Consider the following 111,525-nt stretch of genomic DNA (forward strand, 5'->3'; position numbering starts at 1 on the left):
CAGATTATATCTCCACTTTTTATATTTTTCATCGTAATCATCAGGTTCTGCCAAAGTTATCAAATGACCAACAGCCCAAGTTATTACGTATTTGGTGCCTTCTATATATCCATCTTTTCGAGATGTGCATTTTAATACTTTTGCTATATCTCTTGCTACTGATGGTTTTTCTGCGAGTACTAGTTTCTTCCCCATTAATTCCATTCCTTTCAAGTTCCTTTTAATTCTTGTGTGAATTATAGCATAAAAATTGAATTAATGCCATAAGTCATATAGATAAACAAAAGGTATTGCTTTTAAATAGCACAAAGGAGGGGGATTCCCCCTCCTAATTTCATATTGTTACCTATTAAATAATATTTACTTCCATAATATCTTTTGACCCTTGAATAAATGCGAAACAGTCTGTACTCAGATTTCTCAGATGAACGGTTTTTCCGTTTTTCTTGTATTTAGCTGTTACAGTATTAATAGCCTCAATTGCAGAATGATCAAATATTCTAGCATGGCTAAAGTCTATTACAACATCTTTAACATCATTAGCTGTATCAAATGCCTCTATAAAATTCCTAACAGAACCAAAGAACAAAGCTCCTCTTATAGCATATATTCTGGTATTATCCTCCATATGTTTGTTTATATCAATTCTTTTCCCTTTTTCCCATGCAAAAACTAATGAAGCAACAATTACCCCTGATATTACAGCAATTGCTAGATCAACGAATACTGTTACTACTGAAACTAAGATTATAATACATAAATCACTCTTAGGAATACTTTTTGCAATTCTAAAACTAGACCACTCAAATGTTGAGATTGATACTACAAACATAACCCCTACAAGTACTGCAATTGGAATTATTTCTATAAGTTTGGCACCAAATAATATGAATCCAAGTAAAAACAACGCTGCTGAAATCCCAGAAAGCCTTCTTCTAGCACCTGATTCTACATTTATCATACTTTGACCTATCATTGCACAACCACCCATACCACCAAAAAAACCAGTAACTAGATTGGCAAACCCTTGACCTACACATTCTTTGTTTCCATCTCCTTTAGTTTCTGTTATTTCATCAACTAAAGTTAAAGTCATTAATGATTCAATAAGTCCAATGATAGCAAAAATCAAAGAGTGTGGTAAAATTATTTTTAATGTCTCGAGGGTCAATGGCACCATAGGTATTCCAAACTTTGGAAATCCACCTCCAACTGATGCAATATCTCCAACAGTTTTGGTTTGAATTCCAAATACCCCAACCAAAATAGTTACAATGATTATCGCTATAAGTGGTGCAGGTACACTCTTAATGAATTTTTTAGCAGTATAGATAATAATCATTGTGAGTGCAACTAGTCCTAACATTATGTAAAGATTACTACCGGTCATCCAAACCAGCTTACCACCCGTACCTGTTACTTTGAATTGGGCTAATTGAGCTATAAATATTACTATTGCAAGTCCATTTACAAAACCTAGCATTACCGAATGGGGAATCATCCTTACGAATTTCCCTAATTTCAATAATCCAATGATTATCTGTATCACTCCCATAAGAATTACCGCTGCAAAAAGATACTCTACTCCATGTTCTGATACTAGATGTACCATAACAACCGCAAGTCCACCTGTAGCACCAGAAATCATTCCAGGTCTACCTCCAAATATTGATGTTATAAGTCCCACCATAAAAGCAGCATATAACCCTACTAATGGATCTACTCCTGCTACAAATGCAAATGCAATTGCTTCTGGAACAAGTGCTAATGCTACTGTTAGACCTGCAAGTATTTCCGTTGGCATATTCTTTGAAGATAAAGGACTAATTTTTAATTTCTTAAATGTCATGTGTGTTTCCTCCTATTAATTCATCTTATGTCAGAGGCGTAATCATAACATGTTTTTAACAATAAATCTATAGTTTTTTTGAAAACTTATCTTTTTCTCTAACCAGTAGGTTATATCTTTTTTTTATAAGCATTAATAACCTTATCAACCATAAGCTGATAAGGTTATTCATTATTATTATATAATTAAATGATGTTTAAAATGCTATCTTAACTTAATACTAATTGTTTCCCATAGATCAATTTTTTCTACATCAATAATTGTCTTGCCATCTTTATTTACTACATCTAACTTAGAATGTTCTCCTACACTTTCTACACTTTCTACTGTTATAGATTTATCAATGATAATTTTACTGTTATATACGGGAATAATCTCATCCATATATTCAAAAGTTCTAGGATAAGCTCCTTCAAAAGGATCCATATATCCACAGCATACAGACATTCCTGGATTAGGATTTAACATATGGATAATAATTTCCTTATCTCTTTCCCATACTGCTACATCCATTCTATTTACACATTCAAATGTAACTACTGGCTCTCCAGCTGTTTTTCTAGTAAAAGCGTCAACTATTTTCCTTAGTTCTACTTGACTTTGTTTTGCATAATGTGAAAATATTGGTTGAGCAAAACATATAACATTACCTAATCCAATTGACTTATATCCAATGGCAGGATTATTTGTAGTCTTATATGGAGATGGTAAATTATTATGATAGAACTTTTCTTTTGAAGTCTCGCATATAGGTTCAATAATAATACTATCTACTTCAGTAAAACTACTTTTTTTATAATTAGCATATTTACCTTTTACTAGAATAGGTCTATCACTGTTAACATGTTTTTTATTATATAAGTTGACTGAATCCATGTATGACATTGAATATGTACATTCATCTGCTACATCTATATCAAAATATTCTTTCATAAGTTGTGTATTTTTACATAACTTATCATTTTCTATAGTATATAGCATACATTGACCTGCCATTATTAATGTTCCACCTTTTTCAACAAATTCTTTTAGTTTATTAATGATTTCTGTTGATACAACTGCAACACTAGGCATTATTATAATACTATAGTCAAGCCAATTCATATAATCTGCATTATCATCAAAAATAAAATCTATAGGATAATGTAAATCCCGTAACATTTTAAAACTACCAGCAATGCTTCTTATAAACTCACTATTACCATAATCATTAAAATAATCTTTTGTTTGTTGAGAATGGAAAATAGCAGCATACTTGACATTATTACCTTTTAAATATTTTTCTCTTCTTTTAACATTACTAAATATTTTACCTAAATCCTCGTAGAATTGTTCATCAATTTTCCCATCATGATATGGTTCATCATCTATTGTAGCTACAGCACCATTTGCTATAACACTATACGTCTCAAATGCCATTTGTTCATATGGCTTAACAGTGTAATCCCAAGTATTATAAAACCTACCTATAACAGCTTCATATGGTTTTCCCTTAGCAACCCCACGTAAAAATTTTGTAAAGAAACTTGGTGCATTAAGACCTGTCCAATCTGTATACGCTTCTCCAGTAACAAAATCTGTATATGAAACCGCTCCAACTGCTCTACTGCCCATTGTTGCTGTTGAATATGGATATCCCCAGTAGTTGTTTGTTATAATAGTTTCATTATTTATACCTTTTACTAATTCTCTTAATTCTCTATAGAATTCTTCTATATAATCATATCTAAACTTCATAAAAACATCATAGTTTTCATCTTGCTTATCTACTGGCATATCATAACCGTATTTTTGCTTAAACTTCTCTTTACAATATTTACAATGGCATTTGTCACTACCAATAATGGTCATATCAATCCAAAAACCATCTGGATTTTCCATTTCCATAATTTCTTTTATATGACTCATAACTAGTTGTCTATAAGGACTATTAATACATAATGTTTGCCATCTAAATTCATCTGTGTCACTAGTTCCATCAGACCCTTTAACTAGCCAATCTTTATTATTATTACTTACCCATTCATCCCATGAAACAGAATAATATGCAATAACTTTTATATCTTTTTCATGTAATGCCTCTGACATTTCTCTAAATAGATTTTGTTCCCCCAGACCAGAATGTTTGTGACCTAATTTAGTGTCGTAATAAAAATTTCCATATTGGCATTTTGCATATACAACAACTGAATCTACTTCACTTTTTGAAAAAGTTTCTGCTATATTTTGGGGTTGAAAATCACTAGCAATGTTAGTATCATCCCAATCAGGTAAATGCATATCAAAGAAAACTCTTCTTCTACTATTATCTATCCACATAATTTATTCTCCTAACCTTTTAGTCCACTTGAACTAATTCCTTCTACATAATATTTTTGTAAAAATAAAAATACAATTATTACTGGTAAAGCTGATACTACAATTCCTGCAAACATAACACCATAATCATTACTATATAGACCAAATTGCAAATCTTGTAGTGCAACTTGAAGAACCATTTTTGATTTTGAATGAATTACTGTTACTGGAACAATAAAACTATCCCATTGTTGTAAAAATACTATAATACCAAGTGTTACCATTGCAGATTTTAATAATGGTAATATAATTCTTCCAAAAATCCCAAATTGGTTACAACCATCTATAATAGCGGCCTCGTCAAGCTCTTTTGGTATATTACTAATAAATTGTCTAAAATAAAATATACCAAATGCATTAGCTATAAATGGAATTATAAGTGCTGAATAACTATTCATCATATGCAAATCTTTCAGAGTGTTATATAAAGGTATAATTAAAACTTCTAATGGTACCATTAATGTAGCTAAGAAAATAATGAATATTGCATTCTTTCCTGGAAAATTTAATCTTGCAAATGCAAATCCTGCCATAGCATTAAATATTATATTTCCAATTGTTACTATAAGTGCTATAAAAAGAGTATTCGTGAATACTTTAGTAAAATTCAATGCCGAGAACATTGATACAAAATTACTCAATGTAAAACTTTTTGGTATGAAAGTATGTATACTTAACCCTGACATAACAGCCAATTCTTCATTGCTTCTAAAAGCATTCCCTATCCCCCATGCCATTGGAATAATTGTTATAATAGCAAACAATATTAAAATTATGTGTGTCCCTAAATTATTATATTTTTTATTCATTATATTACCTCCAATTATTCTTTGTCATCGCCTATTTTGAATTGTATTATACTCATTATTAATACGAATAAGAACATTATTACTGCTGCTGCAGAAGCATATCCTACTTGATTCAACCTAAAAGCTTGTCGCCATATATGGAATACTAAAATATTTGTTGTTCCTCTAGGTCCTCCCTGAGTCATAGCAAATACTGGTACAAATACTTTAACAAACGCATCCATACTTGTTATCATAACAATAAATAATGTTGTTTTCTTTAACATTGGAAATGTAATATATCTAAATTTTTGCCATGAATTAACTCCATCAATAGCAGCTGATTCATATAATGATACTGGTATTTCTTTTAATCCTGCAAGGTATATCATCATAAAAAATGCCCACGATTTCCAGATACATGCAACAATTATACTATTCATAGCAGTATTAGTATTACCTAAGAAATTAACTCTTGTTATATGTAAAACATTTAGAATTTCATTAATTAATCCAAAGTTGGTATTATACATAAATTTCCATAAATACGCTATTACTAAAAAAGAAGTAACAACAGGTAAAAAATAAATACTCCTGTATATACCTGCACCTTTTATTTTTTTGTTAACTTGTATTGCCATAAATAATGCAAGTGCTGTTTGCAATGGCATAACTATTATCATAAAATATAATGACGCCTTAAATGATCTAATAAATTCTGCATCACGAACTAAATCACTATAGTTTTTTAAACCAATAAATATATCATTGCCACCCATTAAATCAGTACTTCTCATACTAGTATAAAATAATTTACAAATTGGAGTTATTACGAATATTCCAATTACCAATAAAGCTGGAAGTAAAAACAAATATGCAATCATCATTTCTTTCTTTTGTTTTTTACTAACTTTATTTTTCATAACTAAGCTGTTTTGCAACATTTTCTCCTCCTTCTTTTTAAATCTTTGCTACATATATTATTGGTAGCAACATTTTAATTCATCCTTAATAGATGTATCTGTTAATAATAATATATCTCTTTTCATATACTAGATAAATAAATAACCATTAGTTTTCTTTAAATATTATTGGATATTAAGAAAGCTCGCTAACTATTAGCGAGCTTTCTTAATTATCATAGGCTTTATTATCCTAATAATTTTCTATAATTTTTTGGTGTTAATCCTTCATTCTTTTTAAATACTACATTAAAGTATGTAGCATTTTTAAATCCTACCTTTTCTGCAATTTGGTAGTTAGTAAAATGAGTAGTACTCAAAAGTTCTTTAGCCTTATTTATTCTTAGTTGAGTAATATAGTCAGAAAAAGGTACACCTATTGTTTCCTTAAATAACTCACTAAAATAACAAGGATTCAAAAACACAATGTCAGCCATTAATTTCATGGAAATATCTTTGTTATAATTGCTTTCAATATATTTTATTGCTTCTTGTATTGGCTTTGGATATTGATTCTTCTTCTCTTCTATATAACTACTAATTGTTAAAAGCATATTTTTGACCCAATTAAATAGTTGTTTATAGCTATTTATTCTTTCAATTTCATATATGCACTCTACTGTACGATTGAATATTGATGCAATTTCAATATCATTCTGAGTTAATTTTTTTTCTACTATAATCATCAACTTTTTTATTCGTGATTTAAACTCATGTGGAATATAGACTTTATTATTACTTAATAACTTTTTTATTACTTGATTTAAATACTGTTCTAAATTATTAATATTTCCTATAAATAGCATTTTAATAATTTTATCTTCTTCAATAATACTATCCTTAAAAGAACTTATACAGTTAGAATACTTACTATCAATTTCACTTTTTTGATTAATCTCATATATTTCATTAAATAATAAAAATTCCATTATTGAATAACTCTCTTCATAAGCTTCTTTTAACCCATCTAATGAATAATATATGTTACTTATTCCCCCACAGATCCAAGAACCTTTTTTTGTTAATTCAAGTTTTACCATAGATAATAATTTAATAAATACATTCAAATCACAAGTCTCATCTATTATTAAAATAACTTGATTATTATACTCTAACATTTCAATTATATGGTTTGAATTTAATTTATCAAGTAATAGTTTTTTTAGTATTTCATTAATATTATCTTTATTAATATAATAATCATTATATCTATAAGTAATTACTCTAACTCTAGAAATATTAATTTCTATATTATCAGTAAACTGGTCATTTAGTAAGTAATTAAGAATTTTTCCTTTAATATTTTCTCTTTTACTATATTCTAACTTATCTTTTAATTCTTTTTGATTACGATTACTATTCTTTTTTACACCTAATTCTATATTAATCTTTTTTAAAATACTTGTTATTTCTTTAAATTTACATGGTTTTAATAAATAATCATAAGCTCCATATCTAAGAGCATCTCTTGCAAATTGAAAATCTGCATGGCCACTTAGAATTATAATATATGTATTAGGCTTTTTTGCCATAATAGTTTTTGTTAATTCAATACCGTCAATATCAGGCATTTTAACGTCGGTTATAATTACATCAGGAGCAAGACGTTCAATCATTTCTAAAGCTATCTTTCCTCCATTAGCCACTCCTACTACTTTACACACGTCGTCTAGTTTACTTAATACGTGTTGCATACCTTTTAAAACTATGTTTTCATCGTCAACTAATAATATTCTTAGAATAGTACTCACCCCTCTATTTAATTGGAAGTGTTACCTTAACATGTGTATATTCATTAGGTACACTACTTATATTTAATCCATACTGACATCCATATATAATTTTTATTCTTTCGTCAACAGCCTTTAGTCCTAACCCAGTATGTTTACTATCTACTTTTAGATTGCCATTGAATATATCTTTAATTTTTTCATGTAACATTCCTATCCCATTATCTATAACTTCAAATATGATTTCATTATTATTAATGTATCCTTTTATATGAATAGAACCGTTAAATTTCATTTTTTTAAATCCATGATTTATTGAATTTTCAACTAATGGCTGCAAAAGCAATTTGGGGATCATACAGTTATCTATGTCACTGGAAACATCTATGTTAACAATTAATTTATCTTCAAATCTAGTTTTTTGTATATAGAGATAATTTTTCAATTGCTCAATATCTTCTTTTATCGTAACAAATTCTTCTCCTCTACTTATAGAATACCGTAATATATTTGCCAATGCTACAACTAAATCTCCAATTTCCTCTTCTTCTTTTATTATAAGCATCCAATATATTGTATCTAGAGTATTATATAAAAAATGCGGATTTAACTGAGCATGCAAAGCTTTTATTTCTGCTTCTCTGTTAATAATTTCTTGTTTATATACTTTATCAATAAAATATTTTAATTCATCTATCATTTCTTCAAAATGATTTGCTAATATTCCTATTTCATTTTTTTGCTTTTTTATTATATTTACATTTAAATTCCCTTTTTGAACTTCTTTCATAGCATCAATTAAATTATTAATTGGAGACTCTATACTTTTTGAAATAATTATAGAAAAAATTATAATAGTTAATATTGCTATTATGGAAAAATACAAAAATATTCTATTAAACTGTTCAATTTCTTTCCTATAACTATACTTTGGTACTATTCCAATTAATTTCCAATTACTTTTTAGTGAAGTGTCAGAAACAACTATATTATCTTTATCATAGTCTATATCTAACTTTTCTCCTATTAAATCATGATTTTTAAAATATACAATAGTATTATCCTTGTCAATTAAATATATATCACCATTTTCTCCTAATTCTATTTCATCAATAATATTTTCAAGATGCTTTGCATCAATATTGACAATTACTATTCCAAGTTCTTTACCTGTATCAATATCATTTATTTTTCTAATTGCAGAAAAAACATATGTTTCAATATTCCCAATCATTACTTTATTAATAGGAATTGTTTTAGCCCATATTACTTCTCCTGTAGAGTTTTTAACTTTGTTAAACCACGGTAATGTTTTATTAGCATCATAATCTGCATAATTCGACATAAATATATAACTTATAGTTTTAAAATCTTTTGGAACTATATGTATAGAATTAATATTTTCATCTGATATAGTTATTTTAGCCAATTCTTGTTTTATCTTTAAGTTAGTACCTGCAAATTCATTATTCATTACATTTCTTAAGCTATCTTGTATTATACTATTAGCAATAATATTTCTTGTTATTTTTTCATATGAATACAAGGATTCATCAATTCTCCTATTTGCTTGTATGATCGTCTGTTTATAATTTTCTTTTGTCTTACGTTCAACAATATCATATAAAAAAAAGTAAGATACACCCACCTGTATAAGAAGACTTATTATTACAACAATAGAAAATGTAATTATCAACTTTATTTTTAAGGGTATTATCTTACTTTTATTATTCATTATTACACCTACTTATTAATATAATATTATTTTCTATAATAAAAACAACTAACAAGATAGGATATATTATAACATTTTTCTTCTAATTATGCTATAACTTTATAAGTTATTGCTACATATAAATCTAAAAGTTACATAGATCAGGTAATTATTTTATAGATTTCAAAGCTTTTTCCATTTTTGCTGAAGCTTCCTTCATAGCGGAATCTACGTCTTGCCCAAATGCTAAAGCATTATAACAATCCATTAAAGCTTCTGATATCTGAGGATATACTGGAGTTACTGGTCTAGCTTTTGACCAATTAACTATTTGTGCATTAAGTATTTCCCATAGATGTCCTTCACTAAACATTGGCTCTGATTCTAAGATAGTTTTTCTAGCAGGTATATTTCTTGTTTCTTTACAGTAAATCTTAGCACCTTCTTCATTTGTTAATGCTTCTAGTACTTTATATGCTAACTCTTTGTTTTTACATTGTTTAGTAATAGCTATATTCCAACTTCCTGAATTAGTCACTTTTTCTTTATTATGAGGTAATGGCATTGCTCCCCATTTATCAACAAAGTCAGGGAAGTTTGCCTCCCATACACTAGTCATCCATGGTCCATTAATCCACATAGCTACTTTTTCTCCTGCAAATGCACTTTGCATATCTTCTGTAGGAGCTACTTTATATGTATTATGAAGATCATAGAAGAATTGTAGAGCTTCCTTATTAGCGTCACTATTAAAATATCCTTCTACAGTTGTTCCGTCTGGACTAATAATATCTGCTCCAGCCCACCATGACCACATCATTTGTGTATATGTCATACCTTCGTTACGATTATTTGGTGTGAACATTGTTGGAAGAATACCATATCTAATTATATTACCACTATCATCTTTCTTAGTTAATTTTTTTGCAGCGTCTAAAATTTGGTCAAAAGTCCATGATTCTTCTAAAGTTTTTGCTGGAGTAATACCTGCTTCTTTAAACATCTCTTTGTTATAGTATAAAACTACACTAGATTCATTTAATGGTGCAGCCCACTTGCTACCATTATATTGCATAGCTGTTTGAGCTGAAGGAACTAAATCATCAAAATCTGACTGATCCCAATAATTATCTAATGCTTCAAGAGAACCCATGTTTGCATAGTACGCAATATTAGGTGCATCAATACAGATTAAATCTCCAATATCTCCACCTGCAATCATCATTCTTATCTTACTTTCATATTGATTTTGAGGTGTTTCTCTAAATTCAACCATATCAGCTAATCCAGCTGCTTCTAAACTTTTCATCATTTTGTCAGGCCATAAATCTGGGAAAATATCAATAATAATTTTCTCCTGTTTTTGTTTTGCAACTTCATTATTAGTGCTATCTTTTTCTTCAGATTTAGATGTAGGCGTATCGCTATTTGTATTTTTTTCTCCACATCCAATTACACTAACTGTCATTAATAATATTACTAATAATAATGATACAAATTTCTTTTGCATATAACCGTCTCCTTTTATTTAATTAGAAATCTGTTCACAATATAAACAATAATTTATTGAGTACATTGTATCTCAGTTCTTAATTATAATATACACTCTTAGCTAATCCAAGAAAATATAAAATTATTTGGTTTATATTAATAATATTGGAAAGTACTAAAAACAAAAACTATGAAAAATCAATATAATTCTCCATAGTTTTTATTTTAGTTCAATATATTAGTTTATTTTTCCTGAAGCAGTTTTAAAAACTTCATTGTTATCTGTTTTCACATGTGCACATACTAGATAATCTTTAATTATATTTCCTGCATTCAGAGTTATTGTTTCAGATTCCGAACTATTAGGATTAATTGTTTTAGAGAATGATGTTGTAGCAAGATTAACACCATCTGCACTTAGTGATACATTAGCTGTAGTAGCTGATTTTCCACGATTTGTTATAGTGATAGTACAATTAGCTGAATTATTTTTACTAATTGTATGTGGAACAGTCACACTAACATCTATATAACTTGCAAAATCAACATTCCATTCCATATATCCACTAGATAGAGTATCTATTTTTTTACTAACTTGGATATCTCCATAAGTCGCATATACCGTACCTGATTTACCAATAGGTAAATCATTAATCTCACATTTACCTGTTACGTTTGTATAATTATAAGTTTTACCATCCATTACAACTTTAATATTAGAGGCTACTGGTTGTTTATTATTACTTGTATTAATCTTAAGGGAATAATTTGCTTCTATTCTCATAGCTCCATCTAAAAATGACAAACTATGCATAACACCATCTTCTTGATTATATACCCCACCACCGTGATTATATATTCCATTTGGTCCATCAGGTATTGAAATAGGATCTATTGGATATTGATTGCCTGATGTAAAACCATTAGGTATGCTTCCTTTTGGAGGTATTCTATCTGGATGCTGTGCAATTTTACCTCCAAATGATACTTCTCCTATTCCAGCTGCCCAAGAAAACGCTCCCCATTCAGTTGCTTGTTCATTACGTCTATTTGGCCATCCTGGATTCATTCCAGTAATATAATTTATATTACGTCCAGCTAAATCTTGGTATTCTTTGTCATTTAGGAAATTACCAATTTCTAATATATTAATTGCTGCTAGACCATAAATGGAGTTAGCTCCATGATTAAGTGGTCTAAAGAAATCTATACCACGATTACGACTCATTCTTAAAGGAGTAAATCCAAATGGTGTTAAACTATCAAATTGTTTTACATAATTCTCTGCATATATCTTAATAGTATTATACCATTTTGCTGCATTAACACTATTAGGTCTATAGTTAAATAACTCCATTATACCGTTTAATCTTAATGGGTCATAGTTACCCATACACCATTTCGCATATTGATGCATTTCTACAACAAAAGTTGTCTTATCATTATCAAATTCATAGAAATTACCATAAGTACCTTCTATCTTATTGTTATAATCTGTAAATTGTCTTCCTGCAATAACGTTAGTGAATTCTTCTGCCTTATCTAAATATTTTTCTTGCTTATCGACGCTGTATAATTGCGTACAAGCCCATATTGCTGGCATAATATCCCTAGTTCTTAGGTCAGAAATTGTGTTATTTCTTGGCATTGTCCAATTCTGATCTTTATCATAGAACATACGCAAATCACCCATAAGTTGATTGTAATTCCAATTAGGATATTTTACATCTGGTCCACTAAGTTCACTTAATAAATAATAAGGTCTATACGTCATACAATTATATGCTAATTTAGCAGAATCTAACCATTTAGTTGCTGATACAGAATCCTTATCTTCAAACACCTTATAGGAGCGTACTAATGCTATTATAGCATGGGGCATATCTCTCCAAGAGAAGGTTTTTATTTCTCCTTGATCCCAACCCATTCCCATATGATGCATACGACCATTCTTTTGTGGGTCTGAAGATGTTTGTTGAATACTAACTAAATAGTCTGCTGTTATTTTAATTAAAGCATTTATATCTGTTCTTTGTTGATCTGTTAATATTGAATCATGATATTTAAGAATATCGAGAAGTGTATTGGCTGTTATTGTAGCACTCTCTAATTCAGTCATATTTGCCCCACCACAATCTCTATATATATGGATTGATTTATCAAGAGCATATGTATAGGCATAATCTCCACTTTTTCCTTTGTATATTATTCCAGGTTCTAGCTCTGGTGGATTATTAGAGTTTGGTAAATCATTAACCCTAACTAGTTTGCTTTTTAAGCTATCAATTTGTGATTGGATAATCCCCTTTTGTATTAGTAAATCATCTGCTATAGCAAAATAATTACTCCTAATTATTGGTATATTATCTCCTGAAACTTCAAAGTAATAATTACCCTTCGTATCAAAGTCATTAAAATCACCTATCCACCAATGAGAGCCCCACTTCTGACCCCAATAAGTTATATTTCCTGTTTTTACAACAGAGTCATCTTCTTTTTTCTTAATTTTATAAACAGCGTTTTCTGGATTCCAATTAGGATTACGTTTTACACTTCTTAGAACTCCCATTTTTCTATCAGTTGGTCTAAATCCAACTTGATCTATAAGTAAACTTATATCTTGAGCAGATGTATAATGCATATTATATAGCTTATTAACTTGTGCATCTGTCAAAGCAGTTTCATAATATCTCATCTCATCAATACTACCTTTATATGGTAGTTTATATTCTGAATCACTTATTTTGATTCTATGTCCTATTGCAAAATTTCCTGTTTTATTACTAATAGCACTATTTAAGTCATTACTTTGTTTTGCGAGTTTTCCATTCAAGTAGATCTTCTGATAATGTCCATCATAACTACATGTTATATGTATCCACCTATTATCAACTAATCCTCCTAAATCTGAATCAATATATCTTTCAGTAACTCCATCAGGATAAATACCGAATCTTATTTTACCGTCTATATCATGATTCCCTATCCAAAATGTATTGTTATTCGAAGTACCGAACTTAGATAATATTGGTGTCCAATCTTTATGTATGTCACTAGGTCTTACCCAAAATGAAACTGTAAAACTTCCTTCTACTTTAACATCATTAAAATTAACAGTATCGTCTTTTCCATCCATATATAACCCTGTTGAGCCATCAATAACATCCTTAGTCGAATATATAGGTTCACTTGCTGTCCCATTAGCTAAACCTTTATCATCATTTAAATTATTTTCAAATTTCCAATGATGTTTAGGTTCTGGCAATGCACTACTATTTACTACCTTGGCAATCACGTTATCAAAAGAACTCTTACCATTATATGCTATTAATCCAAACATTCCTGATGTGAAGTTATTATCAACTACATTAATGACTGGCGTTATATTATCATCCAGATAGACTTTTATTTTATTTCCTATGGCACTAACTTTTAGATGATACTTCTTTCCCACATCAAAGTTATAATTATATGTGCTTATGGATTCATATGGAAACTTATATAGTTTAACTACATTACTAAGAGAATCCAAAGCAACACAATATGTATTATCCATATTTTTGTTACCTCTAAAAGCCAATATACCTGCTGCATCATTAGTATCTAAAGTTATATCTGCTTCATATATGAAATCAGTTGCTACTATACTATCTTTATATGTAATAACCTCTTGATTTGCATTAGAACTTCCTTGAAGTTGATTGTTTTGCACATTCCATGTACCATTAATCACAGTAAATGATGAGTTACCATTATTAAAATCATCTTTGAAAAGAATTGATGAATCATCTACAGTAATATTCTTAAAAGTAACTTTTGTTCCCGCTCTAAACAATCCAAACTGTCCGTTAGTATGTAATGAATCATTCACATTAATACATGGTGATCCTTCATTATTAAAATAAACTTTCAGATTGTTCCCCGTTGTTTTTACTTTAATATTATATACTTCATTCCAATTAATTGTTTTATCAGCTACTCCTAATATTTGACCAAATCCATCATGAAATTTATGGACTTCAATACGTTGAAATGTCGATGTTTTATGTAACATTATTATATAAGAATTACTATAGGATTCTCCACTTGCTCTAACTAATACCCCACCTTGTGATGACATATTACCAGAACCATTTAATGCTACATCTACCTTATATTCAAAATCAGTACCTTTCTCTAAAGACCTAACAGATAAAACATTTCCTTCACCAATAATATTACTGCTGTTGTTTATCCAGCCAGAAGGTAAATTTTGCCATGTTAAATTTGAAACGAAACTAGCATTTACAAAACACATATCTCCATTTAATAAAATAATTATTGCAATTATACATGTAACCAAAACATTCTTTCTGTTAAACATTCCACCATCTCCTCAATTTATATTTATTAAGCAAATTTGAAAATAAAATAAGATACCTCCTTCATTATGACATTATATAATATTCAATATAAAACAAAAAATTATTATTATTAGGTTTATATAAATAATATTGGTTTTTTTGAAATTAATTAATTAATTAATTATCTATTTATTCAACTTGAATTTAGTTCATAACCATTAGGAAGTGTTTTATAATAATGTGTTATCAAACTTTATTATATTAAATATAAATATTATTTCTACGATTACGTTATAGACAAAAACTATAGATTATATAATTAAGAATTTAGTATGTTTATTAACAATTAACATACTAAGTTTTTATGCATAAAAATACATTTAACATAGTTCTATTAACTACATCTCAAGATATCACAACTGCCTTAAACACTATAGTTTACGCTGTTTAGTGTCAATTAATAATACATTTTAATACTAATTCTTATATGCTATAATAATTCATATAAATACTATTGGAGGTTACTTTATGCCAAAATTTGAAATTATGTGTGATAGCGCATGTGATTTACCTGATTACCTAGTTGAAGAATATGATATTAATATAATATCTTTTTATATATCCTTTGATCAGGAAAATTATTTACGGGAAAGAATTGACATAACTATAGATGAATTCTATGATAAATTATATAATAACTTTCCAAAAACATCATTACCTTCCGTGCAAGATTATATTAATAAATTTACTCCATATGCAGAAGAAGGGAAAAATCTATTATGTATAACCCTCACATCCAAGTTCAGCGGTTCTTATCAGTCTGCTGTAAATGCACGTGAGATCATATTAGAGAAATATCCTGATTTTAATATAACAATTCTTGACTCTAGGCTATGTACAGCTTTGCAAGGTTTATTCGTTGTTGAAGTTGCAAGAATGAAAAATGATGGATTATCTCTTGACGAAGCACTTGAGAAAATAGAAAAGATAATCCCTACAGGCAGGATAATGTTTACAATAGGTACACTTGAATATATGCAAAAAAGTGGAAGAATAGGAAAAGTTAGTGCCATAGCAGGTAATATACTTAATCTAAAACCTCTTATTGTTGTTAGAGATGGCGAATTATATCCTTACGGTACAACCCGTGGAAGGAAAAAAGCACTTAAGAAAATAGTATCTATGACAAAAGAACATTTTAAGAAAACCGGTGAAGACATAGATAATTATTATTTCTGTATAGCTAGAGGACACCATACTGATGAAGCCGAAAAAGTAGCAGATAAAGTTAGAGACTTAGGTGTAAAAGGAGATATACCTTTCTATCAAGTAGGTTCAACAATAGGTACTAGCTGTGGTCCTGACCCAGTTGGAGTTATATTTATTAAGAATTATAAATATGTATAATTTCTTGATTTATTAATATATATATAGTATAATTTTTATTAGTTTAAGGGAGTAGCTTGAAACTTGGTCGAATCCCAAGTTGAATAATCAGTCGTCATTCCGGTTGATATACCCGGCTGATTAACCATTTGATAACTATGCTTATTATCATATAAGTATTATTATAAAATGAAAGCGAGACTTTTACTGTTTAATACAGTAGAAGTCTTTTTTTGTCACAAGCTATTCAATATGTCTAGGAGGATAACAATAATGAAAGAATTTTCACCCTATTTGCTATTTTTGATTGGCTTCATCATGATTATTAAAGGTAGTGATTGGTTTATAGACGCTACTATATGGATAGCCAAAGTATTAAAAGTACCCAATATCATAATAGGCGCAACCCTAGTCAGTATATGTACTACTTTACCAGAGGCAATGGTATCAGGAAGTTCTGCTATTAATGGAAACGCAAGTATAGCATTTGGAAATGCTCTAGGGTCAATTGCTTGTAACACTGGTTTTATACTGGGTCTAACAATTCTTTTATCAAGACCTGAGATTAAGCAAAAAAAGAAGCTTAGTAGAACAGGATTATTTCTAGTATTTTTATTAAGTTTATTGACTGTTTTTTCTCTTGTATTCGGAGAAATATCAAGAATCACAGGATTTATGTTTTTAGGTATTTTATTACTCTACTTATACAATAATGTGAAAGATGCTAAGATGAGTAGTAATGAAATCAAGCAAGATGAAGAAATCGAAGTTACAAGAAATATTATTATCAAAAATATAATATTATTTGCTATAGGTATTACTTTTACAATCATCGGTGCTAATCTTCTAGTTACTAACGGGGAAAAAATAGCTAAGATGTTAGGTGTACCAGATATAATTATAGGTGTTACCCTTACAGCTTTTGGTACTTCTCTACCAGAGTTAGTTACTGCTATTACAGCTATAGTTAAAAAAGCTCATGATATATCTATTGGTAATGTTCTTGGTGCTAATATACTTAATATTATATTAGTTATTGGTTTATCATCTAGTATATTACCATTTGAGATTCAGCCTAGCTGGTTAAGTTACCATATACCATTTGTATTTGCTATAGTACTTACACTTGTTGCATTTACTTTATTTAATAAAAAAAGATTTAGGCGTTGGAATGGAGTACTAATGATTGCTACTTACTTTGCTTACATATATTTCTTAATATTTTAATTCTAAAAAAATAAAATATATTTATTCAAATAAAAATCCTGGGCTAACATCCAGGATTTTATGTTAAGCAAAATTTTAATGGAGTAAAAAATTTGCAAAACGACTATTTAATTTTTGCTATTTCTTGGGCTTTCTTATCGCCAAAAATATAGTATGTAAGTCCAATTACGATTAATAACCCACCTATTACTTTACCAGTAGAAAATATTCCTAATTTCACATAATCAATTAAAATTCCAGTAATCATCTGTCCTAAAAAAATTAGTATGGTAACATATACTGCTGATATTTTGTTAATTAAAAGGTTATTTATACATATTATAATTGAACCTATCCCTCCACCTAACATATAGTAAAGTGGAGTATCACCTAATTTATTAAAAGAAAAGTCAAATACGAATCTATTCAAAATTAGAAAAAATATGATTGAACATATTAATCCTACTAAATAATTAGTGATACTTGACTGAATTAACCCTACTTTTGTTGCTAGATTTCCATTAATTGATATAGAAACAATAACTAATACTCCTGCTAATAATGCTAGTATAATGTACATTACAGACCTCCTAAAAATATTTATAAAATAATCATTACAATAATACCAATGCTCATTATTGCTATACCAGTTAATTTTCTTATATTTATCTTATTTTTCTTGACTCCCAATAGTCCAAAGTGATCTATACTCATAGATGCAATCAACTGTCCCATCAATCCAAGACTGATTGTTAACGCTACGCCTAATTTATCAAAACATACATTATTCATAGTAACATTGAATATACCAATAGCTCCTCCGAGAAATAAGTATTTAGGAAGTCCTTTTGTACTTTTTAGCTTGTTACGGCTAATTAAGAATATAATGCTTGTACCTATCAAACCTACTAAATGTATTATAATCAAAGATTTATTATTTCCTATATGCTGAGCCAATAGTCCGTTAAATGAAATCATCAGAGCAATTAAAACTCCGTTAAATACAGCTACAAATTCAAACATAATTACTCCTCTCAATTGAAAAAGCCTTTTAAGCATTACAAATCTATAAGATTAGTGTTTACAAATTACGTGTATTAAGATATCATTTATAATACTATAGGTAATAGGACATATGTCATAGGAGTGGATTATTTTGCAAACATATAAAGATATTGAGTTATTCAACATATATAATAAAAAGTATAAATTATATGAGATATTTGGAGATGACTTAGATAATTATTATGAATTTCATCTATTTGAAAAGGGTGAATTGATATGTAAGATGGATGAACCTGTTTATTATTTCTACCTTTTAGTAGATGGTAAGGCCAAGGTATTTACCCTGTCAGAGGATGGAAGGATTTTATTACATGAATTCTATAAATCCATAAGTGATTTTGGTGACATTGAGATTCTTAATAACACTAACTATAGGACTAATGTTGAAGCTATTAAACAAAGTTTGTTTATAGCTTTTCCTGTTAATTATATAAATTCTATATGTATGAATAGGAAAGCATTTTTACAGTATTTATGTGTTACTCTAAGTAGGAAATTTATGATAAGTTCAAAGAAAAGCTCTTATAATATATTGTATCCTCTTAAAAATAGGTTGTCTGCATTTATATTGGAGCATATAACTGTAGAGGGGCAGCGATTGATAACGCTTACTTCTTCTTATAAAGAAATTGCTGAATCACTTGGGACGAGTTATCGTCATTTGTATAGGTGTTTGAATGAATTGAAGTTATTGGGTCTTATTGAGATTGATGGTAAGCAGATTAGGATTGTTGATGAGGTGAATCTTAGAAAGCTAAGTAAGGAATTATAGAATATAGTATAATAATTTTTTTTATATTTTAAATAAGTCAGAAAAAATGTTTTGTTCTGACGTGGTAATTGCAAAATAGTATATGTATATGTTACGCCAGCTACTTGCTCGTCCTGAGCTCAATAAATAAAACAGGACATCGAGTCCAATTTTATTTTTGACAGTCCAGTAGGGCTGTCAGGTTAAAAGCTGGGTTCGGCGTCCTGCCTCACTACTCCACATATACATATACTATTTTGCTTGTAGTCCCTTCAATATATTCACAAAGCACTTTTTCTTCTATTTAGCTAACTTATGGCTATTACAAGTTATATTATTAAATATCTGAAAATCTTTACAAAAATAAATTTATAGTGATTACTTTATTTCTTTAATATCTTAGCTAATTCCCCAGTTATAACAGGTATAATTGCTAATCCTACTGCTACGCCCATTTGAGTTATGTCTAATGGGAATGTTCTGAAGACAGGTTGTAGGACTGGTATATATACTACTCCTATTAATAGAAGGATAGCTATTAGTACTGAGTAATTCAAGTATTTATTTCCTAGGAAATTCATTTTGAATATTGATAGTGTTTCTGATCTTGCTGAGTAGGCTCTAAGCATTTCGCCTATGATTAGAGTAACGAAACATAGGGTTCTTGCTATGGTAAGTTTGGTATCACTGTCTACATTACCTGCTAGGATGAATCCTAATTGGTAAGAGATAAGTACTGCTATTGTGAGACCTATACTCTGAAAAGCTAATGCAATTCCCATTTGGTGGTCGACTATAGGTTCTTTGGGGTTTCTAGGTTTTACGCTCATTATTCCTTTTTCGCCTTTTTCAAGTCCTAGTGCAAATGCTGGAAATGAATCGGTAATAAGGTTTATCCATAGGAGTTGAATTGGTACTAGTGGAACTTGCCAGCCTGATAACATGGCAATGAATATTATTAGAATCTCGCCAATGTTACAGGATAGTAGAAATCCTACAAATTTTCTGATGTTACTGTAGATGATACGTCCTTCTTCAACTGCGTCTACGATACTTGCAAAGTTATCATCTGTCAAAATCATGTCAGCTGCTTCTTTTGCAACGTCTGTTCCTGTGATTCCCATGGCGATTCCGATATCGGCTTTTTTTAGTGCTGGGGCATCATTGACACCATCACCGGTCATAGCTGCAACTTCGCCGTTAGATCTTACAGCTTCTACAATCCTGACTTTATGTTCGGGGGAAACTCTTGCGAATACACTGGTGGTTTTGACTTTTTCTTTTAATTCTTCTTCAGAGTAATCGTTGATCTGTGCGCCTTCCATAGCTTGTTCTTCGCTATCGATGATACCGATTTGTTTTGCTATCGCACTACCTGTTACTATGTGGTCTCCAGTTATCATGACAACTCTGATTCCTGCATCTTTGCATAGTTTAACTGCATCTTTGGCTTCTTGTCTTGGTGGGTCTATCATGCCTGTAAGACCAACAAAGATTAGATCGTTTTCTTCATTTTCTAATTGAACATTTTCACTGACTTCTTTGTATGCAAATCCCAAAACCCTTAGAGCATTCTTTGCGAAATTTTCATTGACTTCACTAATTTCATCTTTGTGTTCTTTGGTTAGTGGTTGGGGTTTGCCATCTATTATTATTTCTTTACATCTGGATAATATTACATCAGGTGCGCCTTTTGTGAACATAGTGAATGTTCCTTCAACATTATGAAGTGTGGACATTAGCTTTCTATCAGAATCGAAAGGATATTCTTTTAGTCTTGGATATCTGTTATTAAGTTCATCCCTGTCATATCCTGCTTTGGCTCCTAGAACTATTAGAGCACCTTCTGTTGGGTCTCCGATTATTTCTTCATCTTTTAATCTTGAATCATTACATAGAATTCCTGCCATGAACATTTTATCTAGTAATTTATTATCTTTTCCTCCACTAGTTATGTCTCCAGCAGTTTTATATCCTGTACCAGAAACTTCCCAATGATTAGTTCCATCAAATACTTTTACAACGGTCATTTTATTTTGTGTCAATGTACCTGTTTTGTCAGTACATATTACAGTTGTACTTCCAAGTGTCTCTACTGCTCCTAGACGCTTCATGATTGCGTGTCTTTTTATCATCCTTTGCATACCCATTGCAAGAACTACCGTAACAACTGCTGGTAGACCTTCTGGTATTGCAGCAACAGCTAGACTTACAGAAGTCATCAACACCTCAATGAAAGGCTGATTCCTTACTAAACCAAGTACAAATATGATTGCACACACAATTATGCATACTATCCCTAATAATTTCCCAAAAGCATCAAGCTTCTTTTGTAGAGGTGTCTCCTCTGAAACAGCTTCATTAAGCATAGAAGCAATCTTTCCAATTTCTGTTTCCATTCCAGTACCAACAACGATTCCTTTTCCTCTACCATATGTAACGATAGTACTCATATAGGCACAGTTTATTCTATCAGCAATCTGTGATTGTTCATCCAACAAAATATTAGCATCTTTTTCAACTGCAACTGATTCTCCAGTAAGAGCAGATTCATCAATCTTAAGATTAATGCTTTCTGTTAATCTTATGTCAGCAGGAATATAATCTCCTGCTTCTAATTCTACAATATCTCCCGGTACTAATTCTTTTGAATCAATACTGGATATCTTACCATCTCTTATAACTTTTGCTTTTGGAGCGGCCATCTCTTTTAATGCCTTCAAGGCGTTACTAGCTTTCCTTTCTTGTATAATCCCAAGTACAGCATTCAGAACGACGATTCCAATAATAACTATTCCATCAACTACTTCACCTATAGCTATAGATAAAATACTTGCTGCTATTAGTATAAGTATTATAAAACTGCTGAACTGTTCAATTATCATCTTGAACAATGTTTTGCCTTGTTTTTCTTTCAAACTGTTATGACCATATTTAGTTTGTCTTTTGCTTACTTCTTTACTATCTAACCCACCGCTTATATTAACATCTAAATCAGCTGCAACATTATCTACATCTATTGAATAATATTCAGTCACCTTAATCCTCCTATTCTAACAATTACTGTTAGTTCTTTTAACCTAACAATAATATGCTAATACCAAATAATGTTAAAAAAATAAAGACTTAGTATAATTTTTATTATTTATCCTCTTATTATTGTGTTCAAGACTATAAATAATTATTAGAAATAAAAAATAACTCTTCATAATTTACTTATGCACCAACGCAACCATAATATAGAGTGAGCGCTCGTTCTATAAATGCATGTACAGTAATATAATGTTATATAGGTACATTCAACTGTATATGTGTTATATGAAAGGAGGAGATTATGTGACACAGGAATTAACCAAAGCGAACATTAATCTTTATGCTGTACTTCGAAACCTTGAAGACTTATGTGAATTGGATAAGGATATGAAAATCCTTATGAAAAACATAAGCATGAGGATTAAGTTTGTTGTTAAGAACGGTCCAAAAGGATATTTATCCTTTGAAGACGGCACATGCACATTCAGTAATAATCTGGACAAATGTAATATTATCCTTTATTTCAAATCTCCACATCATTTCAACCAAATGATTGATGGAAAAGCTAATCCAATACCTCTAAAAGGACTCACCAAAATCAGCTTCCTCAAAAATGAATTCATAACTCTCACAGACAAATTGTCATATTACTTGAAACCTACTCCATCTCTATTAGAAGACGAAACTTATCTGAAAAATAATACCATACTAACTGCTTACACTGCTTTTTTTGCTCTTGCACAAGTCGGGAACACAGATCCAATAGGAAAACTCAGCGCCAAAAGAATACCAGATGGAATTATCAATGTATCAATAACAGAAAGTAATACGGGAATACATCTTATCGCAAAGAATGGTCATCTGAAAGCAAAGAAAGGATTATCTTCTAATAACAGGGCTTCCATGACCTTCTCAGATATTATCACCACTAATAAGATATTAACTGGTCAGATAGACACTTATTCTTGTATTGCAACTCAAAAACTTCAAATGAAAGGTTATATTCCTATGCTGGACAATATGAACAAATTACTTGGTCTGGTATCATCCTATCTACAATAAAAAACAAATCAGGATTAAAAAGTTTCAAAAATAGAAAGTGTATAACTTTACTATTTCATTAAAATTTCTCTTAGAGTAAGGAGGTTAAACAATTGCAAACCTATACTTATAACGAAAATCAAAAGCTGTTCAAGAAAGCTTTGAATTTAATACCTACAGGAGTTTATGGACACTTAGGTCCTGCTGAAGGTTGTTTTATACCAGTACAAAGCTACCCATTTTTCTCATCTAGAGCAAAAGGAGCTTATTTCTGGGATGTAGATGGTAATCGCTTCATTGACTATATGTGTGCATATGGTCCCAATGTTCTCGGCTACAATGATGAAGATGTTGATATGGCAGTTGCAGAGCAAATGAAGCTTGGTAACTGTACAACTGCTCCCTCTTCCATCATGGTGGATTTTGCTGAACTTCTGGTTGATACTGTAGAGATGGCGGACTGGGCATTTTTTGCAAAAAATGGTGGAGATGTCACAAGTTTTGCACTTATGATTGCAAAAGCAGCTACTGGAAGGAAGAAGACCATTCTTGTTAATGGTGGTTATCACGGGGTAGCCCCTTGGACACAGAAGTTAGGTTATCCAGGCATATGTGAGGAAGATGTAGTAAATAACCTCTACGTGGACTGGAACAACTATGAGCAAGTGGAAAAAATCGTTAAGGAGAATCCTGATGATATAGCCTGTTTCATGGCAACTCCTTATCATCATCCAGTATTTACTGACAATGAATTACCCGAAAAAGATTACTGGCAGAAAATTAGAAAACTATGTACGGATTATGGAATAGTATTAGCTATTGATGATGTTAGATGTGGATTCAGATTAGATATGAAAGGTTCTGATCATTACTTTGGTTTCAAGGCTGACTTGATGTGTTTCTGTAAAGCTCTTGGTAATGGCTATAATTTTTCTGCATTATGTGGAACAGATGCCCTGAAAGATGCAGTTTCATCAGTTATGTATACTGGAAGCTACTGGTTGTCTGCTGTACCATTTGCCGCTGGTATGGCATGTATTAAGAAGTTAAAGAAACTGGATGGACCGAAATTGATGCAGGATAAGGGTAAGAAACTCACTGATGGCTTAGTTGAGATAGGTAAAAGTTATGGTTTTAATCTAAAAGTTACAGGAGTACCATCTATGTGGTACATGAGAATTACTAACGATGATTCTCTAACCCTTCATCAAGAATGGGTTTCCCAATGTGTTAGAAGAGGTGCTTTCTTCGCTAACCATCATAATCTATTCATTAACTGTGCCCTATCTGATGAAGATATAAAACTAACCCATGAAATAGCAGATGAAAGCTTTAGAGTAGTTAAAAATAATCATAAGGAAATATAGATATTTCTTGGAAAGGAGATAATTATGCCATTAACTGACATAGAAATAAAAAACCTAGAGAAAAAAGCACATGAATTACGTAGTCTATGCGTTGACACTGTTGTTTGGGCAGGCAGCGGACATATAGGTGGTTCCCTAAGTGCAATGGATATCTTAACTATACTGTATTATAAATACCTGAACATTGACCCATCAAAACCTCTATGGGAGGATAGAGACCGTTTTATTCTTAGTAAAGGTCATATTGGTGTAGGTTTCGCACCAGTCCTTGTTGACAAAGGTTACATTGATAAAGAACTACTGAAAGAATATAATCACACAGGTTCTGAACTTGGTATGCACCTTGATTCCAACAAAGTTCAAGGAGTCGATGCATCTACTGGTTCATTGGGTCATGGTCTGCCAATAGCTGTTGGTATGGCGTTAGCTGCACGTATAAACAACAAAGACTACAAAACCTATTGTCTACTTGGTGATGGTGAATGTGATGAAGGTTCTGTATGGGAAGCTGCAATGTCAATTGCTCATTATAAAATAACCAATCTGGTAACTATAGTAGATAGGAATCGTTGTATGATTGATGGTCCAACAGAAAATGTTATGTCCCTTGAACCATTTGCAAAAAAATGGGAAGCATTTGGATTCATTGTAAAAGAAGTAGATGGTCATAATTTCACTGAACTGTCAGAAGCCATTGAATACGCATTAGCTGAAGATAAAGCTCCTGTTGTCATCATTGCAAATACCATAAAAGGCTGTGGCATTGATTTTATGGAAGACAACTATAAATGGCATTATGGCGGACTTAATTCTGAAAAGATAGCACAGAGTAAAAAAAGCTTGGAAAAATACTATAAAAAACGTGTGAAAGGAGTATAGACTATGGGTGGTTTAACATATACAATGCTTGATACAACTAATCTTTCAACAGCTGAGATGTATGGTAGTGTTCTATGTAGATTAGGCAAAGAGCATCCAGAGATAGTAGGACTTTCAGCAGACCTAGCCAAATCTACCAAGATAGGTTTGTTTGCAGAAAAGTTTCCAAATAGATTCTTTAACGCAGGAATAGCTGAGCAAAATATGTTTGGTATTGCTTCTGGTATGGCAAAATGCGGCCTTGTTCCTTTTGTATCCACTTTTGCAATCTTCACTTCTATGAGAGCACTGGACCAAGTACATACAGACATATGTTATCAGAATCTAAATGTAAAAATGATAGCTACTCATGCAGGATTGTCTTTTGGTCAGGCTGGAACAACTCATCATTGTACAGAAGACATTGCTATAATGCGTTCAATGGCTAATCTAAAAGTTATTGTACCTGCTGACGGTATGGAAACTGCCAATGCAGTTGTTCAAGCTTATGAAACAGAAGGTCCTGTATATATTAGAATCAACAGAGGTTTTGACCAAAAAGTATATGAGAATACTGATTATGATTTTAGAATAGGCAAAGCTCACCAATTGATGGATGGTAATGACTTGACTATCATCGCCTGTGGTTCTTGTGTATATCAAGCTATAGAAGCCGCAAAAATCCTTAGCAGTGTGGATGGTATAAAGGCAAGAGTCCTTAATATGCATACAATAAAACCTATAGACAGAGAAGCTGTGTTAAAAGCAGTATATGAGACAAGAAGAATCATAACCGTTGAAGATCATAATGTAATGGGTGGACTTGGAAGCGCTGTAGCTGAAGTAATCATTGAAAGTGGAAAAGGTTGTGCCTTCAGGAAACTTGGTATTCCAGATACCTTCTCCATTATAGGTCTTCATGAAGATTTGATGGCTTATTATGAAATAGATACTAATGGAATAGTAGAAAACGTTCGAAAACTAATCGGCTTAGAATTTGAAGAAGATGAAGATTGGGAAGACGAGGTGTAGATAATGGCTACTAGAGAAGATATTTACGCTAATAAAATATTTCTTAATGCAGTACTTCCATTAGTTAAAACGATTATCGCATCAAATTATAAATATGCAAAGAAATTCAAAAATAAGAACGGAATAGTCGGTATAAGTGCAAAAGACCCTGATGGAAAAGTTGGCACTCATTATATCATTGAAAATGGGGATTTTACAGTTGTAAAAGGTCCTAATGACAAATGTGATGTTGAGCTTGAATTTCGCAGTATAAAAGACCTTAATGACTTTTTCGCAGGTAATAGCAAGAAGCTCCCTAAGATAAAAGGCTGGTATCGTGTTGGTCTACTTACTGCTACTCTATCAGTTCTTATGTATATGGCTAAATTACTTGGTGTCACCGAACCTCCTGAAAATGATGATGAGAAAGATTTAGTTGTAAAATTATATTTTTCTCTACTATCAACTGGTATAAGTCAGCTTAATAAGACAGGTCATCCAGAAGTATCAAAATGGGTTAAAAAGAGTCCCGACCGTATTTTTGAATGGAAAGTGACTGGAAAACCAGAACTCTCTTCTTATATAAGAATAAAAGCAGGAAAATCCAAGGCTGCACGTGGAGAATATAAACGTTCTAAGCCATTTTTCACTATGCGTTTTGATTCTACTGATAGTGCACTTGGAACACTTTTAGGTACCTCCGATATGATTGAAGCTACTATAACAGAAAAACTGATTATGGAGGGTGCACCTGAATTCGGGGCGAGGCTAGGTGAATATATGTTACTTGTCGGTTCCTACGCAAAAGGAAGTTGATTATATTTCAATAACTTTGGAAAGGAATGTATTAACATGAAAATAAGGTCATTAAGTCACGTAGGAATTACAGTCTCTAATTTTGAAGATGCTGTAGACTTCTATAGCAGAACTTTTGGTTTTTTACGAGCTCCAAAAGGTGGTGTAGTGGAGATATTTGAATTCTTCCCTAGTGTACCTAGCCAACATCCAGTATGGAATAAACCAGGACCAACACATTTCACTTTGGATGTAAAAAATGTTAAGCAGTGGTATAATGTATTAAAGGCTAAAGGCATAACATTTTTATGCGAACCTCAAAATACTGATGGTACTGAGTGGGTTTTCATGAAAGACCCTGACGGGAATCTATATCCATTTAAATAAGTTCAATATATTACGTGCTTTTTTGTTTACAAAGGGGGTTAAAATGAATACTACACTACATACTAATGGAATTACTGGTAGAACTAGATATCATAAAAGTACTTTTGATAAGATATCTGAAGAACGTAAAAAACGGATTATAGCTGTAGCTACTTCTGAATTCGCTACAAATGGATATAATGCATCTAACATCAATACAATAGCCAAAAAAGCAGAAATTAGTATTGGATCAATGTATAGTTATTTTGCCTCTAAAGAAGATCTATTTCTAACAATTGTAGATGAGTGTTTTGGGGTTCTAGAATCAGTATTATATTCTATAGACACTGAAGAAGGTGATATATTCTATACCCTTGAAAAACTGTTACGAGCTTCTAGGCATTACGCAATCAAATATCCAGAATTTAACCAAATATATCTTGATGTTACTACTCAAGCATTAAGTAAATTTTCTAGTAGACTCTCTCATAAACTAGAAGACATAACAGCTAATTTTTATATGGATATATTGGAATCTGCACAGGAAAGTAATCTTATTGATAAAAATATGAATTACAACGTAGCTTCTTTTTGCATTGATAATCTGATTATCATGTTCCAATTTTCATATACATCTGATTACTACAGAGAGCGCATGAAAATATTTACTGGATATGATACTATAGATAATGAGGAAATGGTTATCAATGAAATTCTAAAATTCATGAAGAAAGCTCTAATATAACAACTACCAAACAAACCCCAATGCATTCATAATTTTTTGCATTGGGGTCTATTATTACATACCTTTACTTCTAGTACGTTGGAAGATTATCCAAATTATTATCTGTTGTTCCATCTGGATCAGCTCTTAGAAACTCTATACCATTTTTAGCTCTGCTTACGTTAACACCATCAATCTGATTTTCTTGAGCCATCTTAATAGCATCTTCAATAGGATAAGAGTTACCATCATCAAGCATAACATCTGTTATCTTACCATAACCATCTTTTCTTACCTTAGTGATTCTAGCTTTTTCCATTGAAATCCTCCTTTATAGTACAAAACTTATTCTCTTTGATAAGCAATGTAATTATGTCAGTAGATTACTTTTGATATATTAATAATTACACTCTTATTTTGTACCAATTAAGGAAAAATATTCAATAATTTGTATTTTATTGATTATGTAATCTATATATAAATCTTTTTCACATATTCTGATGTGAATAAACTTAATACACTACCGTATTTCAAAGAAAATCTGAGTATACTGCCAACATTATAATTCTCATTACTATCTGTTACATCCAATATCAAGTGATCACTGCTAGAGCCAATAATTTCAATTCTTTTATCATCTGGTAATATATGTATAGGATCAACATCCTGCCTTCCAATAGCACAGATAGCTCTTCTTCGTATACCTTTATCATTGAAGAAAGGTACCTTACCAAAAGCATCCATACCAATAATACCTATAGGCACTGATGGTTTATCCTGTAATTCTATTATCTCACATTGAAGAGTTATTGCATCTTGAAAAGTATTTTCAACTTTTTTTCCATAAGCTGTTTCTCTTCCAAGTACAATTGATTCCCCTAACCGTAATTGATTAATTCCCTGAGGCATATCTCCTTCTTCAATCAAATGAAGACTACTAGAATTTCCTCCCGACACCACTTTTAGATTCAATTTGTATTTCCTTCTAATACTCTCTTTCAAAGTTAATAGACGTTGAAGATTATATTTATCCGGCAGAACCCCTCCGTAGCATGTTAGATTAGTTCCTATTCCTATTAAATCTATATTATCTAATGAAATCATTATTTCAACGGTTTCAAATATCTCTTCTTTATCAAAAATACCTTCTCTAAGGTCTCCTAAGTCAACCATTAGAATTATCTTATGCCTGATATTTCTTTTTTTAGCTTCTTTTGATAATCTTCTAATAGTTGGTATTTCAGAATTAAGAGATATATCAGCATATTGGACTACTTCTTCTGCTTCACTTATCATAGGTAGTCTAAGTAATAGTTTTGGAAGTTTGAAACGCTTCAATTTCTTCAGATTCTCTAAACGTGAATCTCCTATTACTCTTATACCTCCTTTTACCATCTCCCTTACTATCTTAGGTTTACCACAGAAAACTTTGGTAACTCCAACCACATCTATATTGTTTTCATTACACATTTCAACTAATTTCTTCGCATTATTTCTAATTTTCACAAGATTTATTTCGACTCTTGGATAACACATTATAACCTCCTATAGAACAATACAAATATTAATAGATACTTAATAAAGTTATTCTTTATCTTGTTCTAGGCTTTCTAATAGTAATTTTAGTGCTCCTTTTGGATATTTCTCTGATATTACACCTAATGAGGCCATTATATATAATCTGTCAACTAATATTCTCACATCTTTTGATGGCAGTAACTCATCTCCATTACCCCGCAACATCTTTCTGAGAATATCTATTCCTTCAAGTCTAGTTAATGCACCACCTGTTCCTATTATGTACTTAACATTAGTTAAATCTTTTCCTTCAGCTATAGTTTTTTTACCTGTTGTACCATATAGATACCTTAAGGTTCCTGCATGTCTTTTAATAGCAATAGTACTAGCTTCAAGAGTTAATTGTTTTATCAGATCCTTTTCAAGTTTTGTTTCAGGAATAGGTTTATAGTTATGGGTTATATCTTGTAGAACAGCCATATCAATATTCATTTTTCTTGAAAGCTCTTCCAGAGTTATATTATCTATTATATTGCCTACATTAATATAAACTCCAAGATCACCTTCAACTGTACGTTTTGACATTGGCTCTATATTTACTAATATTTCATTGATTTCATCACTGCCCATTGTTACAGAATGGACATCTGTTGTAGCTCCTCCAACATCTACAACTACCAAATCTCCTATTTTTTTTTCTAATAACTGAGCCATCTTCATAACAGCTCCTGGTGTAGGCAATATACTCATATTTACTAGTTCACGTACCTTCTCCATACCTGGTGCTTTTGTTATGTGTTCTTCAAAAACTTCTTGAATCTTTAATCTTGTGGGTTTCACATTAAGCTTATCAATCTTAGGATAAACATTCTCCACAATATAGACTCGCCTTGAAACTTCTTCAAATATTTCTCTGATTTCATCTTGATTCTGAACATTGCCTGCATATATGACAGGTGTATCCTTCAGATCTTCAATACCAGCAATACACTCTGCATTATATAACGCAGTATCCCTCTCCCCATAGTCAACTCCACCTGCTAATAGAATGATATTGGGTCTAATTTCTTTTAACGTATTTATATCTGTTCTTCTTAGTTTCCCTGAAGTTATGAATTTGATATTAGCTCCTGCTCCTAGTGCCGCTTCTTTGGCAGCTTTTACTGTCATGTCATGGACTAATCCATGAACAGTCATTCTAAGTCCCCCAGCAGCACTACTAGTAGCAAAGAATTCTTCATATTCAATAAAAGAGACATTCAGGTTTTTCTTTAGATCATTAAAAGCATTCTTTAGCCCTTTCGTCACATCTCCTTCAAGAACAGTTGTATAGTATTGACCTTGACCAACTAACTTAGGATGATCTGTTTCCATATCTGCAAATGCATTAACAACTGTAGTTGTACTTCCTATCTCAGCTGAAATAAGATCCACTTTCATATTTATCACTCATTTCTATTTAGAGATTCCTATTTTGGTCTATTTATCTTTTTCATTCTCTCTTCTTTTTTTAACTAAGAATGTAGCCACATCTACACCTTTTGAGCCTCTTCCGAATCCAGCATCCATACCATTCTTGACTGCTATTTCAGGTGTAACTTGTGTTCCACCACTTACAAGAATTATCTTATCTCTTATACCTTTTTCAACACAGTAATCATTGATTCTTTTCATGTTCTTATAATGAATCTCATCATGACTTATTATAGTTGAAGCCAGTATAGCATCTGCATTAAGCTCTATAGCTGAATCAACAATCTTTGCTACAGGTACAGATGTTCCAAGATAATGACATTCGATTCCGTACTTTTCAATTCCCCCATGTTTAATATCCAATATTTCTCTAAGACCTACAGAATGTTCATCTTCCCCAATAGTTCCTGCAACAATTTTCATAGGCTTATTCTTTATATCCTCTCTTATTTCATCATCACTCATAACGATTGGCTTTGGAGGTATTACAAGGTCATTGATATCAACCCCAAATGATACCTTACCTTTTATTTCTATTCTAGTCCCCTCTGCTATTTGCATAACTTGTTTGTGAATGACTTCAACCTCTTCAAGATTCATTTTCTTACCTATCTCAACTGCTGCAAATTCTGCTGTTCTTTCATCAGTGGGTAACATCATAGTTATAAGTACTGTTCCATCACCCATCCATTCCATTTCTGGTTTTAATATTGAAGTTTTTCTTATATCTTTTGTTTCTTCCAATCTCTTATATACATTATCTTCTTCATCTAATTCATCTATGTACATTATCTTACTTCTATCTTCGAAAGTACATCCGCTTATTAGTGATGAAGGGTCTTTAACTGCTTCTTCCCCATATTGAGAGGTATTATTGTAACCAAAGAATGCTGTAACAGGCGCCATATAATCTTCATCTCTAGTGAAAACTGTACCTGCACCAACTCCACCATTGATCTTTCTCACAATACCATCATAATTCCTTTCTGGATAACACCCTGAATCAACAAAGAATCCAGCTTCAACTGCATTGAAGTAGCCACCTATATCAAGTATCTCTTCCATAAATAATACTGCACGTTCTTTTAATTCACGTATCTTTTCTGGAAGAAATCCTTCATCTCTCTTCAAGGCTACCATGTCTTTTAATCCATCCATACCTATCATGGCTTGTTTAGCAGTATTAGTACCTTCTATATTATATATATGCCAAGGTACATTTCTTCCTTCATCAGGAGTTATAGTTGATTGTATATCAGCACTTGTTAGCTTGGAAATAAGCAGGTTAAGAGTATGAGTTACTGTAGCTTCTCTTGTTGATGAACCCATGTATTTCGTATTCTGCTGAGCCCTTATCTTATATTCTCTGAACAATTCCCTTAGTGCTATAGCATAAGGTAGATCAAGCCTCATACAAGGTGCTGGTGGAGCAGTTGGTGGAACAGATGATAAGCATATATTTTCTTTTTTTATCCCAGATTTTACTGAAAACATTGAATTAAGTCCATGCTGTACCATCAGTTCAGGCATTACTCTCCATGCTTCTCTTGCAGTTGCATTAGCATTATGAGCTCCATCTATCTGTACTATGCCTGCATAAGCCATTACATGTTTTGCATTGGCTGCATCTACAAAAGAACGAATCATATTGATGTTTCTGTATAAAACATTATATTGTGGGTCTTGATGAGCTCCATTAACTCCTTCTTCTGCAAACATTACAGCGATTTCTGGTCCTGCAACACCACTTACATATGAGTGATAATTAATTTCTCTACCCACTTCATCTTCAATGTAATCTAGTGCCTTCCTCTGAGCTCTAAGTTGTTTTCTTGTTATTGGAATTCCACCTATACCTTGTGGTGTTCCTTCAATTAAACCATCAAAATGGCTTTGTCCAGCAGTTCTTATTACCATAAGATGGTCAGCACCATTCCAAGCAGCCATACGCATTCTACGAATATCATCTTCAAACCTCCCTGATGCAATCTCTGTAGTGATAACGCTATCAGGCTGTGGGTCAATGTTATTGAAATAATGGGCAGCTGGAAGTGGTTGACTCTGTGTTAAGTTTTCACTGGTATCACTGTAGCAAAATGGTCCTATTTCTCTTACTTCTCCTCTACCATCTCTCCAATGCCATCCCATTCTACGAGGTGAATAATGCTCTAAATCTTCCAAGATATTATCTATATCCAGTTTTTCATTAGGTTTTAGATTCATTTGTTACTTTCCTCCCCCAAAAACTTGTTCTAAGTGAGCCAATAGCTCTTCATCATTATTAGCTAACCTTAGTCCTGCTTCCCTTATGGATAAATCTTTATCTCTAGCGACTCTATATACTAGATGTCCAACACCTTTTCCCACAAGATGCTTATTTTTTTCCATTAAAGATGATACAATAGCTTTGGATTCAATACTGGAAAAACCCATTCTCAATAATACTGAACGTTCAATTGATGGTGAAGTATTATTCTTAGCCATCTCTATCATAGGGTCAACTATTTTTTCAGCTAGCTCCCAGAATCTTTGTTCTAATTCATCTTCTGTTAGATTCTGCAAATGTTTCCTTCTTGATTCATAGTCATCCAGTCGATTATTACCCATAAACATCCTCCTTATAATTAAACTATTTCCATTAAATCCCCATAACTTATAAATCTTTATCTATTCTAATGTCAATTACCATTACATTTCTTCTATTATCCTCTTAACCTCTTTCACACTGAGTTTTATTTCTTCAGCTATGAACCCCACTTCATCATCTGAAAATCCTTTGTCAGTTTTTAGATTCTTAATATAAGATTTCTTCAATTTCATCATATCTATTTCTTTAGCTTTTATTAGGCTAGGATGTTTTGGTAATATAATATTCTTACCTGGAATTTGATTAACTGGATCCCCAATCTCTATACTTATGCTGTTTTCTCTTGCAAAAGATAATTGAGCAGATACATGTTTACCAGCTCCTGTATATTCTGTTTCCTGTACAACGATTATTCTATCTTCATCCATCTGAGTAGCTAGGTTGAAGGCTGCTGTTACTGATGTATTTCCAGCAGGCCCTCTCTCAAGTCCTTCAATCATTGCCATAGCTTCTGTCATATAAAATACTTCTCCTTGAGAAACAGTAACATATCTATCCATATATCTTAATGGTCTTGCAGCTGATCTTGGAACATCTGATCTATCTGGATTAGTTGAAAAAGGCACACCAAAACCTGTATGTCCAGTAGTAAATGATTTCTTATTGAACTGGTTATCACTTGCCATATGAAGTCCAGTCAGATCAACGCTTGCACCTATTATAGTGGTATCATTGGCTCCTAATTTTAATAAACCTCTTGCAGTTCCTGTCAAATTTCCTCCACCTGCATTAGTAATAACAACTACATCAGGGTCTTTATTTTCATTCTCTCTAAACCATGTAGCAAGCTCATATCCAAGAGTTTCAATACCCGCTACACCAAAAGGTGTATATAGAGAAGCATTGAAATAACCTGTTTCATCAAGTACTTTCAAAAAAGTATAGAATAACTCTGGACCTACTGTAAGTTGTATGACTTCAGCACCATAAGCTTCACATTTCCTTGCTTTTTCAATAATCTCTGGCTGTCCTTTTCCTTTGCTGTCATAACATTCTTGGATGATGATACATTTCAATCCCTGCATGGCTGCTTGACTTGCAACTGCTGCACCATAATTACCACTAGTTGCAGCTACCACACCTTTATATCCTAATTTTTTGGCATGATATACGGATACTGCTGCTCTTCTAGCTTTGAAACTACCTGATGGATTGGCTGCTTCGTCCTTTAAAAATATTCTAGCACCTTTACCTTTGCTACTTATTTTTCTAGCAAGTTTTGTAAGATTTTTAAGTTCATATACAGGTGTATCTCCAACACTGGTTTTCTTTTCAATCTCTCTTACCTGGTCCAATTCATAGCCTGTTTTTTTCATCATACCTTCATAATCAAAAACAACACCTTCTTTTTCAAACTCAGTGTAGTCAATTCCTACTGCTTTTTTCATTATCTCATTTTTTCTGCTCATTATTGCTTCATAACTAGTATCTCTACTCACTATCCTCACCTCCTAGTATTGTCCTAAGCTGGTTACCAATATAAGAAAGTTCTTGAATGTAATCTCCAAAAGTATGTTGGTAGCTTGGATTTACTTCTATCAAAGTACCCTCTATCTCACGACCAATATATGTTCTTACAGTAACTCTATCATCTATACAAGCTTCTTCATCAACTAAATAACCTTTTACCCACATTTCAAGAGGACATTTTTTTGTATCGTCTGGTAAATGACTAGCCCTCTTATCAGGCTCTAAAACAGTATTATGAATTCTAACCCAGTCACCTTTTATTGCTATCATAATAAATACCCTCCTTTGGTACTAACTATTTCTCTATCATATCTCTCATATCACCCATAATAGCTCTTGGAACTGGTAAATCCAACATGGTCTTTAGTCCAGCTCTTGCATTGATTACGTGAGGAATCATATTGACACACATAGCAATAGTTCCAATCCCCCCTGGAATCTCTGGGTTAATAGCCATATTTACATCTGGAACACCTTTGATTCTTATGTAATCACCAGTACTTACCCCTTCAAGTTCAGGCTCTATTTGTTGAGGATGAATCATATTAATCTTTCTTTCCCCATTAACCATTCCATGACCAACCATGCTAACACCTGCTACATTACCTGCTTCCACCTTCGCATAAGGTGTCTCTCTATAGACGTTGGAAATAATAGGTTTACATCCCTGACTAATTGGTCCATCTAGTTCCCAGCCGATTGCATCTGTAATCATTCTTATGGATTCAGCAAAACCTACATGACCAGCTAAAGAACCATCTTCTACTCTTCTATCAAAATCATCTGCTTTAATACCTACACCTTGTTCTTCCATTACCGTTGGTCCGAATGGTGATAAACTATTGACTCTTTCACATTCTATACTTTCAACTTCTTCACAAGCTCCTGTTAAAACAACAGCCAATAAGTCCATAATCAATCCTGGATTAATTCCAGTTCCTAAAACTGATACGCCATTTTCTTTTGCAATTTTATCTATTTCATCTGACAACTTAGGAGACCCAGCTCTTGAATATGCCATCTCTTCAGCCGTTGATATCACATTGATTTTCTTCTTAAGGATATATACTATCTTATCAAAAGCACCCTTAACATAAGAATCTGTACATAGTAATGCTACATCTGCACATTTCTCTGTAAATATTTCATTTTCGTCACCACTAATGATGACCTCACTTCTATCCTTTTTTTCTACTCCCAATACTTCATATATGCTTTTACCTATTTTATTAGGGTCTTTATCACATACTCCAACTATTTTGACACCTTGTTTTTTTAGTAGCATATTAGCCATTCCGCTACCCATTGCTCCAAATCCCCATATTATAACTTTTATATCTTCCATACCTTATCCTCCTATATCTACTCTAAGCAACCTATTCAACTTCCCACTACATCAACCTTTTAAGTCATGCTAATTAAAAGCTCCATTCAAAGTTAGAAAGCCCTGATAATATATTGATAGGTTACTTAGTTTGTTAATTACTTATAAAGTAGCTACCATCACAGCTTTTATAGTATGCATTCTATTCTCTGCTTCATCGAATACAACTGAGTATTTGCTTTCAAATACTTCGTCGGTAACTTCCATTTCACTTATACCATATTTCTTTTCTATTTCTTTACCAACAGTAGTCTTAAGATCATGAAAAGCTGGAAGACAATGCATGAAGATAACTTCACTATTAGCCATATTCACCATATTCATATTTACTTGATAAGGTTTTAACATCTTAATTCTCTCTTCAAAATATTCTTCTTCACCCATAGAAACCCATACATCAGTATAGATGACATCTACATCACTAATACCTTCTTCAATGGAATCTGTAACTGTTATAGAAGCACCTGATTCATTAGCGTATACTTCAGCTTTAGTTACTAATTCTTGTTCTGGGAACAATTCTTTTGGAGAAACTATTCTAAAGTCCATACCCATCTTTGAAGCACCTATCATCAATGAGTTAGCCATATTGTTTCTGCCATCACCTACATAAGCGAATTTTATTCCTTTCAAGTAACCAATATGTTCAAATATAGTAAGGAAATCTGCTAATACTTGAGTTGGGTGGAATTTATCTGTTAGTCCATTCCATACAGGAACACCAGCATATTTTGCTAGATCAGATACTGTATTATGAGAAAATCCTCTAAACTGGATACCATCAAACATTCTTCCAAGTACCCTAGCTGTATCAGCAACAGATTCTTTTTTACCTAATTGAATATCACCTTTTCCTAGATATTCTGGATGAGCACCTTCGTCAGCAGCAGCTGTTACGAATGCACATCTTGTTCTTGTAGAAGGCTTTTCAAATATTAATGCTATGTTTTTGCCATCAAGATTCTTAGGTCTTATACCTGCATATTTTTGTCTTTTTAATTCACTGGCTAAATCAATCAAATACTCAATTTCCTTCTTAGAATAATCCTCTAATGATAACAAATGTCTTCCTTTCAAATTAAATGCCATATTCCCTTCCTCCTTAAAAATTTATATTAAATATCTTCTCTTATTATAGGCATACTCATACATCTTGGACCGCCTCTGCCCCGAGATAACTCCGAACTATGAATAACATGTGTCTTAACACCGTTCTCATTAAGTATCCTATTCGTTACATAATTCCTTGAATAAACTACAACCTCACCAGGAGCTATAGCAAGAGTATTAGAACCGTCATTCCATTGTTCTCTTGGTCCATCTATTTTATCTCCGCCTGCACATCTTATTAAAGTAATATCCGTTAATCCAAGATATTTTTTTAATATTTCCTGTAATGTTGCCTTCTCTTCGGTAATCTTTATAGAATCATCTTTCTCTTTAGTTATTGAATAAACTGTCAATGGACCTTCTATCTCATGATGAATAGTGAATTTATTATAATCAATCATTGTAAAGACTGTATCCAAATGCATGAATGCTCTCTTCTTGGGTATATTGAATGCAAGTATTGTGTGAAAACTCTGACCTGAATTGAAAATATTTTTTGCAAGTGTCTCTACCGAATGTGCTTCTGACCTTTCAGAAATACCTATAGCTAAAACATTTTTATTAAGAATTAGTGTGTCACCACCTTCAAGAGATGTTTTTTCATTGCGATTATATAATATTGGAACGTCACTATCCTTGAATCTTGGATTGTACTCTATTATATATTTCATGAAAAGTGTCTCTCTATTTCTAGTGCTCGTTCTCATCTTATTAATTGTTATGCCATTCCCGATTGTAGCAGCAGGGTCTCTTGTGAAGTATAGATTAGGCATAGGATCAAGTATAAAAGGATAGGTCTCATCTACTAAGTAAGCTAAAGATTTAGCTATGTTTGGTATTTCATTTTTTCTTATTCCTGACATCATTTTTCTAATTAACATGCCATCATCTTTATTATCAAAATACTCTAACAGCGCATATTTCATTCTTTCATCATATATTCTAGCTTCATTTAAAAAGTCTTTTATTAGAGCTTCTCTAACCTTCCTATCCTCTATTGCTTCAACTACCAAATCCTGTAAGTAAAGAACTTCAACCCCTTGTTCCTTCAATGTCCTAGCGAAATAGTCATGTTCCCTAATAGCTTCTTTTAGATACGGTATTTCATCAAATAAAAGTTTTTCCATAAGATTAGGTGTTAAATTTTCTATTTCAGCTGAAGGTCTATGAAGAATTACTGAAACAAGCTTACCTATTTCAGATGTTACATGGAGTGGATTATCGTAAGACATCAACTTCCCCCTTTTAAATAAGTATTTAAAACTAATAGTTCTAGCTTAATTAATTTAAAAAAATCATCAGTATATCATCCATGAATAAAACGGTTCATGTGTCAGAAATATGCACTTTTACATACATATTATCACATAATTAACCTTCAATAACAACCACATTTTTTAATTAATTTTACCTTTAAAATATTATGAATTTATATTCAATGCTTTTCGGATAAATATTCAACTAACATCCCCATTATAACTATATCTTTTAAAATAAACCGTTTAAATATAAATAAATTTTTTTAATTAATTTCTTAAGAAAAATTATTGTTTAATAGAATTATTATATAAAAAACATATTGATTTCAAGACTTTGCTTTATTAAAGTACTATATAGAGTCTAAGACCACTTAACTCTTTTCAATTATCTTCTCATAACAATAATAAGCCAACTCTCTACCTGTGAAATATACTTCTCCAACTTTTTCATATCCTAATCTTTTATAAAATGAAAGAGCGATAGGATTACCACTATAAGTATCTAATCTAACGGATTTATAGTTTTTTTGTCTAACTAAATCTTCAGCAAAAAGCATCAAACTCCTTCCAATACCTTTTCCTTGCCCCAAAGGGCTTACAGCCAATCTATGTACAACAAGAATACCTGTTGATTCACTCTTCCAATCAACTGTTTTGTATTCCTTGTCCTGTTCTTCATTAATAGTTACTATACCAAAATAACTATTATCATCTTTCATGACATAGAGGTTACTATCTTCTATATCTTTTAACATTATCTCTTGATTAGGATAATGTTCATCCCACTGAAATATATTATTCGCTCTCATATTATTAACACAGTCATTAATTAGTTTCATAATATCAACTATATCATCTATTTTTGCTTTAACTATCTCTACCATAATAATTCATTCTCCTATTTTAATTATTTTATATCTATCTCATGTATAACTGCCTATATAGCAATACCTTTCTTGTTATCTAATAATATCATTGAAAATTATACCACAATATCAGACAGATTATAACATTATTATCATAGAAAAACATAATTTACCATATAAGTTGATTAGTGACTTAGTATAAATAAGAAATAAATACAAAAACTATATCTACATTTTGAAATAAGGTGATTATATGAAAAAAGGTTTTGTATTAATAACTGGTGGTAATAAAGGTATAGGATTAGAACTGGCTAAAATATTTGCAAAGAATAATTACCCTTTAATATTAGTTGGTACTGATATCCTTGCACTATATGAAGCTAGGAATACTATAAAAAAGACTTATAAAGTTCCAGTTTGTCTAATTCAGAGGGATCTAACTAAAAGAAATGCTGTTGATGAACTGTATAAAACAATAACTGACAGGGAAATCCAAGTAGATATATTAGTTAATAATGCCGGCTTTGGAACATATGGTCCATTCATCGAGACAAATCTTAAAAAAGAATTGGATCTTATAGAACTTAATATAAGAACAGTTACTCATATGACTAAACTATTTTCAATAGATATGGCTAAGAGAAGGCATGGAAGAATATTGAACATTTCCTCAACAAGTGCCTTTCAAGGTGGACCTTATATGGCTGTATACTTCGCTTCTAAGGCTTATATATTACATTTCACCGAAGCTATTCATAATGAATTTAAGCCATATGGGTTAAGAGTTACCGCTCTATGTCCTGGTCCTACTGATACTAATTTTACTGATTGTGCAAAAGGTTCAGGCAAAGCACGTATATTCCAATCCATGCTTTCTTCTAAAAGAGTTGCAACTGCTGGTTATAATGCTCTAATGAAAAATAAATTATTCAAAGTAGTAGGCATCAAGAATAATTTTTTAAGACAGCTTAATAGGATTTTACCAAGAGAGGCAGCAATTAATATTGCTCAATATTGTTTATTAAAAGAAAAATAATAGTTACATTATATAGGGTTGGGAACATTAGAAGGGGCTGTTTCATGATACATTATTTATATTGAATGTATTATGAGACGCCCCTTCATTATTGTATAATCTAATTATTATAATGTTTTTTACATCTTGCCTAGCTCCAAATAGTGCTTTACCTGCTGTTGGAGATACAATGAATATCATGTGGAACAACACAACTCCAGTAATTGCATGATTAATCTTAGCATTGGTTACTGAAGCACCACCTATCAATATTACTGCTATTGAGAACATAGCCACCTGCATATGACTTCCGTATGTATTCATTGTACCTATAGCTAATGTCCTATATAAAATCCAGTAATAAGTTGTCTAAAGTCAGCTAAAAAAATAAAGTTGTTAATTTACTCGTGTATCTTATTATTAATATAATATATTTTACTGGACAAGTATTATGTATGTTTTCAACAAAAATAATGAGGTATATAATAATTATCTATATACATAATAAAAAACTCCTTAATCAATAATTTTAATTAAAGAGTTCTCTTGTTATAATTTATATTATTTTAGTTTTCCATAAACACTATAATTTCCTTTTTCAGCCATATCATCTGGAGAATTGCTATTGTTGATAATAATATTACAATACCATAAACCTTCTGGTATCTTCACATCTATAGAATCTTCGTAATTGCTTCCGCTTTTTGTATATAGGATTTCATTTCCCTTATCAATAATCTGTATTGTAATATTCCCTTGTTCTACAGATGCACTACATTCAAATTTCAATATAGAATCTTTTTTGACATCAAAAGGTATAAATATACTGTCTGAGTACTTTCCAAAATCTACAGCTTCCTCAAACGCTGCTTTGGACGTATGCTGTCTATTCATTAAATTGAATACAAGAATAAATGATATACTTATCACAGTTAAGACCAATAATAGTTTTGTATCTCTTTTCATAGGCTTTCCCCCTATAACAATTTACAATCAGATATTATTTAATTACTTCACCATAGCTTCCATAGGATATATTCTATATGTCTTAAGTTTAATCAGTACATATTTGATGATTATAATAAACAAGCAAAGCCCTGCCATATATATGATGACTCCAGTATCCATAGAATATATGTTCATCTCATATCCCAAAAAACTAGTTGCACTACTATTCATTGCATTCAAGATCAAGGACACTAATAAAATGGAAATGACAAATACTCCTCCTACGACTATAGATAATCCTCCTACAAAGATTTTATTGATATATCTATTGGATAGTCCTAGAGCTTTTAACAAACCTATCTTTTTGGATAAGCCTTTCATCAGATACGATATCAATAAGAAAACTATGATAAAGTTGCTGATAAGCATCATAACAATATTTATTATTATGTTCCTATGCTTATTATTATTAGATTTAAAATTGGAAGATGTACTTCCCACATTATATTCTCCTATCATGTTAGTAAATTCAGAGATAGTATCTTTGTAGGTATTAATGCTATTATTATTCTTGAAATACACTAGAACTTCATTTTCTATAACTTTTGTATTATTCAATTCTTCATATGTATCTATAGAAAGTATCATTGAAGATTTGAATTGCTCTACATTGTCATCCAATATACCTACTACTTTATATTGATTAGGTTCTACATCAGCTATATCTTTCTCTAATGTGACACTTAGATTCACCAAATCACCTATACCTAGATTATATTCCTTAGCTGAATATGGACCAATGACCACTTCTTTCTCACCACTCCTTGGCAGTCTTCCTTTAGAAACACTGTTCTTTAATTCTTGTTGAAAGAATTTGTCTTCAACACCAGTAACTACATAATATATACTCTGAAAAGTAAGACGATCATCTATATAGTAAAGATTTCTTGTAATGGTTTTATATACGCTCATATCTTTTCCATATAGTTCTTTCAATGCATCTGATAATCCATCCACATCATGATATAACCAATAATGGAAGACTCCATCCTGGCTTGATTTACCTTTAAGGTTGATATCAGGTGTTAAGACAGATTTAGTCTGCTGTTTAATTATTTGATATTGTACTCCTCCATAGGTTAGAAGCAGAACAAGAAAAACAAAAAATATTATTAGAAATCTTTTCTTCTCAAAATAAATATCCATGAAAATCTTTTTGCTCATATTATTTCCCTCCCTACAGATTGATTACATAATCAGCACAATCATCAAAATAATCATCATGACTTGCCACTATTACAATTTTATTTTTGTTATGACAGTAACCATCAATGAATTCTACAATATTAACTGCATTATCTTTATCAAGATTAGATACAGGTTCATCACATATCAGAATAGATGGATCTTTTAGTATAGCACGTGCAATACCTACTCTTTGTTGTTCTCCTCCTGACAGTTCATATGGATAATGGTTAATTCTATCTTCTAATCCAAGTAATTTAATTATGTCTTTTGCTTTATTATAGATTTCTTCTTTATGAATTTTGTTTTTCAACACGTCTACAATAATTACATTGTCCATTACTGTGAGATTATCAAAAAGATTGTAATCCTGAAATACTATACCTATCTCTTTTCTACGAAGATTACATTTCTCTTCTTGTTTCAGGTTACTGACTATAATATCATTAAAAATAATTTTACCACCATCTTCTTTTTGTAAAAACGCCAGCAATGTGAGTAAAGTGGTTTTACCCTTTCCCGATTCTCCTTTAATCAAATATAGTTTTCCTGGCTGGAATTCATAATTAAAATCATTAATAACATTAATCCGTCTCTTATTCTTAACAAACTGTTTAGATAAATGTTCTAATTTTATCATACTAATAGCTCCTTTACTTTTTTAAGACAACAAATTTCATTTTACCTGTCTCATAATTAACAGCATTCAAAGCATATGTTTTTTCATGTTTATAGGCTGTTTGATCAATAATATTACTAATCATTTCATTATTTAATAGATATTTGGATGTTGAAGTAATGTATCTCTTAGTTTTATCATCTATATTGGTTTCACTGTAAATATTAACTATTGATCTATCCTCTAATATTTTTTCGCTGATTATTGCATAACCTTTTTTATCTTTGTCAAATAAGAATGTTGGTCTTTTTTCGCCCAATTCAATTTCTTTTGGACAATCCAAGTAATTGAATACGAATACTCCTCCATCTCTCAGGTTGTTGTAGACATTATTGAATAATTTTATTCTTGTATCATCATCTTCCAATAAACATATAGTAATCCTTGCTAGAATAATAATATCATATTTGGATGATGAAACATGTCTAAGCATGTCATCACATACAAGAGTAGGCTTTACATCCAACTTAGAACATTTCTCTTCTAATATCTCCAGCATATCTTGAGATATATCCAACCCCACAGCATCATATCCTCTTTTCAATAGTTCCACTAGAATTCTACCACTGCCACATGCAAACTCCATAATATGATTACCATATTCCCTTGCTAACTTCTCATATAAGGGTACATCAAATATATCATTTACATTAGTATCATAGAACTTGGCAAAATGTCCAGAATATATTTCCTCTTCATGTACATCAGGTAAACCCATCTCTTTTATTTCTTTACAGAATCCAAAGTATTCCAATTGTATTCACCTCTCATTCAGCATATTATTTTTTTCTAATTTCAGTAGTATATCTATATAACGCTCATTACTAAACGAAATATCCTCCTTTAATCCCATTAAGTACTTAGCTGTATCATGTTCATCTTTTTTACAATATATCATGGTATTACTCTCTAAATTGTAGATAATGGATATATAGTCATATTCAAACATCACTACCTCATCCTTGAAGTAATATGAATCTTCGGAGTTACAATCTTTGCATATAGTGAATCTTATCTTATCCTCACCTTCAATATTAAATAGATTAAAGGTGTAATAGTGATACAATATGTTTTTCATTCTAAGATAGTGCCAAAGCTTAGGATTACATCTAACATGTTTACAAAACATTTTACGATTCATGAAATGTGGTAAAAATGTACATTTAGAACATTTACTATAAAATTTACAGTTACTACACTCAGCACTACTGTTTTGTTCCATTTGTTTTGATAAGTTATCTACCAATTGCTTGGTGGTATCAGTAGTTGAGCCTACATGTCCATGATTAATACATAGATTAACCTTTTCATCTGACAAAGTTACTCTACTAAACTGACTTAAGGTACAAATTCCACTGAACATACATGCATTATTAATAATCCCATTCTTAATATCATTAATTGTGAAGTAACCTTTATTAATGACTTCTACAGCTTTGTTTTCTAGTTCTATCAGATCTTGTAGGCTATTTAAACTTCTTGTTGTGATACTAAGCTTTTTACTATCGTATAAGTTATCTATCTGTATATTAGTAATATTGCCTTTGGTTCTAGTACTGATTATTGATGGTACATACTTATCTGATTTATAGGCTGCTTCTAGAGTATGGCCATACTCCTTGATACAGTATTTGATATTTTTTCTATCATCACAGAAAAGATAATTCTTACTTAATGAAAGCTTATTGTTATTGCGAATAATCCTTCCATTGATATTAATATTATTATCAATAAAATCCAAATAGTCATTGGCATCATCTTTTACAAAAACATTATCAAACTTGCTATATCTGTTACTAAAAGGTATTCCTGAATAATAATATAGGATATCTTTGACTGTTTTGCTTTTTCTAGTTGACTGCTCAATATAAATATCATTAAGTATATTCTTCTGTTTCAGCAGATTATAAATTTTACCCATATCATAATTATGATAATAAGTTCTATAAGGTAATACTGTGGGTGACATATCCTTGTGGGTATCATATAATCTACTATTTTCAAAGATCCTGCTGCCAGGAAAACTTGTCATGAAACATACGCTTATATTGTCCATCTTTTTATCTTTCACATAATCTATAGTCCTAAATGCATCTTCTAACTTTTCAAAAGGCAATCCAAAGTTAATACTTATATATGGATTAATTCCTACCTCCTCACATTTTTTATAAGATTTTCTTACCTTTTCAATGAATTGGGATGAATTCTCACTACCTACAGCCTTACCAAGCTTAGTCATAACCTTGTTGGATGCTGTTTCAAGACCAATCACAATATTTTTGAAATTTGCTTCACTCATTATATCAATTAATCCATCAGATAATAAATCTGCTCTTGTACAACACCAATATGTATATTTTATTTTGTTTTTGATTATCTCTTTGCATAATTCTTTGGTTCTATTATTGCTTATGGAAAAGCAATCATCATAAAAGTTAATCTTTAGACTGCTATAGGCAAAGTATTTTTTGATATATTTCAATTCATCAATGATGCCTTCAATGCTATGGGTTAAATACCTATTCTTCGTATAAGAACAAAAAGCACAATTACCGTAACATCCTTTTGATGTAATCAATCCTACGTTCTCCACTTCTTCTATTGGAACAGAACCACTGCTATAGGGAAAACCAATATCATCTAGGGTATAATCATAATATCTAATACCCTTTTCAACAATATCAGTTCCTTTTCTGTAAATAATGTTGTCTATATGATCTAATTTATAACTGTTGATAAGATTATAAATGGTCATTGGTTCTTCTTGTAAGACGCATATATCAATCATGACTTCATCAAGAAGGTTGTGACCTATATATTTACTTACTGGTCCAAAAGCAATTATTTTATTATCTTTTCTAAATGCTTTTAATTCATTGATGATGACTTTTGAAATATAATAATTGTATTCATTAATATAAAAAACGTATGTATCTGTTTTATAATTGAACAAGTCATTGATTACCTCATGGTAATTATTAATATCTTTATTTATATATTGAATAACTTCAACCTCATTCTTCCTTAAATAAGAAGTAACATATGCAGAATCAAGCTGATATTCTGCTCCTGTAATATATCCATTGACTACATTTATATAGATTAATACTGCATCCAACATCTTTGCAAAACCCCAATCAAAATACTATACTAGAAAATACTTGTTCAAGAATACCTACTAATTCATCTACTTGTTCTTCATTCATAATTAACATAGGTAATAATGTCAACCCTGATTCAGCATGAGACACTATTAGACCTTTCTTCAATAATTCATACTTCAATATCCCTATCTGTTGTATAGAAAGATGACTATTATTCTTCTTTCCTCTTATAAGCTCTATTTGTATAAGACATCCTTTGCCCCATATATCATTGACATTTTTATGATTTATGATGTTTTTACTTAACTTATCCATTAGGTATGAATTAATATGTTTGACATTCTCTCCAATATTAAGTCTTGAATACTCTTCTATGGCAGCTATACATGCCGCACATGATGCTAGGTTTCCTCCCTGAGTAGTTCCATGATATAATAATCTATCAGATTGATTATATACTGAATATATCTTTTCATTAAACATAACTGTACCCAAAGGAAGATACCCATTGTTGATTCCTTTAGCCATACAAATTATATCTGGTTCAATATTAAGGCTATTACTATATAATGCTTCTCCAGTTCTATAGAACCCTACTGTTACTTCATCTACTGTGATCAAGATATTATATTCTGTACACAATCTTTGTACCATTTCAATATATCTGTCAGTAATAATAGATACACCATTAGAAGCTAGAATAGGCTCAATTAAAATACCTGCTATTCTATCATGATTCTTAATGATATATTCTTCTATAGCCTGTAATTCCTGATTATCTCTTTCAGTTTCAGATATATTTTTCTGTTCTATCTCAGGATCAAAAAATACAATGTCATCTACTAATGGACCATATCCAGCTATATGTTCCCTGCTTAAACCACTTACTCCCATACTTCCATAATGTGTACCGTGATATGAATTATTGAAACTAATTATTGTTTTTTTGTCATTACGTTTCCTGATAGTCCAATATTCCCTCATAGTTTTAATAGCCAGTTCTATACTTTCGGAACCTGAACATGTAAAAAATACTTTCTTCATATCACATTTGCTAAGGGATAGTATCTTATTAGCACAAGCAATGATTATTGGATTAGTATAATAGAAGAGTGAAGTAAATGGTAAGTCACATAACTGTTTATTTATTGCTGATATTATTCTCTCATTTCCATAACCTAAGGCGATATTCCACAAACCACTTGATGCATCAATATATTTTTTATTGTTTACATCAAATAGATAGATACCTTCACCACGAACAAAATTACGCATACTGAAATAATCTTTATTGACTGATGAATAGGGGTGCCATATAGGGTACTTGAAATCCATATCATGAGATATGACATTCCTTAGATTTAGATTGTTCATGTTATGCCCCCTCTTTATCAATGATAGGTCTTGTATAGTTCCATATTATCTCAAGCATAGCTTTCATATAATATTCACACAAAGGATCTTCTCCATTAATATTACCTTCATTACCAAGAGCACAAGCTCTACAACCTCCACCACAGAAATATCTCATTTTACAATCTTTACATGTTGATATATTGTCTACAGAGTATTTACATGCTACTTCTTTACCTTTTTGCATAATATCTTCCATATCATTTTGCAATATATTTCCTAATCTATATTCTCCGTGTTGAAGAGAAGGACATGGATACACATTATTGTCACTGCTGATACTTATAGTACCGCATCCTAGACTACAATTAGTAACTTTATGCCTATTAATGACTTTCTTTGATTGATCCGCTGCCATGGATAATTCAACATATTTTCTCTTCTTATCCTCTTCTAGGAAAAACTCTTCTGTCTCTCTAATATAATGAATACGTCTATTGATTCTTTCCATGTTTCTCATGAATTCACTTACATTTGTTTCATATTCATCAGGATCTGATTCAATGACTGGTTTGTTCTCTACCCCTCTGCCGACAGGCATTAATCTAGTCAGATGAATACTATCTATATCATGTTCATATGCAAACTTTGGTATCTCCGGCAGATTACTTATATTATATTTAGTAGGTGTGAACGAAATAATCAATCTCTTAATGTTAAATTCTCTAGCTAATTTCAAGCTTTTTAGCATCTTATCAAAGGAACCTTTACCTCTTGTTCTTTCATGATATTCTGCTTGGGTACCATCAACAGATACTTGTAATGAATGGATATTAGGTAATACTTCCTTATATATTTCATTACCAACAGTACCATTAGTTATTATTACAATATTCTTGTATTCTAGTTCATTCAATCTTTTTGTCAATGTTGGTAACCCTTTAAATAGAAATGGTTCTCCACCACTTATTAAAACTGTGCTACGATAATCTTTCGGTATTTTTTCTAAAAAACCTATTACAGCATCAATATCTACCTCTTCTTGCTCCACATCAGCACATGTTGAATTGGAATAACAAAATGGACATCTTAGATTACATTTTTCTGTAACATGTATCCATACATCATTAGGATACTCTGCAGAAGCTGGTTCCAAAATAGTCTTGGAATGACCTGATTCCAATAACAATTCTTTATTGATAGCTTCTTTCAAGAAATCGCTGAATTGTTCTTTTAGAAAATCAGTTCCAAAGGAATATAATACTGATATTTGTTGTATAACGTTTCGTAAAGTTTCTTTTCCATCACATCTTTTCAATATTTCTTTTCCAGTGGAATTGGTTCTAAGCCAATTGACATTATTATAATCAATAAACAAATATTTATTATCTCTTTCTATTATTTCAAACTCATTATCCAATGTATAGATTTTATCATAATCTAAGTTCATGTTTTATATCCTTCCCTTCAACTTTTTTTCCATCTGGATATATGATAGTCTTTATTTCATCAATGGGACACCATATCTTGATATCTGATTTTGGGCTGGTCTTCAATAATGCTCCCTTTTCATTTAACAGGTTATTAGTAACTATTTCTCCGCAAAAACTCAAGTTGGATGTAGTTCTTAGAATTATTTTATTTATCATTTTATCCACTCTCTTTTCAAACTTTCTATTTTTACAGCTCTAGCTAGATATTTAGATGATTTATAGAATATTTCCCTTTGATCGTTAACAGTAAAATTATCAGTTTTAACAATAGGATCCAATAAAGAATATTGTTTGTATCTGTCAGCAGTTATTTCTAATCCAAGTTCATCTTTATGCGTATGCTGCCACGTTCCAGGAAAAGGAGTATTAAATGACAGTGCAATTTCGGCTCTATATTTTTCATACATCTCTTTTATAAATAAATATGTTTCTTCCATGGTGTCTTTGGTATCACAGAAATGACCTACCATGAAAGATAGACAAAGGAATATCTTTTTCTTGTAAGTATAATCAATTATTTTTCGTGCTTTAGTAAGATCTATTCCTTTTCTAATGCTATCCAAAACTTCTTGACTGGCACTTTCAATACCATATTGTATAGCAATACATTTATTTTCTGACATAAGATTGAGTAATTCTTCTGACATCACGTCTATTCTTGATTCACAATGCCAATAGATGTCAGGGTCATATTCACTCATTAGTTCAGTGAATTTTTTAACTCTATCAGGAATAGCCGTGAATGTATCATCAACAATATATATTTTCATTACTTTTGTATTTAATAGTGCTCTCATCATAACTATTTCCATAAATACGTTTTCTATGTTTCTTACTCTGTATGTAGCTCCAGATAATGTAGTTGCTGAACAATAAATGCATCTACCAGGACATCCTCTGCTTGTAAATATGTTTATTATTTCTTTATACTTTGATAGATCTACCAAATCTCTTTTTACTAGTGGGGCGATATCCAGATCTGCACACTGTTTTCTAAGCTTATTCTTAATAATCCTTCCATCTCTTTTAAAAACTAATCCGTCTATATCATCCAGCTTTATGAGATACTCATTGCTTTCTATGGCTTCAACCAATTCAAGCATGGTTGATTCCCCTTCTTTTCTAATAATATAATCAACATATTGAGATTCCATGCCATCTTCTGGTACAAGTGTGGGATGAGGTCCACCTAATACAATTGGTACATGGGGATAAACGGATTTTATTTTTTCAGCAAATAGTTTTGCTAAATCAATATTTTCTGTGTACACCGAAATACCAATTAAAATTGGCTGCAGCTGTTCAATATTGTTAATTACCTCTTTGAAAGGCATTCTATGATAACACAGATCAATTACAGTTGCTAAGTAGCCATTAAGTTCCAACCATGTTCCAAGTGAAATCAGACCTAAAGATGGATTATATTGTGTATCACTAGAAAAATCTTTTTGTAAATAAGTTTGAATTGGTAGATTAATCAGTAGAATGTTATTCGTATTGTAACCACCCATCTATCTCATCCTCTTTCATATTAATAATGTTATTGTCAATCAATAATTGTATTGATTCCTCAACTATTTCTTCAATACAATGAGGTTCGTCAGTATCTTTATATTCATTTATCAAAATATTATTGATATCATCAATAGTATTTATACCATTGATTAATTCAAGCACAAGTTTTACTGATTTATTGAGAAGTAATTTTTCAAAATTGTTATTGACTACCGCATAATCCCCCTCCCCCTTCCAATTGATTGTTTTAACTTCTGGTACCAAATTCTTATCCATAATATCCTCCTATCCATGAATCCATTAATTTACAAATAGTAATATCAAATTTAGGAATGTCCCATTTATGACTGCATGAAAAACAATACATGGGATAATACTTTTAGTTCTTTCTATTATCAAACAATTAGTTATTCCTAAAACCATGATAGCAATTAGATTATAGATTGCTCCCATGGAATAATTGCTAAACGCATTATTAACTAGTGACATATGCCAAAATGTGAATATAAGTGAAGTTATGATTGTAGAACTAGTCTTACCGATTATATTATTTAAAAAATTATATAAGAACCCTCTAAAAAACAACTCTTCCAATAAAGCTGCCATAAAAATAAATTGAAATATATTCTTAATGAGATTATCAGGCGAAATATAATTATAGGCTCCAACAATAATTCTTACTATACTAGTTATAATATTGGGTAGACATATAAGTATTGTAAATAGACCTATCTTAGAATTGATCTTCCACATATTTTTAAAGTATAATGGTTGTCTTATTATCATGTAAACAATAGGTATTATAAAATAATAAGCAAGTATATATGATGATATTAGATTAATCCCATTTATGACTAATCCTTCATTAAAATAACCTAAGTCAAGTAAAATTGTAATGAGATAACATCCTATTATGCTAAATATTATATATATGCTATCCATCCATTGTATGTTATCTTTTTTTATGTATACTTCTTCATTGAATTTCATCAATAATAATATACTGATTGCTGCAATTAAGAATAGCAAACCATATTTATCAACATAAAAGTATGAAATAATATATAGTATAATATAGATATAATCATCTTTAGTTTTTATTTGTTTTATAGCTTTTTGTATAAATCATCACCTCGTATTCTTGAAAACGTTCTTTACATTACTCTCAGGATAAATGTAATCCTGAGAGTATGTGTAATCAGCTAGTCATTATGTTATTGCAATACCTACTGTAACACCTGTTCCTACAGCAGCACCACCTGCTCCTATTCCCAATGTCCATCCACATCCTGAACCATAGCTTGAATCTATACAGTTATCACCTGATACAGGATGACATGAATAGTCACTACTACAAGTAGCTCTACTAATTACATGAGAATTGTATCCACTACCGCATCCATTCAAACCCATGAACATATTTGTAGAAGCATTAGGCATTTTAATTATGTTAGGTTTTGGTAACATATCACTGCACCTCCTTCCTTACATAATTTCATAAGATTATCAAATGAATATATATGTACACTATTAAAAAGATAATATTACGAAACTATGTTTATTAACTAATCTTAATTTATATATAAGGATTAGCTAGCAATGAATAGAACCATTAATTTATAGACCAGATTTTTCAAGTAGTATGGACAGCAGACTTTTTTCATCCTTACTCACTTGAAATTCATATAATTTGTCTGGATCAAATGTATTGACATTTGGTTGAAACTGTATCTTATATCTAATAACATCTCCTTCTTCAAGACCAAGTTCACATTCACTTTTTTCAATTATTTTCCCTTCATATTCACTATCCAAATAAAAGTCATATGTCAGAAATGAAAGTATCTCATTAACTTCTCCTAAACTATTATCGTTAAGGATATTAGTCATAAAATATGTATCTTCACCGCTTCCAAAGAATTTACCATTAACAATGTATCTCTCTTGTATTTTCAGCATATTCAGACCTATCAAGAAAAGACAGGTTAGTATAAAACAAAGTACAAACAATACTTTAACTGCTATAATCATTTTTTTATTATCCAATGCTTTTCCCCCTATCCAATAATTCCTTGTATGTCTCTGACTTTCTCATAAGCTCATCACTACTTCCAATAGCTTCAATATTACCTTCTTTCAATACACAGATGTTATTCATTCCTTTTATCAAGTCCAAGTTATGAATTATAAATATTATTGTTTTATCATGGAATTCTCTTAATATATTATTGTATATCTTACTTTCCAATTTTTTATCAAGATTAGAAAATGATTCATCAAAAATGTATATGTCAGAATTTCTGAGAAGACTTCTTGCTATACATATTCTTTGTTTCTGTCCACTTGATAGGTTGAACCCATTTTCTCCAATTATAGTTTGTATTCCGTTGGACAATTGAATGATAAAATCTTGTATATGACATAACTCCAGTATTTTCTGAAAATAACTTTCTTCCACATTCCTGTTTCCATATAATATGTTATCTTTGATACTGCCATTTATCAAATATCCTTCTTGAAATACTACACTGATTTTTTGCCTGAGTTTATAAATATTTATATTTTTTATGTTCTTATTTCCTATTATGATATTTCCTTTGTCTTCTTCAATATCGTACAAACGTATTAGTAAATTGGATATGGTTGATTTCCCTTCTCCACTTTCACCGATTATTGCATATTTACCACCTTTTTTAAATTGTAATGAAAGGTTCTTTATTACATCAATATCACTATCTTCTTCATATTTGAAACTAAGGTTGTCCACAATGATATCAGAACCTTCTATAGTTTCATTTAATGATAGGTTGTCCTCTTCCTTCATATTGAAAATGGATTCTATCCTACCAAATGCCACCATGACATTCTGTATATTAATATTTAGATTTATAAGTGCATTAGAAAATTGATTGAATCTTTCAACCAAAGTATCAAAAACAAAGAATACCCCTACGGTCATATTTCCCTTATATATCTCATATATAGCAATAATGAAAATGAGCATAGAGCTTACAAAAGACACTAGGGATACAAAACTGCTATGTTTAAAAATTATTAAGAACCTATCATAACTTAGGTGAATAATTTTTTTTAATAAACTATCGTATTCCAGGGAATTGGCTTCTTCTTTACTGTAAGCCTTAATTATTTTTATACTAGACATAATTTGTTTTAGAAAACTAATATGTACAGAGGCTTTTTCTCTAATCTCTTCTTGATTGATTTTAACTTTTTTAGCATATCTTGTTGATATATATGTCTGGATAAGAACTGAGATTATGCCTATCAACGATAATTTCCAGCTGAAATAGAACATGACAAGAGCTGTAATTATAACATTCGTAAAATTATTTATTATAGAAATGATAGTATCTGTCATGAATCCAGTTACTGTACTAACATCATCAATGCTTTTACTTACTACATCACCTACTTTGATATTTTCCAAAACATGTAGTTTACATTTTTGCAGGTGATTCACTAAATCATTTCTAATATTTTTAGCAATGGATTGATTAACATATAAATTGAGATAACCATTACAAAATGACATCAAAAGATTAATTATATAAAAGAATAAGAATATGCCTATTACATAATTTAATAATTCAACTTCTTTTAGAATTAAAACTCTATCTATGATAACTTTGAATAATAGTGGGTTCACTAAAGATATCAATGAACTTAGCCCTAGAATAATAAAAATCATAACTTCATAATTTATAAATGGTTTTAGATATTTGACATATTTCCTTAGATAATCTTTTAGCATATATAAACAGCTCCATTCATCACTTTAACTTTTCGTTATTTTAAATAATATATTTTTATATTATGATTTAATATTTTATTATTAACATTTTATTAATTATTATATTATATTATTATCAAATAATTTTCCGTATAATTTTATGTTTAACCCATATAAAATACTAATTAATTATTAAAAATAGATTGTTCATTTTGGAATTATATTAGCAAACCCAGAGATGTTAATTGAAACAGATTATATTCTAAATTTTCTTATATATTTATTATATTTCATTTTTCAAAATAATACAAGCATTATTTATTGTATATTTCTATAAATTTATGTATTTTTATATACTTTTTATGATTTTTTTGTAATATTAAGTTCTCTAGGTTTATTATATAAACTAAAAAAATTCTTGAAAACCTCTATTAAAAAAACCTAGCTAGAGCTTAATATGCTCTGGCTAGGCAAGTATTTTTCAATAATGTTTCTTATTCATATAATAAAGCTTGTATATCATCTGAATCAATTGTTGTTTTATCATAATAATGAAATCCTGTATCTATGTTCTTTTCTACTTCTTCACCATTAATAGCTTTTACAGCAGCTTCTACAGCTTTGTATCCAATACCGATTGGATCCTGTGTTACTGCTCCTGCTTGTTGACCATTTCTAATGGCTTCTTGTTGCTGCTTACCTGAATCATATCCTATTACTACGATATCTCCAACTTTATCAAGTTCATTTACTGCATTGAGTACACCGATTATAGAACCTTCATTAGCACCAAACATACCTTTGATATTTGGATGAGCCTGAATAATTGATTTAGCTATATCTGTAGATTTTAATTGGTCTCCATCTCCATATTGAATATCTACGATTTTAATGTTCTTATACTTTTCTTCGATTCTGTTTTTGAAACCATCTCTTCTGTCTATACCAGTACGACTAGTCTGGTCATGAACAACTAATCCGATTTCACCTTCACCACCGATAAGTTCTGCCATTTTATCAGCCGCTTCTGCTGCTGCTGCAATATTATCAGTTGCCGCTGTAGCAATAGGAATTTCACTATCAACACCAGAGTCAAATCCTATAATAGGAATACCTCTTTCATCTGCTTGTTCTAGTAATGGTATAACCGCTTGACTATCAAGTGCTGCTAAGCATATAGCACTAGGATTTTTACTCAATGCCGCTTCTAACATCTCGATCTGTTTATCAACCATAGCTTCTGATTCTGGACCTTCAAAAGTAATCTCTACGTTATAATCTTTTGCAGCATTTTCTGCTCCTAGTTTAACTGCTTGCCAGAATTGATGTTGGAAACCTTTTGATATTACAGGTATATATATCTTTTCTTCACTACTTGAATCACCATTGTCATTACCAGAATTACTAGGCTTTGTTTCCTTAGGACTACAACCTGCTATAACACCCATCATGCAAATAATTAGTAATAATGAAATTAACTTCTTCATAAAACTCCTCCTTAAGATTAATTATATTTATTATTTTTTATTTTTTCTAGCAACATCAGCAACTACCGCAACAATTACAATAATTCCTGTAACCACTGTCTGCCACTCTTGTGGAACAGATAATATCCTTAGTCCATTAATCAACACACTCATAATAAATGCACCAATGATAGTCCCTAAAATGGTTCCTTTACCTCCACTAAGTGACGTTCCACCAATAACTACCGCTGCAATGGCGTCTAGCTCATATCCTTGACCTAATGCTGGATGAGCTGAGTTAAGTCTTGCAGCCATCAAGATTCCTGCTACACCACAAAAAGCTCCAGTTAGTGTATGTATAATTATGAGCCATTTATCAGTATTGATTCCTGATAATCTTGTAGCTTCTTCATTGCTGCCGATAGCAAAAGTGTATCTTCCAAGTAATGTTTTATTTAATAGAATGCCACCGATACCTGCAACTACGAATAGAATAATAACCGCATTAGGTATTCCCAAAATTGTACCAGTAGATATATCTGAGAATTTATCTATAAATACTCCTTTGGCACCAGTAAAATATATTGGTTTGGCATTAGATATAACAAGAGATAATCCCTTGGTTATCATCATCATTCCTAATGTAGCAATAAATGCAGGTATTCGAAATTTTGCAACATTGAAACCATTAATAAATCCGCATAAACTTCCTGCCAATATCGCTCCTAGAAGACCTAACCATATAGGTAGCCCCCACATAGATATTATTACTCCAGCGATTACTGAAGAAAATGTCATAACCGTTCCGATTGATAAGTCAATCCCACCAGTTATAATAACAAAAGTAACTCCCACAGCTAATACACCGTTAACCGCAGTTGCTAGCAATATACCTTTTATATTCGTTCCAGTAAAAAAGTTAGGTGATGCAATAGAAAAAATAATTAATAGCAATATTAGACTACTAAATGCCAATATTTTTTGCGTAGTATTTGAATTAAATAATTTTTCCTTTAATCCAATTTTATCCATTTCTCTACCTCCACATAATTATTAGTTAGCTTATTATAATCTTATAAGTATATCTATCTTGCAGTTGCATACTGCATAATCTTTTCTTGGGTAGCTTCTTCGTTACTAAGCTCACCTGTTATTCTTCCTTCACACATTACAATGATTCTATGACTCATTCTAAGTATCTCAGGTAGTTCTGAAGAGATCATAATAATTGATTTCCCCTGACTTGCTAGTTCATTAAGAAGCTTATATATCTCACCTTTCGCTCCAATATCAATACCTCTAGTTGGTTCATCGAATATTAAGATATCACAATCTCTAGTTAGCCATTTTCCTATGACAACTTTTTGTTGATTACCTCCAGATAAGTTCTTAACTTTTTGAGAAATACCTGGTGTTTTTATTGCTAATTCCTTGACTCTTTCAGTAGCTGATTCAGAAGTTTTGATAGACTTCACAAACCCTATTGGATTAGTATAATCACTGAAATTAGCCATAACTATGTTGGTTTCAATATCAATCCCTAATACAAGACCATATCTCTTTCGATCCTCTGATAAATACCCAATACCATTTTTTACTGCATCTTTTGGTGATTTTATTTGTATCTTTTTATTATTCAGTATAATTTCTCCTGAATCTTTTTTATCAGCTCCAAATATTGCTCTAGCTACTTCTGTTCTTCCTGCTCCCATCAAACCTGCAAATCCTAGTATTTCTCCTTTCTTCAACTGAAAGCTTACATCTTTCACTTTATTACCTTGATTTAGGTTATTGACTTCCAATATAACTTCATCTGAAGGGGTAATTTCTTCAGGGGCAGATACGTATAACTCACGCCCTACCATCATATTAATGATTTTATCAATAGTTACCTCATTCATATTTTTTGTATCAATATAACTTCCATCACGCATTACTGTAACTCTATCGCATATTTGCTTTAACTCTTCCATTCTATGGGATATGTAAACTATCCCTACACCTTTTTCCTTTAACCCTTTGATAATACTAAAAAGTTCTTCAATCTCCAGTTCCGTTAATGCAGCAGTTGGTTCATCCATGATGAGTACGTCTGAATTATAGGATAATGCTTTTGCAATTTCCACCATTTGCTGTTTGGCTACTGATAGATTCTCTACCTTTTCTTCTGGACTAATATTAAGGTTCATTTGATTCAATAATTCATTTGCCTTATCATTGATTTCCTTATTGTCCAAAAATAGATTCAAACACTTCTTAGGTTCTTTCCCAATAAATATATTTTGAGCTACTGTCAAATCAGGCATAAGATTCAACTCTTGATGGATTATACTTATACCTAAATCCCTAGCCATTCTAGGATTAGTGATATTTATCTCTTCACCTTTATAAAAAATTTTTCCTGCATCTTTTTTATGAACACCTGTCAGAATTTTCATTAGTGTTGATTTTCCTGCTCCATTTTCTCCTATTAACGCATGAATCTCTCCTTTTAATAATTGAAATCTACAATTATCAAGAGCCTTTACACCTGGGAAACTTTTATCTATGCCTTCCATTAAAACCAACGAATCCTCCATATTACTTATCTCCTTTCATTTTTATCTTGAATTACGAGATAAATGCAGGACTTATATTTATTCTCGTTATTTGAAACATTAATTACAGGAAATTTATAATAAGATTATATAATTATTTCTTGCAAAAAAAATTGAATATTCTACTCCAAAAGTTAAAATTCGTGCACACAAAAAAAGCTACGTCTCATCTTCCATAGCACTTTCCTATAATAAAAAAATCACCCTATATAATATATAATATAAGGCGATTTTTTTTTATATCTATTTGTTCTCAAATGAAAACAATAATTTTTGATTTTCTGGTGTATACAAGTTATTTTTATCTATAAGTATTGCTCCAGTATCAATTACTTCTGGTTTTTTTTCTCTATTGGCTATTCTAACAGCTTCTTTTATTCCTTGATATCCCATATTAAAAGGTTTCTGAACCACTATCTTATCGATAATACCCGATTCTATTCTACTTACTATCTCTTCATTAGAATCAAATCCTACTACTACAACTTTATCTTTTAATCCTAATTCTTCTATGGCTCTCCCAATTCCTACCATACATATTTCATTTGCACCAAATATTGCTATTGTATCAGGATATTTTTCTAATATTTCTTTTGTTTTTTCATAAGCAATATCTATTGAACCATTACTATACCAAGTCTCTTTAATAAGATCAATATTAGGATATTCTTTTAGAACTTCTCGAAAACCTGCCTCTCGTTCAATTGATGTTGATGTTCCGTATACATATGACATAACAGCCACTCTGCCTTTCTTATCTATCATATTAGCTAACTCTTTTGCTATGGTTTTAGCTGCTCCAATATTATTAGTGCCAATAAAACTATGATTAGTATCAATATCCACTTGCGAATCAATAGTAATCAGTGTTATTCCATTGGATATGACCTCTTGTCCTACTTCACGTAATTTCTTGTAATCTGTAGCTGCTAAGACTATTGCTGTAGGCTTTCGCTTAATGGCATCTCTTATCAATTTGATTTGCTCATCAACTTGAGTTTCATTTTCAGGACCAGTGAATACAACATCAACATCTAATTCAGTAGCTGCTACATCGGCTCCCATCTTTACTATTTCCCAGAATTCAAAACCTTCACTTGGCTTACTGGACTTAACAATCATATATACTACAGGCTTCTTTTTGGCATGATGTTTAAATGACTTTGCCAAATCAAACCCTATTATCAATAACATCGCTAATAAAATACAAATACTTAAAGGTACTATATATTTTTTCAAATGTTATCTCCTCCTAAAATTGAAATATTGGGTAACCAAGCTTTAACCGTAGTTCCTTCATATATCTCACTCTCAATCTCAAGTCCATAATCTTCACCATAATACAACTTTATTCTATTATCAACATTCCTAACTCCTACACCACCTAGTTTTTTCTCTTTTGGTAACTCTTGATTTTTGCTGAACAGTAGTTTGATTTCTTGTTGGCTCATACCAACCCCATCATCAGCAATTGTTATTAATATCTTATTATCATATTTTTTTACACTTATATCTATCATACCACCACCATGAACATTTTTAATTCCGTGATAGATAGCATTTTCTACTATAGGTTGTATTATAAGCTTGATAATCTTATTCTGTTTAATATCTTCCTCTACATCAATATGATAATCCAGATGGTCTCCATACCTTATCTTCTGTATCTTCAAATAATTCTCTACGTGTTCAATCTCTTCAGCTACAGTTATATATTGCGCTCCTTTACTTATACTAATCCTAAACAATTTCGCTAGAGCTGAGGTCATAATCACTACCCCCTTATAATTCTTTGATTCAGCCATCCATATGATTGAATCCAGAGTATTATATAGAAAATGTGGATTTATCTGAGCCTGTAATGCTCTTAATTCATTTTTCCTCTTATTTTTCTCTACCTTCTTATTTTGATTAACTAGATTATTAATTCTGTTTGTCATAAGATTAAAAGCTTTTGCTAGTTCTCCTATTTCATTATCGTTTTTTATATCTATGGATACATCAAGATTACCTTCTTCTACTTGATGCATGGTATTAACTAATTTCTTGATTGGATAGAGAATACTTCTTGATATCAGTACAGATATAAATATAGATATAAAAATAGCAAGAGTTCCCATAATAAAAAAGAATCGATCCAAATTAGGTTTATAGGATAATATATCCTCCATATATACTGAACTAACTACTTTCCATCCTGAATATTTGGATGTGGTAATCGTATACTGCTTCTTTTTTCTATCCTCTATTACTGTCTTGGTACCGTCCTCAGAGTTCAATATGGTATCCATATCTTCAGATTTCAAACCACTGTACAAAAGTTGTTGTTTTGGATGATAGACTATATCTCCATTATTATCTACAATGAACACGTACCCTTTTTGTCCTAATTTAATTGAGCTAACCATATCAATGATAAGATTATAATTTATATCAACAAGAAGAACTCCCAGATTTTCTTCATAATATGGACTTTTCAGTAATGTACTACATGAAACAACCCATTTATATCTTGATTCAAACAATCTTTGGATATGGGATTCTGATACAACGAATTTCTCTTCATTCTTAGCCTTCCTATACCACTCAAAGTCTTCAAAATTAATATTATCTTTTAGTTTCAGATGTAGATTATTGTGAAATACTCTACCTTTATTAGAGATGAAAACAATATTAATAATGTCATTTCTTGATTCAACGTATGTATTCAAATCTGATATTATATCTTTCTCCAGTTCTTGATTTTCAGTTCTTACATACTCGTTTAAATCATTATTATATCGTATATTCTCAGCAATGGTTTCTACTGTTCTAAGATAATAATCAATATCATTATTAACTTGTTTCACTAATTGATAAACATATTCGTTTGTGTTTTCTTCTACAACTGTACCTGTTATATGATAAGACAAAAAAGCTATGGTGCATATTATGAAAAATATTAATATAGAAAATGAAAATGTTATAAGTACCTGAATACTTTTCAAATTATATCTATCAATTAATTTGACAATTAGATTCTTCAACATTCCACCTCTTTTTTCTATACTGTGTTGGTTTCACTCCTATATTCTTCTTAAAATTATAGCTAAAGTAATGAGGATCTTCATATCCAACTTTTTCAGATATTTCATAAACTTTATAATCTGAATTTATCAGTAAATCTTTAGCTTTTTCCATTCTTACTTTTGTCAGATACTGCATGAACGTTTGATTTGTCTCTATTTTGAAAATTCGACTAAAATAACTTGAACTTATATTAAGATGATTACATATCATATTTATATCGAGACTTTTGTTTTGATAATTATTATAAATGAATTGAAATGCTTTCTGCATCTGAGAGGTTTTTATATCTATTCGTTCTTTGTTTATTTCATTAGATAAATTCTTACATAACTTTTTGTAATAGGTCTTTACTTCATCTATTTTTTCTTTTCCAAATACTTCATTGAATTGATTAAAATCAATTATTACATCATTAGGTGATCCACTAAAAATATCTTCATAAGCCTTTAATATTGTAGTTGTTATCTTAAGAAGTATTGTTCTAAATTGTGATATATGAACATTGGAAAATATTATGATACTAAATATATAATCAATGATTTTATCTGTTTTATTTCCACCTATTTTTATGGCATATTCTAATTCTCTAAGATATTCGTCAATTTTATGATAAGAGAATGATGAAGTCTTTTCAACATCCATTTTATAAATTATCTTATTACTTCCATTTAATACCCTATATTCTAAAGCATTCAAAGCATCTTTATATGAGAAATGCAAATCCTGCAATTCAGAATAGTTGTCACCCACACCAATATACATACCTATGTTATAGAATTTTTCAACACATACTATAATTTTATTCATTATCTCATCAATAGTATCTCGAAACTCTATTTCGTCTTGTTCATTATTAACAAAAAATATTATTATTTGGTCGTCATTCCCTAGTATACATATATTCTGATCATCGTTAGTTAATACTTCATTACAAATGTTTAGTATAGCAAATTCTAATAATTGATAATCACAATCCCAGTTTGAATTAGCTATATCTTTTATATTCTCTGGTTGTAATACTGCTACAATATATTTAGTTCCTTCTAGTTTGATATCAAGATTATTGATTTTCTCTCTGATTATATTGGAATTAATTTTATTGTATAATAAATTCATCAAGAATTTATCTCTAAGAATGTCTTTATTGGTTTCTACTTGTTTTTTCAATGCTATTAGATCTCTCTTCTTAGCGAATTTATTATCCAATTCATTTTTTATTTCTATAAGCATTTTTGTAAATTCATCTGCAGTTATTGGTTTTAATAAGTAATGGTCAACACCTATTTCTACTGCTTTTTGTGCATATTCAAACTCATTATATCCAGTAATGATAACTATTTTTACAGTGGGCAATATTTTTTTTGCTTCATTGGAAAGCTCTAAACCATCCATAAAAGGCATACATATATCCGTCAAAATAACATCTATCTGATTATTTTCTATATATGCTAGCCCATCTTGTCCATCACTAGAAACATAGACTAGTTCATAACCTAATTCTTCCCATTTAATAATATTACATATAGCATTTCTAACAGGTATTTCATCTTCGACAATAATTATTTTATACATACCTCTCCTCCTAAGATATATATTTGTATTTACCTTAATATTTATACTATTTGTTTATTCTTTTTACAGATTCTCTAACGATAAGATTTGTTGGAATTTTAATATTTGGTTTCTCTTTATTATTTTTCTCTATCATATTAATCAAGTTCTCAGCAGCTATTTTCCCTTTTGCAATGATATCCTGATTGATAGTTGTAAGCTTTGGATTTACAAGTCTTGATAAATAAACATTGTCAAATCCAATTACTGAAATATCTTCAGGCATATTATAACCTTTACTTCTTAATAATTCCATAATTTCAATAGCTAATATGTCCGCACTAACACAGATACCAGTTTTATTCTTAACAAAATTAAGTATCTTGTTCTCACATTCTTTACCCATAGGATCAAATTTGACTAATTCTAATACACTCTCTGAATAATCAAATGGCAAATTATTACTTTCAAGAGCATCCTTGAATCCATTAAGTCTCATACTTATAACACTTGGATAATCTATATGATATGATATAAAACCTATTGATTCATGTCCCATTTCTAATAGATAGCTAGCAGCTTTAAATTCCCCTTGATAATCTTCTGAACCAATATTTATGTATTTAAGCTCTTCATAATAGGTATCAATAAAAACTGCGGGAACATTATTGAACTTTTCCAGCTGTGGAAGTTGATACCCTATAAGACTAAGTATTATAAATCCATCAACACTCCAATTTCTCATTAATTCATAGATTTCTTCGTAATTATCTATTGATTTTATCATGAGATCATATTTCTTAGCAGCAACAATCTTCTCGATACCTGTTAATATTTGAGAGTGAAAAGGGTCTTGCATAAATCCTTCTGTTGTTTTTGGAAATATGACTCCGATTATTTTTGATGAATTATTTGCAAGGGCTCTAGCATTTTTATTAGGAACATATCCTGATTCTTTTATTGCTTTTTGGACTTTATCAATAGTTTTCTGTGAAACTTTATGATAGTTACTATTAATAACATTGGAAACTGTAGTAGGAGTAACTCCTACAGCATTAGCAATATCTTTTATAGTCATATATTTTTTCCCTTCATTGATTTATATATATGATAGTATAGCTAAACTTAACATATGTCAAGTAATTTGTTTATCGCTAAACCATAGTTTTTTTTAGCATAAAAAAATCATTTATCATTTGTATAATCTCTTATACACAAAAAATTCCTACAGTGATATATGTTGTAGGAATTTTATTATAATTAGATGTAATCATTTTTATTTTTTGATTAGCTTAATCAACCTTTCCATAATAACAGCAACCTCTGCCCTTGTAGCATATTCTCTAGGAGCAAATGTGTTATCAGTATGTCCTTTTATAATTCCTGCTTCTACAAGTGCATTCACAGCATCTCTTGCCCATGTACTAACTAAATGTATATCCTCTACATTGTTTGTGGAATTTTGGGGAAGCTCTATATTTTCAATTTTACAATAATAATAGATTATCTTTGCAAGAGCTTCACGTGTTATAGGACTCTCTGGCTTAAATTCTTTTTTGCTTACTCCATTGATTATTCCTTTTTCATAAGCCCATACTATACCATTTTCATACCATGAATCCTTAGGAACGTCATTAAATACATTATTACCTTTTACTTCTTCCTTAGTATAATTTAATAATAAAGTAGTCACCATACCCCTTGTCATAATACTATTAGGTTCAAAAGTATCTTGAGAAGTTCCTTGCATTAAGCCATTTTCAATAACATATAAAATAGAATCTATTGCCCAGTGATCTTTTATATCTGTATAATTACTTATAATTTTATTATCTTTATTAATTATTGGCTTTTGTTTTGGTTTTGCCTGTGGTTTTGATTCATTAGCTGGTTCACTATTACTTGAAGGTATATGTGATGAACTTTTTCTTATTATCTTCAACAAATATGATTTAGTAGTTATACCATCTTCAGCTGTCACAACTAGAGTTATATTGTTTTCTCCAGCTGATAAATGAATCTCTTTTTGAACACTTTGTATAACTTTATCATTATCTATACTTATAGTTGCACTAGGATTTGAAGTTGTTGCACTTAGTGTTATATTTTTTATCTTTTCCACAGTTGCAGAGTATTCAGATACTTCACTATTAAAATCCAGTGGTATACCCTCTAAGCATAGATTACTTAACTGTGCATTATCCTTAGCTAAAGTAGTATCTGAATATATGACCTCATGAGATACTCCCTTTGATTTAAAATCAAATGTATAACTATTATTTTGTTCCCCCCGTAGATTAACTAATCCTTTATTTTCCTTCTTTTTATCATATAGTTGAGTGTGTTCTACAATGTTACCATCATCACCCACTAGGTTAACTATAATATTCCCTGATGAATTATTCCACAAAGAATTATTTTGGATTGTTACTTTTACCTGACTAGTATCATCACTATTACTTTGTCGAGATTGAATAGTAACAGGATTATTATCAGCCTTAGCCATTAACCCCTCAAGTGAAATGTATATTTCATTATTAAGGTTATCATATTCATTAATTTTAAAATATTTATCATTAATATTTTCCTCAATCCATGCCTTACCATAAACAGTAAGACCACCTTCTGGAATTTCTTTACCTTCCTTAATAAATTTAGTCATATCAAATGTAAAATTGGTTATATATGTTCCTCTATTAATCTTGTCAATATCATTTTTAGAAGTAATAACTTGTTCTTTTAAAGCCTCTCCTTCATAAGCAGAATTATCATAAAATGCTATCTTAACACGATGTTTATCATATGAAATAGGAATTCCCATATTGTCATAAAGAGATATAGCAACTTTTCGCTTTTGTTCTTTTTCTGAGATAACTTCACTACTTGATATACCAACATCTGGTATGTCTATATAAATAGTTTCTGCATTGGTTGTATATGTTGTTTTTTCATCATTTTTATTTATAAAATCTGCTTTAATAATATAATCTGGATTAATTATATCCTTTGGTATAGTATAATCTATTATTAAGGACAGACTATTACCTGGAAGCAATGGTGACTTAGATAAGTCAAAGTTCTTAATTTCTTTGTCAAGTGTAATATTAATATTGGATATTGGTTCATAACCTGCATTAAATACATTAAATTGAATTGGGATATCCATACCTGACTTCACATCTGGATAATCAAAGTAAATACTATCTACACGGATTTTATTATCATAATCGCCTGTTGCAGTATATATTGAAGACATACCTTTTTCAACTGTTATAGTTTCACTGATACCTTCTATCGATTCCACTGATTGTTCTCCTGTATTATAATTAGTACCTAATATAACAGCTTTTATTTTATTGCTTTCTTTTCCAGTTAAAACTCTAGCATCAAAATGATCTATAACTGTATAGGGAGCCATTACTGCCAATTCTTTCGCTGAAGTTATGTAATATCTATTCCCATCATTTTGTAAAACTTTTACTGCAAACAGTCCATCTTTATCAGCTTTATAGACGTCATTTTCTACTTTTACATCATCTTTCATTACTTGTTTCCATATTATTGATAATTCTTGTGGCTTAGTTGCACCCTTACTAAATCTGAAGTTATTATTAATAGTAACATTCGAATTATTATTTACGCTATTAATACTGTCAATAAACTTATTATATATTGCCCCTTCATCATTAAAAGTACATAATCTAATGTCACTCATTCTATACTCATTATCAGTATCAACACTGTACCAGCCAAGTACAAAACGTTCAGTATTATCTTCATCAAAAGTAATCTTTGTAAGTTGTGGATTTTCATCAATATTGGAATCATTAGTCATACGTACATTTTTTATAACATCACCATTACTATTAATAATACCATACATAACTTCTAACGCACTAGAACCTTCCTTATGTTCTTTATCTGAAAATCCTTCTGTATCTACTGTATAAGTAACAGCAGATGTACCATTACTCAACATCTGAGCTTCTATACCTAAAACATTACCGTTTGTTCCATTATATAATGTCTTGGTTTCACCCCATGATTTATCATATATTTTATATAAAATTTTATCACCACCTTTAAAGTCTAACGGTTTTTCTGGATTAGGTGCAGACACATTTCTCCAAGCAACTAAGACTTTTTCTCCGTTAGTAGCTACTACTGGTGCCAAATCTGAATTGGTATTTTGTGTTATTTTCTTAGTTATCCAAGTACCATTATCATAAATACTTACCATTACCTCTGTACTATTAGACATCAAAGCAATGTCTTCATTAGTCAAATCTTCTCCTGCTTCTTTTTCAATACTAGTATACTGTCTAACCCAAGTAGCAGCAGCAAAATCACTTTTTCCAGCTATTTTAAGAGCAGAGTCACCATATCCTTCATTAGAAGAATCAATTGAATTACCTTCTGGATAGCTATCTCCATCCCTAACTGAAAAGCATACAATAGTATCTTCGATATCACTACTATCTCCATCTGAAATATATGCAAGTATAGCTCCATCCTCTGTAAATACAGGATTTGCATAGGGATATGAATTGGTTTGTAATGCACTTGCTTCACTTTGTTGATCTAGAGTTTTAGATTCCAATATACGGTATTGTCCACTATTCCAACTTCTTTCAAAGTTATTCAAATAATCTCTTTCTTCCAATATAGTTTCTTCTTTGGCAGTTTGCAAATTATGACCTCTCAAATTCATAGCTGCCATACCCATAGAGCTTGGCATTATAGGCTGGTTAATATCGGTTGTAGTTCCCTTGCCATTTTCTTGCCAATACTTCTCTATATAGTCCCAATTATTGAACTTCAATCCTTTTGAAAATCCTACACTAGCTAAAACTTTTTTATAAGATACAAATAAAAACTTAGCATAAAATTCAATACCTGTTTTTCCACTCGCCTCTAAATATTGACCACTATAAACAGAATCATCTCCATCTAAATATGGACGATTCAACCATCTAAATCTACCGTCTAGTGATAATTGTCCAAAAACTCCTATTTTTAATGCTACTACAGAAAAATCAAAACCCATACCACCAAAAGCATATATATAAAAATATGTACGTAATTCTGTTAAATAATCGGTAACATAATCTTCATTATATTTTTCAACTATGGCTTTGCCATGATGTACAGCAATATCTAGTGATAATTCCCCTGATACTCCAAATGAGAACTGTGCTGTAACAGGAACAGGTCCAACCATTGAATTAACAAGCTTACTCCATTCGTAACCTACACCTGCATTAATACCACCATTTAGTATATATACTTTCCAATCATGCGTCTCAAAATCATAAGATATCTCACACTCTAGATAACCACCACCAGTAAATAATATATTCCCTTTTTTCCCTTTGTTTGCAGCATCTCCAAATTCTTTTAATTGCTCCTCTAGATAAGTACCCTTTGCAAAGTTTACAACATCCATCAATCCCGGTACATATTTGAATGTTTCAGAACTAGACTCTTCTGACATATAAACACCATTAGGGTTCTCACCTGACATAGAACCTATCTTTATTTTCATTAATCCACGATAACAAGTAGGATCACTGGTAGGCGTAAGAGTTAGACAACAAGTGCTTTCTGGTCTATCAGAACTCGAAAACGCTTGCAATACACCATTTATTATCTTATCTCCTACACTTGCCCCACCTCCAGGTAAATCCTTTAAAAGCTTATCATCAATATTTTCATTAAAATCATTGATTGTTTTTGAATCAATCGCTCTTGTTATGCCTTTCATATTGAGCACTATTATTTTAGTTGCTAGAGAATAATTATTATCACTTATACAATTCAAAGTCATAGGTACCAAATACCCACTTGGTATCCATATATTGTCTTCATTTATACTTAATGAGTGTTGTACAACACTATACTTAGTAAATGGATAGTTTATGTATGTTGTCTGTTGTCCTTGTGGAACAGTCCTATACTTATCTTTCATTGTAACAATAGCATCTACTTCGTCTTCATCATCCATAACCATAACATTTGTTTTTAGTATCACTTCATCTATTTCATCACTTAATCCTATCCTTCCACCTTTAACACCTAAATCAATAGAAGCGTTATTCTTTTTTGGAAATATAACAGTTTGATTAATAATAAATGGTTCTATACTACCAGAATAGTATCTAGGTTTAAGTTTTATTATATTTTCAGCAGTACTAACAATCTTATTCATTCCCATATTAGCATCTATTGTTATTAACTCTGGTTTAACATTATCTGCAACTTGAAGTTCAAATATAAATTCTAGCTTATCTTCTGCTGTTAACTGTTCAGAGTTATTCTCGACCCAAAACTGAGTTGTATCTAGATTTATTGTTAGCTGTCCATAATTAACAGTAACACTTTGGTCAGTTTTACCATCCTTGCCATTAATTAAGGCTTCTCTACAATACTTACCATTTTTATATATACCGCCTCTAATGATTATATCACCGTTAAGCTCTTCGCCATCAGTATTAATAAGAGCTAGGTCAACCATTGCAATAGGTCTTAACTCAAAGCTATTTCTAGGATATAGCTCCATTTTTGAACTATCATTTTCTGATGATAACACATCTTCATTATAAATAGTACCTAAATAAACCATATTAGAATATGTAGATTTTAAGTATACATCTGACTTGATACCACTTTCTTCGTATATGGCAATTTCACCATTTTCATTGGAATTAACAGTTTGAGTAATACCATCACCATTAGTATATGTTAAGGTTGTTACGGCTCTTGGAAATACTTGGAATAAATATAACTTATCCTTCAAAGTATTTACCGTTACATCAAGACTATCTTCCATTCCTGTCAGCTTATGGGTTGCTGTTATATTAGTTTCTCCATCTGATAATCCTGATAACATAAATTCTGAACTAGGACTATAAGAACTATAGTAATAATTTAAAATATTATCATATAATCCACCTTGATTATAGTTAATAGAAGCAATAACACTATTATCACTTTTCCATATTATTTGGTCTGCAATTTCTGCCCATTCGTATTGAGCACCATTAATACTAATAATATTGCTTAATCCTATTTTCCTATTCAGTTGTAAAATTTCTTCACTTGTCATTTTACTGATAGTTGAACTATTGTCCATTATTATGCTATCTTTATCATTGCCATCAACCATAAGCTTCAGAGCATCATCATTATATACATATACAACATAAGAATCATAGGACCATGTAGATTCTAGTTGATTTTTTGCCTTTACACTAACTACATAAACATCTTTCAGATTCCCTTCTACATCATCAATAGGTAACTCATAATTTCCAATATTACATTCCGGCCCTTCTTGGGTAATATAAATAGGTGTTTTTTCTTCATTTTTTGTTACTTTTAATTCGAATTCTGATTCATTTTTTATATCAAAATTATCTAGTGTATAGTTTATATTAATACTATCGGTATTATCGGTAATATAATATTTCTCTAATGGTGTAAGTTTTACAATTGCAGGGTTTGAAACAACAGTAATATATGCATTGGCAACTAATGGTTGTGATGTATATGGATCAATGGTTGATACCTCTATCATATAGCTGACTCTACCAATTAATGAGATATTATTTAGTTCTTCTGAAGGAATATTAAAGAAATTCACTTGATTATCTTTTGTAGCAGTAGCTGTATATTCCTTTTGCAAATTACCTTTTTGAATCTTATCTCCTTTATAGGTCACAGGATAAATCTTAATAGAAAAATCACTCTCTATATTTTGGTTATTTGTATGTTCAATATTCTTTTGAATGATGTTTGTTGTCCAAAGAATCTTGGCATCTTTGCCCTTTTGTATTGTAATGGTATTAACTTCTTCAGGTATAATAAGAAATGGTGTAAGCCCTACCTTGAAGTTCAAAGTTTTACTATTAATACTATATGGAGTTTTTACTCCTCCATTTGTCGCAGTCAATGTAAAGGTAACACTTCCTTCTACACCTTTTGGTGTAACAACACCGTTATTATTAATAGTTGCTACTGCTTCATTACTACTCGACCACTGAAAGTCCTTTGCTTCTTTCCAAGTTAATGATTGATTATTCACATTATAATTAAGTTTTATAGCAGAACCTTCTTGTAAAAATACAGTGTCATCTTCTGACCATTTTTCATATATGATGCTAAAATCATCTTCACTATCAGCAAAAACAAATGTTGGCACAATATATGTTGCTGTAACCCCTTGCATTAAAGTTAAGTTACTACTGCTACCTATTTCATTATCTAAAAAAAAGTATGCTCCATAGGCCTTATCTTGTCCAGTTGAATTACTTGGTGGAGTAAAATTACCTATAAGTTTCGTTGGATTACTTATGTTATCAACATATAAATCTACATCTACATTATTTCCATCACTTCCAATAACCTTAGCTTTTATGCTTGGTACAAGGTTATTAGATTTAACCTCATTAAATATCCAATTAATATCATTTGATTCATGGGATAAATCTATAGTAATTCTTCCTTTTGGTAATTTTGCAACACTATCAAGAGTAACATCTACATTATAACCCGTAAAAGCATCTGCTTTGCTTGTTGAATCTAATTTTACATCAGAAAATCTTTTTACAATATCAAATATATCTTGAGTTTTACATGATAAATCAACAGCACCCTTTATATCTTTTACTTCAAAACCTATAGCATCATCTTCTCTAACAGCATAAAGAAAACTATATTTGTAAGAAAGGTTATCATCCTTTTCTTGTGGAGATAGTACTTGTCCATTAACTGTAATTGTTAAATTTGAACCATCAACAGGCTCTGAGAAAAAAACACTAATAGGTACTTGCTGTCCCCTTATATATGTACCTGATTGTACTACAACATCTAATATTTTTGGTGTTATTTTGTCTATATATTTACATTGTTTATTGTTAATCTCTATATCACTAATGTTTACATAATTTTCAGGATTATTAATAATGATTGTATGTTTATAATTAAAAAAACAATCTTTATCTACTATTTTAATATCTTCACCTTTACAAATATTAATTTTAGATTTGTTATCTGTATACATAATATAATCAATTCTATGCGCCGTTTCACAAGAATCATGAGTTATAGTTATTTTAGTATTTTTCTCTTCTTGGTTATTATAGTATATTTGAAAATCAGACATATGAGTAACAATACCATCTTTAAAAAGATCACTTATATTATTTTTACAACTCAAACTATTATCAGTCAACCACAGTATACATCTCCCCAAAACATCTGTATAAATACTATCACTATATCTGTAAGCATCTTCTAGCAATTCATACTCCCTGCGATAATCAAAATCATTATTAATCTTAACAGATAATATATCAGTTTTTTTATTACCACTAAAAAAAGCATTTTTTATATCATCAAAACTAATATAAAAAATCTCTTCGCCAGTCCATCTTGTCCCAAGTAAATCATTATTATATTCTTCCTTATATATTTGTATTATAATATCCTTAGAAGTCTCATTGGGACTAAATATCACTTCACCATCAATTACCTCTTGATAATTGTTATTACCACTTATACAAAAATCATTTCCCGCACTACCCATTATAGTACTATACTTAAAACTAACAGGCTCATCATATTGTTTGCTTAAAGTTGCAGTTATAGTAATAGTCCCATTTTCATTTGGATGAGTTATATAACCATTATTCATATCATCACTATTAAAAGTAATAATAGGCTTCTCTTTTATTCCACTCGGGAACTCAGCATTCTTAACAATTTCATTAGCAAATGTTATACCTTTAGTATTTATTTGTTTCTCCAAAGAATCTAAAGCTTCTAAATGATCCTCTGTAAGTTTTACATCAGATTCAAAGTATTTCTTACGAATTTCATCAAGCTTGTATTCAATATCAATCATTATTTGAAGATTAGCTAAAGTTATTGGTGTATCATCTACATATACAACTTTATCAAAATCAATATCTTCATCACTTAAATATTCCTGTATCTCTTCTAGCGTCATCATTTGTCCATCTACTTTTATCTTAGAGCTAACAAAATCTCCCGCATCACTTAGTATGCCTAATTTTTTCATTTCTTCTAGCATTTTTTCTGCATCAATATCATCACCATACATTTTATTAAGCGTATTCAATAATTCTTGGTTTTTATCAATGCTATTGTGTTTTGTGACACTCACTCTTGCTAAAGTATCTAATGGAAAAACAGCAGTAAATAATATGCAAAAAATTAATATTATAGCTGTTACCTTTTTAATCGACCAATTTTTCATCAATTTTTCCTCCTTAAATATTATATAAATACCATTGCAAACCTTTACATATCTTTTAAAATTCCAAAATATTGTAGCACACAATTACTAATTTTTGTTTGCTATTGCATAATTGGAACGGATTTTGTCATAATCAGAAATTAGTTAGCTATATACATTGAACATATTGAAATGAATCTATAGATGTTTAAGTTCAATATATATATTGACTTTAAATTATAATATTAATATACTAGATACATCCTATTACAAAATCCTCTAAATAATAATTTTTAAAAAATTATTGTAGACAATAGTATTAATAAAATGGAAAAAGAAAGTAGGTACGCACTTTGTATAGAAAATTTATATATAAATATGTTAAATTTAATAAAAAATTTTTTGTATCTTTCATATGCTTACTATTTGTTATATCAACAATCTTATTATTATATTTTAATAAATACCTAAACCCGTATATGAAGAAGAATGTCCAAGATATTTCTCATAATTGGACATATCATACAAATGAAAATACAAACCTTAACCATCTATCTACACTACAACATGTAAGGGATATTGATATAGACGAAACACTTATTTTAACAAAAGAATTAAAAAGATATGTAGAGAATGGAGCTCTTCTTATAAAAAGTAACCATCAACACATTGAAGTGTTTATAGATCATGAATCTTTACTTAAAACCAACTACTATTATAGTAACCAAAAAAATCCAGGAATGAGCTTACATTTCGTTCAACTTCCTGATAACTATGTTGGTAAAACTTTGACAATAAAAATTACGTCACCCTATAGAGCTTATGCAGGTGCTGCAAGCAGTATTTACCTAGGTGATATTCCATCCTTAGAAGCTTTTACGCTTTCTAAATCCATGCTTCATTTTATTTTAATGATTATTTGCATTTTATTAGGTATAGGAATACTAATTTTATATTACCTACAAAAATATAATGATAGTAGCAATATAAGTTTTTTCTTCTTTGGTATATTTGCAATAGTATGGGGGCTTTATTATCCTTGCACAGATTATATAGTTTACCAATTTTTTGAACCGAGGTGGGTATCTCTTATAAGTATAGGATTATATTTTCTTATTCCCATACCACTTACACTTTCATTCTACTTTCGTTTTACTTTTTGTAGAAAATATTACATACCTTTAGTAATTTCACATATTTTATTTACTTCTTGTGCATATATACTACAAGTATTTGCCGTTGTAGATTTTCCTGAAATGCTTAATATAAACAATATTTTATATGCTATTTCAGTTTTTATAGTAATCGTTTTATCATTATTAGAAATACTTAAAGGTAATTCTTTTCTACGATTTACAACTCCTTGGGTAATTCTTGCTTATGTAGCTATCATCAGAGATTTTATTGTATTTTATACAACACGTATAGAACAACAATCTCATATATATAAAGACATGTTTTTTATTTTAATATTAATTATTTTACTTTATAGTATTTTACAATATTTAAAACAAACAGCTCAACAACAAGCAGATATGCAAACCTTAAAAATAAAAGAGCAACTTACAATAGAAAACTACAAAAATATAAACACCCACCTTCAGCAAGTGAGTGTATTAAAACATGAGATGAAAAATCATATTCTCTCTCTAAGTCTACTTATGGATAATAAAGATTACGAAAAAGCACGCTCTTATCTTGATGAGATATCTTCATATAGTAATGATATGATACAGGTTTTCTATACCCACAACTATCTTATCAATGCCATTCTAAATAGTAAACTAACAAAAGCCAGTAAACTAGGCATTAAGACAACTCATAAAATACTAGTTCCAAAAAAATTATCTATTTTAGATAGTGATTTATGTAGTCTATTAATGAATATTATTGATAATGCAATAGAATCTTGTGTAGGTATTAATAAAAATATAAGTCCATATATTGACTTAACAATCCATGTTCGTAATAATTATTTGTATGTATCATGTAAAAACTCTAAGACTAATAATATAACATATAAGAATTCAAAATATATATCTACAAAGTCAGACAATACCAACCACGGCTTTGGTATTATGACCATTGAACAAATTTCAAAGAAATACCATGGAATAATGGATATCACACATGATACATATAGTTTTATAATCAGTGTTTGCTTGAAGTTATAGTCTGCTATTAAACCTAAACTTCTTCTATCTTCCTAAAAACCCGAGAAGTTTTTTCCTTACATTATCAAAATTCGCCTTGCTTACGGGTACAGATTTTTCATTGTTCATAATAGCTTCATAGCGCTTGACAATTGAAACTTTAGATATATTAATAATAAAGCTTCGATGGCAACGAATAAAATCATCACATGGTAGATATTGTTGAAAATCAGATAGTTTTTCAGAGTAATAAATTACATCATCCAAAAGATGTATAGCTATTTTTCTACCTGAAATCTCTACATAGAATACATCATCTAAAGGTATCTTTCTAACTTCTGCCCCATGTATCAATGACAGATACTTATTTTCATAATTGTGTTTATAATCCAGCATTAGTGCTTTTCTTAGTTCCTCATTATTTAAAGGTTTAAGTAGATACCTAAAGGCTTGTACCTCGTATCCTTTTATAGCAAACTCTGCAACGGAAGTAATAAATACAATAGTAGTATTAATACCGTTTTCTCGTAATTCTGTAGCTACGTTGATACCATCAATACCATCCATAATAATATCTAATAAAATAATATGGTAGGTAGTACTTTCTTCCTTTAATCTGTTAATTATTTCTTCTCCCTTTGTAAATATGTCTATAGAATAATCTTCAGTCATTTCTTCTAATATTGCTCTAGCCATATACGCTATCTTTTCTGCAACTATTAATTCGTCATCACATATTGCAACTTTGTACATCGTTCATTCTCTCCATTTTTATCTTATTAAATTCAGGTTTATCTCTACCATTTCCCTTTATACAATTATTATTTGTATTAATTTCTACTATACCCCCATGATAAGTTAATTTCAACTATTATTCCCTACAATTCTATTTTACCTAATATTTCTTTCTCTTTATTGATTACATTTATTTTTAACCAACTTACTTCCCTATCAATTTTTTCTACATAGATATTATCTTTTATGGATAAAAGATTAATTTTGACATTGTATAAAGCTGATAATACAGCTGTCCTAGCCATCATTACTGACACAGCACCATCAGTTACAGCGTTTTTATTACCACTTTCTACAACTCTCATGGACAGTTCCATAATATCATAAGATTTTTTTGCAACTTCTAGTGGAACAGATGCCGCATATTTCATAGCATTTTGTATTGTCATTTTTCTTACAATTTTCTGTTCTTCTGTATCTTTTGGTAGTTTATAAGCATTCATAACTCTATTGAATGCCTCTGAATCGATATCTACATATTTTAATAACTGCTGTCTTAGAGCATTAGCTTTCTTAGATATATCTTTCATCTCATCATTAACATCTTCATATTTTTTCTTACCAATAGTTAAGTTGGCTACCATTTCTACCAAAGCTGCAGCTGTAGCACCGCTATTGGCAGCTATAGACCCTCCGCCTGGGACTGGATCATTAGATGCTGTTGCATCTAAGAACTGAGAGACACTTTTATCTATCAACATTTTATTAACCTCCCTTTACATATATATGACTCCTAAGTATATCTATTGTTCGTATTTATAATAGACCATCTGTCCATCTTTAATAACTTTTTCTGCTGTACTAACCCCTATATGGTATGGAATAAACTTATAAGAAGGATATTCATGTATTACAACGTCACCTTTTTTACCCACATCAATACTTCCTATGTAATCTGCTTTATCAAGAGCTGCGGCACCATTGATTGTAAGAGCAGTTATAGTCTCTTCTATGGACATATTCATATATAGAGTTGCCAGAGCAATGATTAATGGAATAGATTCTGTAAAACAACTGCCTGGGTTAAAATCAGTAGCCAAAGCTACAGCCAAGTCATTATCAATCATATATCTTGCTCTTGCAAAATCTTCTCTTAAACTAAAAGCAGTACCAGGAAGAAGAGTAGCTACTACGTCGTTCTTAGCCATTTCTCTTATTCCTTCATCAGATGCCCTTAGCAAATGATCTGCTGAAACAGCGCCTAACTTGGCAGCAAGATCAGCTCCTCCTAGCTGAACTATTTCATCAGCATGGATTTTTAATTTTAACCCTTTTTCCTTAGCCGCTGACAGGATTCTTTCTGATTGTTTTAATGAAAAAACTCCTTTTTCGCAAAAAACATCACAGAATTCTGCTAAGTCTTTATCTATTACATGAGGTAATACTTCGTTAATCATAAGATCAATAAACTTATCTTCTCTACCTTTGTAATCCTGTGGAACAGCATGAGCTCCTAAAAATGTAGGGACTACATCAATTTTATGTCTTATATCAAGTTTTTTCATTACTTCCAACTGTTTAATCTCTGTATCATAATCCAAACCATAACCACTTTTGCCTTCAACTGTGGTTACACCAAATGAAAGCATGGAATCTAATCTTTTCATTCCTATTCTTATCAGATAATCTTTTGAAGCCTCTTTCGTCTGTCTTACACTATTTACTATCCCACCACCCTTTTGCATTATTTCCATGTAGTCATCGCCTTTTAATCTCCAAGAATATTCTTCTTCTCGATAGCCTCCAAATACAAAATGAGTGTGTGAATCAATAAACCCAGGAAGAACAGTTTTATTAGTTGCATCAATGACTTCAGCAACCTTTTCAAATTGTCTAGGAATATCTAGTGTCTTACCAACCCATTTTATGATACCTTCCTCAATAACAACCGCACCGTTTTCTATTATACCTAGATCATTCATTTCCTTACCTTTTTTAGCCTTGAATCCACTGCATGTTACTAGTTGGCTAGCATTTTTAATAATCGTTCTTTTCATACTTTTTTCACCCTTTACTAATTATTAATTAGCTTACCTGCATAGAATATTGAAGTGGGAAAGTTAAGTAATTAATTACTCCATTAGATTTGTTTCTATGACTTTATCCATTGAAAATCCATACAGACCTAGATAATACGTAGTCACATCAACTAAAGCTTCCATAGGAACCAACCCAACTATCTCACTACCTAGAACATTCACACCATATCTTTTTGCTTCCATCTTAACTGTTTCAAACACACGATACATGGATGTCTTAGTATAATTAGTGATATTCATTGTAACTTGAGTTATACCTTTTTCTTCGACTTTGACCCCACCTGCTTTAATATATCTGAATCCACCGCTTGAATGTCTAATGCATCTTGATATCTTATTCGCTATTTCTACGTCCTGAGTGTCTAAATTAATGTTATAAGCTACTAAAGGCATTCTGGCGCCTACTGCAGTGGCTCCAGCAGTTTTGTGGATTTTTGCTTCACCAAAATCAGGTTTCCATTCTTCCTGCTTAATCTTGTCTTTCATTCCTTCAAACTGGCCTTTTCTAATTTTGGCTAGATTGGTTCTACTTGGAGAATTAGCAGCATCTTCATATAAAAACACAGGTATACCATATTTATCAGCGATTACTTTTCCTGTTTCATTAGCAAGCTTTACACATTCTTCTGTTGTCATATTTTTTATTGGTATGAATGGAACTACATCTGTAGCACCCATTCTTGAATGCTGTCCTTCATGTTTATTAAGATCGATAAGCTTTGTGGCCACTCCAATAGCTTCAATTACTGCATTCTTAACAGCTTCAGGCTCTCCCATAACTGTAACAACAACTCTATTATAATCTCTATCTGCTTCATAGTTCAACAATTTCACATCTTTTTTACCACGTAATGGTTCAACTATTTTTTCAATCTTATCAAGGTCTCTTCCTTCACTAAAATTAGGTACACATTCTACAATCTTGTTTTGCATTATTTTATCCTCCCTATTTACCGTATACTTTTTTCACTTCCTTAGAAATCATATCTTCATCAGCTATAAAAGGTAGTGTAATATGGTCAAGTCCGTTCATTATATCATTGTACCCTGCAGAAGTCTCTATAGCATTTTCACATCTTGCCCAAGCTCTTCTTGCTACACCTCCCATAACATCCCATAGGATAGCATTCTTAAGAATTTCATCTACTCTTCTGCTACCATCAAGCACCATTCCAAATCCACCATTAATTGATTTACTAATTCCTACTCCACCACCATTATGTAGAGTAACTAAGCTCATACCTCTGGCACTGTTTCCAGCGAATATATGAGTGGACAGATCAGCCATTATATTGCTACCATCCTTAATATTGGAAGTTTCTCTAAATGGAGAATCAGTTCCTCCTGTATCATGATGGTCACGACCTAACATAATTGGACCTACTTCACCTTTTCTAACCATTTCATTGAATCTTAGAGCTATCTTTAATCTTCCAAAAGCGTCTTGATATAATATTCTTGCCTGAGTACCAACAACTAATTTGTTTTTGCTTGCATCCTTTATCCAAACAAAATTATCCTTATCTTGATATCTTCTTGAAGGATCAATACAATCCATAGCAGCTTTATCAGTCTTATTCAAATCTTCTTCTTTACCACTTAAGCAGACCCATCTGAAAGGTCCATATCCATAATCAAACAGTCCAGGTCCTAATATATCTTCTACATATGAAGGCCATATAAATCCATCTTTATCATTTCTACCATTCTTAGAAATTTCCTTGATACCTGAATCGTAAATAGCCTTCATAAAGGAATTACCATAATCAAAGAAATAAGTTCCTTTTGATACAAGTTTTTTAATAACTTTATAGTGATTCTTAAGAGTTTTATCAACTAAAATCTTAAAATTCTTCTTATCATTTGATAACATCTTAGTTCTTTCTTCAAAAGTAATTTCCTGTGGACAGTATCCACCGTTATATACTTCGTGACAAGATGTTTGATCTGATAATAAATCTATGTGTATATCTTCATCTACTGCATATTGTAGTAAGTCAACGATATTACCGTGGTATGCTACAGCATATGACTTATTATTGTCTATACATTCTTTTGCTAGAGAAAAAGCCTCTTCTGGAGTATTGGTAATCTCACTTATCCAACCTTGTTCATATCTAGTCTTTATTCTTGAATAATCTACTTCAGCAATAATCCCAACACCGCCTGAGATTATAATTGCTTTTCCTTGTGCTCCACTCATACCGCCAAGTCCTGATGAAACAAATAACTTACCTGATAGATCATCATCTTCTCCAATATTGAGTTTTAATCTTCCTGCATTAAGCAATGTACTATATGTTCCATGAACTATTCCTTGAGGTCCAATATACATCCAACCACCAGCGGTCATCTGTCCATAATTAGCAACTCCTAGTGCCACTGCTCGATTGAAGTTTTCATAATCATCAAAAGCTCCCACCATAAGACCATTAGTTATCATAACTCTTGGTGCATCTTCTCTTGAATGGAATAATCCAAGAGGATGACCTGATACTATAACCAATGTTTGGTCTTTAGTTAACTCTTTCAGATATTTCCTTATCAACCTATATTGCATCCAATTCTGAAATACACTGCCTGATTCTCCATAAGTCACTAATTCATATGGATATAGAGCTATATCAAAATCCAGATTATTATCTATCATAACTTGGAAAGCTTTTCCTTCTATGCATTTCCCTTGATATTCATTAATAGGTTTTCCCACTATTTTACCTTCTGGTCGAAATCTATAACCATATATACGTCCTTTAGTTAATAATTCTTCTAAGAACTCAGGTATAAGTTCTAAATGATATTCTTCTGGAATATATCTTAGCGCATTTTTAAGTGCTAATTCTGTTTCTTCCTGTGTTAAGGTAAATTCTCTCTTGGGCGCTCGTCTTATCCCATCTTGAAACTTTGGATATTCTGGTAAACCCTCTCTAAAATCCAATTTTATATCCATCATATTATATACTTCTGAATTACTTAACATTAAACCATCCCCTTAATATAATAAAATATATTTACAGCAATTCTCCGATACTTACTTCTACTTTATCTATCATTTTATTGCTTGTAACTAAAGCAATTATTTTTTCAATATCCACATACATAATTCTATCTTCCATTAATTTGTCAACTTCTGTCCTAACTAATTCATATGCTACTTTTGTACCTTTTCCTAATATTTTACCTTCTCTGAATTCTAATGCTTGTGAAGCTGATAGAAGCTCTATAGCAATAACTCTAGTAGTGTTATAGAGTATATCTCTTGCCTTTCTTGCAGCTATAGATCCCATGCTTACATGGTCTTCTTGATTAGCTGAAGATGGTATAGAATCAACACTTGCTGGATGAGCTAATACTTTATTTTCAGAAACCAGTGAAGCCGCTGTGTATTGAGCTATCATGAAACCTGAGTTAAGTCCCCCATGTTCTGTTAAGAATCCTGGCAAACCGCTGAGATTAGGATTAACTAATCTTTCTATTCTCCTTTCAGCTGAGTTAGCTAGTTCAGCAAGTGCAATACCAAGAAAATCGAATGCTAATGCCATAGGCTGACCATGAAAATTACCACATGATATAACTTCATCTTCATCTGGGAATATTAATGGATTGTCAGTTGCTGCATTTATTTCTTTATTAACCTTATCAAGTACATAATTAATTGCGTCCTTACTTGCTCCATGTATCTGTGGAACACATCGTAAAGAGTAAGGGTCCTGTACCTTTATTTCCCCTTGTCTTGTTGTAAGATTACTACCTTCTAATATTTTCAACATATTTTTTGAACATTTCATTTGACCGATATGATTTCTTAACAGATGTACCTTTTCATCAAAAACATCTGTAATACCTCTTAATGCTTCAAAAGTAAGAGATGCTGATACATCTGACAGTTTTGCAAGTTTTATTGCATCATATGTAGCTAGGGCACCTACTGCTGTAAGTACCTGAGTTCCATTAATAAGTGCAAGACCTTCTTTTGCACTTAGACCAATTGGCCTGATACCAGCTTGATCCATAGCCTCTTTACCACTTAGCAATCCGCCTTTATAATATGCTTGGCCTTCTCCTAACATAACTAATACCATATGGGCTAGAGGTGCCAAATCACCACTAGAACCAAGAGAGCCTTTTTCTGGAATAGCTGGATGAACTCCTTTATTAATCATTTCTACTAATGTATTAAGTGTTGTAAGCCTTATACCTGAATAACCTTTTGTAAGTGCATTAACTCTAAGGAGCATAATTGCTCTGACAGTTTCAATAGGAAAATGATTACCAACACCACAAGCATGACTCTTAATCAAACTTGACTGGAGATTTTCTACTTGATCTTTTGAGATAACTACATTACTAAATTTACCAAAACCAGTAGTAATTCCATAGACGATCTTTTCTTTGTCAACTATTTCATCAACATACTTTCTTGATTTATTAACTTTTTCTATTGCTTCTTTTGAAATCCCAATTTTTTTGTTGTGTCTAGCAACATTTACTACTTCTTCTAATGTTAAATTATTTCCGTCAACATAAACAGTATCCAATAAAAACACCCCACTTATTTTTTGTATATTCTTTAGAAATGTTTGCCGTTATATTTACAAAATAGTATTTTCTTCTTTGTAAATAATCTTTTTATAATGTCTAATTAAATTGTAAACCATACCAAGAATATAATCAATATTTTTTGAAATTTCTATTATAAGTTAGAGTTTTACCACGATAAAGGGGTGATAGAATAATATTTTCAAGAATATTTTTAATATACTAATATCTTTCCCCCTATAAGATAAAAAAAAAGAGCTAGATAACTCTAGCTTAGATTGTTAACTCGGTGTTAATCTAATAAAACACTAATTTTAGGGTCTACTCGCAAGGATTAAAATCTTCGAATACAGCATTTTCACATCTCTTCAACGCATCATAATATTCCTTCTTACTTCTAGCTGTCCATCCAAAAATAAATTTGCCTTTACATCTTATTATTTTTATTGGCAATCTATGTAGATAATTAATATCGTAATTAATGAAGTCAGGTTTACTCAAGAAATTTAATATATAATTTCTTAGTAATATCTTAGATAAAAGTGATAAATCATCATCTTTGAAATATCCTGAAAGCTGACCTCTGACAATCTCTGGTGCATTTTTATGAAACCATGCCACAGAAAAAGGATTGAAGGATTGGATTATAAATCTTCCTTTATAATTTTTAAGCATTTCATATGTCTTTTTTTCCAAATGCCCAGCCTTACCCCTTGTCTTCAATTCTATCATAATACCTACTTTTCCATCTACCTCATTTAATACATCTTTAAACAAAGGAATAGTTTCATTAGTATCTAATAACTTAATGTTTTTTATTTCTTCATATGTACATTTTTCTATTTCCTTATCTACACCTGTTAATCTTTTTAAATTATCATCATGATAAACAACTATCTCTCCATCTAATAACATATGTATGTCCAACTCAATTGAAAATCCATGTTCTATGGCTCTCTTGAAAGCTCCCATTGAATTCTCTGGGTATCTGCTATTATGATATCCCCTATGAGCTATTTTATCCTCTGATAACCATTTCATTCTTGAATCCATATTAATCCTTCTTCCTAAAATTTATTGATAGTTCTGATTAATCGAATGTTAATTTCTTTAAATAAATTCAATAATCTTTTAATTGCGGGTAATTCATTTATATTATACATTGTAGCACCTATAGTTATCAAAATACAATATCTTTTATTTCAAAATAATATTTCTAATTATTTTATATATCATTCTAATTAAATAAGAACCAGATATATACCCCCATACAGGCTATATATTCTAGTTCCTATTATAATTTAATATTATATTTGTTGGATATTATCTTATATCAAAAAATTACACATTGAATATTCATCTAACTTTTGATTTTTTGCCCTAATGGCTTCTTTTATCCTGTTTTGGGTTTGATGGTTCTTACTTTTCTTTTTAACTAGTTCATCACTTTTGTTAACCGTCAAATTTACTTTAAAAGTTCCTACACTCATAGCCATACTTATAACCGACATTCTTATTCCCTCCTTGATGCTGTCCTTATATTCCCTGTTATTTCTATTATCTATATGTTGTATTATTGATATGTCACTCATAGTATCAACTCCTGTTATTCTTCAATTTATTATGATTATTCTACATTTTTCACTATTGTTCCGTTTTTAAATATCTAATCCCAATGTTCTGTTTATTGTATTCATAAGTATCCTCCCATTATATTCTAGCCTACATATTAGTTATAATTTTATCACCATCATATTTATTTAACCTCCTTTATCCTAAGAATTATATGTAATCCAATAAAGGTTACAAACATAGAAAAAACCATAGGGTCTACCCTATGGCTTATTTTGAAAGCTATTTTATACATAAAAAAACCATAGAGCATTATACATGACCTACGGCTGTTATTATCTATAATTAATTCATTACTACATATGAATTCCAAAAAGGTCTAAGTCGTGTATAACATTATTACAATATGAAGTTTGTTTTTTGTTCATTACTATTATGTTTAACATTTGTACACAACCTCCTTTTTTCTCTTTTATATTATAATGTTTTAAATATCTTAACCGATAACTATTATATACTATTACTAAGCAAATTGCAACCTATATTAAGAATGTAATATTTTTGTAATATTTTACCAGCAATGGGCTAAATCTTCTCCTTCATTTGTGTTACCACAAAAGAAGCTACATCATCAGCATACTTACCTGGTCCAAAACCAGCATCAAAACCTAATTCTTTTGCCAACTCATGCGTGATTCTTGGTCCACCACATACAAGTATAATCTTATCTCTCAATCCCTCGGCTTCCAGTAATTCAACAAGATTAGTCAAATTAGCAATATGTATATTCTTTTGTGTTACTGTCTGTGAAATCAAAAGAACATCAGCTTTCAACTCTATAGCCCTCTTAATAAACTCCTCATTAGGTACTTGACTGCCAAGATTATAAGCATCAATCATATCATACCTCTCTAATCCATAATGTCCAGCATAACCCTTCATATTCATAATCGCATCTATACCTACAGTATGAGCGTCAGTGCCTGTACTGGCTCCAATTATTACAACTTTTCTTTTGATATGCTCTCTTATGTAATTATTAATCTCTTTCATATCCATAGTATCCACTTCAATACGCTCAACATGGATTTTGGTATAATCTACTCTATGACTCACACCACCATATACAACATAAAAAGTAAACTCTTTATCTAAAGCATTATGGCAAACCACCGAAGGCTCTGCAATACCCATTTTCTTAGCCAGAATCTTAGCTGCTTCCATTCCATTTTCATCATCAACAACTGGTAATGTAAAACTTAACTGTACCTTACCATCATTCATTGTATCTCCATAGGGAGCTAACTTACATAGATCAAGGGTTGTATCATAATCCCTTTTCTCCATAGAATACAAACCACCACTCATACATACCACTCCTATCTATTTATCTAACATCAATTCAATGAAAGGATTATAATATTCTCTATCCTTCATTATTACTCCATCTAATCCTTTACCACCATCTATAGGTCTCTTAACACCAGCAAATATGCCTTTTTCAAGAGTCTTAAAAAGTCCTTCTTTTTCTATTTCAAGCAACAGATCATTAGTTTTTCCAAGAACTTCTTTAGCTCTATTTTGAATAATGCCATCTTTTTTATAAGTTATCTCCTCTCCAAGAGAGTGCATGTTGTTAAAGATATATCTAGCATTTTCTATTGATAAAGCCCTATCTGCCATAAAAGGTGTATGTATGGCTTCTGTCAGCATACCTAATAAATGTATCTTTTGATTGGTTAGAATTGAAACCATATTAAATAATGTGTTCTGAACATGCCCCTTGAAAATATTACCTGTCATAAATTTTGTTGGAGGCATATATTTCAACGGAGCTTTCGGAAAAATCTCTCTTGCCATTTGAGCTTGAGCAAGTTCCATCAAAAAACCATCTTTTAATTCAGGATTCATCTCAAATGCATGACCAAGTCCCATTAATTCTTCTTTTAACCCTGCAAGCAAAGCAAATTGTTCATTGATGAATTGTGAAGCTAGAACAGTATGTGCTTCTTCAACTGCATCTGAAGTGGTTAGATAATTATCTTCGCCAGTATTGATAATTACACCTGCATAACCATTGATGATTCTGGAAAAGTGCTGGTCTATCATTGTTCTCTGCATATTAATATCCCTAAAAAGTATTCCATATAGAGCATCATTAAGCATTACATCCAATCTTTCAATAGCTCCCATTGCTGCTATTTCAGGCATACATAATCCTGAACAATAATTACATAATCTTATATATCTCCCTAGTTCTATAGAAACCTCGTCTAGAGCTTCTCTCATTAAGCGAAAGTTTTCTTGTGTAGCATAAGTACCTCCAAATCCTTCTGTAGTTATTCCATATGGGACATAATCAAGAAGACTCTGCCCTGTTGTTCTTATGACAGCAATGATATCTGCTCCCTGCTTAGCTGCTGCTACAGCTTGAGTTATATCTTCATATATATTACCTGTAGCAACTATGACATATAGATAAGGTTCTGTCTTATCTCCAAATTCTTCTAATAACTTTTCACGTCTATTACTATTTTTTCTTATCTTTGCTACTGTTTCTTTTGCCGTCTTATCAAGTTCTAGTTTTATATCAAATATATCCCCCATTGGAATCTTGGTCAAATCAATTTCCTCATTTGCTACTTTTTCTGCTACCATTTGTGGTGTCATAGAATACTCTCGCATAGCATTACCTATGTAAATAGCTGCACCACTGGATAATCCTTCTCCCTTTTTAATATTATCAACCACAACATTAGGAAGTGGAACCATATAGTCATTGACACCATCAATACCTAACAATCTACATACAGTTCTCTCTACAGAAACAGTCGTATGTCTTTCAATGAATTCTTGTGTATCCGTAGCAATGTTTCTTGCTGAGTTTCTACAATCATCTACTAACTCCATGTTAAGATTTATTTTACTTTCCATCATACCCACCAACCTTCTCTTAAAATAAATATTACCTAAGAATTTTTTATCATTGCTTCTGTATAGTCTAATATTTTTTCATCAAGTCCTAATAGCTTAGCCACCTTAATGGCATCTTTTGGAACAGCACAATGCTCATCTACAATCTCTAATCTATAATCCATTTTTTCTTGAATAATGTGAGTGGAATCTTCTCTGTCTATATTAATTATATTTTTCAAATTGTTCTCATCAACATTTTTAAGTCCTACAACTTGATAATGTTTCATATCCTTATCAATAATGCCATCATAATGTGTTGATATAAGACTTACCGTATTATAATCTTTAAGGAATCTACATAAAGAACTTAGTAGAATGACTCCTTCTCCTGGATTGGTTACTCTTGCGAATTCGTCTAATCCTATGAATCCATTACCTGTCTTAATATCTTTGATAGCTTCATTTATTTTGATTATCTCTGCACCAAAAGAACTAAGACCTTCACTTATTGACTGCATATCATCTGATATCAAGTATACGAAGTCCATCATAGCTACATAAGCTTCTTCTGCAAATACATAAAAACCCATTAAGGCTAATAATAGATTAAGAACCATTGTTTTTATTGTAACACTCTTTCCTCCCATATTAGCTCCTGTAATGACTGTAACCCCTTTTTTCAAACTAATACTTACAGGTATATAATCTTTATTGTTCTCTCTTAGATAATTTATCACTTTTGGATTTTTCATATCCTTAAAATATATATTGACTTCTTCCAGTATCTTAGGTTTTACAGCCAAATATTTTATTGCAATCCTGCCTTTTGCAATAAGCATATCCAATCTTCCTATTGCATCAATATTATGCTTTATATCATCTATATAATCATAAATTTTTTTACTCAAACTTTTCTTTATGTTACTCTCTAACTTCTCTTCCTCAACTACCAAATCCAATCTTTCACTTTTTAGTGTTTTTATTCTCTCTTGATTTTCTTCCTTGAATATAAGTTTTTCTAACTGTATCTTCTTATTTCTAACCTCTTCAAGTTCTATGCTATAAGCATTATATATATAAAAAGTGTGAGAAGTCTTATTATCTGGATTCAACAGTTTAATAGTACTTTTCATGGATTGAAATTTTATATCTATATCAAGACTAAGATTTTTATATGTACTCAACAACTTTTGTGTATTTATTGCAAAACTCTTGATTTCAAACAATTCCACTTCATCTAGTATATAATTTCTGCTATATCTTCTAATAAGATTAGTTATATCCTTAAACTCCATCATAGTTCTTTCAATTTCACTATATACCTCTTTGTTTCTGTGAAAACTAGCAATGATTTTTTCAACATTGTCTAGTTCATTACGAAGTAAATTATATTCTTCTTTTCTATAGACCCTGATTTTTTTCTTGACAGCCATTCCATAGGGAGTATTGATAGATAATTTATTCAATACATAATTAAAACCAATCTCTTCCTTTATCTTATTATCCAAATATTTTATTATAACCACCTCCCTAATATTTTTCATCATCCATTACATTATAGACAGGTAAATTGATTTCACCACTAATTAATGACTTGAGTCTATCTTTGTCAAATTCATAACCATATGGGGATACTGGATTAACAGTAACTCCTATTAGATTTATCCTATTCAATGCTTCAATCATTCCACCGCTTCTTAGAAATATATTATATACTTTTTCACTAACGAACATCTTAGTACCATCTTCAATAATAATTTTTATTTGTTTGTATAACTGTGTGCTTCCAATGATTCCTAGAAGTAATCTATCTGATATTATCCCTTTGATAACTACATATTTTGTATGTTCATTGATATTATTGACGATATCTCCTGATGCTTCTAATGCTGTTAGAATAGGAAGATTTCTTATACCATAATCCTTATCAATTAAACATACCTTGTAATCACGGTTTTTCTTTAATAGATTCAATAGATTGATATCTTCATTTTCTTTGATAGATAATAGATTCACTGTGTGTACAGTTTCATATACCACTTTGTTTATATCATTGCTGAGTGATGCACCAGTACATAATATGGTTCCATCAGTAATTGTTGGTGATGCAAATGTTTTTCTTGAAACGGCACCATCACATAATACATAATCACATCCATAATCTTTTAGTTTGATACAAATATCTTTCATGTAGATATTTACTGAAGGTCCAGCTAATTCTATATAGCCATCGCTTAAGGACCTAATGATTATAATTTCTCCCATTGGTGTATCAATACCAGTAGTATCAACAATCTCCATAGTTACGTCACTATTCATGAGACATTTCTTGGCTGTTGCTACAAGAGTATTTTTACCAATGTATATTTTTGGCTTGTTAGTGCCTGTAACCATATCTTTTTCTTCTCCATCTCTTCCAATGGAGGTAAGGCCAAGGGTATATCTACCCCTAGCCTTGTTTATTATGAAATTTAATGTAGTTGTCTTTCCAACATTTTTATCCATACCAATAATTGATATGCTGTTATATTCAGTTAACCTTTGCAGTAATTTTTTCAAGGTGTCCATACCCTCTCATTTTTCTTTCCAGACCTTCTGGCTCTATCAATGATTTTTCATTATTAGATAATAATTCAGCCACCCCAACCATATGGGTTTCTTTTTCATGTCTGCATACCTCACAATTACATGCTGGTTCATAATGGTTTGGTTCTTTATAAGTTGTTATAACTCCTTCAAAGTTTCTAAGAACAATCTTATTATGCCCTTGAGAAATAAGGTAATTAGGCATTACTGGTATTTTTCCGCCTCCACCAGGTGCATCAACAACAAAAGTAGGTACACAAAGTCCAGACGTATGTCCACGAAGACCTTCTATGATTTCAATACCTTTTGCTACAGAAGTCCTAAAATGTTCTATACCGACTGTAAGATCACATTGATATAAATAATATGGTTTTACTCTTATCTTAACCAATTCATTTACCAATTTTCTCATTACGAATACACAATCATTTACACCCTTAAGCAGAACTGATTGATTGCCAAGTGGAATTCCTGCATCTGCTAATTTTTCACATGCCTCTTTTGATTCTTTCGTAATCTCATTAGGATGGTTGAAATGTGTATTAATATATATTGGATGATATTTCTTTAACATACCTACAAGATTATCTGTTATTCTCTGAGGCAAAACAACAGGTGTCCTAGTACCTATTCTGATTATCTCTACATGAGGAATTTCTCGTAATTTCTTTATTATGGATTCTAGTTTGTCATCTGATAATAATAGGGCATCTCCACCAGATAACAATACATCTCTAACAACTGGTGTATTAGCAATATATTCTATGGCTGTATTTATCCTATTCATTGGCAGTTCTTTATCTGTATGTCCTGCAAATCTTCTACGAGTGCAGTGCCTACAATACATAGAACATTGATCAGTTACTAAAAACAACACTCTATCAGGATATCGATGAACCAACCCGGGCACAGGTGAGTGTGCATCTTCTGATAGGGGGTCAATGAAGTCAACCGTTGATGTGTGTAATTCTAAGCTATTAGGTACAGCTTGTTTTCGGATAGGGTCATTTTCATCATTCTTATCGATAAGGGATAAGTAGTATGGTGTAATGGCCATCCTTAGTGATTGCAAGCATTTTTTGATTCCTTCTTCTTCTGATTCATTAAGTGGTAAATATTTTTTTAACTCTTCAACATTTCTTATCCTGTTTTTTATCTGCCACTTCCAATCATTCCAATCGTTATCACTAACATTATTATAATAATCATACCTTCTGCTTTTTTCCATTTTACACCCCACAAAATTTCCTTCCTATAATTAGTTTAAATACATTTTTTCAAAGATATCTCTGATTATTTTACTTTCTCTAACATCTTCTAGTGTAATATCAGCATGATCCTTAGAATATCCATTTCCAATAATCATGTTAACGTCTTTTCCAATACCTTCTGCTCCAAGTGCAGCTTTTGTGAAGCTTGTAGCCATTGAAAAGAAATATACTATTCCTTCTTCTCTTACAGGAAGTATTGTTGACATCTCAGTATTTGGGATATTAACGCAGTTTATTGCAACATCAATTTCTTTTCCATCAGTTACTTTCATAACTTCTTCTAATACTTTTGTAGGATTAGTAGCATCAGCAAGGATGATATCATGACAGAATCCTGTTTCTTCCAAAAATTTTTTCTTGCTTTCACTTCTAACCATACCTATTACTTTACCATTTTCGCCTACTTGTTTTCTTGCTTCGTAACAGCATAATAAACCTGATTTTCCATTAGCTCCTAATACAAGAACTGTTTGATCCTTTTTAACTAGTTTTCTAGTTTGAGCTGGTGCTCCTGCTACATCAAGTGCTGCAAGTGCTAATGTTTCTTCCATATCATTAGGAAGCTTAGCATATATACCGCTTTCAAATAAAATAGCAGTACCTTTTACTTCTACACGGTCAATGTCCATCTTAATATCCAATATTTCATCTATTTTAAGTGGAGTAAGCGTAAGTGATACCAATGAAGCTATTTTATCAGAGACTTTCAAGTCTCTGTCTTCTAAGTCGCTTCCCATTTCTTTGATTGTACCTATTAGCATACCACCAGAACCAGTTACTGGATTCTGCATTTTACCTCTTTTAGCAACAATCTCCATTATCATAGCTTTCATTTTTTCTTTGTCTTTATTACAAACCTCTTTTATTTGAGTGAAACTCGCTGAATCTATGTTTAGTGCTTGGATATCAATAAGCATTTCATTATCATATATTTTCATATCGTTAGATATTTTCTGTGCAGCTTGTGGTAATACTCCTTTTGGCTCTATAACTCTATGTGTCCCGTATTTGCAACCTCTCATAATTTAATCAATCCTTTCAAAATAATATATTTATCAAAATTTTACTCTAAATTATCAACCGAAACATTGTATCAATATATAAATAACCCATAAAAATCTTATTAACTACTTACACTTTCATCACTTGTAAATTATCATCAATAATAAGTTCACAAGCTGTTAAAGCTTTTATTTCTTCTATTGTTGTATCTTTATTTATTTCTTTTAACACTATTCCTTTGTCAGTTACTTCCATTACTCCAAGCTCTGTTACTATAAGGTCTATGACTCCTTTTGCTGTTAATGGTAATGTGCACTTATCTAATATCTTAGGTTTACCTTTTGCAGTATGAAGCATAGCTATTATTACTTTCTTAGCACCTGTGACAAGGTCCATAGCTCCGCCCATACCTGGAACCAATTTTCCTGGTATAATCCAGCTTGCAAGATTACCCATCTTATCAACTTCAAGTGCTCCAAGAACAGTGAGATCCACGTGTCCTCCTCTTATAAGACCAAATGACAAACTAGTATCAAAAAAAGCTCCATCAGGTAATATACTCACGTATCCTCCGCCAGCATTTATAATGTCTTTGTTTTCATTTTCCTCAGGAGATAATTTACCCATGCCTGTCATACCATTTTCTGATTGAAAACTTACCTCTATGCCTTCTGGAATATAATTGGCTGTTTTTGTTGGAAGACCAATACCCAGATTAACTAGCTGACAACTCTTAAGTTCTTTTGCCACTCTCTTAGCAATTATTTCTTTACCTAACTTTTTATCTATCAAAAAATCCACCCCCATCTTAGTTAATTATGTAGTCAATCACAACACCTGGTGTTATAATACTTTCTTTATCAAGTTCTCCTGACTCAACTAATTCTTCTGCTTCTACTATAACAGTATCAGCTGCCATAGCCATCATGGGATTAAAGTTTCTTGTAGTTCCTTTATAAATTGTATTGCCGAATTTATCAACAACACTTCCTCGAATAATTGCTAAATCAGCTCTTAGAGGCATTTCAAGTAAATAATTCTTATCCTTAACTTTTATAATTTCTTTACCTTCTTCAACTAAAGTACCCACACCTGTAGGAGTAAGAACTCCACCTAATCCAAATCCACCTGCTCGTATTCTCTCTATAAGAGTTCCTTGTGGTGACAACTCTACTTCTAGCTCGCCACTATTCATTAATTCTCCAGTGACAGGATTAGTTCCAATATGTGATGTTATTACTTTTTTAACCTGTCTATTAACTATTAACCTACCTACCCCTTTATCTTCATAACTAGTATCATTACCAATTATTGTAAGATCTCTGATACCCATTTCAATTATTAAGTCAATAATTGTTTCTGGGGTACCACATCCTAAGAAACCACCTACCATAATGACTGAACCATCTTTTAACAAAGGCTTTAAATCATCTTTGCTAACTAATTTATTCACCTTTTCACCTCTTTTAAAATATTATTTATATAAACCTTCTCCTTGTTTGACTCTTAAACTATACCTAATATTTTTCTTGCTTCATCTGGAGTTGCAATTTCTCTTCCAAGTTCTTTTGCCAACGTCACTGCTTTTTCCACAAGTTCTCCATTGGAATTTGCTAAAACACCTTTTTTCATGTAAATATTATCCTCATAACCTACTCTGACGTGTCCACCCATAATAATACTTATTGCAGCCATATTGAATTCATTTCGCCCTATACCAGTTACTGTATAAGTTGCATCATCTGGAATACTGTCCACTAAGTATATTAGATCTCTAGGTGTTGCGGCTATTCCTCCGTTAACTCCTAATACAAAGTTAAAATGGAGTGGCGCTTTTAGAATACCTTTTTGGTATAATCTAAGTGCCATATCAACCATACCTTTGTCAAAAACCTCTATTTCAGGCTTTATACCTAGACCATAGATTTTTTCTGAAAACTCTATTATTGTGTTTTCAGTGTTAACAAAAATATCGTCACCACCAAAATTACAAGTTCCACAATCAAGTGTTGCCATCTCTGGATCAAGATATATTGGCTGTAATCTCTCTTCATTTGTCATCCCAACTGCCCCACCCGTGGATGGTTGAATGATTACATCTTTACATTTTTCTTTTATTCCATCTATACATTCTTTGAATCTATTTTTATCTTGTGTAGGAGTTCCATCATCTTCTCTTACATGTAGATGAATGATACTTGCTCCAGCTTTATAAGCTTTTTCAGCTTCACTGACAATTTCATCCACAGTATAAGGTACAGTAGGATTATGTTCCTTAGTAACTTCTGCTCCGCAAATAGCTGCTGTAATTATTAATTTTTCCATAACTACTTACCTACTTTCTTTGTTTGTCCTTAGGAACTACACATGTTCCACTAGCCTTGCATACTACAATAGTCTCTTCCATAACCTCAGCCGCTGAGTCATTTATATCTGGTCTTTGTCTTATAACTTTTCTTGCTTCAAATACCATTTTTCTTGAAGTGTTTCCAAAACCAGTAATCTGTCCTTCGCATTCTATGTAATCACCTGCATATACAGGAGCTATGAATTCAATATTGTCATATGCTTTGAATAATCCTTCATCCCCATCATTTATAATCAATAATTCTGTTGCTACATCACCAAAAAGTTGTAAAATCTTAGCTCCATCAACTAGATTTCCCCCATAATGAGCGTCATGACAACTCATTCTTAATCTTATTAATGATTTCATCTACCTAACTCCTTTCTTCCAAACGCAAGGTACTCCTAAGTAATAACCTTAAAATGTTTTTATCAACTCCCTTTACTCAATTTCACACCCTAAATCCAGTCATATAACGCAAGAAAAGCACTGAAAATAAGATTTCAATGCTTTTGGTTAATAAAAGCTATTTATGTAATGAAATCTTATTTTCAATACATAAATAGCTCTCCATAAAACTTAGGATATATAATCATCCCTTATGGCAGTGATAATGTATTAGCATTATCACCAAGAATATATTTAAGAACCAACATACTCTTTCGGCAAAGGAACCATTCATCTTTAATATTGGAGGTTCTTCTCCTTAACAATTAAAGATTACCCTCTCCTTTGCGCCTCTATTCATGTTTTATATATTTATATAGATTGTTATATGAATCTACATAATAATCATATTCAATTTATTATTTGATTGTGTTTGTCAAATTACTATTTTATATAGTTATAAAATAATCATGATATAGTTAGGTTGGGGTCATTTTAGTATGTTATTAGACTTATAATATTATAATATTTCAGATTACTATTATAATTATCTTTAGAAGACTTAGGGGTATGTTTTTATATTATCATCTTCTATTTTAATATTCAATTATTCTGATAATACTTTTATCATTCAAAGTATTTTTTTAATGTTTAATAATTATAATTAAATAAAAGTGTACATTTTATTAACTTTTATTAAGATATAACTATTATTTAAAGTTCATTGACATATACTATAGACATATGAAGGTGGTGGTTTTTATGGATGACCATAAAAAGGTTATTATAGCTGAAATTGTATCAGCAATTGCAATAATACTTGTTGGAAGTTTATTTCACTTCTTATATGAATGGACCGAATGTACGTTAATAGGAGTTTTTAGTCCTGTTAATGAAAGTGAATGGGAACATATCAAAATAATGTTTTACCCAGTTATTTTAGTAAGTATCATTGAATATTTTTTTATAAGATACGTTGTTAATAATTTTGTTTTTGCAAAAGCTGTATCCGCACTAGTTTTTATAGGAACTACTTATTTATTGATATTCTTATATGAGTACATTTTTGGTGAAGGTGAAATGGTACTTCATGTAGTAACATATATTATTGGAGCTTTTGTTGGTCAATTGGTAAGTTATATTATATTAAAATCTCCAAAAGGAAATAACTGTAAAAATCTCATAGGTTATTATATTTTTCTATTTTTGTTTTTAATAATCACTCTATTTACGTTTAGACCTTTGCAGTGTGATTTCTTTAGAGATTCCACAACAGGATATTATGGAATACCTCCTAAGAGTTAAATAGTGAGTGTTCTATAAAGCAAAATAGCTGTCTAGTAATATATTTTATGTCAGTGCTAATAAAATATATTACCAAACAGCTTTATTTTATAAATCTATACACAATATACTGTTTCTCTATACAAAATTATCCATACCTATTTTACTGAGTTTTTCTCCACAATAGAATTTTAAATGATATAGTATATCTTTTTTTTCATTCACATACACAACTCTATTAGAAATCATCATTTTACTGTCATCATTTAATTGTAGTAGTTCTTTTTGTTCCCCTACAGCTTTTACAATTTCTAGATCCATATTCATCTTGGTTACAGAAACTTTTAGCTCTTCAAATAAGTAATGGGATATACCATTTTCAAAATTAAAGTCTTTGAAAATGTTCTCTTCTTCATAAACAAAATGAAAGACTTCTAGTCCTATAGGTCTCCCATCCATCATTCTAAGTCGTTTTACATATAGGCATTTTGTGTTTTCTTTTATACCCGTTTTTTTAGATAAGTCCGCATCTATTATAATTTCTTTTTTCTCTAATATCTTAGTACTTATATTCAAGCCTCGCATCTTAATAAAATATGTCAAGCTCACAAATGGTTCAATAGATATTCCTACTTCTCTTTGAGCAACAAAAGTTCCAATACCTTTTTTTATATATAAATAGCCTTCGTCTATAATTAACTTAATAGCTTCTCTTACTGTTCCACGTCCTGAATGATATTCTTCCATTAGTTTTAATTCTGATGGTATTTTTTCGTTTTCTTTCCAAATTCCCAATCGTATTTTCCTGATTATATCTTCTTTTATCTGAATATATACTGGTAATGATGGATTATACTGCATACTTATCCTCCTATCTTGTTACTTATGATTATCCATTAATAATATTACCATATAATAGTATTGGATGTCTAATTCACTAGTTTACTGCTTGGACTTCTTTGATTTCAGGTATTTGTTCTTTTAGGGCTTTCTCAATATAATTCTTAACTGTTAATTGAGAAAATGGACATCCTTTACATGAGCCTTGTAATTCTACTCTTACAATACCATCTTCTGTTACTTCTACTAATTGTACATCGCCGCCATCACTTTGTAATCCTGGACGAACTTGATCTAATACTTGTTCTACTTTATCTTTCATAATTTAATCTCCTCTAGTTTACATTTTATTGGTGAAACCAATTATGTTTATAATAACCTATGTGTTTAGTTTTAGTCAACCCATATATAAATTATACAACTTTTAAAATAATTGATTTTAATATTTAATTATTATTTATTCTTTTTCTTATACAACAATAGGTATATTTTTGTCCAATTTATAGTTATATGTAACATTATTAATATTACAACATAATATATAGCAAAAGTACTTTTTTTATTGATGGACAAGTTTTTTAGAAGGTGGTGATAATTATAGCAAAAGAAACATGCAAAAAAACAAACATTAATATACCTGATAAATGGGAACAACTTTCATATGCTGGAGAAAAAAGGGTACCCACCAAAGAAGAACCTTATGCAAGTTCATGGCCTACTTATTTCTTTTCAAGAGATGAACAAGGTAGATTTCTAGATCCTGAAGGAAATATTGTAGCTTTTGAGATAAGAAGTCCTGATCAAGGAATTGATTTTGAAGGAAAACAGCTTAGCATTGTGAAGGAAACACTTGATAACTTAACCAATTTTCAAAAAAAGGTAGCAACTTATTGGGGTACTGGTCCTGCTACAAAACAATTCACACCTATTATAGATATTTTAATTACTACCTATAACATCTCAGCACCAAGAGCCGCTCGAATACTTGCTGCTATACAGGGTGCATTAAATGATGCATTTGTTATTGCATGGCATTTTAAGTTTAGATGGCAGATTCCAAGACCGAATCAATTGGACCAAACTTTAAAAACTTTTTTATGTACCCCTAGACACCCTAGCTACCCAGCTGGTCATGCTACTATAGCAGGTTGTGCTGAAACAGTTTTAAGTTATTTTTTTGAAGCAGATAAGAAAAGACTTAATGAACTAGCTAGACAATGTGCTATTTCAAGACTTTATGGTGGAGTCCATTATCCTATTGACCTTAGAGAAGGTCTAAGATTAGGCAGACAAATAGGTGGAATAGTTGTAGAACAACTAAGGAAACAATATGATATCAATCTTTCTCAGATAGATTATCCAATACTCGTCAGTAAAAACCCTAAACTACCACCTCCACCATTCAAACAAGTCATACCTGATTTTGGTAGTATGAAATGTACTTCCCTAACTATGGATGATGACTAGTATAATTAAAAAATCCATGCTACTATAAACATTAGTAACATGGATTTTTTATTTGATTTCTATATCTCACATTCATGAATCTTTTTAAATGCTCAATTCAATCTAAAGCTCAAGTTCAGTAATTTTAACATTATTCCAAATTTTATCATTTATTTCTATTTTATAATCAGCTATCCATTCTTCAACTTTTTTATTAAAAGCTTGTTTCTTTAATTCTTCAATAGCTTGCTCCTTAATATGAGCTTCTCTTTCTTTTATTGCTTTAATATCTTCCTCTGTAGGCTCTATCACTTCTTCTAATTTAATGATATGATATCCATATACAGTTTCAACAATTTTACTTATTTCTCCTGGCTTCAGATTAAAAGCAGCTTCTTCAAATTCTGGTACCATTTTCCCTCTTGAGAACGTATATTCCCCACCATTATCTTTAGAACCAGGATCTTGTGAATACTCTTTTGCTAGTGCAACAAAATCTTTTCCTGCTTTAGCTTTAGCTAATATTTTTTCAGCTTCTTTTTTTGCTTCTGCCTTTTTACTTTCTGATAAAGGTTGATTACTAGCATCTACTGTTTTTATTAATATATGTCTTGCTCTAACCTTCTTAGCATAATATTCATAACCATTTTCTTGATATCCCTTATATTGTATATTTTTGTTTAAAATAGAATTAAGTTTATCTTCATCTGCAGTATAATTCTCCATAATTTTGTTAAATAATAATTCTACTAACTTCTGGTTTACCATTGTTTTTTTAACAATTTCTGAAGTAATGCCATTTTTGCTAGCACCTTCCTTATTGTAAGTGCTCATGAATTTATTCACTTTAGTATCAATACCCTTTTGTTGTTCATTAGATAATTTTAACCCCTTTTGTTTGGCTACTGAAGCTATAATATTACTAGATTGAACTGAACTAAGTGCATTATCTTTAGCTATCTGTGCAATAGACTTTCCATCTTCTGTCGTTTGTTCCCACACATTAGCTCCAAAATATGATTCGTATTGAGCTTTTATTTGTGCTAAATATAGATTAATTTCACCAAGTGTAATTTTATTTTCACCATTTATAGTAACTATAGTATCTTCATAATTAGTATTAGGTTTTGTAGATAGTATAATTGTTTTCGTATTATTTTGCCATCCTACTGATAAACCGAGAGCATTACACAATGAACGAACAGGTAAGTAAGTTCTTCCATTATATATGATTGGTTCTAATTCAGTTCCATCAGTGTCTTTTGGACTAAATTCTTCACCATCTAATACTGTTCTAATCTCATAAGATATCTTAGCGGTTATATCTTTTACTAACCCACTAGCTGACACCCCTATTACAGTAGCTAATAAAAAAGTTGCAGTAACAAATCCTAAAATAAAATGCTTTAAATTCTTCATTTCTTCCTCCTTTGTCCTAAGTAAATAATCACATATGTAAGTTATTTATACTATTTATTAAGATTAATTCATAAATACGGTATAAATAATGCAAATAATAATATAATTAAAATTTTATTTAATTATATTATTATAATGATATCAGATAATACGACATAGGGCAATAAAAAGTTATGAAGACAACCAAAATAAAACATTTTATATTACCTCTATGAGTTCTTCATAAATATCATCAAATTCATCATTCCATTTTTCTATATTGAGATTAAAATATTTAGATAATTTTTTATATACACTTGTCCATTTTATTTTATCATCCTTAGTCATTTTATTAGAACTTAGAATGAAATCTTTATATTGGAACTATGTATAACTAAGTCCATATCCAAAAGTTTTATTATCTTAATAAACACCGTTAAATAACTTCTAAAAACATTAGTAACATTATTCCACAAAATATGAATCCGCTTACTGTCAACATATTTTTCTATTACTTCATCATCAACAACAAACCAATGACCATCTACAATTTAGTTTCCTATGAGTGTTAAGGTATGTATACCATCAAAATTTGCATATTTCAACTTATCATTTAACTGCTCTTTCAATTCTTGATATGTATATGGCTGGTAGTTATCATCATGATATCTATCTTCTAACCAACCTTTTATAATGTTTAGGTCGTTAATGACATCTTTGAACTTTTGCTCCTCTTCAATAACGCCCTCTCTAATCTGTTCCATTTTGTATTGCTCCAATAGATGTGTATATTCTCTATAGAATTTACTAATATCTAAACTATCATCTTCAAATAAATGCATATTACTGATATCAGCTTTTTTCAGAGCATTTATTATGTTCTGTATTTCAATCTGTGGAAATTCAGTTTCTAATATTTCATCACCATATAAATCGCCAATAATATTAAAGCTGAGTATATGATCATTCATAATCATCTTCTGTTTATTGTCGTATGTTTCTTTCATCTTATTAAAATTAGTATTTACTCTCAATGAATATATTAATAAGAACAAAATAATGGGTATAAATATTAAATAATATTTTTTCTTCATGCAAAATCACCTTTTTTATTAATGTTATTTTCTTTTTTAATTGTATAAACTTATTTATTACATAGATTTTTTCTATTTGATTATATACAATCTTGTTTAAATTCCCATTTAATATTAGCAGATAATTCGAGAATAAGCAACAATATCACGTAAAATATTCTGTATATATCTTATTTGCATTGTATAAAATAACATCATACCACTACAAACTATTTTAGTCTCAAAGTGAACTGTGAGATATTATATAATTCAACTTATATAGTTTTGCCCTAAGATATTAAAATACAGAAAAGGAAGCTATGATATATGAGTATTATTAGTGCAGAAACCTTATTTCATTTCATGAAGGAATTTTCTTTCTTGGAAGATATATTAAATAATAAATTTTCTCCTAGATATTATAGAGAACAATCAGTCTTTTTTGATGAACCAGTCTATATTCTGATGAAGTGTTTTTGTGATATACCATTGTCTTTAGTAAAAAAACATATAGAACAATATGGCTGTTATGCCATTGGATTCAATAAAAAATGGGGAATGACTAATAGGATTAATCCAATAAACTATTATAATGAAAACTCAAACTTCATTCATGCAATAAAAATACAATATGATGCATGTATTGATATGATAACCAACAACAAAAGTATCAACTCTGACAATTTTGATTTAAATAGACTAAAAAAAGCACTTGAGTACACTTTTATGAATTATAAACCTGTGCGTATTGAAGCAGGTGCTAGAGATTATTATAATGAAAGAGAGTGGAGATACATTCCATTGGAGGAAGAAAAAGATTCTATTATAATAAAAAAAGATAATATTAAACAATTGTATTTGAGTTCAGAAATACAAGAAGATAAGATTGAAGAATATAATGAAGTCATGAAAAATTATCATACCCTTAACTTTGAATTACAAGATATAAACTTTATTATTGTTAAAACCAATGAAGAAATTCGTTATCTATGCAAGTTTTTTGATACTAATTATAAAGATAACCCATATAGAGAAATAGTTAAAACAAAAATTATTAAAAGAGAAGACATAGAAATGAATTTTTAGTTATCTACAAAGAGATACTTGAAGAAAAGGACTTCTTAATAACGAACGAATCCATATTAAGAAATCCTATTTCCCATTATTTATATACACAAATTATTTCATATTGGAGTCAAAAACTTAATTGTTTATACTCTTTTCTGCTTAGATAAGGTCCTACATTAAAAACTAACTAGACTTTACCACATAATAATATATTCTTGCATAAAAAAAGAACCTACTTCTGTAATTGGAGGTAGGTTCTCCTAAAGTCATGATATACGTAATTATTCATTAAGTACTTTACTACTATGTAACCACCTATGGCACTAATACCAACAGTAGAAATAATTTTTTGTTTAGTCCATGCCACTATAATTGCCACTGCATCCAAAAATATTAATGCTATTGTATACATATATACTAAGTCAACTATGCTGTATAAATAAGTTTCATCTTAGATATGTAGATATATAATATTGTCCACTACCTTTTATTCTTTTTACTTCAAGATAATAGAACCTATCATCATAAACTCTTGTATAGTCTAAAGTTGCCGATGTAGAAGACCAACAGCCTCTATTTATTCTTTGTCCATAATCATTATATAGATAAATATTAAAGTTTAAATCTGGATTAAAATCATAATCTTCATGTTCAGGACCAAATTTATTTGCATCTACAATTATTTTAAGTTTCCCATCTTTTCCTGGTTTAAACTTATACCAATCTACTTTATCATTTTCAGATAATGTTTTTGGTGGTCCACCGATACTATTAGCTCCTGTTATGGGATATCTGAATTGAGAGGCTTTTTCCATGATGTCATTATCTCCATCAAAAACATCATTTGGTCCAATAGCAAATATTACAGTGTTTTGTGTTGTTATCAAACATACCGTTAACATTAAACCTAAAATAATTTTTTTCATTATAATTCCTCCTCTTTTTGCATAGTATATTATTTATATTACTCTTTCTTTCTAAAAAAGTCTGTCGATAACCGTTGGCTAAATACGCAAAAAAGGACAAGCATTTCAACTTATCCCGCAAAATAATTGTTTAATCTATATTATAACGGATTTCCTTATAAATATTTACAGATAATTTAATAATAAGCAATAAAATAATTACCTTCAATTAAGAAATTTGGTCATGTACCTGTCCTAAAGCAATGTTTATTGTTATTGTACTAATCAGTCCTTTTGTCTTTATGATAGGTACTTATTAATTTACAGATTGAATCTTCAAAGCACCCAATTAATCCTATTACTATCCCTACTATTATAAGAATAATACTCAAATGGTACGGAAATATAATACCTAATTCTTGCATAGCCGACATAAATTTTTGATTGGACATCCATGTATGCAAATCCATACATTGTATCGAAGTAGGAATATAAACAATTCCCATAAGCATTACACCAGCTAGTATCAATATTCCCCCAAAAATAACTTTTTTCATAAATACCTCCACACTCAATTATTTAAATTAATTATTTAATTCTACTTTTTATTATCATAATAATATCAGTTATTTGAACAATATACAATAAAAAACTACGTAGTAAATTGACATTTAGTAAGTATTAAAAACCCCCCTGTATTTAAGAAGGGGTTAATTAATTATGCTACCTTTAAATATTCAAATTTTAATTTAGCAGCAAGATTTTCTGGTAATGTAGAAATGAATTGATTGATTTCACTCTTACTATAATTTACTACTAATAAATCAAGTACTTCATTCAATATATCTGTTTCCCTCATACTTCTATATCAACATAAACTTGAAGAACAAAAAAAAGATTATCCACACATTTATTAGGCAGATAACCGTTTTCGAAGATAGAGTTGATGTAAATATAATTGTAACTTTGTATAATGGAGGTTAACCACATACTATGAAATCCACCAACAACATATTCTTTACATATATACTTATAACCATTTAATACATATTTCTTTTATTTGCATTAATTTCAGGTTAATTCTTCACTTTTAACCGTATATGTTATTTTCAATCTCTTCTTCTAATTTAAATAGAGATTTTTCTGTTTTATATTTTTTATACATAGTTCTCTTTATGTTTTTTGCTATATCACTATATAAATTATATTCAATTCCATCTTTTTTAGGATATGGTATTAAAATTTTTCTTAATTGTAATTCTTTTATCCTACTATGTGATGATGATGTTCCACTAGTTAAACTAATAATTTGATTTTTTACTAGATTACTATTCAATAGAAAACTAATTAAAAAAGAAGAATATCCTTCCTTAGGCTTTAATATTGAAAACTCATACGAACATACTAGTTCACTATTATATTCTGGAACTACTGCAATTCTTGGATTTTGTGGATTAATTTTAGAAAACAATATATCTCCTGCACAACATACCTTTCCTTTTGAAATAGGCTTGAATTGTTCAACTTTTTGAAAATCAATTGTATGATCTCTTCTAACATGCAAAACACTTATATGCCTATATCCTTCTTCCACATATTTTTTATCTCTTTTATTATCCATAAATTCTACAATTTCTTCTAGTTCTTTAATCTCAAATTTATCATTTGGTATATTTCTTAATTCATTTAATGTTTTCAATCTCTTTGAATCATAAAAATTCGGTTTATAAATATTATCTATTATATCACTATTATAAACAATCGTACACGAAGGTGTATTATTAATTATTTTATGTTTTTTCATATTCTCAATTTTCTTATCGATACTAATATATTTTTGACTTATTATTTTCATTTCATTTTCGCCTTTAGAAAATTTTACAGGAATTCCAACCCTATCTTTAACTACAAAACCTACATCTTTACATATACCCATAAATATTCCATTTTTTGCAACTCTTTTTTCTAGATAAATTATTGCACTATTAGTTCTTGTTCCAGCTTGAGCAAATGTTACACTAGGCAGATCTATAATAGCTTTAATATTCACTTTTTTATTTAATTCAATTCTAAATGTCTCATACAATCCCTTTGCTGATAAAACTGAATCAGGCACTATAATCATTAATTTACCACCGTTTTTTAGAAGTGAAATACTCTTATCTAATATCAACAATTCTGACGTAACAATAGTATCATCTTTACATATACCTTTTAATATTGAATAATACTCTTTATTCTTAAGTTTTCCAAAAAGAAATTCTGCTCCAAATGGTGGATTAGATACAATTATATCTATTTTATTATAAAAATTATCTATCCAACTTTCCTCTGATATACTATTCCCCTGCTGGAAATTATAGATATCACAATCTAACATCAATGCATTAATTTTAGAAAGCCTTGTCATTCTATCAACTTTATCTTGTCCATAAATTGAATGTTTTTTGATTTTTTCAATAATCCCCCTCTTTTCTTCTTCACTTAATTTTAATCTATTAATATATTCAATTATCAACTTAGACATTTCTATTGGCAATGTCCCTACACCACAAGTAGGATCCAAAATCATAAATTTTTCTTCTAAATTCATAATGCTCTTTTTAAAAAAATCATCTTCCATTATATCATTAACTAATATCTTCAAAGCAGGGGTTACTACTTCTGACGGTGTCATATATTGAGCATCTTCTTTATTATTTCTAAAATTTTCACGCACAAAATGTCCAAAACATTCATTTATTATATCAAATGTACCTTCTCTTCTCTCCTCTAATAATGCCACAAAATCAAGTTTACTTAATTCACAAATTAACATTTCAGCAAATTGATTTTCACTATTTTGTATATTCATTTGAGGATTAGCACCAAAAACATTAGTTCCATCTTGATTAAAAAACATTTCATCCTTTGAAATTACATTAAAAATACTTATTAATGCAATTGCTATTCTACTTTCATCATTATAATTTCGTTTTGCAAAATTTTTCACATATTCTATATTAAACTTCTTTTTTTCTTTTAATGCTATATAATAACTTATTACTAATAATTTAACTATTTCATCCAACTTTTTATTTGAATCATCTAATCGTCCTTTACTATGAAATTCCTCTCTAATATTTGATAATACTTCATAAAACAAATTATAATTTATTTTATTTTCCATTATTTACTCCTTTCATATTATAAATAAAGATATATATTTAATAATATATATCTTTATTTATAATCCACTTTTTACTTTTAATGTGACAATTTTTTCTCTTTATATAAAATGATTGTCACACTGAAAATAACTTAATTGACCTAAAATATAAGGTTCAAACAAATTCATTTCAACCCCATATACTACACTCAAAATAAAGTTAAATATTTTATATAGTACTATTATCAAAGGAAATTGTTCAATTTTTTTATAATTTGTTCCATTATTAAATAATTGCTCAAAATACTTTTACTTGACTCACTCATATTCGAAATATCAATGTTCTTTAACCATTCAATATTCCTTTCCCTTAATTTTTCTATACTTAATTTTTCTATAATCGCATTATCCTTAAAATTATCTTTTTCAATTTCATGTGATAAAACATTTCTCATTTGTATCAATATTTTACAACAATCATAAAACTCATATTCAAGCCTCTTATTATTAAACGATTTAACTTGAAACTCAAAAATTTTAATAATCTTTTCATTTTTACTTAATTTAATTATATTGTTAAAAGTAAACGAACTAAAAATCGTTTTATGATCATACTTTACATTAGCTTGTTGTAAATGATTATTTTCAAAATCAATATAGGTGGTATTTCCTTTTAATCCTCCAACATAAAACCATATTTTAGCATAAATTTCCGCGCAATTTTTTTTCTCCACATTTTCAATATACTGTTTAAATACTTCTTTCACTCTATTTTCTAATGTATTAAATAGTCTAAGATATCTATATATTATTAATGCATGTATTTCTTCAGATTTAAGCTCATTTTTATTAATTACTCTGTTCATTTAGTATATCACTTATCCTTTTAACTCTTTTATTGACATTACTTGTAGTAGTAGGTGATTTCTCGAGACTTTTAATTATTTCATCATCACTAATAATTTTATCAAAAAAGTTATAAAAATCCTCTCTTTTTACAGCAAAATAAATACAAACATCTGTTAAATTTTTGATATATTTAACAGGAACTTTATTTTTTAAGTTAAGCATAAGCTTAATTGTCTGCTCTAAAATTTTATCTAATTCTTCATCTTGTAACCTTTCTGGATTCTGTTGAAGCTCCGCTAATATAGTATTTATCATCTCTCTTGGTCTAGAATTATATCCATTAATCACCTTGTCATTTATATTCATTCTTAGATAATATGCTATACTTGAAAAAAACCTACCATAATCTTCATATCTTTTTATATCATTTGGAGTGAAGATTTCTTTATATTTATTCTGTTCTTCTCTAAATCTTTCCTCTTCAAACTTCTCCCCTTCAACTCTTTGTTCTATAAAATCTTCTATTTTTCTTAAAACTTTACAAGAATATATCGCTTTTCTAATCTCATTTACTTTTAATTTTTCTGATCCTTTATTTAGTCTTGCAAATATATCATACTTAGTAAATTCTGGCGAGTTAGCCGTTATAACATATACATCTAAAACAGAAGATAAAAACTCCTTAATTTGCTCATTATATTCATTCTTAATAGCACTAAATGTTTTATTACCATATATATCAGCATAGTATTCTAAATGTTTTTCCTTTAAACAAATCTGATTTTCTAAAAAATCTTTAATTGTATTTAATCTCTGTTTTCCATCTACAACTTCATATTTATTTCCTTTTAACAAGTCCTCTTCTGGTATCTCCACGACATATATAGGTGGTATAACAATTCCCATAAACAACGATTCTATAAATGATACTTGTTTATCAATTTTCCATATATTATTTCTTTGATAATGAGGATCCAAAATAAGTTTTTTACTATCTATTTTTTGATAGATTTCAATAATAGACCATGTTTGTTTCACTATCTTTGTATCTTCTAATAATTTGCGTTTTTTTTCACTATCATTTGCTTTTTCCGAATCATCAACATGTTCATTTTCAGCTAATTGTATATTATTTTCCTCTAACTGCAACCGATCATTTTCCATACCCTATACTCCCTTAATCATTATATTTTCTAAGTATATACTTACTCATTACATATTATTAATCGCATAATTAACTTTCTAATTATTATATCATATATTTACTCATAATTGAAATATCTTTTCATCTTCATGTCTATCCTTAAAATTACCCTCCTTTTATACACACCATTACAACTTATAAAATTGACAATGCAATGATGTTTCCCCAATATATAAACATAAAAAATCCACGCCCAACCTATCTCTAGATTGTCGTGGATTTCATAGATGGAGGTGAGGCGTACAACTACACAGTCACGAACAATTTGAAGCAATACAGACATTTAGCATAAAAAAATCCACACAAATAATAATGTGGATTTTTCAATGTTTATTTACTTGAAATTGCAATATCAAATATTGTTCCAACTATAGTCTTCAAGGTTAATAATTCATTTTTATTCATTTTGCACAATTTAATTATCCCTTTTCTTTCAAACTCTTCAATATTATCTATGCCCTTCAATTCTTCAATACCAGCAGAACCAGTACCGTCAATATTGACATTCCCCTCTTTTTTTGATACAATAAAGCATCTGTTTTCGATTTCTTTCATACACCCGTCCAAATCATACATATGTATATGGTCTGGGTGTAATTTGATATCGTTAACGATTTTTTTATATTCTTCTTTCATTGCGATTAATGTTTCCATTTTTGTCCCTCCAATGTCATTATCAATTACCTATTACTTATATTATAATACGAACCTATGTTCGTGTAAAGCGTTTTTGAGTAAAGATAATACACATTACGAGGAATTAATATATAACATAACCATTACTGGTTCAACCTCCCACAAATATAGCATAGAACGGTCGGTGTTGCATCAGCCTCGGGCTACTTAACCAGTGCCTGCAGGAGTTGTAGCAACCTCACTTTGTTCTTTTAAATTTTTTGAGGGGAGATTAACCTATAATTATATTACACCTAATAGGTTAGATATATGCCCTTAGACCACTTTCTGGACGAGATATATGACTGCTCTTAACAGATCGCATCCCTTGCCTGGTATTGAATGGAACATATATTTTGTCCGAACTACGTTTTGTAACGAGCAACCATGTCTTGGTACTAACATTATCGCTCACAGCTGTTAGGTATATTATACCATAGTTATATGCTAAAAGGTTTCTGACTAACGTTCGGCGCACCGAACGTTTTACGCACAATTAACTTATGCCATCTACCAAGTCATCAATTTTTACTTTTAAAGCCCGTGATATTTTATAGATTGTATCAAAATAAGGTTTACTATCATTATTCTCAATCTGATATAGAGTCGATTTTGATACACCCGATATCTTAGATAATTTATTTAAACTTATATTCTTAGACTCTCTTATTTCTTTAATTTTTAGGACATACCCATAAACTTTTTTTCTAGGTCGTCTATCTCCTTTTTCATTTCTCCTAGATTGTACCAACTTTCATGATTGGGATTCTTTTGTATATCTTTTAAGGCTCTCATATATTCTATTGTTAATACTCTTATCTCTTCTTCTAATCTTTCTTCTTCTGTAAGTTGTTTCTGCTCAATCTGTCCACCCTCAAAAAACTCTTCTATGGACAATTCTAAGGCTTTTCTAACCTTGTCTTGGTCTAATAGGTTCATTTCTATAATGCCCTGTTCATGTAGCAATATTTTTGTTACAGCCACACTAGATTCTTTACTTAATTCAAATAATGTTAATCCTACCTCTTGTCTAAACTTTTTAATGTCAACCATGCTGTCTCACTCCTGTCAAATTATGTATTTTATTACTTTAATTATATAAAGTTCTACAGCATTTGACTAATGGTAATATATGGTATATAATTTTATAGAGGTATTAGAATTTCGGATAAAAAAAGCGATAGTATGCCCTTAGCACTATCGCTTTTTTATGTAAAAAAATAAAGCCTACCTTGGTAAGCTTATCTTATGTACTAATCTTCACTTTCTATTTTTCTATTATGCTATATACTTCGTAATATTATTAGTAAAAATATATGCGTATTTTAAAACTCAAAAGGAATGATCTCATGAGACTAAGAGAAATTAGAATCGAAAAAGGACTTACCAATAAGAAAATATCTGAATTAAGTGGTGTAC

At 30.4% G+C, this 111,525-nt stretch carries 92 protein-coding genes and 1 riboswitch (1 of these 93 running past the window's edge); of the genes, 15 read left to right on the forward strand and 77 right to left on the reverse strand.

The window, feature by feature from the left end; genetic code table 11:
* The 9 genes from N4A55_RS07925 to N4A55_RS07965 form a co-directional block, all read right to left on the reverse strand.
* A protein-coding gene (locus tag N4A55_RS07925; RefSeq protein ID WP_293755062.1) for a DNA topoisomerase III crosses the window boundary here: on the reverse strand, positions 1-195 show its start. Its footprint begins 1,944 nt before the window's first position; the window shows 195 of its 2,139 coding nt (coding positions 1-195); it begins with the start codon at positions 193-195; the stop codon falls past the left edge of the window.
* A 154-nt stretch (positions 196-349) separates the two neighbouring features.
* On the reverse strand, positions 350-1,849 hold the full coding sequence (locus N4A55_RS07930; RefSeq protein WP_293755063.1) for a SulP family inorganic anion transporter: 1,500 nt from the start codon (positions 1,847-1,849) through the stop codon (positions 350-352).
* A gap of 204 nt (positions 1,850-2,053) precedes the next feature.
* The gene (locus N4A55_RS07935) at positions 2,054-4,168 is read right to left on the reverse strand and encodes a beta-galactosidase (RefSeq protein ID WP_293755064.1); all 2,115 of its coding nucleotides are present in this window, start codon (positions 4,166-4,168) and stop codon (positions 2,054-2,056) included.
* 11 nt (positions 4,169-4,179) lie between these two features.
* Positions 4,180-5,016: a carbohydrate ABC transporter permease gene (locus N4A55_RS07940; protein ID WP_293755065.1), complete on the reverse strand. Its 837-nt coding sequence runs from the start codon at positions 5,014-5,016 to the stop codon at positions 4,180-4,182.
* A gap of 14 nt (positions 5,017-5,030) precedes the next feature.
* The gene (locus N4A55_RS07945) at positions 5,031-5,939 is read right to left on the reverse strand and encodes a carbohydrate ABC transporter permease (RefSeq protein WP_293755066.1); all 909 of its coding nucleotides are present in this window, start codon (positions 5,937-5,939) and stop codon (positions 5,031-5,033) included.
* A 206-nt stretch (positions 5,940-6,145) separates the two neighbouring features.
* Complete coding sequence (locus N4A55_RS07950; protein WP_293755067.1) at positions 6,146-7,708, reverse strand: response regulator transcription factor; 1,563 nt, start codon at positions 7,706-7,708, stop codon at positions 6,146-6,148.
* Between the two features lie 4 nt (positions 7,709-7,712).
* Positions 7,713-9,422, reverse strand: coding sequence for a sensor histidine kinase (locus N4A55_RS07955; RefSeq protein ID WP_293755068.1), 1,710 nt, complete (start codon positions 9,420-9,422; stop codon positions 7,713-7,715).
* Positions 9,423-9,570: 148 nt separating this feature from the next.
* Positions 9,571-10,911, reverse strand: a complete 1,341-nt coding sequence (locus N4A55_RS07960) for an ABC transporter substrate-binding protein (protein WP_293755069.1) — start codon at positions 10,909-10,911, stop codon at positions 9,571-9,573.
* A 219-nt stretch (positions 10,912-11,130) separates the two neighbouring features.
* Positions 11,131-15,255, reverse strand: coding sequence for a LamG-like jellyroll fold domain-containing protein (locus N4A55_RS07965; protein WP_293755070.1), 4,125 nt, complete (start codon positions 15,253-15,255; stop codon positions 11,131-11,133).
* Between the two features lie 508 nt (positions 15,256-15,763).
* Between N4A55_RS07965 and N4A55_RS07970 the strand changes: the two genes are divergently transcribed.
* Entirely contained in the window at positions 15,764-16,642 is an 879-nt protein-coding gene (locus N4A55_RS07970; protein ID WP_293755071.1) for a DegV family protein, read from the forward strand.
* A gap of 252 nt (positions 16,643-16,894) precedes the next feature.
* Positions 16,895-17,848, forward strand: a complete 954-nt coding sequence (locus N4A55_RS07975; RefSeq protein WP_293755072.1) for a calcium/sodium antiporter — start codon at positions 16,895-16,897, stop codon at positions 17,846-17,848.
* A gap of 103 nt (positions 17,849-17,951) precedes the next feature.
* Here the strand turns inward: N4A55_RS07975 and N4A55_RS07980 are convergent, their stop codons facing one another.
* Positions 17,952-18,407, reverse strand: coding sequence for a DMT family transporter (locus tag N4A55_RS07980; protein WP_293755073.1), 456 nt, complete (start codon positions 18,405-18,407; stop codon positions 17,952-17,954).
* Positions 18,408-18,427: 20 nt separating this feature from the next.
* The gene (locus N4A55_RS07985; protein ID WP_293755074.1) at positions 18,428-18,850 is read right to left on the reverse strand and encodes a DMT family transporter; all 423 of its coding nucleotides are present in this window, start codon (positions 18,848-18,850) and stop codon (positions 18,428-18,430) included.
* 133 nt (positions 18,851-18,983) lie between these two features.
* Between N4A55_RS07985 and N4A55_RS07990 the strand changes: the two genes are divergently transcribed.
* A complete protein-coding gene (locus tag N4A55_RS07990) occupies positions 18,984-19,664 on the forward strand; it encodes a cyclic nucleotide-binding domain-containing protein (RefSeq protein WP_293755075.1) in 681 nt (226 codons plus the stop codon).
* Positions 19,665-20,026: 362 nt separating this feature from the next.
* On the opposite strand, the gene N4A55_RS07995 is transcribed toward N4A55_RS07990, so the two are convergent.
* The gene (locus N4A55_RS07995) at positions 20,027-22,681 is read right to left on the reverse strand and encodes a calcium-translocating P-type ATPase, SERCA-type (protein ID WP_293755076.1); all 2,655 of its coding nucleotides are present in this window, start codon (positions 22,679-22,681) and stop codon (positions 20,027-20,029) included.
* A 298-nt stretch (positions 22,682-22,979) separates the two neighbouring features.
* Between N4A55_RS07995 and N4A55_RS08000 the strand changes: the two genes are divergently transcribed.
* The 7 genes from N4A55_RS08000 (at position 22,980) to N4A55_RS08030 (ending at position 28,859) form a co-directional block, all read left to right on the forward strand.
* Entirely contained in the window at positions 22,980-23,738 is a 759-nt protein-coding gene (locus tag N4A55_RS08000; protein ID WP_293755077.1) for a hypothetical protein, read from the forward strand.
* 92 nt (positions 23,739-23,830) lie between these two features.
* Positions 23,831-25,084, forward strand: a complete 1,254-nt coding sequence (locus N4A55_RS08005; protein WP_293755078.1) for an aminotransferase class III-fold pyridoxal phosphate-dependent enzyme — start codon at positions 23,831-23,833, stop codon at positions 25,082-25,084.
* Positions 25,085-25,108: 24 nt separating this feature from the next.
* Entirely contained in the window at positions 25,109-25,963 is an 855-nt protein-coding gene (locus N4A55_RS08010) for a transketolase (protein WP_293755079.1), read from the forward strand.
* A 3-nt stretch (positions 25,964-25,966) separates the two neighbouring features.
* Positions 25,967-26,974, forward strand: a complete 1,008-nt coding sequence (locus N4A55_RS08015) for a transketolase family protein (RefSeq protein ID WP_293755080.1) — start codon at positions 25,967-25,969, stop codon at positions 26,972-26,974.
* Between the two features lie 3 nt (positions 26,975-26,977).
* A complete protein-coding gene (locus N4A55_RS08020) occupies positions 26,978-27,769 on the forward strand; it encodes a hypothetical protein (protein WP_293755081.1) in 792 nt (263 codons plus the stop codon).
* Between the two features lie 36 nt (positions 27,770-27,805).
* The gene (locus tag N4A55_RS08025; protein ID WP_293755082.1) at positions 27,806-28,135 is read left to right on the forward strand and encodes a VOC family protein; all 330 of its coding nucleotides are present in this window, start codon (positions 27,806-27,808) and stop codon (positions 28,133-28,135) included.
* Positions 28,136-28,178: 43 nt separating this feature from the next.
* Entirely contained in the window at positions 28,179-28,859 is a 681-nt protein-coding gene (locus N4A55_RS08030; RefSeq protein ID WP_293755083.1) for a TetR/AcrR family transcriptional regulator, read from the forward strand.
* A 70-nt stretch (positions 28,860-28,929) separates the two neighbouring features.
* Here N4A55_RS08030 and N4A55_RS08035 read toward each other — a convergent pair whose 3' ends face one another.
* From N4A55_RS08035 to N4A55_RS08085, 11 genes are all read right to left on the reverse strand, one after another.
* Positions 28,930-29,157, reverse strand: a complete 228-nt coding sequence (locus N4A55_RS08035; protein ID WP_293755084.1) for a DUF3892 domain-containing protein — start codon at positions 29,155-29,157, stop codon at positions 28,930-28,932.
* Positions 29,158-29,309: 152 nt separating this feature from the next.
* Entirely contained in the window at positions 29,310-30,374 is a 1,065-nt protein-coding gene (orr, locus tag N4A55_RS08040; RefSeq protein ID WP_293755085.1) for an ornithine racemase Orr, read from the reverse strand.
* Between the two features lie 48 nt (positions 30,375-30,422).
* Positions 30,423-31,796, reverse strand: a complete 1,374-nt coding sequence (locus tag N4A55_RS08045) for a GlmL-related ornithine degradation protein (protein WP_293755086.1) — start codon at positions 31,794-31,796, stop codon at positions 30,423-30,425.
* Between the two features lie 39 nt (positions 31,797-31,835).
* Positions 31,836-34,052, reverse strand: a complete 2,217-nt coding sequence (oraE, locus tag N4A55_RS08050) for a D-ornithine 4,5-aminomutase subunit OraE (protein ID WP_293755087.1) — start codon at positions 34,050-34,052, stop codon at positions 31,836-31,838.
* A 3-nt stretch (positions 34,053-34,055) separates the two neighbouring features.
* A complete protein-coding gene (locus N4A55_RS08055) occupies positions 34,056-34,436 on the reverse strand; it encodes an ornithine aminomutase subunit alpha (RefSeq protein WP_293755088.1) in 381 nt (126 codons plus the stop codon).
* A gap of 81 nt (positions 34,437-34,517) precedes the next feature.
* Entirely contained in the window at positions 34,518-35,915 is a 1,398-nt protein-coding gene (gene ortB, locus N4A55_RS08060; protein ID WP_293755089.1) for a 2-amino-4-oxopentanoate thiolase subunit OrtB, read from the reverse strand.
* Positions 35,908-36,216, reverse strand: coding sequence for a 2-amino-4-oxopentanoate thiolase subunit OrtA (gene ortA / locus N4A55_RS08065; protein WP_293755090.1), 309 nt, complete (start codon positions 36,214-36,216; stop codon positions 35,908-35,910). Before ortA ends, ortB begins: the two co-directional genes overlap by 8 nt.
* 25 nt (positions 36,217-36,241) lie before the next feature.
* Positions 36,242-37,291 (reverse strand): 2,4-diaminopentanoate dehydrogenase, encoded by a 1,050-nt coding sequence (ord, locus tag N4A55_RS08070; protein WP_293755091.1) that lies wholly within the window; start codon positions 37,289-37,291, stop codon positions 36,242-36,244.
* 141 nt (positions 37,292-37,432) lie between these two features.
* Positions 37,433-38,419, reverse strand: coding sequence for an ornithine carbamoyltransferase (gene argF / locus N4A55_RS08075; RefSeq protein WP_293755092.1), 987 nt, complete (start codon positions 38,417-38,419; stop codon positions 37,433-37,435).
* A 26-nt stretch (positions 38,420-38,445) separates the two neighbouring features.
* A complete protein-coding gene (gene arcA, locus N4A55_RS08080; protein ID WP_293755093.1) occupies positions 38,446-39,672 on the reverse strand; it encodes an arginine deiminase in 1,227 nt (408 codons plus the stop codon).
* A 398-nt stretch (positions 39,673-40,070) separates the two neighbouring features.
* Complete coding sequence (locus N4A55_RS08085; protein ID WP_293755094.1) at positions 40,071-40,583, reverse strand: GNAT family N-acetyltransferase; 513 nt, start codon at positions 40,581-40,583, stop codon at positions 40,071-40,073.
* A 235-nt stretch (positions 40,584-40,818) separates the two neighbouring features.
* On the opposite strand from N4A55_RS08085, the gene N4A55_RS08090 reads away from it, so the two are divergent.
* A complete protein-coding gene (locus N4A55_RS08090) occupies positions 40,819-41,601 on the forward strand; it encodes an SDR family NAD(P)-dependent oxidoreductase (protein WP_293755095.1) in 783 nt (260 codons plus the stop codon).
* A gap of 42 nt (positions 41,602-41,643) precedes the next feature.
* Here the strand turns inward: N4A55_RS08090 and N4A55_RS08095 are convergent, their stop codons facing one another.
* The 23 genes from N4A55_RS08095 to N4A55_RS08205 all read right to left on the reverse strand — a co-directional run bounded on the left by N4A55_RS08095 (position 41,644) and on the right by N4A55_RS08205 (position 74,630).
* Positions 41,644-41,904, reverse strand: coding sequence for a hypothetical protein (locus N4A55_RS08095; protein ID WP_293755096.1), 261 nt, complete (start codon positions 41,902-41,904; stop codon positions 41,644-41,646).
* Between the two features lie 237 nt (positions 41,905-42,141).
* Entirely contained in the window at positions 42,142-42,546 is a 405-nt protein-coding gene (locus N4A55_RS08100; RefSeq protein WP_293755097.1) for a hypothetical protein, read from the reverse strand.
* Positions 42,547-42,588: 42 nt separating this feature from the next.
* The gene (locus tag N4A55_RS08105; RefSeq protein WP_293755098.1) at positions 42,589-43,752 is read right to left on the reverse strand and encodes an ABC transporter permease; all 1,164 of its coding nucleotides are present in this window, start codon (positions 43,750-43,752) and stop codon (positions 42,589-42,591) included.
* A 13-nt stretch (positions 43,753-43,765) separates the two neighbouring features.
* Entirely contained in the window at positions 43,766-44,413 is a 648-nt protein-coding gene (locus tag N4A55_RS08110; protein WP_293755099.1) for an ATP-binding cassette domain-containing protein, read from the reverse strand.
* A 13-nt stretch (positions 44,414-44,426) separates the two neighbouring features.
* Positions 44,427-45,206, reverse strand: a complete 780-nt coding sequence (locus N4A55_RS08115; RefSeq protein WP_293755100.1) for a class I SAM-dependent DNA methyltransferase — start codon at positions 45,204-45,206, stop codon at positions 44,427-44,429.
* Between the two features lie 6 nt (positions 45,207-45,212).
* Positions 45,213-47,573 carry a B12-binding domain-containing radical SAM protein gene (locus N4A55_RS08120; protein ID WP_293755101.1) on the reverse strand — a complete coding sequence of 787 codons (2,361 nt, stop codon included), beginning with the start codon at positions 47,571-47,573 and terminating at the stop codon, positions 45,213-45,215.
* A gap of 16 nt (positions 47,574-47,589) precedes the next feature.
* Positions 47,590-48,930 (reverse strand): aminotransferase family protein, encoded by a 1,341-nt coding sequence (locus N4A55_RS08125; RefSeq protein WP_293755102.1) that lies wholly within the window; start codon positions 48,928-48,930, stop codon positions 47,590-47,592.
* Position 48,931: 1 nt separating this feature from the next.
* Positions 48,932-50,359, reverse strand: a complete 1,428-nt coding sequence (locus tag N4A55_RS08130; protein WP_293755103.1) for a radical SAM/SPASM domain-containing protein — start codon at positions 50,357-50,359, stop codon at positions 48,932-48,934.
* Complete coding sequence (locus tag N4A55_RS08135; protein ID WP_293755104.1) at positions 50,343-50,558, reverse strand: hypothetical protein; 216 nt, start codon at positions 50,556-50,558, stop codon at positions 50,343-50,345. Before N4A55_RS08135 ends, N4A55_RS08130 begins: the two co-directional genes overlap by 17 nt.
* Positions 50,555-51,913 carry a B12-binding domain-containing radical SAM protein gene (locus N4A55_RS08140; protein WP_293755105.1) on the reverse strand — a complete coding sequence of 453 codons (1,359 nt, stop codon included), beginning with the start codon at positions 51,911-51,913 and terminating at the stop codon, positions 50,555-50,557. The genes N4A55_RS08135 and N4A55_RS08140 overlap by 4 nt, the downstream gene beginning before the upstream one ends.
* Positions 51,891-52,193 carry a PqqD family peptide modification chaperone gene (locus N4A55_RS08145; protein ID WP_293755106.1) on the reverse strand — a complete coding sequence of 101 codons (303 nt, stop codon included), beginning with the start codon at positions 52,191-52,193 and terminating at the stop codon, positions 51,891-51,893. The genes N4A55_RS08140 and N4A55_RS08145 overlap by 23 nt, the downstream gene beginning before the upstream one ends.
* A gap of 24 nt (positions 52,194-52,217) precedes the next feature.
* Entirely contained in the window at positions 52,218-52,946 is a 729-nt protein-coding gene (locus N4A55_RS08150; RefSeq protein WP_293755107.1) for a CPBP family glutamic-type intramembrane protease, read from the reverse strand.
* 180 nt (positions 52,947-53,126) lie between these two features.
* Positions 53,127-53,384: a hypothetical protein gene (locus N4A55_RS08155; protein ID WP_293755108.1), complete on the reverse strand. Its 258-nt coding sequence runs from the start codon at positions 53,382-53,384 to the stop codon at positions 53,127-53,129.
* A gap of 150 nt (positions 53,385-53,534) precedes the next feature.
* The gene (locus N4A55_RS08160) at positions 53,535-53,963 is read right to left on the reverse strand and encodes a hypothetical protein (RefSeq protein WP_293755109.1); all 429 of its coding nucleotides are present in this window, start codon (positions 53,961-53,963) and stop codon (positions 53,535-53,537) included.
* Entirely contained in the window at positions 53,956-55,689 is a 1,734-nt protein-coding gene (locus N4A55_RS08165; RefSeq protein ID WP_293755110.1) for an ABC transporter ATP-binding protein, read from the reverse strand. Before N4A55_RS08165 ends, N4A55_RS08160 begins: the two co-directional genes overlap by 8 nt.
* A 473-nt stretch (positions 55,690-56,162) precedes the next feature.
* Complete coding sequence (locus tag N4A55_RS08170; protein WP_293755111.1) at positions 56,163-57,155, reverse strand: ABC transporter substrate-binding protein; 993 nt, start codon at positions 57,153-57,155, stop codon at positions 56,163-56,165.
* Positions 57,156-57,185: 30 nt separating this feature from the next.
* Positions 57,186-58,166 (reverse strand): ABC transporter permease, encoded by a 981-nt coding sequence (locus tag N4A55_RS08175; RefSeq protein WP_293755112.1) that lies wholly within the window; start codon positions 58,164-58,166, stop codon positions 57,186-57,188.
* A gap of 53 nt (positions 58,167-58,219) precedes the next feature.
* On the reverse strand, positions 58,220-59,713 hold the full coding sequence (locus N4A55_RS08180; RefSeq protein ID WP_293755113.1) for a sugar ABC transporter ATP-binding protein: 1,494 nt from the start codon (positions 59,711-59,713) through the stop codon (positions 58,220-58,222).
* Between the two features lie 261 nt (positions 59,714-59,974).
* Complete coding sequence (locus tag N4A55_RS08185) at positions 59,975-60,970, reverse strand: substrate-binding domain-containing protein (RefSeq protein WP_293755114.1); 996 nt, start codon at positions 60,968-60,970, stop codon at positions 59,975-59,977.
* Positions 60,967-62,757: a sensor histidine kinase gene (locus tag N4A55_RS08190; protein ID WP_293755115.1), complete on the reverse strand. Its 1,791-nt coding sequence runs from the start codon at positions 62,755-62,757 to the stop codon at positions 60,967-60,969. Before N4A55_RS08190 ends, N4A55_RS08185 begins: the two co-directional genes overlap by 4 nt.
* Positions 62,729-64,372: a response regulator gene (locus tag N4A55_RS08195; RefSeq protein ID WP_293755116.1), complete on the reverse strand. Its 1,644-nt coding sequence runs from the start codon at positions 64,370-64,372 to the stop codon at positions 62,729-62,731. Before N4A55_RS08195 ends, N4A55_RS08190 begins: the two co-directional genes overlap by 29 nt.
* 46 nt (positions 64,373-64,418) lie before the next feature.
* On the reverse strand, positions 64,419-65,429 hold the full coding sequence (locus tag N4A55_RS08200) for a LacI family DNA-binding transcriptional regulator (protein ID WP_293755117.1): 1,011 nt from the start codon (positions 65,427-65,429) through the stop codon (positions 64,419-64,421).
* Positions 65,430-65,627: 198 nt separating this feature from the next.
* A complete protein-coding gene (locus N4A55_RS08205) occupies positions 65,628-74,630 on the reverse strand; it encodes an S-layer homology domain-containing protein (RefSeq protein WP_293755118.1) in 9,003 nt (3,000 codons plus the stop codon).
* A 458-nt stretch (positions 74,631-75,088) separates the two neighbouring features.
* On the opposite strand from N4A55_RS08205, the gene N4A55_RS08210 reads away from it, so the two are divergent.
* Positions 75,089-76,783: a sensor histidine kinase gene (locus N4A55_RS08210; RefSeq protein WP_293755119.1), complete on the forward strand. Its 1,695-nt coding sequence runs from the start codon at positions 75,089-75,091 to the stop codon at positions 76,781-76,783.
* Between the two features lie 24 nt (positions 76,784-76,807).
* Here N4A55_RS08210 and N4A55_RS08215 read toward each other — a convergent pair whose 3' ends face one another.
* The 18 genes from N4A55_RS08215 to N4A55_RS08300 all read right to left on the reverse strand — a co-directional run bounded on the left by N4A55_RS08215 (position 76,808) and on the right by N4A55_RS08300 (position 96,198).
* Positions 76,808-77,515 (reverse strand): LytR/AlgR family response regulator transcription factor, encoded by a 708-nt coding sequence (locus N4A55_RS08215; RefSeq protein WP_293755120.1) that lies wholly within the window; start codon positions 77,513-77,515, stop codon positions 76,808-76,810.
* A 125-nt stretch (positions 77,516-77,640) separates the two neighbouring features.
* Positions 77,641-78,258, reverse strand: coding sequence for a cyclodeaminase/cyclohydrolase family protein (locus N4A55_RS08220; RefSeq protein WP_293755121.1), 618 nt, complete (start codon positions 78,256-78,258; stop codon positions 77,641-77,643).
* A gap of 42 nt (positions 78,259-78,300) precedes the next feature.
* Entirely contained in the window at positions 78,301-79,554 is a 1,254-nt protein-coding gene (gene hutI, locus N4A55_RS08225; RefSeq protein ID WP_293755122.1) for an imidazolonepropionase, read from the reverse strand.
* A gap of 75 nt (positions 79,555-79,629) precedes the next feature.
* Complete coding sequence (gene ftcD / locus N4A55_RS08230) at positions 79,630-80,529, reverse strand: glutamate formimidoyltransferase (protein ID WP_293755123.1); 900 nt, start codon at positions 80,527-80,529, stop codon at positions 79,630-79,632.
* 13 nt (positions 80,530-80,542) lie between these two features.
* The gene (locus N4A55_RS08235) at positions 80,543-82,576 is read right to left on the reverse strand and encodes a urocanate hydratase (protein WP_293755124.1); all 2,034 of its coding nucleotides are present in this window, start codon (positions 82,574-82,576) and stop codon (positions 80,543-80,545) included.
* A gap of 31 nt (positions 82,577-82,607) precedes the next feature.
* Complete coding sequence (gene hutH / locus N4A55_RS08240) at positions 82,608-84,143, reverse strand: histidine ammonia-lyase (RefSeq protein ID WP_443083823.1); 1,536 nt, start codon at positions 84,141-84,143, stop codon at positions 82,608-82,610.
* A gap of 313 nt (positions 84,144-84,456) precedes the next feature.
* A complete protein-coding gene (locus N4A55_RS08245; RefSeq protein WP_293755126.1) occupies positions 84,457-85,188 on the reverse strand; it encodes a glycerophosphodiester phosphodiesterase family protein in 732 nt (243 codons plus the stop codon).
* A gap of 275 nt (positions 85,189-85,463) precedes the next feature.
* Positions 85,464-85,727, reverse strand: a complete 264-nt coding sequence (locus N4A55_RS08250) for a hypothetical protein (RefSeq protein ID WP_293755127.1) — start codon at positions 85,725-85,727, stop codon at positions 85,464-85,466.
* Between the two features lie 565 nt (positions 85,728-86,292).
* Entirely contained in the window at positions 86,293-87,075 is a 783-nt protein-coding gene (locus N4A55_RS08255; RefSeq protein ID WP_293755128.1) for an OAM dimerization domain-containing protein, read from the reverse strand.
* Positions 87,076-87,090: 15 nt separating this feature from the next.
* Positions 87,091-88,641, reverse strand: a complete 1,551-nt coding sequence (locus N4A55_RS08260; protein ID WP_293755129.1) for a lysine 5,6-aminomutase subunit alpha — start codon at positions 88,639-88,641, stop codon at positions 87,091-87,093.
* Positions 88,642-88,676: 35 nt separating this feature from the next.
* Positions 88,677-90,131, reverse strand: a complete 1,455-nt coding sequence (locus N4A55_RS08265) for a MutS-related protein (RefSeq protein WP_293755130.1) — start codon at positions 90,129-90,131, stop codon at positions 88,677-88,679.
* Positions 90,132-90,153: 22 nt separating this feature from the next.
* Positions 90,154-91,182, reverse strand: coding sequence for a hypothetical protein (locus tag N4A55_RS08270; RefSeq protein WP_293755131.1), 1,029 nt, complete (start codon positions 91,180-91,182; stop codon positions 90,154-90,156).
* Positions 91,154-92,449, reverse strand: coding sequence for a lysine 2,3-aminomutase (gene ablA, locus N4A55_RS08275; protein WP_330666348.1), 1,296 nt, complete (start codon positions 92,447-92,449; stop codon positions 91,154-91,156). The genes N4A55_RS08270 and ablA overlap by 29 nt, the downstream gene beginning before the upstream one ends.
* Before the next feature lie 18 nt (positions 92,450-92,467).
* Positions 92,468-93,502, reverse strand: a complete 1,035-nt coding sequence (locus tag N4A55_RS08280; RefSeq protein WP_293755132.1) for an L-erythro-3,5-diaminohexanoate dehydrogenase — start codon at positions 93,500-93,502, stop codon at positions 92,468-92,470.
* Positions 93,503-93,611: 109 nt separating this feature from the next.
* Positions 93,612-94,271, reverse strand: a complete 660-nt coding sequence (locus N4A55_RS08285) for a 3-oxoacid CoA-transferase subunit B (protein ID WP_293755153.1) — start codon at positions 94,269-94,271, stop codon at positions 93,612-93,614.
* A gap of 19 nt (positions 94,272-94,290) precedes the next feature.
* Entirely contained in the window at positions 94,291-94,935 is a 645-nt protein-coding gene (locus N4A55_RS08290) for a CoA transferase subunit A (protein WP_293755133.1), read from the reverse strand.
* Between the two features lie 53 nt (positions 94,936-94,988).
* The gene (locus N4A55_RS08295) at positions 94,989-95,807 is read right to left on the reverse strand and encodes a 3-keto-5-aminohexanoate cleavage protein (RefSeq protein WP_293755134.1); all 819 of its coding nucleotides are present in this window, start codon (positions 95,805-95,807) and stop codon (positions 94,989-94,991) included.
* A 10-nt stretch (positions 95,808-95,817) separates the two neighbouring features.
* Positions 95,818-96,198, reverse strand: a complete 381-nt coding sequence (locus tag N4A55_RS08300; RefSeq protein WP_293755135.1) for a hotdog fold domain-containing protein — start codon at positions 96,196-96,198, stop codon at positions 95,818-95,820.
* A gap of 186 nt (positions 96,199-96,384) precedes the next feature.
* A riboswitch (Lysine riboswitch) is annotated at positions 96,385-96,580 on the reverse strand.
* A gap of 398 nt (positions 96,581-96,978) precedes the next feature.
* Between N4A55_RS08300 and N4A55_RS08305 the strand changes: the two genes are divergently transcribed.
* Positions 96,979-97,521: a DUF6512 family protein gene (locus tag N4A55_RS08305; protein ID WP_293755136.1), complete on the forward strand. Its 543-nt coding sequence runs from the start codon at positions 96,979-96,981 to the stop codon at positions 97,519-97,521.
* A 117-nt stretch (positions 97,522-97,638) separates the two neighbouring features.
* On the opposite strand, the gene N4A55_RS08310 is transcribed toward N4A55_RS08305, so the two are convergent.
* Complete coding sequence (locus tag N4A55_RS08310; protein ID WP_293755137.1) at positions 97,639-98,361, reverse strand: GntR family transcriptional regulator; 723 nt, start codon at positions 98,359-98,361, stop codon at positions 97,639-97,641.
* 76 nt (positions 98,362-98,437) lie between these two features.
* Positions 98,438-98,662 (reverse strand): NifU family protein, encoded by a 225-nt coding sequence (locus N4A55_RS08315; RefSeq protein WP_293755138.1) that lies wholly within the window; start codon positions 98,660-98,662, stop codon positions 98,438-98,440.
* 266 nt (positions 98,663-98,928) lie between these two features.
* Between N4A55_RS08315 and N4A55_RS08320 the strand changes: the two genes are divergently transcribed.
* On the forward strand, positions 98,929-99,807 hold the full coding sequence (locus tag N4A55_RS08320; protein WP_293755139.1) for a vanadium-dependent haloperoxidase: 879 nt from the start codon (positions 98,929-98,931) through the stop codon (positions 99,805-99,807).
* Between the two features lie 102 nt (positions 99,808-99,909).
* Here N4A55_RS08320 and N4A55_RS08325 read toward each other — a convergent pair whose 3' ends face one another.
* Both N4A55_RS08325 and N4A55_RS08330 read right to left on the reverse strand, forming a co-directional pair.
* Positions 99,910-101,205 carry a peptidylprolyl isomerase gene (locus N4A55_RS08325; RefSeq protein ID WP_293755140.1) on the reverse strand — a complete coding sequence of 432 codons (1,296 nt, stop codon included), beginning with the start codon at positions 101,203-101,205 and terminating at the stop codon, positions 99,910-99,912.
* 530 nt (positions 101,206-101,735) lie between these two features.
* On the reverse strand, positions 101,736-102,278 hold the full coding sequence (locus N4A55_RS08330) for a hypothetical protein (protein WP_293755141.1): 543 nt from the start codon (positions 102,276-102,278) through the stop codon (positions 101,736-101,738).
* A gap of 306 nt (positions 102,279-102,584) precedes the next feature.
* On the opposite strand from N4A55_RS08330, the gene N4A55_RS08335 reads away from it, so the two are divergent.
* Complete coding sequence (locus tag N4A55_RS08335; protein WP_293755142.1) at positions 102,585-103,343, forward strand: abortive infection system antitoxin AbiGi family protein; 759 nt, start codon at positions 102,585-102,587, stop codon at positions 103,341-103,343.
* Between the two features lie 428 nt (positions 103,344-103,771).
* Here the strand turns inward: N4A55_RS08335 and N4A55_RS08340 are convergent, their stop codons facing one another.
* The 9 genes from N4A55_RS08340 to N4A55_RS08375 form a co-directional block, all read right to left on the reverse strand.
* Positions 103,772-104,251, reverse strand: coding sequence for a hypothetical protein (locus N4A55_RS08340; RefSeq protein ID WP_293755143.1), 480 nt, complete (start codon positions 104,249-104,251; stop codon positions 103,772-103,774).
* Positions 104,252-104,511: 260 nt separating this feature from the next.
* Positions 104,512-104,787: a hypothetical protein gene (locus N4A55_RS08345; RefSeq protein ID WP_293755144.1), complete on the reverse strand. Its 276-nt coding sequence runs from the start codon at positions 104,785-104,787 to the stop codon at positions 104,512-104,514.
* Positions 104,788-104,948: 161 nt separating this feature from the next.
* Positions 104,949-105,071: a hypothetical protein gene (locus N4A55_RS08350; protein ID WP_293755145.1), complete on the reverse strand. Its 123-nt coding sequence runs from the start codon at positions 105,069-105,071 to the stop codon at positions 104,949-104,951.
* 249 nt (positions 105,072-105,320) lie between these two features.
* On the reverse strand, positions 105,321-107,399 hold the full coding sequence (locus tag N4A55_RS08355; protein ID WP_293755146.1) for an N-6 DNA methylase: 2,079 nt from the start codon (positions 107,397-107,399) through the stop codon (positions 105,321-105,323).
* 224 nt (positions 107,400-107,623) lie between these two features.
* A complete protein-coding gene (locus N4A55_RS08360; protein WP_293755147.1) occupies positions 107,624-108,244 on the reverse strand; it encodes a hypothetical protein in 621 nt (206 codons plus the stop codon).
* Entirely contained in the window at positions 108,228-109,391 is a 1,164-nt protein-coding gene (locus N4A55_RS08365; protein ID WP_293755148.1) for a DUF262 domain-containing protein, read from the reverse strand. The genes N4A55_RS08360 and N4A55_RS08365 overlap by 17 nt, the downstream gene beginning before the upstream one ends.
* A 370-nt stretch (positions 109,392-109,761) precedes the next feature.
* Positions 109,762-110,085, reverse strand: a complete 324-nt coding sequence (locus tag N4A55_RS08370) for a hypothetical protein (protein WP_293755149.1) — start codon at positions 110,083-110,085, stop codon at positions 109,762-109,764.
* A gap of 517 nt (positions 110,086-110,602) precedes the next feature.
* Positions 110,603-110,857 carry a helix-turn-helix domain-containing protein gene (locus tag N4A55_RS17040; RefSeq protein ID WP_443083824.1) on the reverse strand — a complete coding sequence of 85 codons (255 nt, stop codon included), beginning with the start codon at positions 110,855-110,857 and terminating at the stop codon, positions 110,603-110,605.
* The gene (locus N4A55_RS08375) at positions 110,788-111,159 is read right to left on the reverse strand and encodes a hypothetical protein (protein ID WP_293755150.1); all 372 of its coding nucleotides are present in this window, start codon (positions 111,157-111,159) and stop codon (positions 110,788-110,790) included. Before N4A55_RS08375 ends, N4A55_RS17040 begins: the two co-directional genes overlap by 70 nt.
* Positions 111,160-111,525: the final 366 nt, after the last annotated feature.

The organism is Vallitalea sp. (assembly GCF_025211055.1).
Classification (GTDB): Bacteria; Bacillota; Clostridia; order Lachnospirales; family Vallitaleaceae; genus Vallitalea.

Excerpts from the sequence above, each read along its gene's own strand:
- N4A55_RS08305 (WP_293755136.1), top strand. The coding sequence starts at position 96,979 with ATGGATGACCATAAAAAGGTTATTATAGCTGAAATTGTATCAGCAATT.
- N4A55_RS08280 (WP_293755132.1), bottom strand. The coding sequence starts at position 93,502 with ATGAGAGGTTGCAAATACGGGACACATAGAGTTATAGAGCCAAAAGGA.
- N4A55_RS08175 (WP_293755112.1), bottom strand. The coding sequence starts at position 58,166 with ATGGATAAAATTGGATTAAAGGAAAAATTATTTAATTCAAATACTACG.
- N4A55_RS08195 (WP_293755116.1), bottom strand. The coding sequence starts at position 64,372 with ATGTATAAAATAATTATTGTCGAAGATGAAATACCTGTTAGAAATGCT.
- N4A55_RS07960 (WP_293755069.1), bottom strand. The coding sequence starts at position 10,911 with ATGCAAAAGAAATTTGTATCATTATTATTAGTAATATTATTAATGACA.
- N4A55_RS08330 (WP_293755141.1), bottom strand. The coding sequence starts at position 102,278 with ATGAAGAAAAAATATTATTTAATATTTATACCCATTATTTTGTTCTTA.
- N4A55_RS08335 (WP_293755142.1), top strand. The coding sequence starts at position 102,585 with ATGAGTATTATTAGTGCAGAAACCTTATTTCATTTCATGAAGGAATTT.
- N4A55_RS08045 (WP_293755086.1), bottom strand. The coding sequence starts at position 31,796 with ATGAAAGTGGATCTTATTTCAGCTGAGATAGGAAGTACAACTACAGTT.
- N4A55_RS08170 (WP_293755111.1), bottom strand. The coding sequence starts at position 57,155 with ATGAAGAAGTTAATTTCATTATTACTAATTATTTGCATGATGGGTGTT.
- arcA (WP_293755093.1), bottom strand. The coding sequence starts at position 39,672 with ATGTCTTACGATAATCCACTCCATGTAACATCTGAAATAGGTAAGCTT.
- N4A55_RS07940 (WP_293755065.1), bottom strand. The coding sequence starts at position 5,016 with ATGAATAAAAAATATAATAATTTAGGGACACACATAATTTTAATATTG.
- N4A55_RS08095 (WP_293755096.1), bottom strand. The coding sequence starts at position 41,904 with ATGAATACATACGGAAGTCATATGCAGGTGGCTATGTTCTCAATAGCA.
- N4A55_RS08205 (WP_293755118.1), bottom strand. The coding sequence starts at position 74,630 with ATGAAAAATTGGTCGATTAAAAAGGTAACAGCTATAATATTAATTTTT.
- N4A55_RS08035 (WP_293755084.1), bottom strand. The coding sequence starts at position 29,157 with ATGGAAAAAGCTAGAATCACTAAGGTAAGAAAAGATGGTTATGGTAAG.
- orr (WP_293755085.1), bottom strand. The coding sequence starts at position 30,374 with ATGTGTTATCCAAGAGTCGAAATAAATCTTGTGAAAATTAGAAATAAT.
- N4A55_RS08300 (WP_293755135.1), bottom strand. The coding sequence starts at position 96,198 with ATGAAATCATTAATAAGATTAAGAATGAGTTGTCATGACGCTCATTAT.
- N4A55_RS08260 (WP_293755129.1), bottom strand. The coding sequence starts at position 88,641 with ATGGAAAGTAAAATAAATCTTAACATGGAGTTAGTAGATGATTGTAGA.
- N4A55_RS08360 (WP_293755147.1), bottom strand. The coding sequence starts at position 108,244 with ATGAACAGAGTAATTAATAAAAATGAGCTTAAATCTGAAGAAATACAT.
- N4A55_RS07955 (WP_293755068.1), bottom strand. The coding sequence starts at position 9,422 with ATGAATAATAAAAGTAAGATAATACCCTTAAAAATAAAGTTGATAATT.
- N4A55_RS08365 (WP_293755148.1), bottom strand. The coding sequence starts at position 109,391 with ATGGAAAATGATCGGTTGCAGTTAGAGGAAAATAATATACAATTAGCT.
- N4A55_RS08025 (WP_293755082.1), top strand. The coding sequence starts at position 27,806 with ATGAAAATAAGGTCATTAAGTCACGTAGGAATTACAGTCTCTAATTTT.
- N4A55_RS08325 (WP_293755140.1), bottom strand. The coding sequence starts at position 101,205 with ATGAAGAATTTAAAGCATTTTATTTTAGGATTTGTTACTGCAACTTTT.
- N4A55_RS08295 (WP_293755134.1), bottom strand. The coding sequence starts at position 95,807 with ATGGAAAAATTAATAATTACAGCAGCTATTTGCGGAGCAGAAGTTACT.
- N4A55_RS08100 (WP_293755097.1), bottom strand. The coding sequence starts at position 42,546 with ATGAAAAGAGATACAAAACTATTATTGGTCTTAACTGTGATAAGTATA.
- N4A55_RS08145 (WP_293755106.1), bottom strand. The coding sequence starts at position 52,193 with ATGGATAAGAATTTGGTACCAGAAGTTAAAACAATCAATTGGAAGGGG.
- N4A55_RS08340 (WP_293755143.1), bottom strand. The coding sequence starts at position 104,251 with ATGAAAAAAATTATTTTAGGTTTAATGTTAACGGTATGTTTGATAACA.
- N4A55_RS07935 (WP_293755064.1), bottom strand. The coding sequence starts at position 4,168 with ATGTGGATAGATAATAGTAGAAGAAGAGTTTTCTTTGATATGCATTTA.
- N4A55_RS07965 (WP_293755070.1), bottom strand. The coding sequence starts at position 15,255 with ATGTTTAACAGAAAGAATGTTTTGGTTACATGTATAATTGCAATAATT.
- N4A55_RS08310 (WP_293755137.1), bottom strand. The coding sequence starts at position 98,361 with ATGCAGTATAATCCATCATTACCAGTATATATTCAGATAAAAGAAGAT.
- N4A55_RS07980 (WP_293755073.1), bottom strand. The coding sequence starts at position 18,407 with ATGTACATTATACTAGCATTATTAGCAGGAGTATTAGTTATTGTTTCT.
- N4A55_RS07945 (WP_293755066.1), bottom strand. The coding sequence starts at position 5,939 with ATGTTGCAAAACAGCTTAGTTATGAAAAATAAAGTTAGTAAAAAACAA.
- N4A55_RS08030 (WP_293755083.1), top strand. The coding sequence starts at position 28,179 with ATGAATACTACACTACATACTAATGGAATTACTGGTAGAACTAGATAT.
- N4A55_RS08370 (WP_293755149.1), bottom strand. The coding sequence starts at position 110,085 with ATGGAAACATTAATCGCAATGAAAGAAGAATATAAAAAAATCGTTAAC.
- N4A55_RS08130 (WP_293755103.1), bottom strand. The coding sequence starts at position 50,359 with ATGAACTTAGATTATGATAAAATCTATACATTGGATAATGAGTTTGAA.
- N4A55_RS08085 (WP_293755094.1), bottom strand. The coding sequence starts at position 40,583 with ATGGTAGAGATAGTTAAAGCAAAAATAGATGATATAGTTGATATTATG.
- N4A55_RS08250 (WP_293755127.1), bottom strand. The coding sequence starts at position 85,727 with ATGAGTGACATATCAATAATACAACATATAGATAATAGAAATAACAGG.
- N4A55_RS08105 (WP_293755098.1), bottom strand. The coding sequence starts at position 43,752 with ATGAGCAAAAAGATTTTCATGGATATTTATTTTGAGAAGAAAAGATTT.
- N4A55_RS07985 (WP_293755074.1), bottom strand. The coding sequence starts at position 18,850 with ATGTTTGAATTTGTAGCTGTATTTAACGGAGTTTTAATTGCTCTGATG.
- N4A55_RS08200 (WP_293755117.1), bottom strand. The coding sequence starts at position 65,429 with ATGACTATAAAAGATATTGCTAATGCTGTAGGAGTTACTCCTACTACA.
- N4A55_RS08255 (WP_293755128.1), bottom strand. The coding sequence starts at position 87,075 with ATGAGTGGTGGTTTGTATTCTATGGAGAAAAGGGATTATGATACAACC.
- N4A55_RS08055 (WP_293755088.1), bottom strand. The coding sequence starts at position 34,436 with ATGGGTAATAATCGACTGGATGACTATGAATCAAGAAGGAAACATTTG.
- N4A55_RS08375 (WP_293755150.1), bottom strand. The coding sequence starts at position 111,159 with ATGGTTGACATTAAAAAGTTTAGACAAGAGGTAGGATTAACATTATTT.
- ortA (WP_293755090.1), bottom strand. The coding sequence starts at position 36,216 with ATGATAGCAATAAAAGGTGACTGGGTTAGAATTCATAATACTGTTTTA.
- N4A55_RS08110 (WP_293755099.1), bottom strand. The coding sequence starts at position 44,413 with ATGATAAAATTAGAACATTTATCTAAACAGTTTGTTAAGAATAAGAGA.
- N4A55_RS08090 (WP_293755095.1), top strand. The coding sequence starts at position 40,819 with ATGAAAAAAGGTTTTGTATTAATAACTGGTGGTAATAAAGGTATAGGA.
- ord (WP_293755091.1), bottom strand. The coding sequence starts at position 37,291 with ATGGAAGATATAAAAGTTATAATATGGGGATTTGGAGCAATGGGTAGC.
- N4A55_RS08135 (WP_293755104.1), bottom strand. The coding sequence starts at position 50,558 with ATGATAAATAAAATAATTCTAAGAACTACATCCAACTTGAGTTTTTGC.
- N4A55_RS08245 (WP_293755126.1), bottom strand. The coding sequence starts at position 85,188 with ATGGATTCAAGAATGAAATGGTTATCAGAGGATAAAATAGCTCATAGG.
- N4A55_RS08315 (WP_293755138.1), bottom strand. The coding sequence starts at position 98,662 with ATGAAAGATAAAGTAGAACAAGTATTAGATCAAGTTCGTCCAGGATTA.
- N4A55_RS08125 (WP_293755102.1), bottom strand. The coding sequence starts at position 48,930 with ATGAACAATCTAAATCTAAGGAATGTCATATCTCATGATATGGATTTC.
- N4A55_RS08355 (WP_293755146.1), bottom strand. The coding sequence starts at position 107,399 with ATGGAAAATAAAATAAATTATAATTTGTTTTATGAAGTATTATCAAAT.
- N4A55_RS08210 (WP_293755119.1), top strand. The coding sequence starts at position 75,089 with ATGAAGAAGAATGTCCAAGATATTTCTCATAATTGGACATATCATACA.
- N4A55_RS08140 (WP_293755105.1), bottom strand. The coding sequence starts at position 51,913 with ATGGGTGGTTACAATACGAATAACATTCTACTGATTAATCTACCAATT.
- N4A55_RS08215 (WP_293755120.1), bottom strand. The coding sequence starts at position 77,515 with ATGTACAAAGTTGCAATATGTGATGACGAATTAATAGTTGCAGAAAAG.
- N4A55_RS08015 (WP_293755080.1), top strand. The coding sequence starts at position 25,967 with ATGGGTGGTTTAACATATACAATGCTTGATACAACTAATCTTTCAACA.
- N4A55_RS08180 (WP_293755113.1), bottom strand. The coding sequence starts at position 59,713 with ATGGAGGATTCGTTGGTTTTAATGGAAGGCATAGATAAAAGTTTCCCA.
- N4A55_RS07930 (WP_293755063.1), bottom strand. The coding sequence starts at position 1,849 with ATGACATTTAAGAAATTAAAAATTAGTCCTTTATCTTCAAAGAATATG.
- N4A55_RS08220 (WP_293755121.1), bottom strand. The coding sequence starts at position 78,258 with ATGTTGATAGATAAAAGTGTCTCTCAGTTCTTAGATGCAACAGCATCT.
- hutI (WP_293755122.1), bottom strand. The coding sequence starts at position 79,554 with ATGAAAAGAACGATTATTAAAAATGCTAGCCAACTAGTAACATGCAGT.
- ftcD (WP_293755123.1), bottom strand. The coding sequence starts at position 80,529 with ATGCAAAACAAGATTGTAGAATGTGTACCTAATTTTAGTGAAGGAAGA.
- argF (WP_293755092.1), bottom strand. The coding sequence starts at position 38,419 with ATGGCATTTAATTTGAAAGGAAGACATTTGTTATCATTAGAGGATTAT.
- N4A55_RS08165 (WP_293755110.1), bottom strand. The coding sequence starts at position 55,689 with ATGCTAAAAGATTATCTAAGGAAATATGTCAAATATCTAAAACCATTT.
- oraE (WP_293755087.1), bottom strand. The coding sequence starts at position 34,052 with ATGAATCTAAAACCTAATGAAAAACTGGATATAGATAATATCTTGGAA.
- N4A55_RS08020 (WP_293755081.1), top strand. The coding sequence starts at position 26,978 with ATGGCTACTAGAGAAGATATTTACGCTAATAAAATATTTCTTAATGCA.
- N4A55_RS08010 (WP_293755079.1), top strand. The coding sequence starts at position 25,109 with ATGCCATTAACTGACATAGAAATAAAAAACCTAGAGAAAAAAGCACAT.
- N4A55_RS08155 (WP_293755108.1), bottom strand. The coding sequence starts at position 53,384 with ATGTTACCAAAACCTAACATAATTAAAATGCCTAATGCTTCTACAAAT.
- N4A55_RS08345 (WP_293755144.1), bottom strand. The coding sequence starts at position 104,787 with ATGAAAAAAGTTATTTTTGGGGGAATATTGATACTAGCTGGTGTAATG.
- N4A55_RS08120 (WP_293755101.1), bottom strand. The coding sequence starts at position 47,573 with ATGTTGGATGCAGTATTAATCTATATAAATGTAGTCAATGGATATATT.
- N4A55_RS07970 (WP_293755071.1), top strand. The coding sequence starts at position 15,764 with ATGCCAAAATTTGAAATTATGTGTGATAGCGCATGTGATTTACCTGAT.
- N4A55_RS08235 (WP_293755124.1), bottom strand. The coding sequence starts at position 82,576 with ATGTTAAGTAATTCAGAAGTATATAATATGATGGATATAAAATTGGAT.
- N4A55_RS07975 (WP_293755072.1), top strand. The coding sequence starts at position 16,895 with ATGAAAGAATTTTCACCCTATTTGCTATTTTTGATTGGCTTCATCATG.